A 93,027-nucleotide genomic window follows, 5' to 3' on the forward strand; every position below is an offset into this window, starting at 1 on the left:
CTGTCGAACGTGAAGAACAAGTTCAACACGGCGCTGAGCAACACGCACGACAGCTACAACGGCTACCTGTTCGGCGCAACGGTGCCGGTGGGCGCGGGCCTGATCCGCGCGTCGTACTCGGTGGTTCGCTACAACGAAGGCGCGGCCGGCATCACGGGCGAAGACCCGCGCGCGCAGAAGCTGGCCATCGGCTACGTGCACAACCTGTCCAAGCGCACGGCGCTGTACGCCACGGTGGCGCGCGTGAACAACCGCAACGACGCCAACTACACGGGCAGCCTGGTGTCGGCCAGCACCACGGGCTACGGCAGCGCGGGCGTCGGCTACACGGGCCTGCCGCGCTCGTCCACCGGCTACGACTTCGGCATTCGCCACGCGTTCTGACGCGGGGCTCGCACTGCGCGAGGGAAGAGGGCGCGCGCCCTTTTTCCTGCCCGCTCAGCCTGTTCATCCAGCACCGAGTTTTCAATGAACCGACTCAGACTCTTCGCCGGCGCTCTGGTGGCCGCCAGCCTCACGGGCTGCATCATGCTGCCCCCGCCGCCGCCCATGTTCCACCGCCCGCCGCCGGGCTTGCGGGGCGAGGGCGGCGCAGGCGCTCCGATGCCCTTCGGCGACGCGCGCCGGCCGCCTTCCGCACGCGAGCCTTCCGCACGCGACATGTGCGACGCGCGTTGCGCACCGGGCGAGCCCGACGCGCAGGCCGCACCGGGCGCGCGCTGATGGCCGCCGCGGGACAACTGCAGGCGGGCAACCTCGGCGCGATCATCGCGAGCGTGGTGCTTCTGGGCCTGGGCGGCGTGCTCTTCCTGATGGGCTCGCTGTTCGTCGCCAACGTCCGGCAGAGCGCGAAGGCGCGCGAACTCGCCGAGCAGGCCAGGAAGGACGCGCGGCAGCGCCAGGACGCCAGCCGCGTGCAGGACCTGCGCCCGCTGCTCGACGCCGCCTCGGGCGACACCGCAAGCCAGGGCATCCGCCTGGACATCCAGCTGCCGCCCGAAGCCGTGCCCGTGCTCGCGATCGAAGCCGAGCTGCGCGAACTGCTCGCCAAGGTCACGGCCTATGCGGCCAGCGTGATGCGCGCCGGTGCCACCTTGCAGGTGTCCGCGCATGCGCAAGGCGAGCAGGCGGTGATCCACTGGCGCGACCTCGATGCCGTCGATGCGCGGCCGCCGCTCGCACGCTTCTTCGACGGCTCGCATGCCGCCGCGGCGAGCGCTGCCGCGCGGGCCTGCGAACGCATCGCCAGCCACCACGGCGGGCGCATCTACTCGGCCCCCCACGCGGGCGGCGTGCTGGGGCTGACGCTGCGCCTGCCGTTGTTGCAGGCCTAGCGAAGCGCGGCTTCTTGCGGGCCTTGCCGGCCTTGACGGCCTTATCGGCCTTGACGGCCTTATCGGCCTTGACGGCCTTATCGGCCTTGTCGGCCGTGCTCCCCCGAACATGGACAAACGGTAATGAAGCGCCCGCGCTTTCTCTGGTTGAATCGCGGCTAGGATGGTCCCGGCGGCGCCGCGGGTGGATGGTGGGCCGGCCGACTCCATCGCCATGAGCACCAGAACGCAGTCATTTCCCGCTTCCCTTCTTCCTGTCCTTGCCCGCGCCCTTGCCCCGCACGAGGGGGCGGCCCTGAAGTGCTAGGCCCCACCGCCATGTGGCGCTGCCTCATCGTCGAGGACGACGCCGACAACGCGCGCTACATCGCCGACGGCTTCCGCTCGCTCGGCCATGTGGCGGTGATCAGCCGCGACGGCGCCGACGCGCTCGCGCGTGCCACGGGCGAGCCGTGGGACCTGGTCATCCTCGACCGCATGCTGCCCAACGACGTCGACGGCCTGTCGATCCTCTCGACCATGCGCGCGCTCGGCAAGAAGACGCCGGTGCTGGTGCTCAGCGCCCTGAGCGCGCTCGACGAGCGCGTGCGCGGCCTGAAGGCCGGCGGCGACGACTACCTGGCCAAGCCCTTCGCCTTTTCCGAGCTCGCGGCGCGCGCCGAGGCGCTGGTGCGCCGCTCGCGCACCGGGCCCGAGATCCGCATGCTGCAGCTGGCCGACCTCACGCTCGACCTGGCGCGCAGGCAGGTGGAGCGCGGCGGCCGGCCCATTGCGCTGCAGCCGCGCGAGTTCAGGCTGCTGGCCTATCTGATGATGCATCCGGGCCAGGTGGTCACGCGCACCATGCTGCTCGAAGCGGTGTGGGACTACCAGTTCGACCCGCAGACCAACGTGATCGACGTGCAGGTCAGCCGGCTGCGCGGCAAGCTCGACGCGGGCGGCGCGCCGACGCTGATCCACACGGTGCGCGGCGTGGGCTACACGCTGGCCGCGCCGCAATGATCAAGACGCTGCGCCAGCTGTGGCGCTCGGTCGGTTTCCGGCTGGCCTTCTACTACGGGCTGCTGGTGGCCATCACGATGCTCGCCGCGCTGGCCATCGTCTACATGCAGACGGTGGGCGTGCTGCAGCAGCGCATGGTGCGCCAGGTGGCCACCAGCATGCAGCAGCTCATGGTGCGCTACGACGCGCGCGGCGCCGGCGGCGTGGCCGGCGAGATCGCCAATGCGCTGTCGGACGGCCGCAACTCCGACAACGAGATCTACCTGCTGACCGACCGCGAGGGCCGCAAGCTCGCGGGCAACCTCGACCAGGTGCCCTCGGAAGCGCCCGACGCGGGCGACGGCGTGCACCGGCGCGTGGTGCGCGCGGGCCAGACCGTCATCGCCTACCTGGTGATGCGCACGCTGCCCGACGGCGGCCTGCTGGCGGTGGGGCATGACCTGCGCGACCAGGAGTCGATCGAATCGCTGGTGGCCAGCGCCAGCGCGGCGGCGGGCATCGTGGCGGTGCTGCTGCTGATCGGCGGCACCTTCGTCTTTCGCCAGGAGCTGGAGCGCAGCGTGGGCGCGGTGCGCCGCACGGCCGCGCGCATTGCGGCCGGCGAGCTGCAGGAGCGCGTGGCGCACTCCGGGCAGGAGGGGCAGGAGGACGAGTTCGCGCTGCTGGAGCACGACATCAACGCGATGCTCGACCGCATCCAGTCGCTGATGGACGGCGTGCGCCACGTGTCGAACACCATCGCGCACAACCTGCGCACGCCGCTCACGCGCGTGCTGGTGCGGCTGCGCGCGGTGGAAGGCGGGTTGGGTGTGGAGGCCCCCCAGCGCGAGGCCGTGGCCACGGCCATCCGCGAACTCGAAGAGCTCGCGGTGGTGTTCGAGAAGCTGCTGCAGATCGCCGAGGTCGAGGCCGGCGCGCGGCGCCAGCAGTTCGCGCCGGTGGCGCTGCACGTGATCGCCGACGACGTGGCGGAGCTGTACGAGGCGGTGGCCGAGATGCAGGGCATCGCGTTGCTGCGCGAGCCGGCCGACATGGCCGTGGCGCTGGGCGACCGCGACCTGCTCGCGGGTGCCGCGGCCAACCTGCTCGACAACGCGCTGAAGTACGCCGCGAACGGCCGCACGGGCGCCACGGTGCGCATCGGCACGCACACGGTGGACGGCCGCGCGCAGCTCTTCGTGCAGGACGACGGGCCGGGCATTCCGCCGTCGGAGTACGAACGCATCGGCGTGCGCTTCCACCGGCTGGATCGCAGCACGCCGGGCCACGGCCTGGGTCTGGCGAGCGTGCAGGCGGTGGTGGCGCTGCATGGCGGGCGGCTGCAGTTCGGCGACGCGAAGCCGGGCCTGCGCGCGTGCATCGACCTGCCGATGGCGCACGACTGAGCCGCGAACATTGCCGAACGGCAATGTTTTGTTCATACACACGAGGCCGCTGAATTCCTAGGATCGGTCGCGCACATCCCTGTGCCGATCAACGCAGTTCCAGGAGACATCAACGGTGAGAATCAAGAGTCAGAGAGACTTCTGCTCGGGCGTGCTTTTCAGCGCCTTCGGCGTGGCCTTCGCATGGGGCGCCACGACCTACAACGTGGGTTCCGGCGCCCGCATGGGCCCGGGCTACTTTCCCCTGATCGTGGGCATCCTCATTGCCCTCATGGGCGTGGCCATCACGCTCAAGGCGCTCAGCGTCGAGACGGAAGACGGCGAGCCCATCGGGCGCATCGCATGGAAGCCGCTGGCTTTCATCATCGGCGCGAACCTCATGTTCGGCGTGCTGCTCGGCGGCCTGCCGAGCATCGGCTTGCCGTCGATGGGGCTCATCGTCGCCATCTACGCGCTGACCTTCATCGCCAGCCTGGCGGGCGACAACTTCGGCTGGAAGGGCGTGACCCTGCTGGCCACCATCCTCGCGCTCGGCAGCTACCTGGCCTTCGTGGTCGCGCTGAAGCTGCAGTTCCAGGTGTGGCCGACCTTCATCGCAGGCTGATTCCCATAAGAACAAGACAAGACCAATGGACCTGATTACCAATCTCTCGATCGGCTTCGGCGTCGCCTTCACGGCGCAGAACCTCGTCTATGCCTTCGTGGGCTGTCTGCTGGGCACGCTGATCGGCGTGCTCCCGGGCATCGGCCCTGTCGCGACCATCGCGATGCTGCTGCCCGCCACCTATGCGCTGCCGCCTGTGTCGGCGCTGATCATGCTGGCCGGCATCTACTACGGCGCGCAGTACGGCGGCTCCACCACCGCGATTCTTGTGAACCTGCCCGGCGAGTCTTCGTCGGTGGTGACCGTGATCGACGGTTACCAGATGGCAAGAAAGGGGCGCGCCGGACCGGCGCTCGCCGCGGCGGGCCTGGGCTCGTTCTTCGCGGGCTGCGTGGGCACGCTGATCCTGGCGGCCTTCGCGCCGCCGCTGACCGAGCTGGCCTTCAAGTTCGGCCCCGCCGAATACTTCTCGCTGATGATCCTGGGCCTGATCGGCGCTGTGGTGCTGGCCTCGGGCTCGCTGCTCAAGGCCATCACGATGATCCTGTTCGGCCTGGCGCTGGGCCTGGTCGGTACCGACGTGAATTCGGGCGTGGCGCGCTACAGCTTCGACATTCCTGAACTCACCGACGGCATCGGCTTCATCGCCATCGCGATGGGCGTGTTCGGCTACGGCGAAATCATTGCCAACCTCGCGGTGCCCGAGCACGAGCGCGAAGTGTTCACCGCCAAGGTCAAGGGCCTGTGGCCCACCAAGCAGGACTTCAAGGACATGACGCCCGCGGTGCTGCGTGGCACGGCGCTGGGTTCGGCCCTGGGCATCCTGCCCGGCGGCGGCGCGCTGCTGTCGGCCTTCGCGGCCTACACCATCGAGAAGAAGATGAAGCTGAAGAAGGGCGAAGTGCCCTTCGGCAAGGGCAACATCCGCGGCGTGGCCGGGCCCGAGTCGGCCAACAACGCCGGCGCGCAGACCTCGTTCATTCCGCTGCTGACGCTGGGCATTCCGCCCAACGCCGTGATGGCGCTGATGGTGGGTGCCATGACCATCCACAACATCCAGCCCGGCCCGCAGGTGATGACCAGCAACCCGGAACTGTTCTGGGGCCTCATTGCCTCGATGTGGATCGGCAACCTGATGCTCATCGTGCTGAACCTGCCGATGATCGGCATCTGGATCAAGCTGCTGACCATTCCCTACAAGTGGCTCTTTCCGTCGATCGTGCTGTTCTGCGCGGTGGGCGTGTACTCGGAGAACAACAACACCTTCGACGTGTGGATGGTGGCCATCTTCGGCATCGTGGGCTATGCCTTCCTGAAGCTCAAGTGCGAGCCCGCGCCGCTGCTGCTGGGCTTCATCCTGGGGCCGATGATGGAAGAGAACCTGCGCCGCGCGCTGCTGCTGTCGCGTGGCGACTGGAGCGTGTTCGTCATGCGGCCGCTGTCGGCGGGCCTGCTGGCCGCCGCCGCGCTGCTGCTGATCGTGGTGCTGCTGCCCTCCGTGAAAGCCAAGCGGGAAGAGGCTTTCGTCGAGGAGTGACGCACCGGCGCAAGGCCCCGGGAAAGCGGCGCCACGGAACTCCGCGTCATACTCGCGGTCCCATGGTTCCGCCGCTTTTTCCCCGATGCCGAACGTGCGCCTTGCTGCTTCCCTGACATTTTTCCGTGCCCTTGCCGCCAGCGCGGCCCTTCTCTGCGCCGGTGCGCTGCATGCGCAGTCGCTGCCACCGGGCGTGCGCCTGGGCATGTCGGCCGAGCAGCTGCAGGCCGTGCTGCCCGCCGCCGAGCGCGTGCAGCGGCCGCAACGCCTGAGCGGCGGGCTGGTCGGCAACTGGCGCGCGGCGCCGGTCGAGATGGCCGGGCTGTTGTTCGAGCCGACCTTCTTCTTTGCCGCTTCCGAGTTGCGCCGCGTCGAGTATGTGGCGGCGGCGCAGGCCACGCCCGACAGCGGCGCCTCGGCCTTCACCGCCCTCGTGCAATGGGGCCGCGGCGTGTTCGGCGCCGAGCTCGCCTCGCGCGACCCGGGCACCGCCTACGCCGCATGGGTGAGCAACGACACCGACGTGTACGTGCAGCAGGTCAGCGACCCGCGCCGTGCCAGCGTGCGCCTGGTCTACAAGGCAAGGCAGCTGCGCGACGGCAGCGAGCTCTGACCTCTTTTCTTTTTTTTCTCTTTACCCGCTGCCGCGCTGCCCCAGCTTGCGCAGCGTGAGCGACAGCTCTTCCTCGTCCACCGGCTTCAGCAGGTGATGGTCGAAGCCGGCCCGCGCGATGCGGACCCGGTCGTCGGATTGGCCCCAGCCCGTGAGCGCGATCAGTCCCATGCCGTGGTGCTGCGGGTGCGCGCGAAGCCGGCGCGCCAGTTCGCAGCCGTCCATGCCCGGCATGCCGATGTCCAGGATGCCGAGCGTCGGCTCGAAGCCTTCGGCCATGCGCAGTGCTTCCGTGCCGCTGAAGGCCACGGCGGTCTGCGCGCCCAGCAGGCCCAGCAGGGCCGCGAGCGACTCCGCCGCGTCGCGGTTGTCGTCGACCACCAGGATGCGCTGCTGCGCGGCCACCGCCTCCAGGGAGGCACGGGCGTGCGTGCCGGCGCGCACGTCGTGGTCGAGCAGGGGCAGCGACACGGTGAACTCGCTGCCCTGGTTGGCACCCTCGCTCTTCGCGCTGACCGTGCCGCCGTGCAGCTCCACCAGGCTCTTCACCAGCGTGAGGCCGATGCCGAGGCCGCCCTGTGCGGCGCGCGCCGTGCCGCTGACCTGCACGAACATGTCGAAGATCGCGCCGAGCATGGCCGGCGGAATGCCCGCGCCGCTGTCCTTCACGCGCACCACGGCATGGCCGTGCGCGCCGCGCTCGACGAACACGTCGATGCGCCCGCCTTCGGGCGTGTACTTGGCGGCGTTGTTCAGCAGGTTGGAGAACACCTGCGTGAGCCGCACGCTGTCGCCTTCGACCGCGAGCGAGGCGTCGGGCATGTGCAGCGCGAGCGTGTGGCGGCCCGCGTCCATCAGCGGGCGGCTCAGCTCCACCGCGCCGCGGATCACCTGGTCGAGCGCGAGTTCGCCGAGCTGCAGTTCGATCTTGCCGCGCGTGATGCGCGAGACCTCCATCAGGTCGTTCACCAGGCGCACCATGTGCTCCACCTGGCGGCCCATGAGCTCGTAGTAGGGCAGCGCCGCCTCGGGCGCAAGGGTCTTGCGCTTGAGGATGGCCAGCGCGGTGCTCAGCGGCGCCAGCGGGTTGCGCAGCTCGTGCGCCAGCGTGGCGAGGAACTCGGTCTTGCGCTTGTCGGCTTCGCTCAGGTCCTCGAGGATCTTGCGCAGCTCGTACTGGCGTCGGCGCGCGCGCAACGCACTGCGCAGCGCGCTCACCAGCGAGGCCACGCGGATCGGGCGCTCCAGCACGGTGACGTTGGCCATGCCTTCCATGGCGGTGGTGATGGCGCGCGAGTCGGCGCCCTGCCGCGCGAGGATCAGCACCGGCAGGTCGGACCACGGCGGCTGGGTCGATACCGCGTCCGCGAGTTCGGCCGCGCCGGTGCCCGAGAGCATTTCCTCGGACACCAGCAGCGCGCCGGCGCCGCGCGGGATCTCGCGCAGCAACTCGTGCAGCGTGGTGCACACGTGCGCCTCGATGCCCGCGTGGGCCAGCACGGCGGTGGTCATCACCGCGTCCTTGGACGTGGCGGTGCGCAGCAGCACGCGCAACTGCGGATCGGCGGGCACCGGCACTGGCACCTCCGCGGGCATGGGCGCGGGCGCAGGCACCAGCGCCGGCGTGGTGGGGGCGGCCGTGGCAGCGATCGTCACGGTGGGACGGCCGCAACGCCGTCGACCGGCACGGGCACGCCGGTGAGGATGCCCCTGAATTGGCGCAGCGGCTCACCCACGTTCAGCCCGGCATGGTCCATCGAGAAGGCGCGGATCGAACGCTCGTGCACGCCGCCGCGCTTCTTGAGCACCGAGATGGCCTGGCGCACCTCGCCTTCGGACTCGAAGTAGCGCAGCAGCACGACCGCGTCGGCCAGGTAGCTGGCGTCGACCGGTGTCTGCATCTGCATGCCGATGAGCCCGTGCTGCGCGCCCACCAGGAGCGTGGCCACGCCGGACTGGCCGAGGTAGGTGAGCAGCTCGTGCAGCTGCACGATCAGGAAGCGCTCGTCGGGCATCGCGTTGAGGTAGCCGTTGAGACTGTCGATCACGATCACCGATGCCGAATGCTGCGTGACCGCCAGCCGTATCTCGTGCACCAGTTCGCCGGGCGACAGCTCGGCCGGGTCGACCTGCTTGATGCGGATCAGGCCCGACTCCAGGTACGGGTCGATCTTCATGCCCAGGCCGGTACAGCGCGTGCGCAGCGTGGTGATGCTCTCGTCGAAGATGAAGAGCGCCGCGGTCTCGCCGCGCTCGGCCGCGGCAATGGCGAACTGCACCGCCACCGACGACTTGCCCGTGCCCGGCGCGCCCACGAACAGCGTGCTCGTGCCTTTCTCGAGACCGCCGCCGAGCAGCGTGTCCAGCGGCGCGATGCCGCTGGGCAGCTTGGTCTGGGCGGTCTCGCGCACGTGTTCGGCGGCCACCAGCCGCGGAAAAACCTGCAGGCCGCCGCGGTGGATCTTGTAGTCGTGGTAGCCGCCGCGAAACGACTGCCCGCGGTACTTGACCACCAGCAGCCGGCGGCGTGCCGAGCCGTAGTCGGAGTTGGACTGCTCCAGCCGCAGCACCGCGTGCGCGATGCTCTGCACCTGCAGGTCGTGCTCGGTGGCGGTCATGTCGTCGAGCAGCAGCACGGTGCACTGGCGCCCCGCGAAGAACTGCTTCAGCGCCAGTATCTGCCGCCGGTAGCGCAGCGAGGTGCCCGAGAGCAGCCGCAGCTCCGACAGCGAATCGAACACGATGCGCGAGGGCTTGAGCGTTTCCACGTCGCTGAGGATGCGCAGCGTGGTCTCGCTGAGCTCCACCTCGGACGGATGAAACATCGTGTACTGCTCTTCAGGCTGCAGCGTGTCCTGCGTGGGGAGCATTTCTCGCATGTGGATGGCCGACAGGTCCCAGCCATGCGATGCGGCTACGCCGCGCAGTTCGGTCTCGGTTTCGGACAGCGTGACGTAGAGCACCGACTCACCCTGGCGCACGCCTTCCATCAGGAACTGCAGTGCGATGGTGGTCTTGCCCGCGCCGGGCGTGCCCTCCACCAGGTAGAGCCGGTTGGGCTCGAGGCCGCCTCCCATGACATCGTTCAGGCCTGGGACGCCGATGCTGAGAAGCCTGCGGGTGTTCGGCTCCATCGTGGTTCTCCATGAAACATACAGACACCCATTCCATCATGGAGCGCTCCAAAATGCATGCGCGCCCGGGCCAGCCGGGAAGCCAAACGCGTGTCGGCGGCCACGCCTTCGCACATCGCGAAATGCCGCGCACGCGCCATGGAATTTGTCCTGCACGCCGCGTCGGAACTGTCCGGCTGGCGCGCACCCGTCGGCGAGGAGACTCGCGTCTCCAAATTCCCGTTTCTACTTGCTCACCCTCTGCACCTTCCCAGGAGAAGACGATGCCCGACCACAGCGAGATCCGCATTCCGCAAGACGACGAACGGATCGACGTGACCGACCTCAAGGAGGTCGACTACTGGACCCAATGGTTCGGCGTGAGCGAAGAGCGCCTGCGCACCGCCGTGGCATCGGCCGGTACGGTGAGGGACGACCTGCGCGTCTACCTGGGCCTGCCCTGAACGGGCTTTCCGAACGCGTCGGCGTTCAGCCCGCGGCCAGCATGCCGCGCTCTTCGATGAACGCCACCACCTCGGCCACGCCGGTGAGGGTCTTGAGGTTGGTCATCACGTAGGGGCGCTGGCGGCGCATGCGCTGCGTGTCCTGCTCCATCACGTCGAGGTTCGCGCCCACGTAGGGCGCCAGGTCGGTCTTGTTGATCACGAAGAGGTCGCTCTTGGTGATGCCGGGGCCGCCCTTGCGCGGGATCTTCTCGCCGGCCGCCACGTCGATCACGTAGATCGTGAGGTCCGACAGCTCGGGGCTGAAGGTGGCCGCGAGGTTGTCGCCGCCCGACTCGACGAACACCACGTCGGCATCCGGAAAATCCTCCAGCATGCGATCGATGGCCTCGAGGTTGATCGACGCGTCTTCGCGGATGGCAGTGTGCGGGCAACCGCCCGTTTCCACGCCCATGATGCGTTCGGCCGGCAGCGCGCCGGCCACCGTCAGCAGGCGCTGGTCTTCCTTGGTGTAGATGTCGTTGGTGATGGCGATCAGGTCGTACTTGTCGCGCATCGCCTTGCAGAGCATCTCCAGCAGCGTGGTCTTGCCCGAACCCACCGGGCCGCCGATGCCCACGCGCAGCGGGGGCAGTCTCTTGGTGCGATGGGGGATGTGGTGCAGGGCGGAGGTCATGGTTCGGTTCCGGAAAAAAGTGCGTGTGTGTGTGTCGGTGCGCGCGGGCTACTCGGGGCAGGCCTCGTCGAATTCGCCGTCGAGGGTGCGGATGTGCAGCAGGTGTTCGACCCACCACGGCATCTCGAAGCCCAGCGAGATGGCGATGGCGCCGCCCGGGTCGTAGCCGGGCTGGGCCACCTCGACGAAGGAAGGCTTCAGCTGCGACCAGAGCGAGGCGGTGTCGAGCACCAGTCCGTCGGGGAGGATGCCGCCTTCGGCGATCACCTCGACCATGGGCGCGCCCGCAGCGTCGCGCAGCGCGGCGGCGTTGGCGAGCACCTTCTGCATCGCGCCGGTCTGCGCCGGCGTCGGTCCTTCGGCAGTCCCATGCACGCGCAGGTCGAACTCGCCGAACGGCGCGATCGCGATGCGGCCTTCCCATACCTTCGAGCGGCCTTCACCTTGCAGCGTGCCTGCGGGCGGCCATTCGACGGACTTGGGAAACATTGGCATCTGTGAGGACCTTGCGCGCGCGTGCGTGCTAGCTGCGGAAGAGGCGAGAGTATTGCGTTTCGTGCCGCGCCGAAAGCACGGCCAGCAGCGGGGCGAACGCCTGGCGCTCGTCGTCGGAAAGGGCCATGGCGCGGGTCACGGTGTCGGGGATCTCGCGGGCGAGCCGGCCCAGGATGCGCTGCCCCGCGCTCTGGCCCAGCGGCACCGCCTTGACGGCCGCGCCCACCATGTTCTCGGCCCAGCCGAAGGCAAACGCCAGGGCGCAGTCGTGCACCGGGGCGGTGGTGCGGCTCGCAGCGAAGGCGAAGGCCACGGGGTAGCTCGCGGGCAGGCCGGCGAGCACTGCGGCGGTGTCGGCGTGGTGCAGCTTGAGCCACTCGACGAAGGAGCGGCCCATCTGCTCGGTCTGCAGGAGGAACTCGGCCGACTCGCGCGTCACCATCACCCATTCGTTGAGTGCGTGGATGCGCGGCATGTCGTTCGTGCGCCAGGCCGAGACGGCCTGCGCGAAGAGCGCGAGATCGCCGCGCGCGAAGCTCAGGTGCAGTTGGTCGGACAGCCATTCGGCCGCGCGCGATTCGGAATCGATGCCGGCCCATTCGACCGCGGCCTCGACGCCCTCGGAATACGAGAAACCGCCGACGGGCAGCGCGGGAGACGCGAGCCAGATGAGTTGCAGGAGGCTTTGGCTCGCGTCAGGCATGTGCGCTTTCAACCTGTGGGGTCGCGATGGCGTGGCGGTGCTCGGGGCGCTTGCACAGAACACCGGGTGCTCGCGCGACGCGACCGGCCGAAGCGCCAGCGTTCATCTCAGTGGGAGTGCCCGTGGTGGCTGTGGTCATGGCCATGCGAATGGTCGTGGTCGTCCAGCAGCTCCGGTGCGAGCACGAGCGGCTTCGGGCCCTTGCCGCTTGTGTGCGAATGCCCATGGTCATGGCCGTGGCCGTGGCCGCCACCGTGCGCATGCTCGTGCGACCCATAGGCGCCGCCCTCGGGCTCGAACGCCTCCTCGACCGCCACGACGATCAGGTGCATCGATCGGAGCATGTCGGCCAGCACATGGTCGGGCTCGATCTTGAGGTGGTCGGGCTTGAGCTCGATCGGCACATGCCGGTTGCCCAGGTGATAGGCCGCGCGCGTCAGGTCGAAGGGCGTGCCGTGGGCCGTGCAGTGCGTGATGCGCAGCACGGGCTGCGGCGCCGCGATCACGCGCACCAGCGAGCCGTCTTCGGCCACGAGCACGTCGCCGCCGCGCACGGCCGTGCCGCGCGGAAGGAACACGCCGATCTGGCGGCCCTGGGAGTCGGTGGCGTCGAAGCGGCTCTTCTGGCGGATGTCCCAGTCGAGCTCGATGGTCGATGCCCTGCGGATCAGCACCGGAGCGAGCCCGGAGCCTTGAGGAAAAATCTTTGAAGCTGTTAGCACGTTCAATCCATCACAAACCAAAGAATGCCGAGTATGGAAGCAATCCCGGCTCAGCGTGTGCGGCTGGAGCCACGCGTGATCAGGCTCCATACGAAGTCGATGGCGTAGCCGAGGACGCTGCCGACCGACTCACCGAAGACCAGGCCTATCAGCCCGCAGGTCACCGCGCTGCACTGAACCACGTTCGTCCAGCCCAGGGTCTGCGGAATGCCCCACCGGTGGCCGCCCCACTGTATGAAGATGTTGATCAGAACGCCAAGGAATGCACCGAGCAGTGCGCCCAAGGCGCCTGTGACCACACGCCCTTTGACAAAATCCATTCTTCTTTTCCTCTTCGCTGCGACTCACATGACCACCGCGCTTCAAATCATCCAGATCGATGGCGAAGCGGGTGTCATCCTGCCAGATGAAGTGGTCGCCCGTTGGGGCTTGCAGGCGGGTGACGCTGTCTTGCTGACGCCCGCTGGTGACGGCGTCACGCTCGAATTCGTCGGCAAGGCGCTGAAAGTAGTCGAGGAGATCGTCAGAGAGATACCGCGTTAGAACAGGAAATACCGCTGCGCCATCGGCAGCAGCTTCGCCGGCTCGCAGGTCAGCAGGTGCCCGTCGGCGCGCACCGCATAGGTCTGCGCGTCGATCTCCATCTTCGGCGTGTAGCCGTTGTGGACCATGTGCTGCTTGCGCACGTTGCGGATGTTCTTCACCGCGCTGAGGTTCTTGCTCAGGCCGTAGCGTTCCTTGATGCCCGAGGCCAGGCCGGCCTGCGAGACGAAGGTCAGCGAGCTCCTGGCGAGCGAGCCGCCGTAGGCGCCGAACATCGGGCGGAAGTGCACGGGCTGCGGCGTGGGAATGGAGGCGCTCGGGTCGCCCATGGCGGCCATGGCGATGGTGCCGCCCTTCAGGATGGTGAAGGGCTTCACGCCGAAGAAGGCCGGCTTCCAGATCACGATGTCGGCCCACTTGCCGACCTCCAGCGAACCCACCTCGTGCGCGATGCCGTGCGCGATGGCCGGGTTGATCGTGTACTTGGCGACGAAGCGCCTGGCGCGGAAGTTGTCGTTGCGCTCGTTGTCCTCAGGCAGCTTGCCGCGCTGCAGCTTCATCTTGTGCGCGGTCTGCCAGGTGCGGATGATGACCTCGCCGACGCGGCCCATGGCCTGGCTGTCGGAGCTGAACATGCTGATGGCGCCCAGGTCGTGCAGCACGTCCTCGGCGGCAATGGTCTCCTTGCGGATGCGCGACTCGGCAAAGGCCAGGTCCTCGGCGATGCCGGCGTCCAGGTGGTGGCACACCATGAGCATGTCGACGTGCTCGTCGAGCGTGTTCACGGTGTAGGGCATGGTCGGGTTGGTCGACGACGGCAGGAAGTTGTCTTCGCCCACCACGCGCAGGATGTCGGGCGCATGGCCGCCGCCTGCGCCTTCGGTGTGGAAGGCGCAGATGGCGCGCCCGCCCACCGCCGCGATGGTGTTCTCGACAAAGCCCGATTCGTTCAGCGTGTCGCTGTGGATGGCCACCTGCGTGTCTGTGGCGTCGGCCACGTCCAGGCAGTTGCTGATGGCCGCGGGCGTGGTGCCCCAGTCTTCATGCAGCTTCAGGCCGATGACGCCGGCGTCGATCTGTTCGTGCAGCGCGTCCGGCAGGCTGGCGTTGCCCTTGCCCAGGAAGCCCAGGTTCATGGGGAACGCATCGGCGGCCTGCAGCATGCGCTCGATGTGCCACGGGCCCGGCGTGGCGGTGGTGGCGAAGGTGCCGGTGGCGGGGCCGGTGCCGCCGCCGAGCATGGTGGTGACGCCGGAAGACAGCGCCTCTTCGATCTGCTGCGGGCAGATGAAGTGGATGTGGCTGTCGATGCCGCCGGCGGTGACGATGTTGCCTTCGCAGCTGATGATCTCGGTGCCCGGGCCGATGACGATGTCCACGCCCGGCTGCACGTCGGGGTTGCCGGCCTTGCCGATGGCGGCGATGCGCCCGCCCTTCAGGCCGATGTCGGCCTTGACGATGCCCCAGTGGTCGAGGATGAGCGCGTTGGTCAGTACCGTATCGACGGCGCCACCGGCCGCAGGGCCGCTGCCTTTGCCGTCCCGGGTGCGCTGCGATTGCGCCATGCCGTCGCGGATGGTCTTGCCGCCGCCGAACTTCACCTCTTCGCCGTAGCCGCCGGCGCGCAGGGTGTAGTCGGCCTCGACCTCGATCAGCAGGTCGGTGTCCGCAAGGCGGACGCGGTCGCCCACGGTGGGGCCGAAGATTTCCGCGTAGGCGCGTCGCCCGATGGTGGCCATTTAGAGTTTTCCTTGAACCAGGCCGCGAAAGCCGTAGACGATGCGATCGCCCGAGAAATCGACCAGCTCGACCGTGCGTTGCTGGCCGGGCTCGAAGCGCACCGCGGCGCCCGAGGCGATGTTCAGCCGCATGCCGCGCGCGGCCTCGCGGTCGAAGCCGAGCGCGCCGTTGGTCTCGGCGAAGTGGTAGTGCGAGCCGACCTGGATCGGCCGGTCGGCGGTGTTCTGCACCACCAGCGTGAGGGTGCGGCGGCCGGGGTTGAGCGTGTGCTCGCCGTCGTCGGTGAAAAGTTCGCCGGGGACCATGGCAGCCGGCCTCAGATGGCTTGTGCCAGCAGCGTCGCGCCCAGGCCGACGACGGCGGCGCCGGCCACGCGCGGCAGCCAGGCGTTGGCACGGCGCAGCGACCAGCCCAGCGCGATGCCCGCCACGTGCAGCAGCACCGTCGCGCCGACCATGCCGGCCAGCGTGAGGGCCGCGCCGCCTTCGCTGGCGAGTTCGTAGCCGTGTGCCACGCCGTGGAACACCGCGAACACGCCGACCACCGCCGTGGCGACGACGGCCGGCAGGTGCACGCGCGTGACCACCAGCAGGCCCAGCACCAGCAGCGAGGCCGCGATCATCGGCTCGACCGCCGGCAGCTGCACGCCGGCCAGACCCATCAGCGCGCCCACCAGCAGCATGCCGGCGAAAGCCAGCGGCGCCCAGAGCAGGTCGGGCCAGGCGCGGCGCGCGGCCAGGGCGCTCCAGAGGCCGACCGCGACCATGGCGGCCAGGTGGTCGGCGCCGGTCAGCGGGTGCAGGAAGCCGGTGGTGAAGCCGTGGTGCATGCCGCCGTCGACGCCGGTGTGGGCGCTGGCTGCCAGCGGCAGCACGGCGGCGAGAAGGGCCAGGGTCTTGGCGACGGTGGGAACGGTCGGGTGGCGCATGGAAGGTCTTTCTTTTTCTGGCTGCGGTTCAGACGATGGGCTGGTGGACGGTCACGAGCTTGGTGCCGTCGGGGAAGGTGGCTTCGACCTGGATGTCCGGGATCATCTCGGCGATGCCCTCCATCACGTCGGCGCGGGTCAGCACGGCGCGCCCGTCGCTCATGAGCTCCGCGACGCTCTTGCCGTCGCGGGCGCCTTCCATCACGGCGGCGGAAATCAGCGCGATGGCTTCGGGGTAGTTGAGCTTGAGGCCGCGGGCCTTGCGGCGTTCGGCCAGCAGCGCCGCGGTGAAGATCAGCAGCTTGTCTTTTTCGCGCGGGGTCAGTTCCATGGGATCGGCATCGGGTGGCGGGAGGAGGCGGCCATTATGGGCAGGCTGGCTTCTTTGCAACAGTCGTGCCGTGTTCGCCAAAAGTCGTACGGATGGCACAAAAGTGCACTGAAACAGGGTCCGGCGCTCGTCCGCGCAGGCCCTGATGGAGCCCGAACCCGCGCCTGCCGCGCCAATACTCCGCACCGGTGTTCGAACACAGGGGAGGGGAAAAAATGCAGCCACAGGCAGGCGGAAAGATCGACTTCCACAGGTCAAGCAATTTCATGCGTTCCTGGTCGCCGCAGACCGGCGAAATCTGCAGGGAGGACGTCGCGCTGTCCACGAGCCGGGCGCCTCCGCCGGCGGTTGGCAAGCCCGTCGGTCACAGCGAGCGCAAATCGGTGGAGGTGCCCGCCAGGAAAAAGGCGAAGGAAGATCCGTACGTCAACGCGACGCTCGGGGCGATCAAGGTGGCAGAAGCGGTGTCCGGTGCTGCGGCCAGCCTGCAGCGCTGGCTCCAATCGCCTCCACCTCCGCGCTCACCAAAGGAGAAGTCGAAGCCCGTGCAAGCCGTGCCGCCGTTCGACATCCAGGACATTCCCGGGGCGATGCGCAAGATCGGCGCGCCGGTGGGCGCGGACCTGATGGACAAATGGTTTGCGGGGCAGTTGAACTACCCGCCCACGCCTGCCGACGAGCGCAATGGCATCAACCAGAACGGCGTGCCTTATCCGGCGGGCATGATCGATTCCACCTCGGTAAAAATTGATTGGGTGATGAAGTTTGCGAGGGCCAAAGCGGGACTGAACGATCTGATGTCCCGGCTCGCAACGCCAAGCGCACAAAGGGAGATCGCAAACGCGTTGCGCCCGTACCGGAACCGGCAGGACATCCGGCCTTGGCTTGAATGCCAGAGCGACATCGTTCGGTTTCACAAGGAGTTCCAGTTCCAGCAGGCGCCTGTCGATGGCACCCTGAGCCAGAAGCTGACGCAATTCATCACGCAGTCGCTTTTCAATGAAGGCGTTCCGGACGACCTGACGTGCGCCCTGGGCTCGTTCAATCTTTATGCGGCGGTCTCGCAGGCCTGGTTCGACCACAAGAACAAGTCGGCTGTCGTGACCCATGTTTCCGTGTACGTGAAGGACAACTTCACATTCACGGACGCCGCGGGCAACGCGTCGCAGTACCTCGGGCACTGGAGCCGCAGCCATGTCGCGATCGTTCCGGCTCACCAGGTCGCGGCGCTCTCCAACGTCGGGTGGCTCGACCACGCGGTGGTGCAGGGCAGTGTGTACGCCAAGGACGCCGTGCTGTATCCCGTCAAGAACACGGACTTCCGCGCTTGGCAACGCAAGCACAACCAAGGCGGCGATTTCATCATCTACACCGACCGGCTCACGATGAAACTGGACACGCCGATCAGGGTGGCCTTGTGATGTCCGACGTTCGCACCATGCTGCGCCAAGGTGCCCGCGTCTTGCGGTGGGCGCTTTGCCTCGCGGTCGTTGTCCTTGGCGTCAAGTATTGCTTCGAGGTGAAGGCCCGCGTTCGCGCCGACCACCATCCTGACGAGTGGTGGAGCGAGGTTTCGCCCGACCCGGGCGGGGCTTATACGGCCAGACTTGTCTTCACGAGCCGCACCACGATTCTGTTGCGGCTCTATCGCACGGGCGAGCCGACGCTGCTGGCGGAACGGTCGTACACGGAGGCCGGTGTTGCGCTTCGTTGGGCAGAGGACGGGTTGACCTACGACATCGCCGACGAATCGTTCCTGGGCGGCGGCATCCGGCTTCCCCCCACCCGGCTGGACAACCTGCTCGCCAAGCTGCCCTGAGCCTGCGTTCCCTGCGGCCGACGGATGGCACGAAAGCTGCACCGAAACGGTGTGAGCCCCACCGATACGCCGACCTCCCCAGACGACGCCCCCCAGCGCATCGTCAAGGTCCGGCGCGACTACAACAGCTGGGTTGCCAGCGAGACGCTGGAAGACTACGCGCTGCGCTACACCCCTCAGCGCTTTCGCAAGTGGTCCGAATGGCGGGTCGCCAACACGGCCTTCGGGGCGGCTTCATTCCTGATCCTGGAGGCGGTGGGCGCCACGCTGCTGGTGCAGTACGGCTTTGCCAACGCCTTCTGGGCGATCCTGGCGACCGGGCTGATCATCTTCCTGGCGGGCCTGCCGATCAGCGTGTACGCGGCGCGCTACGGCGTCGACATGGACCTGCTCACGCGCGGCGCCGGCTTCGGCTACATCGGCTCCACGCTCACCTCGCTGATCTACGCGAGCTTCACCTTCATCTTCTTCGCGCTCGAGGCGGCGGTGATGGCCTATGCGCTGGAGCTGGCGCTGGGCATTCCGCCGGTGTGGGGCTACCTGGTGTGCGCGCTCGTGGTGATCCCGCTGGTCACGCACGGGGTGTCGGCCATCAGCCGGCTGCAGCTGTGGACGCAGCCGCTGTGGCTGCTGATGCTGGTGGTGCCCTTCGGCTATGTGCTGGTGCGCGATCCTGGTGCGTTTACGGGCATCGTGCACTACAACGGTGTTCGCACCGGAACGCAAGGCTTCAATCTGCACCTGTTTGGCGCAGCCCTGACGGTCGGCATCGCGCTGATCACGCAGATGGGCGAGCAGGCCGACTACCTGCGCTTCATGCCCGCGCGCACGGCCGGCACGGCGCGCCGCTGGTGGGCCGGGGTGCTGGCCGGCGGGCCGGGCTGGGTGGTGCTGGGAGTTTGCAAGATGCTGGGCGGCGCGCTGCTGGCGTACTTGGCGCTCACGCACATGGTGCCGGCCGACCGCGCGGTCGACCCCAACCAGATGTACCTGGCGGCCTACGAGTACGTGTTTCCCAACTACGGCTGGGCGGTGGCGGCCACGGCGCTGTTCGTGGTGATCTCGCAGCTCAAGATCAACGTGACCAACGCCTACGCCGGCTCGCTGGCCTGGAGCAACTTCTTCTCGCGCGTGGCGCACAGCCACCCGGGGCGCGTGGTGTGGGTGGTGTTCAACGCGCTCATCGCCTTCATGCTGATGGAGATGAACGTGTTCGAGGCGCTGGGCGACGTGCTCGGGCTGTTCGCCAACATCGCCATCGCCTGGATGATGGCGGTGGTGGCCGACCTGGTCATCAACAAGCCGCTGGGGCTGTCGCCGCCGGGCATCGAGTTCAAGCGCGCGCACCTGTGGGACATCAACCCGGTGGGCGTGGGCGCGATGGCGCTGGCTTCGGTGCTGTCGATCACCGCGCACCTGGGTGTGTTCGGGCCGCTGGCTCAGGCGTTCTCCGCGCTCATTGCGCTCGGCACGGCGCTGGTGGCGTCGCCGCTGCTGGCCTGGGCCACGGGCGGCAAGTACTACCTGGCGCGCGGCTCCGACGAGGCGCACGGCGCGGTGGCCTTCGCGCCGGCCGAGGGCGGGCGCGCGGTGCGCTGGGCGCGGGTCGAAACCGGCAGCTACCAGCGGCTGAAGGTGCAGCACTGCGTGATCTGCGAGCGCGAGTACGAAGGGCCCGACATGGCGCATTGCCCGGCCTACCAGGGGGCGATCTGCTCGCTGTGCTGCACGCTCGACGCGCGCTGCGGCGACCTGTGCAAGCCGCACGCGAGCCTGTCGGCGCAATGGTCGGCCGTGCTGCGCTGGCTGCTGCCGCGCCGCAGCTGGCGCTACCTGGACACGGGGCTCGGGCACTTCCTGCTGCTGATGCTGGTCATCGTGCCGCTGCTGGCCGTGGTGTTCGGCGTGCTCTATCAGCAGGAGCTGCGGGCCTTCGGCGAAGGCGCGCTGGAGCTGGCCTCCGAGGCCGACGTGGCCGCGGCGCTGGCCGGCGTGCAGAAGCTGTCGCTGCGCTCGGGCTTCCTGAAGGCCTACATGGCGCTGCTGGTGATTGCGGGCATCGTCGCGTGGTGGCTGGTGCTGGCGCACCAGAGCCGCAAGGTGGCGCAGGAAGAGTCGAACCGCCAGACGCACCTGCTGGTGCGCGAGATCGAACTGCACCGCGAGACCGACCGCGCGCTGCAGGCCGCCAAGCAGAGCGCCGACGAGGCGCGCGAGATTGCCGAGCACGCCAAGCTCGCGGCGGAGCAGGCCAAGCAGGCCGCCGACCAGGCCAACCAGGCCAAGAGCCGCTACATCAGCGCCATCAGCCACGAACTGCGCACGCCGCTCAACAGCATCCTGGGCTATGCGCAGCTGATGGGCGAAGACCCGTCGGTGCCGCCGCACCGCCAGCAGGCGGTGGCCGTCATCAAGCGCGGCGGGGAGCATCTGCTGTCGCTCATCGAGGGCACGCTGGCCATCGCGCACATCGAGGCGGGCAAGCTCACGCTGCATGCGCAACCGATGCGCTTCGCCGACACGCTGCGCGAGCTGGCCGACATGTTCGAGCTGCAGGCGGCCGAGAAGGGCCTGCAGTTCCGCTTCGAGGCCGCGGGCGCGTTGCCCGAGGTGGTGCGCGCGGACGAGAAGCGGGTGCTGCAGATCCTCATCAACCTGCTGGGCAATGCGATCAAGTTCACGGCGGCGGGGCAAGTCACGCTGCGGCTGGCCTATGCGCGCGAGTTCGCTTCGGTGGAAATCGAGGACACCGGCCCCGGCATGCCGGCCAGCGAAATCGAGCGCATCTTCGAGCCGTTCGCGCGCGGCAATTCCGCCGGCGCGTCGGCGGCGCCCGGCGCGGGGCTCGGGCTGACCATCGCCAAGATGCTGACCGACCTGATGGGCGGCGAGATGAAGGTGAGCAGCACGCCGGGCGTGGGGTCGCTCTTCTGCGTGCGCCTGTTCCTGCCGCGCGTGCACGACGCCGTGCCGGGCGCGGCGCGGGCGGCGCCGGCGCCACGCGCGCGGCGCGGCTACGAAGGCCCGCGCCGCCGGCTGCTGGTGGTCGACAACGAAGAGGCCGACCGCGACCTGCTGGGCCATGTGCTGGCACCGCTGGGCTTCGAGCTGCGCAGCGCCGCCAGCGGGCACGACGCGCTGGACCTGATTGCCGCCGGCTACCGGCCCGACGCGATGTTCGTCGACCTCGCCATGCCGGGCATCGACGGCTGGGAAACCATTCGCCGCGCGCGCAAGCTGGGGCTGACCGGGGCTGCCGTGGCCATCGTTTCGGCCAACGCTTTCGACAAGGGGCTCGACAACGACGTGGGCATTGCGCCCGAAGACTTCTTCGTCAAGCCCGTGCGCCACTCCGAACTGCTCGACTGGCTCGAGCGCCGGCTCGGCCTGCAATGGACCGACACCGCCGCCAGGCCCGCGCCCGTTGCCGTTGCTCGCCCGCTGCAGGCCCCCTCGCTGGCGCGCCTGCGCGCGCTCGAAGAGGCGGTGGAGCTGGGCTACTTCCGCGGCATCATGAACCAGCTCGACGCCATCGATGCGGCGCAACCCGAATGCGCGACGTGGACCGACGCGCAGCGCGTGCTGGCGCGCCAGTTCCAGTTCGAAGCCATGAGCCGCGCGCTCGCCGACGCCGTGGAGAGCGCCGCATGACCCAGACGCCGATTCCCATCATGGAAACATCAGCGCTCGCCCGGACGCTGCGCGAGCAGCAGGGCGCGAACAGCGACCTCGTGCTGATCGTGGACGACGTGCCCGACAACCTCGCCGTGCTGCACGACGCGCTCGACGAGTCGGGCTACACCGTGCTCATTGCCACCAACGGCGAGCAGGCGCTGCAGCGCGCCGCGCAGGCCCGCCCCGACATCGTGCTGCTCGACGCGATGATGCCGGGCATCGACGGCTTCGAGGTGGCGCGCCGGCTCAAGGCCGATGCGGCCACGGCGCACATTCCCATCGTGTTCATGACGGGCCTGACCGAGACCGAGCACCTGGTGGCGGCGCTGGAGGCCGGCGGGGTCGACTACGTCACCAAGCCCATCAAGCCGAAGGAAGTGCTGGCGCGCATGAACGTGCACCTGCAGGGCGCGCGCCGCGCGCGGCAGGACGCGCGCCAGGCCGGCCAGGCGCGCAACGCGCTCGACGCCTTCGGCTACGCGAGCATCACGGTGCGGCTGCCCGAGGGCCGGCTCATCTGGCAGACGGCGCTTGCGCGCGACCTGCTGCAGCGCTACTGCGAGACCCGCGCGCCCGAGACGCCGCCGGCGGTGCTCGACTGGCTGCGCAGCCACACGCCCGATGCGCGGCAGCGCGGCATCGAACCGCCGCCGCTGTCGATCGTGCAGGGCGCCAGCAGCCTCACGCTGCGGCTGCACCAGCAGACCAGCAGCGACGACGACGGCGACGAGTGGATGATCATCATGCGGGAGGTGTCAGACACCGGCGTGATCGAGGCCATGAGCCTGAGCCTGAAGCTCACGGCGCGCGAGGCCGAGGTGCTGTACTGGGTGGTCAAGGGCAAGACCAACAAGGACATCGGCGAGATCCTGGGCAGCAGCCCGGCCACCGCCAAGAAGCACCTGGAGCGCGTGTACGTGAAGCTGGGCGTGGAAACGCGCACCGCCGCGGCTGGCGTGGCCATCAAGCGCATCCGCGAGTTGCAGCCGCAGTTCGAGATCTGAAGGCGGGGGCCACATCGGCACCGGCGGCCGGTACGGCGGCGTCACGTCATGGCGCCGACTTTCCGCGTCCCTAGAATGCTCCGCGGGCCCTGGGATGCGCGCGATGAAGAACAACAACCCCGAACGAACGATGACGACCCGGCCGCCACGCGCCGGCGGAATGCTTGCGGCTTCCCTGCTGTTCGCGACCTGGTGCGCGAGCCCGGGCGCGCACGCCGCCGGACATTTCGACGTGGACGACGCCGGCACGCTCGACCCGGGCCAGTGCCAGTACGAGACCTGGTGGGGCCGTACGGGGGTGGAGCCCGTCACGGGCTTTCACTTCGGGCCGGCCTGCCGCGTGGGCCCGGTCGAGCTGGGCCTGAATTTCGACCGCACCTCGGTGGCGGGTGTGCACTCGGTCACCGGCGGGCCGCAACTCAAGTGGAATTTCTACGGGCCGGCGGCCGATGCGCCGTTGAGCGCGGCCGTGTCGATGAGCGCGGTGTTCGACCTGAAACGCGGCGGCCGTGCCGGCGGGCAGTTCGTGGTGCCGCTCACCTGGCGGCCGCTCGAGAGCCTGCAGCTGCACGCCAACCTGGGCGCCGACTGGGCCAGCGGCACCGGCGCGCGCACCTCGCGCGCGGGCGCGGCGGCCGAGTGGGCGCTGAACGACACCGTCTCCTTCATCGCCGAGCGCAACCGCGCGTCGAACGTGTGGACCTCGCGCATCGGCGGGCGCTTCAGCCTCACGCCGCTCATCAGCGTGGACGTGAGCGCCTCGCGCACCGGGCCGCGGCATGTGCGCGGCTTCGTGATCGGGCTGAACCACGAGTTCACCTGGAAGTGAACCGCCGCGGCTATACCGGCTGTCCCGGCTGTCCCGGCTGTCAGCGCAGGTAGCGCTGGATCCGCTTCTCGTCCTCGGCCAGCTGCTGGCGCATGAGCGAGATGAAGTCCCGCGCGGTGGCCGACAGCGCCTTGCCCGCGGGCAGCGCCAGCAGGCAGGTGAAGTTCACGTCGACCGAGAACTTGCGCACCACCAGCCCGCGCTCGGCATAGTCGAGCGCGGTGATCGGGTTGACCAGGCCCACGCCCAGGCCGCGCAAGGCCATCTCGCACACGCTGGCCGCGTAGGGCGTCTGCACCAGCACGCGCAGCGCCACGCCGTACGGCGCCAGCGCGGCCTCTAGCCGCTGGTGCGTGCGGTCTTCGGGGTTGAACGAGAGGAAGGGCGCCTGCGCCAGTTGGTCGGGCTCGATGGTCTTGAAGCGCGCCAGCGCGTGGCCGGGCGGCATCACCACCACGCCGGGCAGGCGCGCGAAGGTCGAATGGTCGATGCCCTCGAGCGGGAGCTCGTCGGCCATCAGCCCGAAGTCGGAGATGCCCATGGCCACGCGGTCGCGCACGTCCTTCGAGCTCAGCACCTGCAGCGACACCTGCGGCCAGGGGCTCGCGCCGCGGTGCGCCTTCAGCCGTGCCAGCGCGCGCGGCATGAAGCTCAGGCCGTAGGCGGGGAAGCAGCTGATCTCGAGCTGGCTCACGCCGAAGTCGCGCAGGCTGCGCACGCGGTGCTCGATGGCGTCCATGCCGATGAACACGCGCTCCACCTCGATCCACAGCGCGCGCGCCTCGGGCGTGGGCACCAGCCGCCCGCCGGTGCGCTGGAACAGCAGCATGCCGGCTTGCGCCTCGAGCCGCTTGAGCGACTGGCTGATGGCGGGCTGCGTCACCTGCAGCAAGGCCGCGGCCTTGCGGGTGGAGCTGCCGCGCATCAGCGCCCGGAACGTTTCGATCTCTGCAAATCGCATCGATAAGTTTTGTTATCGGTTGAGTAACTTGGGCTGCGTAATTTTATTTCCGTTTGCATAAGATTTGGGCACCACTCTCAATGCATGACCCGTGACGACATCGCCCGTTCTGGACCTCAAGTTCGCCATGCCTTCCATGGACCGCCCTGCCCATCCCTCGGGAAATCCCTTGGGTGTGGTGCGCGACCGGACGCCCAAGCCCGCGCGCAACCCGCAGCTGCGCGGCCTGCAATGCCTGCGCTGCGATGCGCTCTACCCGGTCACGCTCACGCACGACGGCTGCCCGGCCTGCCGCCGCGCGGGCTTTCACGTGGCCTTGCGCGCCAGCTACCTGCCGGACAGCGCCGAGACCGTCCCGATGCCCTACGGCCCCGGTTTCACGCTCGGCGAAGGCGGCACGCCGCTGCACGACATGCCGGCGCTGGCCGGGCAGTTCGGCGTGGCGCGGCTGAGCATCAAGGACGAGTCGTGCAACCCCACCGGTTCGCACAAGGACCGCATGACCGCCGTGGGCGTGGCGCAGGCGCTCGACTTCGACGCCCACACGCTGGTTCTGGCCTCCTCGGGCAATGCGGCCGTGTCGGCCGCGCACTACGCCTGGGCCGCGGGCCTGGGCTGCGAGGTGGCCACCTATGAGGGCATGCCGGCCACCTACGCGCGGCAGCTCGACGCGCTGGGCGCGCGGCGCTACATGTTCGCCGACAACGCGGGCCGCTGGGCCTTCGTGCGCGAGCGCTCGCAGCATCCCGGCTACTTCGCGCTGACCAACTACCGCCTGCCGGCGCTGGGCAGCGCGCCGCTGGCGATCGAGGGCTACAAGCCGATTGCGCTGGAGTGCGTGACCGACGGCGGGGTGCCGGACCACATCGTGATCCCGACCGGCCGCGGCGACCTCGGCTGGGGCGTCTACGCGGGCTTTCGCGACCTGCTGGCCGCGGGGCGCATCGCGCGATTGCCGCGGCTGTGGCTGGTTGAGCCGTTCCCGCGGCTGTCGCGCGTGCTCGACGGCGGCGCCATCGACGCCAGCTACCCGGGCCACACCGCGCAGCTTTCCACGGCGGGCGCCACCGTCACCTACCTGCAGTGGCAGGCGGCCAGCGCCACGGGAGGCGGCGCGGTGGTGGTGAACGACGAGGAGGCCCGCGCGGCGCGGCGCCTGCTCACCGCGGCCGGCGTGAGCGCCGAGCTGTGCGCCGCCGGCGGCCTGGCGGCACTGCGGCAACTGCGCGCCAGCAACGCCGTGGCGCCCGATGCGCACGTGGTGCTGATGCTGACGGCCAACGCGTCGAGCGACCCGAGCTGGCCCGACCGCGCCGCCTGATCGCCGGCAGGCCGCAACAGGCTAGGCAGACTTACTTCGCGTCGCTGTACACCGTCGCGCGCGACACGCCCATGTGCGCCGCGGCAATCTCGGCGCCCCGGCGCACCTCCAGCAGGCCCGCCTTCTTCAGTTCCTGCACCAGCTGCTTGCGGTCGGCCGGCTTGAGCGAGCGCGAGGTGGTGGCGCGCGCGGCAGCGAACTCGTCGATGCGCGCGTGGATGCGGTCCGAATGCGCGCCGCCCGCCTCGAGGTGCTCATGCACTTCCTTGTCGTCGATGCGTGTGAACTGCGAGATCGCGCCCTGGAAGCTCTGGAACAGCGTGAGGTCGACGTTCAGGCACAGCGCGGCCACGTACTCGCCGCTGTCGTCCTTGATGCCGATCGACGTGCTCTTGACCTTGCGCCCGTCGGGAAAGGTGTTGGCGTAGTTCACGATCACCGCCGGAAATTCCGGGTCGCGGATGCGCGCCAGGCCCAGCTCGGTGACCGACTCGCCCACCTGTCGGCCGCTCAGGCTGTTCTCGATCGCGTAGATCGCGTTCTGCGGGTTGCTCAGGTCGTGCACCACCACTTCGCAGAAGGGCGCAAAGGTTTCGCCCAGGCCCTCGGCCACGTTGCCCAGCATCTCCAGGAGCTGCTTGTTCGACTTCTTCTTCATGGGCAGCAATGTATCCAGCTCTGGACGAAGAATCCAACATATACAAAAAATCCAATATTGGATGTATTATCCAAAATTTCCAACTTCGTCCAATTTGATCCAGGAGCCGCGAATGACCGTGAACGAACGCGCACGCTATGTCGATCCCCGCACCGGCAGGCACCATGAACTCTCCGAACGCCGCTGGCGCTCGGACGACGGCAACCCGATGATGGTCACGCCGCTGCCCGGCATCGGGCGCGCCGACATCGATTCGCGCACCCGCTCGCTGTGGCGCTACCGCGCGGCGCTGCCGGTGGCCATCGAGCAGCCCGCGAGCATGGGCGAAGGCTGCACGCCGCTGGTGCAGAAGCGCTGGGGTGACTTCGAGCCGCACTTCAAGCTCGAGTGGTTCAACCCGACCTGCAGCTTCAAGGACCGCGGCGCGGCGGTGATGATGTCGTTCCTGCGGCAGATCGGCGTCGACGCGGTGCTGGAAGACAGCTCGGGCAATGGCGGCGCGGCCATCGCAGCCGCTGGCGCGGCGGCCGGCGTGCGCGTGAAGGTGCTGGCGCCGAGCTACACGCCCGCGCCCAAGGTGGCGCAGATCAAGGCCTTCGGTGCCGAGGTGCAACTGGTGCCGGGGCCGCGCGAGGAGTCCGAGTACGAGGCGGTGCGGCAGTCGGAATCGATCTTCTACGCCAGCCACAACTGGCATCCGTTCTTTCTGCAGGGCACGAAGACGCTGGCGTACGAGCTGTGGGAAGACCTGGGTTTCGTGGCGCCCGACAACGTGGTGATTCCGACCGGCGCGGGCAGCAACGTGCTCGGCTGCTGGATCGGCTTCAAGGAGCTGCTGGCGGCGGGGCAGATCACCAGGCTCCCGCGCATCTTCGTGGCGCAGCCGCTGAACTGCTCGCCGATCGATGCGAGCTTCACGGCCGGCGCGGACACGCTGGTCGAGCGCGTCGTGCAGCCGACGATCGCCGAAGGCACGGCGATCAAGCGGCCGGTGCGGCTGATGGAAATCCTGCAGGCGCTGCGCGAGACGAACGGCCGCACCGTGGCGCTGACCGAGGCGCAGATCGCGGCCGCGGTGCGCCGGCTGGCGGCCAGCGGGCTCTACACGGAGCCGACCTCCGCGTCGGCCGCGGCGGCGATCGACGTGCTGGCGCAGCGCGGCGACATCAAGCCGGCCGAGACCACGGTGGCGGTGCTGACCGGCACCGGGTTGAAGTCGACGCAGTTCATGACGGAACTGTTCGGTGGCGACGCCGAAGCCTGAAGCCGCCTGAACTTCGTTACCTGGGCCGCGCTACCAGGGCCACGCGATGCGTGTGCCCGTTCCGGTCTCGGCCGCGCGCGCATGCAGCAGGCGCGCCACGGTCAGGTCCTGCAGGGCGAGGCCGGTCATGTCGAAGACCGTGATGTCGCTGGCGTCCCGCTCGAAGGTGGCCTTGCCGCTCAGCAGGTCGCCGAGCTCGACGCAGGCGGTGTCGGGCGCCCATTGCATCTCGCCGATCTGGCTGGCCTGCACGCGGTCGTCCACGACGAGGCGCGCGCGGGCCAGCAGGCCGTCGGGCAGTTCGCGCTTGCCCCGCGTGTCGGCGCCGACGCAGTTCAGGTGCGTGCCGGGCTGCACGGCGTCCAGGTCGAAGAGCGCGCCGCCGCCCGGCGTGGCGGTGATGACGATGTCGCTGCGGGCCACGGCCGCGTTGCGGTCGGTGGCCGGCGCGATGCTGCAGCGGGCGGCGAAGCGGGCTTCGAAGTCCGCCTGGCGCTGGCCGCTCGCGCTCACATAAAGAACCTCGTTCAGCGAGGGAATCAGCCGCAGCGCGAAGTCGAGCTGGATGCGCGCCTGCACGCCAGTGCCGAACAGGCACAGCCGCGCGCTGCCGGGCCGCGCCAGCTGTTGCAGGCCCAGCCCGCCCGCCGCGCCGGTGCGCACGGTGGTCACCGTGTTGCCGTCGATCACGCACAGCGGCCGGCCCGTGGAAGGGTCGATCAGCAGGATGGTGGCCTGGTGCGGCTCGCCGCCGCGCTGCCGGTTGGCCGGCCAGAAGCCGGCCGCCTTGAAGCCGAGCAGGCCCTGGGCCTGCACGTCGCCGGACTTGATGCCGAACACGCCGCCCGTGCGCAGCGGCTCGCGCACGACCGGGAAGACGCGGCCCTCGCGCTCGCTGTGCAGCACGAAGGCCTCGCGCACGGCCTGTTGCACGTCGCCGGGGGAGAGAAGGGCGTCGACCTGGTGCTTGTCGAGCAGCAGGAGCTGGGCGTGCGACGGCGCGGGAACGGGCTCGGTGGAAGGTGTCATCTGGAAATATTATCCAATTCCAGACGAAAAATCAAAAATAAGACGAATCCGAAGTTTTCAGCGGCCGGTGTGCACCTTGATCCGGATCGTCGACACGTCCCAGCCGCGGTTCTTGAGCCGGGTGACCAGCATCGGCGCCAGCTGTCGCAGCTTGGCGGCCGCGGCGCTGCCCTTGACCAGCAGGCACCAGACGTCGCCCTCGGCCGGGCCGGGCAGGATGGCCGCGCGCATGGCCGGTGGAATCAGGCCTTCCACGGCCTTGAGCCGCTCGGCGGTGTCCCGCGCCCGCGCCATCAGGCTGCCCAGGGCGGGCGCGCCCTGCGCCGCGTCGTGCAGTGAAATGGCGGGGGGAAGTCGGCGATACATGGGTAATCCAGGGGTTAGAAACAAGACAGCTAAAATGCCCGGTTTGCCGACGTTCGCGCCGGAAAAAAGGCCGCTTGCTTTAATGGGAAGCGCGCCCAACTGCTTTCACCATATCTTAGGGAATCCGGTCGAAGTGCCTGTCGTCTCAGGTGCCCGCCCATCTCCACCCATGGCAACCAACTTCCTGACCCAGATTTTCGGCAGTCGCAACGATCGGCTCCTCAAGCAGTATCGCAAGACGGTGGAACGCATCAATGCGCTCGAACCCGAGTTCGAGAAGCTCAGCGACGACGGGCTGCGTGCCAAGACGCAGGAGTTCAAGGACCGCATCGCCAAGGGCGAGGAACTGGACGCCCTGCTGCCGGAGGCCTTCGCCACGGTGCGCGAAGGCTCCAAGCGCGTCATGAAGATGCGCCACTTCGACGTCCAGCTGCTGGGCGGCATGGCGCTGCACAACGGCAAGATCTCCGAAATGCGCACCGGCGAAGGCAAGACGCTGACCGCCACGCTGCCGGTGTACCTGAACGCGCTGTCCGGCAAGGGCGTGCACGTGGTCACGGTGAACGACTACCTGGCCAACCGCGACGCGACCTGGATGGGCCGCCTGTACAACTTCCTGGGCCTGACGGTCGGCATCAACCTGCCGCAGATGCCGCGCGAGGAAAAGCAGCAGGCCTACGGCAGCGACATCACGTACGGCACGAACAACGAGTACGGCTTCGACTACCTGCGCGACAACATGGTCTACGAGCCGGGCGACCGGGTCCAGCGCGCGCTGAACTACGCGATCGTCGACGAGGTGGACTCGATCCTGATCGACGAAGCCCGCACCCCGCTGATCATCAGCGGCCAGGCCGAAGACCACACCGACCTCTACCTGGCCATCAACAAGGTGGTGCCGCTGCTGACCAAGCAGGAAGGCGAAGCCGACCCGCGCACCGGCGAAGGCGTCACGGTGCCCGGCGACTTCACGGTCGACGAGAAGACGCACCAGGTGTTCCTGACCGAAGACGGCCACGAGAACGCCGAGCGCATCCTGGGCGAGTTCAAGCTGCTGCCCGACGGCGCGTCGCTCTACGACCCGGCCAACATCACGCTGATGCACCACCTGAACGCGGCGCTGCGCGCCCGCCACCTGTACCACCGCGACCAGAGCTACGTGGTGCAGCAGGGCGAAGTGGTCATCGTCGACGAGTTCACCGGCCGCCTGATGACGGGCCGCCGCTGGAGCGACGGCCTGCACCAGGCCGTGGAAGCCAAGGAAGGCGTGGAGATCCAGGCCGAGAACCAGACGCTGGCCTCGATCACCTTCCAGAACTACTTCCGCCTGTACGGCAAGCTGGCCGGCATGACCGGCACGGCCGACACCGAAGCCTACGAGTTCCAGGAAATCTATGGTCTGGAGACCATGATCATTCCGCCGAACCGCATCAGCAAGCGCGACGACCAGCTCGACCGCGTCTACAAGACGACGCGCGAGAAGTACGAAGCGGCGATCCAGGACATTCGCGAGTGCTACGAGCGCGGCCAGCCGGTGCTGGTGGGCACCTCGTCCATCGAGAACTCCGAAATCATCGATGCGCTGCTCGAAAAGGCGGGGCTGCCGCACCAGGTGCTCAATGCCAAGCAGCACGCCCGCGAAGCCGACATCGTGGCGCAGGCCGGCCGCACGAAGATGATCACCATCGCGACCAACATGGCCGGCCGCGGTACCGACATCGTGCTGGGCGGCAACATCGAGAAGATGATCGAGGCGGTCGAGAACGACGAAGGCCGCGACGCGGCCGCCAAGGAAGCGGACATCGCGCACATCCGCGCCGAATGGACCAAGGACCACGAGTTCGTGAAGTCGCTGGGCGGCCTGCGCATCATCGCGACCGAGCGCCACGAATCGCGCCGCATCGACAACCAGCTGCGCGGGCGTTCGGGCCGCCAGGGCGACCCGGGCTCCTCGCGCTTCTACCTGAGCCTGGACGATCCGCTGATGCGCATCTTCGCGGGCGACCGCGTGAAGGCGATCATGGACCGCCTGAAGATGCCCGACGGCGAAGCCATCGAGGCCGGCATCGTCACGCGCAGCATCGAGAGCGCGCAGCGCAAGGTCGAGGCGCGCAACTTCGACATCCGCAAGCAGCTGCTCGAGTACGACGACGTGTCCAACGACCAGCGCAAGGTGATCTACCAGCAGCGCAACGACATCCTCGACGCGGGCGACCTCACGGCGCAGATCGCGGCGCTGCGCGAAGGCTGCTTCACCGACCTGGTGCGCCAGTACGTGCCCAGCGAGTCGGTCGAGGAGCAGTGGGACCTGGCCGGCCTGGAGAAGAGCCTGTCCAACGAATGGGGCATCGACATGCCCCTGCAGAAGGACGTGGAAGCCTCCGACGCCGTGGCCGACGAGGACATCGTCGAGAAGGTGCTCGCCAATGCGAACGAGAACTTCGACGCCAAGGTGGCGCTGATCGGCCAGGAGAACTTCACGCAGTTCGAGCGCATGGTGCTGCTGCAGAGCATCGACACCCACTGGCGCGAACACCTGGCCTCGCTCGACTACCTGCGCCAGGGCATCCACCTGCGCGGCTATGCGCAGAAGCAGCCCAAGCAGGAATACAAGCGCGAAGCCTTCGAGCTCTTCGGCCAGCTGCTCGACTCGGTCAAGAACGAAGTCACCCGCCAGCTGATGACGGTGCGCGTGCAGTCGGGCGAACAGCTCGAGGAAGCCGCCGAAGCGCTGGAAAGCCGCGGCGAGAACGTTGCCAACATCACCTACAGCGCGCCGACCGAGACCGGCGAGGTCGAGGTGCGCGTCGACGAGGAAAGCCAGCGCCGCGCGGCGTTCGCCGGTGCGGGCGCCATCAGCGCCGAGGCCGCGGCCTTCGGCCGTGTCGGGCGCAACGACCCGTGCCCCTGCGGCAGCGGCAAGAAGTTCAAGCAGTGCCACGGCAAGCTGAGCTGAGCAACGGACTCTCCCCCAGGCTTGTCCACTTCGTGTGACCTCCTTCCCCCTCGCCGGGGGCGATACCAGCGGCCCGGCAAAGCCGGTTGCGCGGTATTCCCGGCGAGGACCGTGGGGGTCCTTGGTACCGATGCAAAACTGATGCGCAAGAAGGAATAACTGCCATGCCCGTGAACCTGTCTGCCCCTGATCCCGCCGCCTTGTTCGCGGTGCCCGGCGTTCGCATCGGCGTGGCCGAAGCGGGCGTGCGCAAGGCCAACCGCAAGGACCTGACCGTCGTGCTGATCGACGAAGGCTCCGCGGTCGGCGGCGTGTTCACCCAGAACCGTTTCTGCGCCGCGCCGGTGCAGGTCTGCCGCGACCACCTGGCCTCGAACTTCGGCATTCGCGCGATGGTGATCAACACCGGCAACGCCAATGCCGGCACGGGCGAAGACGGCCTGATGCGCACGCGCGCCACCTGCATCGCGCTGGCACGCCACCTGGAGATCGCGCCCGAGCAGATCCTGCCGTTCTCCACCGGCGTGATCATGGAGCCGCTGCCCGTGGACCGCATCGAAGCGGGCCTGCCGGCCGCGCTGGCCGACGCCGGCGCCGACCACTGGGCGCGCGCGGCCGAAGGCATCATGACCACCGACACGATCCCCAAGGCGTTCAGCCAGCGGGTGCAGGTCGGCGGCGCCACGGTCACCGTCACCGGCATCAGCAAGGGCGCCGGCATGATCCGCCCGAACATGGCGACCATGCTGGGCTTCATGGCCACCGACGCGAAGATCGACGCCGCGCTGATCCAGCCGCTGGCCAAGCTGCTGGCCGATGCGTCGTTCAACCGCGTGACCATCGACGGCGACACCTCGACCAACGACTCGTTCGTGGTCATCGCCACGCAGAAGGCATCGCAAGCCACCATCACCTCGCTCGACTCGGCCGACGGCCAGGCGCTCGTGGCCGCCATGCAGAACGTGGCCCGCCAGCTGGCGCAGGCCATCGTGCGTGACGGCGAGGGCGCGACCAAGTTCATCACCGTGCAGGTCGACGGCGGCAAGGACGCTGCCGAATGCAAGCAGGTGGCCTATGCCGTGGCGCATTCGCCGCTGGTCAAGACGGCCTTCTACGCCAGCGACCCGAACCTGGGCCGCATCCTGGCGGCCGTGGGCTATGCGGGCATCGCCGACCTCGACCAGACCGGCATCGACCTGTTCCTGGACGACGTGCACGTGGCGGTCAAGGGCGGGCGCAACCCGTCGTACCGCGAGGAAGACGGCCAGCGCGTGATGAAGCAGAGCGAAATCACCGTGCGCATCGGCCTGGGCCGCGGCAACGCCAGCGAAACCGTGTGGACCTGCGACTTCAGCCACGACTACGTGACGATCAATGCCGATTACCGGTCATGAATGAGCAGTTCCAAAGGCTGATCGAGCGCGCCGAGCAGCTCATTTCCCGCATCGAATCGGTCCTTCCGCAGCCGCTGGCCGCGCCCGCCGACTGGAACGCCTCCATCGCCTGGCGCTACCGCCGCCGCAACTCGGGCCACGGCGTGCTCGAGCCGGTGAAGCATGTGGCCGCGATGTCGCTCGATTCGCTGAAGGAAATCGACGCTCAGAAGGAAAAGATCGCGCGCAACACGCAGCAGTTCGTCGAAGGCAAGCCCGCCAACAACGTGCTGCTGACGGGCGCACGCGGTACCGGCAAGTCGTCGCTCATTCGCGCCTGCCTGCAGACCTATGCGCCGCAGGGCCTGCGCCTGATCGAGGTGGACAAGGCCGAGCTGGTGGACCTGCCCGACATCGTCGAGGTGGTCTCGCAGCGGCCCGAGAAGTTCATCGTGTTCAGCGACGACCTGAGCTTCGACGAGGGCGAGCCGGGCTACAAGGCGCTGAAGTCGATCCTGGACGGATCGATTGCCGCGTCGACGCCCAACGTGCTGATCTACGCGACCAGCAACCGGCGCCACCTGCTGCCCGAGTACATGAAGGACAACCTCTCGTACACCCACACCGAGGACGGCGAAGTCCACCCCGGTGAAGTGATCGAGGAAAAGATCTCGCTGTCGGAGCGCTTCGGCCTCTGGGTGAGCTTCTACCCGTTCAGCCAGAACGAGTACCTGACGATCGTGGCCCAGTGGCTGTCGTCCTTCGGCGTGACACCGGCCGCCATCGAGGCCGCGCGGCCCGAGGCGCTGGTGTGGGCGCTGGAGCGCGGTTCGCGCAGCGGCCGCGTGGCCTACCAGTTCGCGCGCGACTACGCGGGACGGGACGCAGGGCGGGGTGCCGCGTGAGCGAGCCTCGCAAGCACACCGAGGTGGCGGTCGGCGTGTTGATCCGCCTGTCGGACGACGCGCTGCTGCTCTCGACCCGGCCCGAAGGCAAGGCCTATGCGGGCTTCTGGGAGTTTCCCGGCGGCAAGATCGAGGCGGGTGAAACGGTCGAGCAGGCGCTGCGGCGCGAGCTGCACGAAGAGCTCGGCATCACCATCGAGGGTGCGGAGGTCTGGAAGGTCACCGAGCACGACTACCCGCATGCGCTGGTGCGCCTGCACTGGTGCAAGGTGACGGCGTGGACCGGCGAGTTCGAGATGCGCGAAGGCCAGCAGATGGCCTGGCAGCAGTTGCCGCTGGACGTGACGCCGGTGTTGCCGGGCGCGTTCCCGGTGCTGCAGTGGCTGTGCGAAGAGCGCGGCCTGCCGTTCGAGGCGCCGCCGGTTGTCACGCCGGCCGCCTGATTGATGCATCCCAAGTACCGCCCGGACATCGATGGGCTGCGCGCGATCGCGGTGGCCTCCGTGCTGGTGTATCACGCCTTCCCCTCGGCGCTGATGGGCGGCTTCATCGGGGTCGACATCTTCTTCGTGATCTCGGGGTTCCTGATCACGACCATCATCCTGCAGAGCCTCGCGGCGGGCGACTTCACCTACCGCGACTTCTATGCACGGCGCATCCGGCGGATCTTCCCGGCGCTGACCGTGGTGCTGCTGGCGACGCTGCTCGCCGGCTGGTACCTGCTGCTGTCCGACGAGTTCGCCGAGCTCGGCAAGCAGACCGTGGGCGGCTCGGCGTTCGTCGCCAACCTGCTGTTCTGGAGCGAGTCGGGCTACTTCGACACGGCCGCCGAAACCAAGCCGCTGCTGCACCTTTGGTCGCTGGGCATCGAGGAGCAGTTCTACATCTTCTGGCCGCTGCTGCTGGGGCTCGCCTGGCGCAAGCGCTGGCCGATCGTGCGCGTGGTGCTGGCGGTGGCGGCGGTGTCTCTGGCGGTCAACGTGGCCACGGTGCACCCGCTGCCGGCCGCGTCGTTCTACTCGCCGGCTTCCCGTTTCTGGGAGCTGATGGTGGGCGGCATCCTGGCGTGCATGCGGTTGCGGCCGCCCACGCCCAACGTGTGGCGCAGCCATGTGCAGTCGGTGCTGGGCGTCGGGCTGATCGTGCTCGGGCTGGTAATGATCCGCAGCAACAAGGCGTTCCCGGGCTGGTGGGCGCTGCTGCCCACGCTGGGCGCGGTGAGCTGCATTGCCGCGGGGCCGAATGGCGTGCTGAACAAGTACCTGCTGTCGAACCGGGTGATGGTGTGGATCGGGCTCATCAGCTATCCGCTGTACCTGTGGCACTGGCCGCTGCTGGCGTTCGTGCGCATCGTGGAAGCCGACCCGCTGCACCCGTCGCCGGTCTACCGTGCGGGCGCGATGGTGGCGAGCGTGCTGCTCGCCTGGGCGACCTACCGCTTCGTCGAGCGTTACGCGCGCAACCGGCCCGGCCCGGGCACGCTCAAGGCACTGGCCGTGGGCATGGTGCTGCTGGCGGCGGCCGGCGTCGCGATCTTCCTCGGCGTGCCCCAGCCTCGCAACAACAATGCCCAACTGCAGATCGTGGCCAACGCCACGCTGGACGCCGGCTACTACGAGGGCTTCAAGCTCGACCAGATCGGCGAGCAGCTGATCTACAAGGTCGGCGGCGGGCCCAAGCGCGTGCTGTTCCTGGGCGACAGCCACGTGCAGCAGTACGCGCCGCGTGTGATGGAGCTGGCCCGCTCGCTGTCGATGCAGGACAAGTCGGCCTGGTTCGCGACCCAGGGCGCGTGCCCCGCGGTGCCGGGCGTCCATGCGGACAAGAACATCGGCTGCGCCGAGCGGCGTGACGCCATGCTGGCCTATGCGATGGGGCCCGAGATCGACTCGGTGGTGATCGGCGGTTGCTGGAACTGCTACTTCGTCGGGCACGGCGCGCTGGAGTACTACTTCCGCGATGCCGACAAGAAGGTCCATCCGTTCCAGAACGGCGACGGCATCGAGCGTTCGCTGGCCTCGCTGGAGTTCACGCTGCGCGAACTCGCACGGCACAAGAAGGTCTACCTGCTGCTCGACAACCCCGGCGGCGACAAGTTCTCGCCCAAGCGCCTGATCGAAGGCAGCCGCCTGACGCACATGGAAGCCATGACCTCGACGCCGACGACGCCGCTGCCGGCCGACCAGAAGCAGCTCAACGACCGGCTGCGCGCCATCGCCGAGGCGAGCGGGGCGGAGCCGATCGACGCGATGGCGGTGCTGTGCAAGAACGACCAGTGCCTGCTCACGCTGCCCGACGGCTCACCCGCCTACAAGGACGGCGACCATCTGCGTCCGCGCTACACCCGGGAAGAGGCGAGCTACTTCGACCGCACGGTGCGCACCGCGCCCGCCACGGCCGAGCCGCAGAAACCTTCGCGCTGAGCGCGCCGCGTGAACGATGCATCCCAAGTACCGCCCGGACATTGACGGCCTGCGCGCCATCGCGGTGGGCTCGGTGCTGGCGTACCACGCCTTTCCGAGCCTGTTGCCCGGCGGTTTCATCGGGGTCGACATCTTCTTCGTGATCTCGGGTTTCCTGATCACGACCATCCTTCTGCAGAGCCTCGCGGCCGGCGATTTCACTTACCGCGACTTCTATGCGCGGCGCATCCGGCGCATCTTTCCCGCGCTGGTGCTGGTGCTGCTCGCCACGCTGGCATTCGGCTGGTACGTGCTGCTGCCGGGCGAGTTCTCGCAGCTCGGCAAGCAGACCACGGGCGGTGCCGCGTTCTTCGCCAACCTGGTGTTCCTCGGCGAAGCGGGCTACTTCGACGCCACGGCCGAGACCAAGCCGCTGCTGCACCTGTGGTCGCTGGGGATCGAGGAGCAGTTCTACATCTTCTGGCCTTTGCTGCTGGGGCTCGCGTGGCGCAAGCGCTGGCCGATCCTGCGGCTGACGCTGGCGGTGGCCATCGTCTCTTTCCTGGTCAACGTGGTCACGGTGCAGCCGCACCGCGCGGCGGCGTTCTATTCGCCGCTGTCGCGCGCGTGGGAGCTGATGGCCGGCGGGTTGCTGGCGGCTATGCGCCTGCAGGCCGCGAACGCAACGGGCGCGGCGTCGGGCTCGACGGATCCGCGGCCCTGGACGAAGCATGTGCAGTCCATCGTCGGCGTGGGCCTGATCGTGCTGGGCCTGTTCATGACGCGCAGCACCAAGGCCTTTCCGGGCTGGTGGGCGCTGCTGCCGGTGCTGGGCGCGGTGAGCTGCATTGCCGCGGGGCCGAACGGCGTGCTGAACAAGTACCTGCTGTCGAACCGGGCGATGGTGTGGATCGGCCTCATCAGCTACCCGCTGTACCTGTGGCACTGGCCGCTGCTTTCGTATGCGCGCATCGTCGCGGGCGGGGAGCCTTCGCTGCAGGTGCGCATCGCGATGGTGGTGGCGGCGATCGTGCTGGCGTGGGCCACGTACCGTTTCCTGGAGCGCTTCGTGAAGCTGCATCTGTCGCAGGGCATGCTGCGCGGGCTGGCGGCCAGCGGCGCTGCGCTGGCGCTGGCTGGCGTGGTGGTGTTCCTGGGCACGCCGCTGCCGCGCAACGACAGCCAGGCCTTGCAGGCCGTGGCAGATGCCACGCGCGAGGACAACTACTACGACGGCTTCGAAGAAGCCGCGCTGGGCGACCAGTTCGTCTACCGCGCGGGCAACGGCAAGCACAACGTGCTGTTGATCGGCGACAGCCACGTCGAGCAGTACGCGCCGCGCGCGCTCGAGCTGCAGCGCACGCAGCCCGGCAAGGCGCGCACCGTGTACTTCGCGACCAAGGGCTCCTGCCCGCCGGTGCCGGGCCTGTTCAGCGGCGCCGACACGTCGTGCGACGAGCGGCGCGCAGCGGTGCTCGACCTGGCGCTCAAGCCGGAAGTCGATTCGGTGGTGATCGGGGCCTGCTGGAGTTGCTACTTCACCGGCGCCGGGCCCACGGTGAACTACTTCGTCGACGAGAAGAAGGCCGTGCACCCGTTCCTCAAGGGCGACGGCATCGACCTGTCGCTGCAGTCGCTGGGCGAGGTGCTGAAGCGGCTGTCGGCGCACAAGAAGGTCTACCTGGTGCTGGGCAACCCGGTCGGCATGGACTTCGATCCGCTCAAGCAGATCCAGGGCAGCCGCCTTGGCGGCATGACCGCCGAGAGCGGGCAGCTCAAGGCCCCGATGCCGGAAGACCAGGCGCAGTTCAACGCGAGGTTGAAGGCCGTGGCCGAGGCCAACGGGGCGCAGGTGATCGCGCCTTTCGCCAGCTTGTGCGCGAACGGCCAGTGCCTGCGCAGCATGCCGGACGACGGTTCGCCGGCGTACAAGGACATCGGTCACCTCCGGCCGCGCTATGCGCGCAGCTTCGCGACCTACATGGATCCGGCACTGCTGGACGAGGACGCGGGCGGCAAGTAGCCTGCGTGGCGCGGCCGTGGGCCGCTCGATCGACTATTGAATCTTGGGATCGCCGAACGGCTCGTCGTCGGGCGGAGCCTCGGCCGGCATGCGGAATTCTTCGCTCGCCCAGGCCCCCAGGTCGATGCCCTTGCAGCGCGCGCTGCAGAACGGCCGGTAGGCATTGCTAGGTGCGTAGATGCTGTCGCCGCCGCACGAGGGGCAGCGAACGATCCGCTCGCCCTTGTCGTTCACCGCGGTCATGCGCAGAGGGTCAGCTCGAAGGGCGCGTCGTCCGAGCTTTGGTGCAGGCGGTCGTCCTTGTCGTGGCGCATGAGGCGCACGGACACCATGAGACGGTTGCCGCTGATTTCAGGAATCAACCCCAGCTTGGGATCGATGCGCAGGCGCAGCAGCTGGAAGCTGCGGCCCTGCGGCAGGTTCTGCTGGAACTGGCCGTGGGTGGCGATGACCTTGTAGGGCACGTCGGTGTCGCGCAGCAGCTTGAGCAGCAGGTAGATCGACGAGGCCAGCGGGGAGAGGGTGTTCGACCAGCGCTCCAAGTCCGCGCGGCGGTTGGGTGCGGGGCGGTGCTGCCAGGCGTAGTAGGCAGGCAGATCGAACTCGCAGGTGCCGCCCGGAATGCCGGCGCGGCTGCGGATGCTCATGAGCCACTCGTTCTCCGTCAACGCCTGGCCGGCCTTGCCCGCCACGCCGTTGAGCGTGGTGAAGTTGCGTTCGAGCTGGCCGACGACCTGGTCGAGCACGGCCTCGGCGATCGCCGGATTGCCGCGGTAGCTGTTGAAGACGTTCTTGTGCTTGTCGAGGTCGCGCAGTACGTCGGCCTTCAGGTCGGCGCGCGCGGCGACGTCCATGATCTCGAAGATCGTGATCAGGGCGTAGTGATGGGACAGCGGCGATTCGGAGGGCACCAGCTCGCCGAGGCGGCGAAACAGGTGCTCCAGCCGCAGGTACGTGCGGATGCGCTCGTTGAAGGGGTACTCGTAGAGGATCACGCGTATCGGTTTTTCACGTCAGGTTCGAGCTTGTTGCGCTCATTGCGATTTGGCAGCCGGGGCGGGCAGCACCTGGCGTACAGCCTCCAGCATACGCTGACCGAAAAGAATGTAACCCCGGGTCGAGACGTGGGTCTCGTTCGCGGGGAAAAGATCCATCATCTTGAAGCGATTCTGCTCGGCAAGTTCGAACAGGTCCGGCCCGACATTCTGCGGGTTGAACACGGCCCTGAACGCGTCGGCATGGTTTTGTTGCAAATACACCGTGCTCTTGTTGGGCACGACCATCCACACGACCTTGTAGGGCGCGGCGGTGGTCTCGAAGCTCTTCATGAAGCGCGCCGACTCGGGCGACAGCGCATCGTTGACGCGGTCTTCGGCCGTCACCAGCAGCTTGTTGCAGGCGTGGTGGCTGAACTGCTTGCAGCCGTCGGGCACCACGCGCGAGTCGATCAGCGGACCCCAGCGCTCGGGCGTGTTGGTCCAATTGTCGGAGCGCAGGATGGCCTTGGTGTTGTGGTACGTGAACCAGCCGCTGAGCAACTGGGCATCCCAGTTGAGCTGGAAGCCGGGCGCGGGCCTGGCCGGGTTCTCGAAGGGCGGCGGCGTCGGCTTGAAGGCGTGCTTCATGGTCTTGCAGCCCTCGGACTTCTTCATACGGTCCTCGAGCAGGCGCTCGATGCTCTCGACGATGACGACCTTGCCCTTGAAGCCGGACTTCTGGAGCCAGCCCGGGAAGTCCTCGCACAGCGCGCCGTTGAGGTTGTCCCAATGGGTGGTCGTCACCTTGTAGCCGGCGCCCACGAGCGACGCCTGCCAGGCGTAGCGCACGGAGAAGCTGTCGCCGATGACCAGGACGTCGGATTCGTTGATCGGCCAGGTCTTGACGTCGGCGTCGGGGATGGGCGGCGGCGGCGTGTGCCAGCCGAACTCGCGCTCCGAGATGCGGCCGATGCGCGTCAGGTCGCCGTAGGGAATGGGCGTGAAGAGGCTGACCAGCAGGAGTGCGCAGCACACCAGGTAGCCCGCGGCGAAGATGCGAAGCCAGGTCTTGGCCGATTTTGTGTCGTCCATGTCAGAACTGGAAATAGAGGAACGGGCTGTAGCTGCCGAACTTCGACACGCACAGGCCAAAAAGATAGATGCAGCCCAGGCCCGTGACCACGGTCGCCAGGCGCTGCAGGCGCGGCCGTCCGGCCAGGCCCGCCACGCTCGGGATCCAGCGGTCGAGCGTGATGGTGGGCGGCAATGCCAGGCAGATCAGCAGGCCGACGAAGAGGGTCTGGAAGAACTCGGGCTTGCGGAACGGCACGCGGAACTCGCTGAAGGCCGACACGGGCGCGCCGTGCAGGCCCAGCATGCCCTTGTAGATCTCGATGGCCGCCGTCAAGCTGTCGGCGCGGAACACGACCCAGGCGATCATCACGCACAGGAAGGTGATGAACCAGCCGATCACGCGGCCGTACCAGGTGGTCTTGGTGTTGCCGCGGCGCACCTTGGCGTTCCAGAAGTGGTTGACCATCAGGTAGGCGCCGTGCAGCGCGCCCCAGATCACGAAGGTCCAGGCGGCGCCGTGCCACAGGCCGCCCAGCAGCATGGTCAGGAACAGGTTGATGTAGCGGCGTGCCGGGCCCTTGCGGTTGCCGCCCAGCGGCACATAGAGGTAGTCGCGCAGGAAGGTCGACAGCGAGATGTGCCAGCGCCGCCAGAACTCGATCATGTTGGTCGATTTGTAGGGCGAGCGGAAGTTCAGCGGCAGCTGCACGCCCAGCACCAGCGACAGACCCACCGCCATGTCGGAGTAGCCCGAGAAGTCGAAGTAGATCTGCAGCGTATAGGCCAGCACGCCGAACCACGCCGTGTACAGCGAGGGCATCACGCCTTCGTGCACGCCCTTGAACATCATGTCCGCGTACTGGCCCAGCGGGTCGGCGATCAGCATCTTCTTGCCCAGGCCGAAGACGAAGATGCCCAGCCCGAGCGCCACATTGTTGGCGTTGATCCTGTAGGTGGCCGGGTTGTTGAACTGCGGCATCATCTGCGCGTGATGCAGCACCGGACCCGCGATCAGGTGCGGGAAGTAGGTCACGAACAGTGCGTAGTGGATGAAGCTGCGCTCGTGCACCTTGCCCTGCCAGCAGTCGACCAGGAAGGCGATCTGCGTGAAGGTGTAGAACGAAATGCCGATCGGCAGCACGATGTGCACCAGGTCGATCTGCGAGAAGCCCGCGGCGGCCAGGCCGGCGTCGATGTTCTCCAGGAAGAAGTTGGCGTACTTGAAGACGGCCAGCACCCCGAGGTTGAGCACCAGCGCGATGATCAGCAGGGCCTTGCGGTGCTTGTCGTCGCGGCCGGGCGAGGGCGTGAGCCGCAGGCCGAACCAGTAGTTGACGCAGATCGACCCCAGCAGCAGGGGAAGCGCCTTGACGCTCCACCAGCCGTAGAAGAAGAGCGAGGCCAGGGCCAGGAAACCCGCCGCCGATCGGGGACTGCGCGCACCGATCAGGAAGAAACCGATCAGGACCAGCGGGAAGAAAACGAAGATGAAGGGATACGAATTGAAAAGCATCGTGAGGGGCGCTGAGGCGTGCGCCGTTTGACGTGATCGTCGTGTAGCCGTCGCGGCGTCAACCCCAAATTATCGCGTGCCGGCCCGAACCCACTGTTCCCAGAGACCCCACACCTGCGAACCGAGTTCCGCCAGGCTCAGGGTCTCGTTGTAAATCACTGCGTCAGCGGCCGCCCGGCGCGCCTTGCGCGGGGCCTGCTGGGCGATCACCGCCTTGACGGCGTCGGGGGCCCAGCCCGAGCGCGCGATCACGCGTTGCAGCTGGGTTTCTTCGGTTGCGTCGACCACCAGCACCCGGTCGACGATGGCGCGCCAGCGGCCGGATTCGAGCAGCAGGGGCACGTCGAACACGACGATCGCGTCTTCACCGGCCGCCACGGCCTGGCGCTGTGTTTCGGTGCCGATCAGGGGGTGGAGGATGGATTCGAGGCGCAGCTTGGCGCCGGCATCCGCGAAGACGATCTGGCGCATGGCGGCCCGGTCCAGCCCGCCGTCGGGGCCGATGACGCCGGGGCCGAAGGCGCTTTCGAGCGCTGGCATCGCGATGCCGCCGGGCAGGGCGATGGCGCGGGCGATGGCGTCGGTGTCCACAAGGACCGCGCCCTGCTGTACGAGCAGTCCGGCGACAGTGCTCTTGCCGCTGCCGATACCGCCCGTCAGGCCGATGCGCCGCACCATGCCTGTGTCAGTGGATCAGTGCGCCCAGGGGGAAGGCGAACGGAATCCACTGCTTCACGACTTCAGGGCCTGCAACGAGGCAGATGAGGCCCGCTCCGGCCAGGAAGGGGCCGAAGGCGATGGGAATGTCCTTGTGCGCCAGCTTGCCGGCCACGCGCAGCGTGATGCCGATCACCGCGCCCACCAGCGAAGACACGAGGATGATCGCGATGAGGTAGTCCGCGCCGAGCCATGCGCCCAGCGCGGCGAGCAGTTTGAAGTCTCCATAGCCCATGCCTTCCTTGCCCGTGACCAGGCGAAAGGCATGGTACACAAACCAGAGGCTCAGGTAGCCGAACACCGCGCCCCAGAGGGCCGAACTCAGCGGCACGCCGGTCCAGCCCATGGCCGCACCGATCAGCCCGAGCCAGAGCAGCGGGTAGTTGAGCGAGTCCGGCAGGAACTGGGTGTCGAAATCGATCAGGAACTGGCAGACCAGCAAGGCACCGAAGGCCGCCCAGAGCGCGCCCGACGGCGTGATACCGAAGCGCCACGCGCACAGCGCGAAGAGGCCGGCCGTGACCAGCTCGACCAGCGGATAGCGCGGGCTGATGAAGGTCTTGCACGACGCGCAGCGCCCGCGCAGCGCGGCATAGCTCAGCACGGGGATGTTCTCGTACCAGCGGATCTTGTGGCCGCAGGCGCCGCAGCGCGAGGCGGGGCGGGTCAGGTCGAAGGGAGGCTGCGCCTCGATGACCTCGGCCGCCTTGTCCGCCGCGGCGTCCAGCCCCGCGGGCGAAGCGACCTTCGGGCCGAAGGCCAGCGACCACAGCGAGGGCGCGTCCTTCGACGACATGAGATTGGCGACCGCATCGGCGAGCCAGTCGCGGTACATCATCACCGGCGTGCGGTAGATGACGACGTTGAGGAAGCTGCCGATCAATAGCCCCAGCACACCGGCGAACGCGGTGTCGAACTCCCTCGAAACGAGCATCAGACGACCTGGCCGAGCTTGAAGATGGGCAGGTACATCGACACCACGATGCCGCCGATGATGGTGCCCAGGAACACGATGATGATGGGTTCCATCAGGCTGGACAGGCCGGCGACCATGTCGTCCACTTCGGATTCGTAGAAGTCGGCTGCCTTGCCGAGCATGTGGTCGATCGAGCCGGATTCTTCGCCGATGGCGGTCATCTGGATGACCATGGAGGGGAAGAGGTTCACGTTGGTCATGGCAGACGTGAGGCTGGTGCCGGTGGAGACCTCTTGCTGGATCTTTGCGGTGGCGTCGCCGTAGACGGTGTTACCCGAAGCGCCTCCCACTGAGTCGAGCGCTTCGACCAGCGGGACGCCGGCGGCGAACATCGTAGCGAGCGTGCGGGTCCAGCGAGCGATACAGGATTTCTCGATCAGCGTGCCGAAGATCGGAATTCGCAGCAAGACGCGATCCATAACTTTTTGGAAGCGTTCATTACGTTTCCAGGCTTGCAATAGAAAATAAATCCCCCCGCCAATACCGCCGAAGATCAACCACCAGTAGGAGACGAAAAATTCGCTCACGGCCATCACAAACAGCGTCGGCGCGGGCAAGTCGGCTCCGAACGACGTAAATACCTGTTTGAACGCCGGAATCACGAAGATCATGATGATGGCCACGACCACGAACGCCACGACGACCACTGAAGTGGGGTACATGAGCGCCGACTTGATCTTCGACTTGATCGCCTCGGTTTTTTCCATGTACGTGGCCAGTCGGTCCAGCAGGTCTTCCAGGATACCGGCCGCTTCGCCTGCCTCCACCAGGTTGCAGTAGAGGTTGTCGAAGTACTTCGGGAACTTGCGGAATGCGGCCGATAGCGAGGTGCCGGTTTCCACGTCCGTACGGATATCGTTGAGCAGCTTTGCCACGCTTGCGTTCGCGTTGCCGCGGCCGACGATGTCGAAGGACTGCATCAACGGGACACCAGCCTTCATCATCGTCGCCAACTGGCGCGTGAAGATTGCGATGTCCTTGGGTTTGATCGCCTTGCCCGAGCGCATGCGGCGCTTCTTGATCTTCGAGGCAAGCACGCCTTGGCGGCGCAGCGCGGCCTGCACCTGGTTTTCTCCGGCGGCCCGAAGTTCGCCGCGTACCAGTTTGCCGTTACGGTCCTTGCCTTCCCACTCGAAGACAAATTCCTTGTGGGTGGGCTGTGAGCGGGTGGATGCCACGGTTGCCATTCGATCTCCGGTTTCTCGGTGTGTGCGGTATAAGTTGGTGCAGGCCACCACTTCTTCGAGCGAAGTGAGGCCTTGCATGACCTTGCGCAAGCCAGATTGCCGCAACGAGCGCACGCCTTCGGCTTCCGACTGCTGGGCGATGTCGAGTGCGCTGCCATCGCGCAAGATGATTTCCTGGATGGCCTCGGTGATCGGCATCACTTGGTAGATGCCCACGCGGCCCTTGTAGCCACCGTTGCAGGCTGAGCAACCGACCGGACGATAGGGCTTCCAGCTTCCGTCCAGGGCATCTTCCTGGAAGCCTGCCTCCAGCAGCGTTTCTCGCGGAACGTCGGCGGGCGCCTTGCATGCGGGGCACAGCCGCCTTGCAAGCCGCTGCGCAGTGATCAAGATGACGCTCGATGCGATGTTGAACGGTGCGATGCCCATATTGCGCATTCGCGTCAGCGTGGTCGGTGCGTCGTTGGTGTGCAGCGTGGAAAGTACCAAGTGGCCGGTCTGTGCGGCCTTGATCGAGATGTCGGCGGTTTCCAGGTCGCGGATTTCGCCGACCATGATGATGTCGGGATCCTGCCGCAGGAAGGCACGCAGCGCGGCCGCGAAGGTCAGCCCTGCTTTTTCATTGACGTTGACCTGGTTGACGCCGGGCAGGTTGATTTCGGACGGGTCTTCCGCCGTCGCAATGTTCACGCCGGGCTGATTCAGCAAGTTCAGGCAGGTGTAGAGCGACACCGTCTTGCCCGAACCCGTCGGGCCGGTCACCAGCACCATGCCGTAGGGGCGGCCAATTGCGTGGAGGAGGCGTTCCTTTTCGTCGGCGTCGTAACCCAGCGCATCGATGCCCAGGCGGGCGCTGCTCGGGTCAAGAATCCGGATGACGATCTTCTCGCCGAACAGCGTGGGCAGGGTGCTTACGCGGAAGTCGATGACGCGGTCAGGCCCGATCTTGAGCTTCATGCGGCCGTCTTGCGGCACGCGTTTTTCCGAGATGTCGAGCCGCGAGATGACCTTGATGCGCGAGGCCAGCTTGTCCTTGATGACGGTGGGCGGGCTGGCGATCTCGCGCAGTTCGCCGTCGATCCGGAAGCGCACGCGGTACTGGTGCTCGTAGGGCTCGAAGTGGATGTCCGAGGCTCGCATGCTGATCGCGTCGAGCAGCATCTTGTGCAGGAAGCGGACAACCGGTGCGTCTTCTACTTCTGCGACCGCTTGGTCGTTGGCTTCGCTTGATGTTTCAGCGGAAGCCTCGTCGAACTCGAACTCGCTACCAACGATGCTGTTGATGGTCTCGGCCGCGCTCGCAGCGGTGGCCTCGACCATGCGCGACAGCTTGTCGTATTCGGCGATGACCCAGTCGACACCCATCTGAGAGGCGAACTTGATCTTCTCCGCCGCCTGCTGATCCGAAGGATCGGCCGTCGCAACGATGAGACGGTTGTTGCGCTTGCTGAGCACCACGATGCGGTACGCGTGGCACAGCTTGGGGTCGAGCAGGTCCTTGGGCAGGCGCTGCGGATCGATGGCGTCGAGGTCGAGCAGCGGTGCGCCGAAGGCTGTCGACAGCGTGTGCGCCAGATCGGCTGCCGACACGGCACCGGAGCCTGTCAACTCCGCGATGAAGCTGGTGCGGCCGCTCAGTGACTTTTGATAGATGTCCTCCGCGGATTTGGCGGGAAGCTTGCCGGCTGAGACGAGGGCACGCGCAAGCCCTGGGAGTGCGATTTGCGAGTTTTCTTTGACGGGAAGTTCGGCAGCGGCCATTCAGCAAATGCAAAAGATGTGAAAAAGTGCTTCACGATCATCGCTGAACAGGCCTGTGCTGTAAATCGCCACACAGCAACAGGCACGGCCATTTATTTATGCCAGCCAAAGGCTGGTCGGGGTGAGAGGATTCGAACCTCCGGCCTCTACGTCCCGAACGTAGCGCTCTACCAGGCTAAGCTACACCCCGATGGTTGCAAGAAAAAAGTAATCGTTCCTAGATGCCAACTCAATGAGGTGTTCAGGCACGTCGCTCAAGCAACTGAGCCGCCAATTGTAGCAAACCTGAAGCGTGCAAATTGGACGGGAAGCCTTTTAATGCGTGAATCGCGCGTTCTGCTTCGGCGGCTGCGGCTGCGCGTGAAGCGTCGAGGGCGCCGGTTTCGCGCACGATCTCGACGATCTTGCCCAGTTGGGCAGTGTCTCCGGCCTCGATGGCCGCGCGCACCAGTTCGCTCTGGGCAGAGGTGCCGCGCTGCATTGCAAAGATGAGCGGCAGCGTGGTCTTGCCTTCGCGCAGGTCGTCACCGACGTTTTTTCCGGTTTCCTGTGCATCGCCTGCGTAGTCGAGAACGTCGTCGATCACCTGGAAGGCGGTGCCAAGCGCTTGCCCATAGGTGGCGCATGCTTCCTCGACTTCAGGTGTGGCGCCGGCAAGAACGGCGGCGAGCCGGGTGCTGGCTTCGAAGAGCTTGGCGGTCTTCGAGCGGATCACTCGCAGGTAGGCCGCTTCGTCCAGTGATGCGTCGTGCATGTTCATCAGCTGCAGCACCTCGCCTTCGGCGATCACATTGGTCGCCTCGGCCAGGATCTGCATCACGCGCATGTTGTTTGCGTCCAACATCATCTGGAACGCGCGTGAATAGAGGAAGTCGCCGACCAGCACGCTGGCCGGGTTGCCGAACGACTCATTGGCGGTGGCGCGCCCGCGCCGCAGGGTCGATTCGTCGACCACGTCGTCGTGCAGCAGGGTCGCTGTATGGATGAACTCCACGACGGCTGCGAGATTGAAGCGCTGTTCGCCGGTGTAACCAAGCGCCCCCGACATCAGCAGCAGCAGTGCGGGCCGCAGGCGCTTTCCGCCCGCGGAGATGATGTATTTGGAAACCTGGCTGACCAGCGGCACGCCTGTATCGAGGCGGCGGGCAATCACACGGTCGACTTCGACCATGTCGCCAGCAATCAGGTCCAGCACTGTGGCGGTGGGGGAGGTGTCGGCGGCGGGAACTGGCAAGGCGTGGGCGCAGAGCGCTGCTGGAAGGGGGGGGCGACCCAAGTAAAAAGAGGGCCGGAAGCCTCAAATTATAGGGAGCCATCGCCTTGCGCCGGTTACGCACCGGGCTTGGGCTGGCTCGCGACCACAAACCGCGCTATAATCTTGGGCTCTGCGGAATTCGCTGCGGAGACTCAATTTCTAAGAGGTTTACATGTACGCGGTCATAAAAACCGGCGGCAAGCAGTATCGCGTTGCTTCCGGCGAAAAAATTAAAGTAGAACAGATTGCTGCGGACGTAGGCCAGGAAATCGTGATCGACCAGGTTCTGGCTGTCGGAAACGGCGCTGAAATCAAGGTTGGCACGCCCCTGGTGTCCGGCGCAACGGTGACAGTCACGGTACTGTCGCACGGCAAGCACGACAAGGTCGGCATCTTCAAGATGCGCCGTCGCAAGCACTATCAGAAACGTCAAGGCCATCGCCAGCAGTTCACCGAACTGCAAATTGGCGCGATCGCCGGCTAAGGAGCACATTCCATGGCACAGAAAAAAGGCGGCGGCTCAACGCGAAACGGGCGCGATTCCAAGCCCAAGATGCTCGGCGTGAAGGCGTTCGGCGGCGAACTGATCAGCGCAGGCTCGATCATCGTGCGCCAGCGCGGCACCCAGTTCCACCCCGGCGTGAACGTCGGCGTGGGCAAGGACCACACGCTGTTTGCCCTGGTCGACGGCCACGTGTCGTTCGGTCACAAGGGTGCTCTGAACAAGCACACGGTCAACGTGACCCCCGCGGCGTAAGCCTCGCAGTCACTTCGATCACCCGAGGCCCCGCATTGCCGGGGCTTCTTCATTTGTAAACTGGACATCCCATGAAGTTCGTCGACGAAGCCTTCATCGACATCGCCGCGGGCGATGGCGGCAACGGCTGCGTGTCGTTCCGTCATGAGAAGTACAAGGAATTCGGCGGCCCCAACGGCGGCGACGGCGGCCGCGGCGGCCACGTCTTCGCGGTGGCCGATTCCAACCTCAACACGCTGGTCGACTTCCGCTACTCGCGCCGCCACGAGGCCAAGCGCGGCGAGCACGGCATGGGCTCCGACATGTTCGGCGCCGCGGGCGATGACATCACCCTGAAGATGCCGGTCGGCACGATCATCTCCGACGCCGAAACGGGCGAGGTGCTGTTCGAGCTGCTCAACGAGGGCGAGGTCATCACCATCGCCAAGGGCGGCGACGGCGGCTTCGGCAACATGCGCTTCAAGAGCGCCATCAACCGCGCGCCGCGTCAGAAGACGCCCGGCTGGCCTGGTGAGAAGCGCAGCGTCAAGCTCGAGCTGAAGGTGCTGGCCGACGTGGGCCTGCTCGGCATGCCCAATGCGGGCAAGTCGACGCTGATCAGCGCCATCTCCAATGCCCGTCCGCGCATCGCGGACTACCCCTTCACCACGCTGCACCCGAACCTCGGTGTGGTGCGCGTCGGTCCGGAGCAGAGCTTCGTGGTGGCCGATCTCCCTGGTCTCATCGAAGGTGCCGCCGAAGGCGCCGGCCTGGGCCATCTTTTCCTGCGCCACCTGCAGCGCACGCGTTTGCTGCTGCACGTCATCGACATGGCGCCGTTCGACGACGCCGTCGACCCGGTCGCGCAGGCCAAGGCCATCGTCGGCGAGCTCAAGAAGTACGACGCTGCGCTCTATGAAAAGCCGCGTTGGCTCGTGCTCAACAAGCTGGACATGGTGCCGGCCGAAGAGCGCCCGGCGCGTGTCAAGGACGTCGTGAAGCGCCTTCGCTTCAAGGGCCCGGTGTTCGAGATCTCGGCGCTCACGCGCGAAGGCTGCGAGCACCTGGTGCAGGCCGTCTACCAGCAGGTCAAGGCGCAGCAGGTGGCCGAGCAGGAGCCGGTCGTCGTCGATCCGCGTTTCGTGCCGCTGCCACCCGAGGGCACCTGAGCGGCACCGCAGCACCGCCTCGCGGTGCTGCCCAAAGACAGACAGACAACACAGCAGCATTCAAGACCGCACCGCCCCAAATGACCTCGAACTCCGGATCCACTGCCTTGCGGGATGCCCGCCGAATCGTCGTCAAGGTGGGCTCCAGCCTCGTGACCAACGAGGGGCGCGGTCTTGATGAAGCGGCTATCGGCGAGTGGTGCCGGCAGCTCGCGGCACTGGTGCGCGATGGGCGCGAGGTCGTCATGGTGTCTAGCGGCGCGATCGCCGAAGGCATGAAGCGCCTCGGCTGGCGCACCCGCCCGCATGAAATCAACGAGCTGCAGGCGGCCGCGGCCGTGGGCCAGATGGGCCTGGCCCAGATGTACGAAACCAAGCTGCGCGAGAACGAGATCGGCAGCGCCCAGGTGCTGTTGACGCACGCCGACCTGGCCGACCGCGAGCGCTACCTCAACGCACGCTCCACGCTCGTCACCTTGCTCAAGCTGGGCGTGGTGCCCGTCATCAACGAGAACGACACCGTCGTCAACGACGAGATCAAGTTCGGCGACAACGACACGCTCGGCGCGCTCGTCGCCAACCTGGTCGAGGCCGACGCGCTGGTCATCCTGACGGACCAGAAGGGCCTGTACACCGCAGATCCGCGCAAGGACCCCGACGCCAAGTTCGTCCACGAAGCCGCTGCCGGCGACCCGGCGCTCGAGGCGATGGCGGGCGGTGCCGGTTCGAGCATCGGCCGCGGCGGCATGATCACCAAGATCCTCGCGGCCAAGCGCGCCGCCGGGTCGGGCGCTTCCACCGTCATCGCGTGGGGCCGCGAGCCCGAGGCGCTGTTGCGCCTGACGCGCGGCGAGTCGATCGGCACCCTGCTGGTGGCGCAGACCGCCAAGCACCAGGCCCGCAAGCGCTGGATGGCCGATCACCTGCAGCTGCGCGGCGCCGTGGTCGTCGACGCAGGCGCGGCCGCCAAGGTGCGCGCCGAAGGCAAGAGCCTGCTGCCGATCGGCATGACCAGCGTCTCGGGCGAGTTCTCGCGCGGGGACGTCATTGCCGTGCGCGACGACAGCGGTGTCGAACTGGCGCGCGGTCTTGCCAACTACTCGAGCGTGGAAGCACGGCTTCTGTGCCGCAAGCCGTCGACCGAGTTCGAACGGCTGCTGGGCTACGTGGCGGAGCCTGAAATGGTCCACCGCGACAACATGGTGTTGATGCCGGGCTGAAAACAAAAAACGGGGCGCAAGGCCCCGTTTGTTGTTTGTCTCTCCGTGCAGGCTTACTGCACTTCCCGCACCGGGTTTCGCAGGTTCTGCACCATCGCTCCCACCGAGTCGCGCGGCGCGTTGCCGCGGCACAGGGCCTGTGTCGACAGGGCTCGTGTGTAGCTGGAGTTCATGTCGTTCAAGCGCTTCCACTCCGGCTTCGGCGTGTCCTGCCAGGTGCCGTTGTTGTAGCGGGCGTAGCTCTTCATTTCCGCGGTCGAGCAGCGCACGCCCTCGTAGAAGGCGTTCACTGCGCCGCCGCTCTTGTTGTGCGCGACCACCACGTAGCGAACGATGCCGTCGCCGGTGATGGCGATCGTCTGCGGGTCGACCCCGAAGCGCAGGCTCATGTACGGCGGCATCTCGATCGGTAGCAGCCGGCTTTCGCTGAAGGTCGGCGGCGCTGGCGTGGCAGTCTCTTCCCACTCCCTGTCCGTCTCGTAGCGCTTCGGTGGAGGTGGCATGCCTGCCTGCGCCCAGTCGGGGTTCTCCGTGTCGTGCGGACCCGATGCGCATCCCGCGATGATGCCGAAGCAGGCGAGGAGGAGGGCGCGTTCAGCGTGGCGTCGGAAGGAAGGGCGCTTTGTTGTGGGGAAGAGGAGGTTCATCGCTCGCGGAAGGAATGTCGGGATGCGGATCGAAACTGCCGCCGGGCGGCAGGTCCAATCCGGGAGGCGCTCCGGCGTCCAGCGAATGGCGCTCGAACTCTCGAGCACGCACGTTGCTGCGCAGGAAGCGGTTGCGGAAATCCTGCCGTGGCAGGTAGCGAGCAAGCTCGGTCAGCGCCATCTCGTAGACGCCGCGCTTGAACTCGACGACCACGTCGAGCGGCACCCAGTAGTCGTGCCAGCGCCAAGCGTCGAACTCCGGATGGTCGGTGGCACGCAGGTTGAGATCCCAGTCGTGGCCGACGAGTTGCAGCAAATACCAGATTTGTTTCTGGCCCTTGTAGTGGCCCCGTGCGTCACGGCGGATGAACCGATCCGGCACCTCGTAGCGCAACCAGTCGCGGGTACGGGCCACGATGCGCACATGCTCCGGATGGAGCCCCACTTCCTCGTGCAGTTCCCGAAACATGGCTTGCTCGGGACTCTCGCCGCGATCTATGCCGCCTTGCGGGAACTGCCAGGAATGTGTGCGTATGCGCTTGCCCCAGAAAACCTGGTTTCTCTGGTTGAGCAGGATGATGCCGACGTTGGGCCTGAAGCCGTCCCGGTCGAGCATAATCAAACCCCAATTTTTGAACTGAGTCGATTATGCATGCCGGGGTGCCCCCGGCAAGCTGCCGATGCCAGGCTCTCAGGGTCTCTCCGGGGGAGCAGTCCCCCACTTCCGAACCTCGAATCCAGCCAATCCATCACCACGATCCCGATGAAAGCTTCCCGATTTTTTGTCTCCACCCTCAAGGAAGCGCCGGCTGACGCAGAGGTCGCGAGCCACCGGCTCATGACGCGTGCCGGCATGATCAAGAAGCTCGGCACGGGCATCTACACCTACATGCCCATGGGCCTGCGCGTGATCCGCAAGGTCGAGGCGATCGTGCGCGAGGAAATGAACCGTGCCGGTGCCGTCGAGATGACGATGCCCGTGGTGCAGCCCGCCGAGTTCTGGCAGGAGACCGGCCGTTTCGAGAAGATGGGCCCCGAGTTGCTGCGCATCAAGGACCGCCACGACCGCGACTTCGTGATCCAGCCGACCAGCGAAGAGGTGGTGACCGACATCGCGCGCCAGGAGATCCGCAGCTACAAGCAGCTGCCGAAGAACTTCTACCAGATCCAGACCAAGTTCCGTGACGAGCGCCGTCCGCGCTTCGGCCTGATGCGCGGGCGCGAATTCATCATGAAGGACGCCTACAGCTTCGACCGCGACCTCGACGCCGCCAAGGCCAGCTACCAGGTCATGGCACAGGCCTACCGCAACATCTTCGACCGCTTCGGCCTGCGCTACCGCGCCGTCGCGGCCGACAGCGGCGCCATCGGCGGCGACCTGAGCGAAGAGTTCCAGGTGATCGCCGCCACGGGCGAGGACGCCATCGTCTACTGCCCCGACAGCAATTACGCGGCCAACATGGAAAAGGCCGAGGCGCTCGCTCCGGCCGGCTCGCGTCCCGCCGCCGCCAACGCGCTCGAGAAGACGCCCACCCCGGGCAAGAGCACTTGCGAAGACGTGGCCGTGCTGCTCGGCGTGCCGTTGTCGACCACGGTGAAGTCGCTCGTGCTGGCCACCGAGATCGTCGACGCCGCCGGCAACGCCAAGGGCTCGCAGGTCTGGCTGCTGCTGCTGCGCGGCGACCATGACATGAACGAGATCAAGGTCGGCAAGCTGCCCGGCCTCGACAAGGGCTTCCGCTTCGCGACCCTGGCCGAGATCGACGAGCACTTCGGCTGCAAGCCGGGCTACCTGGGCCCGCTCAACCTCAAGAAGCCCGTGAAGATGGTGGCCGACCGCGAGGTGGCGGTCATGGCCGACTGGATCACCGGCGCCAACGAGGCCGACTTCCACATGACCGGCGTCAACTGGGGCCGCGACCTGCCCGAGCCCGCAATCGTGGCCGACCTGCGCAACGTGGTGGCGGGCGACGCCTCGCCCGACGGCAAGGGCGTGCTGGCCATCGAGCGCGGCATCGAGGTGGGCCACGTGTTCGTGCTGGGCACCAAGTACAGCAAGGACATGAATGCCACCTACCTCGACGAAGGCGGCAAGCCGCAGTTCCTCGAGATGGGTTGCTACGGCATCGGCATCACGCGCCTGCCCGCCGCCGCCATCGAACAGAACCACGACGAGCGCGGCATCATCTGGCCCGACGCGATCGCGCCCTTCACCGTGGTGGTCTGCCCGATCGGCATGGACCGCAGCGCCGAGGTCAAGACCGCCGCCGAGGCGCTCTACGAAGAGCTGCTCGCCAAGGGCGTCGACGTGCTGCTCGACGACCGCGGCGAACGCCCCGGCGCGATGTTCGCCGACTGGGAACTGATCGGTGTGCCGCACCGCGTGGTCATCTCCGACCGCGGCCTGAAGGAAGGCCAACTGGAATACCAGGGCCGCCGCGACACCGCTGCCACCAAGGTGCCTGCGGCCGGCATCGCCGAATTCATCGCTGGCAAGCTCGGAAAATGAGCCTGGAGGGCGGCCTCTCGCGACGCCAGTGCCTGGGCGCCGCCGTGACGGCCGCCGGTGCCCTGGCCGGCCTGTCGCTGCCGCGAACCGCTCTGGCCGGTGCACAGATCGAGGAGCCGCTGATCGACTCGGTGCGCACCGCGCTGAGCTCGGCCATCCACAACAAGGCGCCGCCGGTGCCGCAGTTCGCGAACACCGACGCCCGGCTGGCCTACCTGCGCTGGCTCGGCGAGATGAGCGAGCGCCTCAAGAAGAAGGTGGCCGACGCGCCGTCTCGCATCGAGTTCCTGCAGACCGCCTGGTACGAAGCCAAGCGCTCGGGGCTCGAGGTGAGCCTGGTGCTGGGGCTGGTGCAGGTCGAGAGCAACTTCCGCAAGTTCGCGGTGTCCAGTGCCGGCGCGCGCGGCTACATGCAGGTCATGCCGTTCTGGACGCGTGTGATCGGCGACAGCGACTCGGCCAAGCTCTTCCACATGCAGACCAACCTGCGCTTCGGTTGCGTCATCCTGCGCCACTACCTCGACCGCGAGAACGGCGACCTGTACATGACGCTGGGCCGCTACAACGGCAGCCGCGGCAAGTCGCCGTACCCCAACGCCGTGTTCGCCAACCAGCGGCTCTGGGCCTTCAGCGACAAGGAACGCGAGCGGGACAACAAGGATCGCGCCGCCGCGGGCTGAACCGCGGTCGAGTCCCGTCAGCCGGCCGGCGCCTTCGCGGTGCCCGAGCCCTTCGTGACCATCACCTGGTCGATGCGGTAGCTGTCCACGTCCATCACCTCGAAGGTGTAGCCGCCCCAGGTCACGTTGTCGGTGCGCTTGGGCACGCGGCGCAGCATCACCATCAGGAAGCCGGCGAGCGTTTCGTACTCTTCGGGGTGCGGCAGCTCGTCGATGTGCAGCGCGCGCTGCACGTCCTGGATGGGCGTCACGCCGTCGATGAGCCATGAGTTCTCGTCGCGCTGCACGATCTGCTCTTCGTCGGGCATCGACACCAGGTCGCCCATCACCGTACTCATCACGTCGTTGAGCGTGATCACGCCCACCACCAGGCTGTACTCGTTGACGATGATCGCGAAGTCTTCATGCGCCTGCTGGAACTGCTCGAGCACTTCGGTGAGCGACAGGCGGTCTGGGATCACCAGCGCCTTGTGCAGCGGCAGGCCCTGGTCGAAGGCCAGCGGCTGGCCGCTGAGCACGCGCTGGAACATGTCCTTGGCGTCCACGTAGCCCAGCACGTGGTCGATGTCGCCGTCGCACACCGGGTAGGCCGAGAAGGGCTCGGCCACGATGCGCGCGCGCAGCACGGTCTCGGGGTCGTCATGCAGGAACCAGGCGATGCTGTCGCGCGCGGTCATCACGCTGCTCACCAGGCGCGTCTCCAGCTCGAACACGTTGGCGATCACCTGCTGCTCGCGCACCGCGAGCACGCCGGCGCGCGCGCCGGCTTCGGTCATGGCGAGGATGTCGGCCGAGGTGATCTTGTCGTCGCGCGCCATCGGCATGCCCAGCACCTTGAACAGCAGGTCGGTGCAGCGCGTGAAGAACCACACGAGCGGCTTGAAGGTGGTGATGAGCAGCTGCATCGGCCCGACCATGCGAACCGCCAGCTGTTCGGGGTTGCTCATGCCCAGGCGCTTGGGGAACAGGTCGGCGAACACCAGGAACACCGCGATGACGATCACGAACGAGCACAGGAAGGCCACGCTGGCCGAGGCCTCCACGCTCAGCCAGCGCTCGAAGAAGCCTGCGAAGTAAGGGCTCAGCGAACCCTCGCCGACCACGCCGCCGAGGATGGCCACCGCGTTCAGGCCGATCTGCACCACGGTGAAGTAGTGGCCGGGCTGCTCCTGCACACGCAGCACCTTCTCCGCGCGCGGGTCGCCCTCGTCGGCCATCTGGCGCAAACGCAGGCGGCGCGAGGCGGCCAGGGTGATTTCGGCAAGGGAGAAGAACGCGCTCAACGCGATCAGCAAGACGATGATGAGCAGGCTTTGGGTCAGGGTCATGGTGGCACTGTGAAGAGCGCCATGGTGCCATGACTCGGCCCGCTGGAAACGCTCAGACGCCGCCGTGCGGGTGGGTCGGGTCGACCCAGAGTACCGATTCGGGCTTTTCCACAGGCTCGATGTCGAGGTTCACGGCCACTGCCTCGCCGTCGCTGCGGCACAGCACGCATTCGAGCGGCTCGGTCGCGCTGGCGTTGATTTCCTGGTGCGGCACATAGGGCGGCACGTAGATGAAGTCGCCCGGTCCGGCCTCGGCCGTGAACTCGAGCTTCTCGCCCCAGCGCATGCGGGCCCGTCCGCGCACTACGTAGATCACCGATTCGAGCGGGCCGTGGTGATGGGCGCCGGTCTTGGCGTCCGCGTGGATGGTGACGGTACCGGCCCACAGCTTCTGCGCACCGACGCGCGCGAAGTTGATGGCGGCCGCCCGGTTCATGCCGGGCGTCTGCGCGGTGTTGACGTCGAGCTGGTTGGCGCCGACCACGCGCACGCCGTCGTGCTTCCACGCCGGGGCGGCCTCATGGTCATCGTCATGCGGGTGGCCGTGATCGTGGCTCATGGCGTGCGCCGTGAAATCAGGCGATCAGGCCGGGCTGCCGTTCACCACTTGCTGCAGCTCGCCGGATTCGTACATCTCCATCATGATGTCCGAGCCGCCGATGAACTCGCCCTTCACGTAGAGCTGCGGAATGGTGGGCCAGTTGCTGTATTCCTTGATGCCCTGGCGAATGCCGTCGTCTTCGAGCACGTTGACGGTCTTGAGCGCCTTGGTGTCGACACCGACCGCCTTCAGGATCTGGATCGCGCGGCCCGAGAAGCCGCACATCGGGAAACTGGCGTTGCCCTTCATGAAGAGCACGAGTTCGTTGGTTTTGACGAGATCGTCGATGCGTTGTTGAGCGTCGGACATGGGGACTCCTGAAAAGTGGGCTGAGGGGATTATTTCACTGCGCGCCAGATTCCGCCGGAGCAGCGCGGGATGCCGGCGAGGTCGTCGCGGCTTTGCACCTCGGCAAAACCACGATCGGCGAGCAGTTGGCGCACGGCGGCGGCCTGGTCGTGGCCGTGTTCGAGCAGCAGCCAGCCGCCCGCTGCGAGGTGCGCGGGGGCGTGGCGCACGATCTGGCGGATGTCGTCGAGGCCGTCGGCGCCCGCGACCAGCGCGGAAACGGGTTCATGGCGCAGGGCGGGCAGGTGCGGATCGCCGGCGGCGATGTACGGCGGGTTGCTGGCGATGACCATGTAGCCGCTGGCGGCGCCGTCGAGCCAGTTCGCCTGGGCGAAGCGCACCGGCAGGCCCAGGCGCCGGGCGTTGGCTTCGGCCACCGCAAGCGCGTCGGCGCTGGCATCGACCGCATCGACCTGCGCGTCGAGCCGGGCGTTCTGCAGCGCCAGTGCGATGGCGCCGCTGCCGGTGCCGAGGTCGAGCACGCGCGGGGCGGGCTGGCCTTCGAGGCACAGCAGCGCCCATTCGACCAGCGTCTCGGTGTCCGGGCGGGGCACCAGCACGCGGGCATCGACATGCAGGTCGAGGCCGTGGAATTCCTTCTCGCCCAGCAGGTAGGCCACCGGCTCGCCCGCCAGACGGCGCGACAGCTGCGCGGCCAGCGCGGACCAGGCCGCCTCGGGCATGGCGTCGGTGTCGTGCGCCAGCAGCCACGCCCGGTCGTGCGGGGCCCGGCCCAGCGCGTGCAGCAGCAGCAACTGCGCGTCGAGCCGGTCCGCGCCCAGCGCAACGGCCGCGGCCAGCGCCTGCGCCACGGTCGACGGCAACGGGTTCCCGGTGTCCATCACGCCGGCAGGCTCGACTCGAGCTCGGCCAGTTGCTCGGCCTCGCGCGCGGCGCGCAGTGCTTCGAGCACGTCGCCCATGTCGCCCTCCATGATGGCGAGCAGCTTGTAGAGCGTGAGGTTGATGCGGTGGTCCGTGAGCCGGCCCTGCGGGAAGTTGTACGTGCGGATGCGGTCGGAGCGGTCGCCGCTGCCGATCAGCCCCTTGCGCATGGCGGCGTCCTTGGCGGCGCGCTCGCTGCGCTCCTTCTCCTGGATGCGCGCCGACAGCACCTGCAGCGCCTTGGCCTTGTTGCGGTGCTGGCTGCGGTCGTCCTGGCATTCGGCCACGATGCCGGTCGGAATATGCGTGATGCGCACGGCCGAGTCGGTCTTGTTGATGTGCTGCCCGCCGGCGCCGCTCGCGCGGTAGGTGTCGATGCGCAGGTCGGCGGGGTTGATCTGCACCGCCACGGTTTCATCGGGCTCGGCCAGCACGGCGACCGTGCAGGCGCTGGTGTGGATGCGGCCTTGTGTCTCGGTGGCCGGCACGCGCTGCACGCGGTGGCCGCCCGACTCGAAGCGCAGGTGGCCGAACACGTCGTCGCCCGAGATGCGCACCACCACTTCCTTGTAGCCGCCGAGCTCGCTCTCGCTCTCGCTCACCACCTCGCAGCGCCAGCCGGCGCGCTCGCAGTAGCGCGTGTACATGCGCAGCAGGTCGCCCGCGAACAGGGCCGATTCGTCGCCGCCCGTGCCCGCGCGGATTTCGAGGAACGCGTTGCGCGCGTCGTCCGGGTCCTTGGGCAGCAGCAGGCGCTGCAGCTCTTCCTCGAGCTGGACCAGCTCGGCCTCGGCGCCGTCGATTTCTTCCTTCGCCATCTCGGCCATGTCGGGGTCGTCGAGCATTTCCCGGGCGCCGGCGATGTCGGATTCACGCTGCTTGAAACGTTCGTAGCGGCCCGCGATCTGCGTGATTTCGGCGTGCTCGCGCGAGATGGTGCGGTACTGCGCCATGTCGCTCATGATGTCTTCGCGCGAGAGCAGGAAGTCGAGTTCGCCCAGGCGCTGGGCATAGCGTTCGAGTTGGTGGCGCAGGAAGGATTTCACGGCTGAAAAGGACTCGGGAAAGCTCGAAAAAATGAGGAATGCCGCCGTGCGGCCGCAGGGCGCATGAAGAAGCCGCGGCCGCGAAGGGCCCGGCGCCGACCAGCGTCGCTAACGCTCTTTGCGCAGGAACAGGCGCGAGATGGTCTGCGCCGTCTGTTCGCGCGAGGCGGCGTCGCCCGCGTGCAGCTCGGCCATGGCGCCGTGCATCATCTTCTGCGTGAGCCCGCGCGACATGGCCTCGAGCACGGCCTCGACCGGTTCGCCCTTGGCCAACAGCTTGCGGGCGCGCGTCATCTCGGCGGCGCGCCATTCGTCGGCCTGCGCGTTGAGTTGCTGGATCAGCGGCACGGTGCCGCGCTGGCCCAGCCAGTGCATGAAGCTCTGCACGCCGGCGTCGATGATCACTTCGGCCTGCGCCACGGCGGCCTGGCGGTTGGCCTGGCCCTGTTGCACGACCTGTGCGAGGTCGTCCACGGTGTAGAGGTAGATGTCCTCGAGCGCCTTCACTTCGGGCTCGATGTCGCGCGGCACGGCCAGGTCGACCATGAACATCGGGCGGTGCTTGCGTGCCTTGAGCGCGCGCTCCACAGCGCCCAGGCCGATGATCGGCAGCGTGCTGGCGGTGCAGCTCACGATGATGTCGAATTCGGCCAGCCGCGAGGGCAGGTCGGCCAGCCGCATGGCCTCGCCGCCGAAGCGCGAGGCCAGCTTTTCGCCGCGTTCGAGCGTGCGGTTGGCAATGGCGATCGACTTGGGTTCCTTGGCCGCGAAGTGCGTGGCCGCGAGGTCGATCATTTCGCCCGCGCCGACGAACAGCACGCGCGTGCTGCGCAGGTCTTCGAACAGCTGGCCGGCCAGGCGCACGGCGGCGGCGGCCATGCTGATGGAGTGCGCGCCGATCTCGGTGGCGGTGCGCACTTCCTTGGCGACGGCGAACGAACGCTGGAACAACTGGTTCAGCGTGCTGCCGAGCGCGCCGGCGGTTTCGGCCGCGCGCACGGCGTCTTTCATCTGGCCGAGGATCTGTGCTTCACCGAGCACCATCGAGTCGAGCCCGCTGGCCACGCGGAAGGCGTGGCGCGCGGCCTCGTCGTTGTGCAGGGTGTAGGCATGCGAGCGCAGCAGGGCCGGGGCCACGCCGCCGCTTTGCGCCAGCCAGCCGAAGGTGTGGTCGAGCGCGATGTGCTCGGAGGCGCAATAGATCTCCGTGCGGTTGCAGGTGGAGATGATCGCGGCCTCGACCTGGGGGTGGTGGCCGGGGGCAAAGGAACTGCGCAGGCTCTGCAGCGTCGGGGCGATCTGGTCGAGCGCGAACGCGAAACGACCGCGCAGATCGAGCGGCGCGGTCGTGTGGTTCAAGCCAAGAGCCCAGACAGACATGCGCGTGATTATAAAATCAGCAGCCGCACCAGGCTTGCGCGGGGACAAATGGCTTTCCCTATGACAGCCATACCCCTTGCCGCATGGCCTCGCGCCTGCGGCCCCCCTCCCGATACACCCCGATGGACCTGCTGGCCCTCCTGAATCACCTGCTTAATTTTGTGGCGCCCGCGGCCTTCCTGGCGCTGGTGCTGGCCTTTGCCGGGCGCTTCCTGGGCGGCCGGCGCGCCGGCGTGCCGGGCTGGTGGGTGCAGTGCGCGTTCACCTTCCTGGCAGGCGTCGCCGTGCTGTTGACCGGCCTCGTGGTGTCCGGGCGCGACGGGCTGATGACGACCTATGCCGCGCTGGTGGTGGTCTGCGGCGTCGTCCAGTGGCTGGCGATGCGCGGCTGGCGTCGCTGAAAGCCAGGCGAGCCAGGCGAGCCGGGCCGGCCGGTCAGTCCAGCCGCCGCATCATGAAAACCGAATCGCCGGGGTAGGTGGCCAGCCGCGCCAGTTGCCCGGGGCCGGCGGGCTGTGTCGCCGCATAGCCCTGGCGCTCCCAGAACCCCACCGACGATTGCACCGACACCAGCGTCGAATGCCGCCAGCCGGCCTGTGCCGCGTGCGCCCAGGCATGGCGCACCAGCCGCGGCCCCAGGCCCAGCCCCGAGGCGTCCGGGTGCACGGCCAGGTCGTGCAGGTAGAGCGCATCGGCGGCGGCTGCCACCTCGAACTCCCCGTGCAAGGGCGTGAGCTTGCCCATGACCGACGGATACCCCGCCAGGTAGGCCCGCACGTGTCCCATGTGCTCCGCGACCCAGCCCGTGTGCGGCGCGGCCGCAAGCCGCCGCGCGATCAGCTCGCCGCTCTCCACGAACCCCGCGCCGTAGCAGGCGAGCTGGACCGCGAGCACGGCGTCGAGGTCGTCCGCGCGCATGGCGCGCACGAGGAGGGCGGCCGATGCGTCCATCAGGCCAGCAGCAGCTTGTCGTCGTCCAGCTTCTCGCCGCGCGTCTGCTCGAACATGCGCAGCAGGTCGGGCACGTCCAGCCCCGCGCGCTGCGGCCCGGCCACGTCGAGGATCACCTGGCCCTCGTGCAGCATCACCGTGCGCGAGCCGTAGTCCAGCGCCTGGCGCATGCTGTGCGTCACCATCATCGCGGTGAGCTGGCCGGCCTCGACGATCTTGGCCGTGAGTTCCAGCACGAAGGCCGCGGTCTTGGGGTCGAGCGCGGCGGTGTGCTCGTCCAGCAGCAGGATGCGCGAGGGCTTGAGCGACGCCATCAGCAGGCTCACCGCCTGCCGCTGGCCGCCCGACAGCAGCCCGATGCGGTCGGCCAGCCGGTTCTCCAGCCCCAGCTTCAGGATCGACAGCTTCTCGCGGAACAGTTCGCGCAGCTTGCGGTTCAGCGCAAAGCCGAAGGCCCGGCGCTCGCCGCGCTTCCAGGCCAGCGCCATGTTCTCCTCGATGGTCAGCGCCTCGCAGGTGCCGGCCATCGGGTCCTGGAACACGCGGGCCACCATGCCCGAGCGCTGCCAGGCGTTCATGCGCGTCACGTCCTTGCCATCGATCTCGATGCGGCCCTTGTCGACGATCAGGTCGCCGCTCACCGCATTGAGAAAGGTCGACTTGCCCGCGCCGTTCGAGCCGATCACGGTGACGAACTGTCCGGTGGGAATCTCCAGGCCGAGCCCGCGCAGCACGCGGTTCTCGATCGGGGTGCCCGGGTTGAAGGTCATCTCGAGTTGTTGGGCGCGCAGCATCAGTTCTTCCCCTTGAAAAGCGCGCGCAGCTTGCGCTTGTACGCGGGCACCAGCAGCGCGAAGGCCACCAGCACGGCGGTCACCAGGTTCAGGTCTTGCGCCTGCAGGCCCATGAAGTCGGTGTTCAGCGCCAGCGCGATGAAGAAGCGGTACAGCAGCGCACCCAGCACGCAGGCCAGCGTGGTGATGACCATGCTGCGCGCGGGCAGCAGGGTCTCGCCGATGATCACCGCGGCCAGGCCGATCACGATGGTGCCCACGCCCATCGAGATGTCGGCCGTGCCCTGGCTCTGCGCGAACAGCGCGCCGGCCAGCGCCACCAGCGCGTTCGACAGCGCCAGCCCCGCCATGGTGTGGAAGTCGGTCGAGATGCCCTGGGCCCGCGCCATGCGCGCGTTGCCGCCGGTGGCGCGCATCGCCAGGCCGGCTTCCGAGGCGAAGAACATGTCGACCACGATCTTGGCCGCGATCACGATCAGCAGCAGCAACAGCGGCTTGGCCCACTGCTCCGGCATGCCGCCGAAGTCGATCATGCTGAACACGGTGGGTTCGGTGATGAGCGCCACGTTGGGCTTGCCCATCACGCGCAGGTTGATGGAGTACAGCGCGATCATCACCAGGATGCTGGCAAGCAGCTGCATGATCTTCAGCTTGACGTTGAGCCAGGCCGTGATCAAGCCCGCCGCAGCGCCGGCCACGCAGGCCACCGCGGTGGCGGCCACCGGGTTCCAGCCGAAGACGATCAGCGTCGCGGCCACGGCGGCGCCGAGCGGAAAGCTGCCGTCCACCGTGAGGTCGGGAAAGTTGATGATGCGAAACGACATGAAGACGCCCAGCGCGACCAGTCCGAATATCAGACCGATCTCGATGGCGCCCAGCGATGCAATGAGGGACATGTGGGGGCTTCCGGCAGGCAGCGAGACAGGAACAGGCGCGCGCCCCGGCCGCTGAGGGCGGGGCGCGGGCCCGTCGGAGGGCTTACTTGGTGCTCACGACCTTCGCGGTCTTCAGCAGCTCGTCGGACAGGGTCACGCCCTGTGCCTTGGCCGCGCCGGGGTTCACCACCAGCTCGAAGTTGGTGCTGGTCTGCGAGGCGATGGTGCCGGGCTTCTCGCCCTTCAGGATGCGCACCACGATCTTGCCGGTCTGGCGGCCGATGTCGCTGTAGTTCAGGCCCAGCGCCGCCACGGCGCCGCGCTCCACGGTGGCCGTGTCGGCCGCCACCACCGGCAGCTTGGCCTGCTGCGCCACCTTCACGATGCCTTCGAAGGCCGAGACCACGTTGTTGTCGGTGGGCGTGTAGATCACGTCGGCCTTGCCGACCAGGCTCTGCGCGGCGGTCGGCACGTCCACCGTGCGGGCGGCGGCGGCCTCGACCACGGTCATGCCGGCATCGGCGGCGGCCTTCTTCAGCGCGGCGACGATGGCCACCGAGTTGGCTTCGCCGGGGCTGTAGATCACGCCCACGCGCTTGGCGGCGGGCACCACCTGCTTGATGAGGGCAATGTGCTTTTCCAGCGGCGACAGGTCGGACACGCCCGTCACGTTGGTGCCCGTGGCGTCCCAGTTCTTCACCAGCTTGGCGGCCACCGGGTCGGTGATGGCCGAGTACACGACCGGAATGGTCTTGGTCGAGGCGACCACGGCCTGTGCCGACGGCGTGGCGATGGCCACGATCACGTCGGGCGCATCGCCCACGTACTTGCGGGCGATCTGGGCGGCGGTGCCCACGTTGCCCTGCGCGCTCTGGTAGCTGAACTTGAGGTTCTTGCCTTCTTCGTAGCCGGCGGCCTTCAGCTCGGCCTTCACGCCGTCGCGCACCGCGTCCAGCGCCGGATGCTCGACGATGGCCGTCACGGCCACCGACTTGGTGTCGGCCGCGAACGACGGGGCGGCGGCCAGCATGCCGAGGGCCAGGGCCACTGCGCTGAAGGGGGTGCGAAGCAAAGCGTTTTTCACGAGAAAGAGTCTCCGGGTGGGGATGGAATGCGTCTGAAACCGCCGGCGCGGGCCGGTGGCGGGGGATTCAGCGGCCTCGGATCGCGGCATGCGTTTCCGGGGGCGCTTCGGAGTCTAGATCGTACTTTGCACAATTAAGGTGCATGACAGGCCGGGACTTACCCCGCTTTGCGCCATAAAATTGCATGAATTTGGTGCATGAGGAGAGTAAATTGCATGACGTCGCACTGGATCGGATCGACCGGAAGATTCTCGAGCACCTGCAGGTGAACGGCCGCGCGTCCAACCTGGAGCTGGCAGAGGTGGCCAACCTTTCGCCCGCGCAGTGCCTGCGGCGGCACCGGCGGCTGGAAGAACTGGGCCTGATCCACGGCTACGCGGCGCGGCTGAACGCGCGCCGCATCGGGCTGGGCGTGATCGCCTTCATCCACGTGACCATGGCGCGCGGCCATGTCGACGAGCTGCCCAAGTTCCAGGACCTGATCGCCGACATGAAGCAGATCCTGGAGTGCTATTCGGTGACCGGCGACTTCGACTACGTGCTCAAGGTGGTCGCGCAGGACCTGGAGGCGCTTTCGCAGTTCCTCATGCACACGCTGATGCACATGCCCGGTGTGTCGGCGGTGCGCTCGAGCGTGTGCCTCAATGAGGTCAAGTTCACCACGGCTCTGCCATTGGAATGAGCGCTGGAGCGAGCGCTGCCGGAGAGCGCGCGTTCCGCCAGCCTCAGGTCTGCACGCCGGGAATGGGCGAGGCGGGCGACGAAGGCACGCTGGGCGTTGCCAGCGGCTCCGGCGTGGCGGTGGCCGCCATGACCATCGTCGGCACCGCCAGTGGCAGCGAGGCTTTCTTCAGCTCGTCGAGGATCACGAACAGCAGGTCGCTGCGCACGCCGCCCGCCAGCCGGGGGCTCGGCACGTAGGCAATGGCCTGGAAGATCAGCAGCCCGTTTTCGATGCCTTCGAGCGTGAGCGACGGCGCCGGTGTTTCCAGCACGCCCTCGTGCGCCTTGCAGGCGGCCAGGATCAGGTCGCGCACGCGCAGCGCGTCGGTGGTCAGCGGCATCGGCAGGCGGATCAGCACGCGTCCCTCGGCATTGGCCAGCGTCATGTTGCGCACGGTCTTGGTGATGAACTCCGAGTTCGGCACGATCAGCGTGGAGCGGTCGCCCAGCTGGATCTCGGTGGCGCGCACGTTGATGCGCCGCACGTCGCCCTCGGCCGTGCCCAGCACCACCCAGTCGCCCACCTTCACCGGCTGCTCCGCCAGCAGGATGAGCCCCGAGATGAAGTTCTGCACGATCGCCTGCAGGCCGAAACCGATGCCCACCGACAGCGCACTGGCCACCCACGCGATGCGCTCGATGCCGATGCCCAGCGCCGACAGCGTGAACGCGATCACCAGGATGCCGCCCACGTAGCCCAGCAGCGTGGTGATCGAGCTCTGCATGCCCGGCTCGAACTGCGTGTTCGGCAGGTAGCTGCGCGTGAGCCAGCGCTTGAACACCCGCAGCACGATGAAGCCCACCACCGCCACCGTGAGCGCGCTCAGGATCGCGCCCGGCACCAGCTGGAACTCGCCCACCTTCACGCCCGTGCCGAGCTTGCCGCTGCGCTGGAACACCTCGCCCGGCGTGGTGCCCAGCGGCGCGGCGAGCGCGATCAGCATGTAGACGAACAGCGCCACGCGGCTGATGCCCGACAGCACCGTGGCCGCCTGGTCCAGCGTCTGCGGCGCGAGGCCGAAGCTCTTCTGCAGCTTCTGGCCGAAGGTGCTGCGCGACGCCACGATGGCCATGAACACGTCGTCGGCGAACTTGAACAGCACGTAGAAGGCCGCGGCCACGATGCCGCTCCAGGTCAGCTGCGACGCCAGGAAGCTGCCCAGCGCCACGTAGCCCAGCGCCACCAGCACCCAGATGGCGATCATCAGCATGCCGATCAGCGCCACCAGCAGGCCGACCCACATCGGCCGCTCGGGCAGGCCGGCCTCGGGCGCGTCGGCGCGCAGCGCCTTGAGCCGGTAGATCACCGTGCCCACCAGGGCCGTGAGCACCAGCGCCGTCAGCACGTGCGTGGCCACCACGGCCGCGAAGCTGGCGTCGATCAGCGCGTTGATCTCGGCCGGCGTCCAGGCCAGCGCCGCCACCAGCGCCACCAGCCAGGGGAGCACGGCGAGCTTGCTGGCCGTGGCGTCGGGAATCGGCGGCAGCCGCCACGAGGGGCGGCCGGTGGCCAGCAGCGCGCGGCCCAGGCCGATCACGAAGGCCATGAAGGTCAGCGCCTGCGCCGCCGATTGCAGCGCCTTGCGCGCCTGCGAGTCCCAGGTGGCGTAGTTCTTGAGCACTTCCACGAAGCCGTGCGCGGCCACCGCCACCAGCAGCACGTGCGCCGCGACGATGGCGATCACCAGCAGTGAGCGGCGCAGCCGGCCGGCCGGCAGCATGCGCGTGGCGAGCCGCGTCAGGGCGTGCTCGGCGGCCCACACGCCCAGGAAGGCCAGCAGCAGCGCGCCGATCAGCGCGGCGATCACCGGCGTGCGCGACGTGCTCGCCAGGGCCTGATCGAGGCCGTCGCCCAGCGCCGTGCCCATGGCCTGCAGCCGGTCCAGGTCGTCGGGCCAGGCCTCCTGCAGGTCGTTCCAGAAGGTGTCGGAGAGCGGCGAGGCCGCGCGCTCGGTCAGCTGGGCCTCGAACAGCGCGCGCCGCTGCGTGACCAGGTCGGCGCCGCGCTGGCGCACGTCGATGGACAGCAGCTTCGCCAGCCGGATGTCGGCGTCGAGCGCGTTGCGCTCCTTGGTGAGCCGCGCGCGCTGGCGCGTGATGTCGGGGTCTTCGGTGCTGCCGGCGGCGGGCGGGTTGCCGAGTTCGCCCAGGCGCGCGTTGAGGTCGGCGAGGTCGCCGGTGCGCGCGGCGACGAACTTGTCGGCCTGCGCGCCGATGTCGTTGATCTGCGCGAGCTGCTTGCGCGGGTCTTCGTCGGGGCTGTCGCCCTTGCCGTCCTTGCCTGAATCGGCCGTGAGCTTGTTGAACTGCGTGCGCAGCTCGGCCACGGTGGGCGCGGGGACGGCGGCCGCCGCCGCTGCGGCCGCAGCCGCGCTGTTGTTCGGGTTGCCGGAGCCGGCGTTCATGCTGGCATCGGGCTGTGCGAGCGCGCCGCCGCACATCGACAGGGCCAGCAGGATGGCGAGGCCGCAGCCCGCCAGGCGAGAGGTCCAATTCATGGCCGCATCATAGAAGCGGCCATGAGGTAAGCGCCTGTAAGAAACGTGCGCCTCAGCCGGCCGGGCTGAACAGGTCGACCCGGTCGGTGATGATGCCGTCGGTGCCCAGTTCGATCAGGCGCTGCGCGGCCCACTCGTCGTTCACCGTGTAGCTCAGCGCGCGCATGCCGGCCTCGTGCACCTGCGCCACCACCGCGGCGTCCCACAGGGCGTGGTTGCAGACGATGGCCACGCAGCCGAGTTGCTTCGCGGTGCCGAGCCAGCCGTCCCACAGCCTGTCGAGCAGCAGCCCGCGCGGCAGTTCGGGTTGCGCGGCCTGCGCGCCCTTGAGCGAGTCGACCTGGAACGACGTGAGCAGCGGCGGCACGGCCGCGCCTTGCCACAGGCGCGCGGCGTCGCGCGCCACCACTTCGCCGGTCTCGCGCTCGGCGCCCGGCGTGGGCTTGATCTCGATGTTCAGCAGGTAGCCGTTCGCCAGGCAGTAACGCGCCAGGTTCTCCAGCGTGGGCAGCGGCTCGCCCGCGTAGGCGCGCGAATGCCAGCCGCCCGCGTCGAGCTGCGCCAGCGCGCTCCAGGGCTGCGCGCCGCCGGTGCCATGGCCGCTGGTGGTGCGCTCGAGCGTGGCGTCGTGCATCAGGAAGGTCACGCCGTCGGCGCTGAGCTTGGCGTCGCACTCGAACATGCGGTAGCCGTGCGCGGCGCCGAGCCGGAACGCGGCCAGCGTGTTCTCGGGCGCCAGCTTGCCGGCACCGCGGTGCGCGACCCAGCGCGGGTAGGGCCAGGGTGTCGGCGCGGCCATCGGTCAGTCGGCGCGCTTGCCGGAGCCGGCGTCGAACCAGTGCAGCTTGTCTTCGCGCGCGGCGATCTTCACCGTGTCGCCGGCCATCGGCGGATGGTCGCCTTCGTCGGTGCGCATGATGATCTGCTCGTCGCCGATGCGCCCGTACACCAGGCGCTCGGCGCCCAGCAGTTCGACCTGCTCGACCTGCACCGTCCAGCCGCTTTCGTCGAGCTTCATGTGCTCGGGGCGGATGCCCAGGATCTGGCCCGGGCGCACGCCCGGCGCGTGCTTGAGCAGGTTCATCGGCGGCGAGCCGATGAAGCTGGCCACGAAGGTGGTGGCGGGGCGGTTGTAGACCTCTTCGGGCGTGGCGAACTGGTCCATCACGCCGCCGTTCATCACGATGATGCGCTGCGCCAGCGTCATGGCTTCGACCTGGTCGTGCGTGACGAACAGCGAGGTGATGCCCAGCTCGCGGTGCAGCTTCTGGATTTCGAGGCGGGTCTGCGCGCGCAGCTTGGCGTCCAGGTTCGACAGCGGTTCGTCGAACAGGAACACCTGCGGCTGGCGCACGATGGCGCGGCCCATGGCCACGCGCTGGCGCTGGCCGCCGGAGAGTTCGCGCGGCTTGCGCTCCAGCAGGTGGCCGAGCTCGAGGATCTTGGCGGCCTTGTCGACGCGCACCTTGATCTCGTCGACCGGCACCTTGGCGATCTTCAGGCCGTAGGCCATGTTCGCGAACACGCTCATGTGCGGGTACAGCGCGTAGTTCTGGAACACCATGGCGATGTCGCGCTCGGAAGGTTCGAGCTGGTTCACCACCTTGTTGCCGATGGCGATCTCGCCGGCCGAGACTTCCTCGAGGCCGGCCACCATGCGCAGCAGCGTGGACTTGCCGCAGCCCGAGGGGCCCACGATCACGATGAATTCATGGTCGGCGATCTCGGCGCTCACGCCGTGGATGACCTGGTTGGCTTTCGGCCCGTGGCCGTAGCGCTTGATGACGTTGCGTAGAGAGAGAGCAGCCATTTTTCGTTCAGCGTTTTATTTGTCGGTATCGACCAGGCCCTTGACGAACCACTTCTGCATCAGCACCACCACGATGCCCGGCGGCAGCATGGCCAGGACGGCGGTGGCCATCACCACGTTCCAGTCCACCGGCGACTCGCCGTTGCCGGTCATGGCCTTGATGCCCACCACGATCGGGTACATGTTCTCGCTGGTCGCGGCGATCAGCGGCCAGAGGTACTGGTTCCAGCCGTAGATGAACTGGATCACGAACAGCGCCGCGATGCTGGTCTTCGACAGCGGCAGCAGGATGTCCTTGAAGAAGCGCATGGCGCCCGCGCCGTCGACGCGCGCGGCTTCCACCAGCTCGTCGGGCACCGTCAGGAAGAACTGGCGGAACAGGAAGGTGGCCGTGGCCGAGGCGATCAGCGGCACCGAGAGCCCGGCGAAGGTGTTGATCATGCCGAGGCTGGCCACCACCTGGTAGGTCGGGCCGATGCGCACTTCGACCGGCAGCATCAGCGTGATGAAGATCAGCCAGAAGCACAGGCTGCGCAGCGGGAAGCGGAAGTACACCACCGCGAACGCCGACAGCAGCGAGATGCTGATCTTGCCGAAGGTGATGATGAAGGTGATGACAGAGCTCACCCAGATCATGCGTGCCACCGACACGTTGGTGCTGGTGCGCCCGCCGCCGGTGAGCGCCGCCTTGTAGGTTTCCCAGAAGTGGCCGCCGGGCAGGATCGGCATCGGCGCCTGCATGATTTCCTGCGGCGTGTGCGTGGAGGCCACGAAGGCCAGGTAGATCGGGAACACCACCAGGATCACGCCGAAGATCATGATGGCGTGCGCGAGGATGCCCAGGGAGGCGCGGCGCTCAACCATGGCGGGCCTCCGTCGTCGAGAGATTGAATTGCATGGGGGAGGTGAAGGAGGTCATCAGTACTGGACCTTCTTTTCGACGTAGCGGAACTGCAGCACCGTGAGGCAGATGACGATGGCCATCAGCACCACCGACTGCGCGGCGGCGCCGCCGAAGTCCATGCCGCGGAAGCCGTCGAAGTACACGCGGTAGACCAGCGTGGCGGTCTCCTTGCCGGGGCCGCCTTGCGTGGTGGCGTCGATGATCGCGAAGGTGTCGAAGAAGGCGTACACCATGTTGATCACCAGCAGGAAGAAGGTGGTGGGCGTGAGCAGCGGGAACTGGATGGTCCAGAAGCGCCGCATCGGGCGCGCGCCGTCGATGGCGGCCGCCTCGATCAGCGACTTCGGGATCGACTGCAGGCCCGCGAGGAAGAACAGGAAGTTGTACGAAATCTGCTTCCACACCGCCGCCATCACGACCAGCGCCATGGCGTCGTTGCCGTTGAGCAGGTGGTTCCAGCTGATGCCCATCTTCTTGAGCCAATAGGCCACGATGCCGATGGACGACGAGAACATGAACGACCACAGCAGGCCGGTGACCACCGGCGCCACGGCGTACGGCAGGATCAGCACGCTGCGGTAGAAGCGCGAGCCGCGCACCACGCGGTCGGCGAAGACGGCCAGCAGCAGCGCGATGCTCAGGCCCAGCACCGTGACCAGCGCCGAGAAGACCAGCGTGGTCTGGAACGAGGCCATGTAGGTGCTGTCGTTCCACAGCGCCACGAAGTTGTCGAGGCCGACCCAGGTGATCGAATTACCGAACGCATCCTGCTGCTGCAGCGATTGCACCAGCGCCTGGCCGGCGGGCCAGAAGAAGAAGACGCCGACGATGATCAGCTGCGGGGCGAGCAAAGCCCAGGGCAGCCAGCTCGAACGAAAAAGGACGCGTTTTTCCATGAGGGAGCGTTCAGGTCACAGACACACTAATAAGCAAACAGCCAGCACTGCACGGAGGCAGGCTGGCTTGCGGGGGTAAAACGAACCGAAACGAACATTCGTTCGCGCCGGTCGGCCGGGTGCAGAGCTTACTTGTTTGCGGCCTGGAATTTCACCAAAAGTTCGTTTCCGCGCTTCACGGCGCTGTCCAACGCTTCTTTCGGGGTCTTCTTGCCGGTCCAGATCAGCTCGGTTTCCTCGTCTTCGATGGCGCGGATCTGGGGCAGGTTGCCCAGGCGCACGCCGCGCGACTTGTCCGTGGTCTTCTTGATCATCTGGTTCACGGCAACGTCCGTGCCCGGGTTTTCCTTGTAGAAACCGGTCTTCTCGGTCAGCTCATAGGAAGCCATGGTGATCGGCAGGTAGCCGGTGCGCATGTGGCTGTCGGACTGGACCTTGGGGCTCGACAGGAACGTGAAGAACGCGGCCACGCCCTTGTAGTTGGCGGCCGGCTTGCCCGACATCACCCACAGGCTGGCGCCGCCCACGATGGTGTTCTGCGGTGTGCCCGCCACGTCCGGGTAGTACGGCAGGGCCGACTCGGCGAACTTGAACTTGGCGTCGCGCTTCACGCTGGCGTAGCTGCCCGACGAGCCGATGAACATCGCGCATTCACCCGAGGTGAACGACGTGATCGGCTTGCTGGCGCGGCCCTTGTAGACGAACAGGCCCTGCTTGGACATGTTCGACAGGTTCTCGAAGTGGCGAACGTGCAACGGCGAGTTGAATTCCAGGCGGGCGTCGAGGCCGCCGAAACCGTTGTTCTTGGTCGCGTACGAGGTGTTGTGCCATGCCGAGAAGCTCTCGAGCTGGGCCCAGCTCATCCACGAGGTGGTGAAGGGGCACTGGTTGCCGCTGGCCTTGAGCTTGGCGGCGGCCGAGACGACTTCAGGCCAGGTGGCGGGCGCCTTTTCGGGGTCCAGGCCGGCGGTCTTGAAGGCGTCCTTGTTGTAATAGAACACCGTCGTGGAGCTGTTGAACGGGAACGACAGCATCTGGCCGTTGGGGGCCGTGTAGTAGCCGGCCACGGCGGGAATGTAGGCCTTGGGGTCGAACTTCTGGCCGCCTTCCTTCATGACGTCGGCCACGGGCTTGATGGCGCCCTTGGAGTACATCATGGTGGCGGTGCCCACTTCGAAGACCTGCAGGATGTCCGGCGCGTTGCCCGAGCGGTAGGCGGCGATGCCGGCAGCCATGGACTGGTCGTATTCACCCTTGTAGGTGGGCACGATCTTGTAGTCCTTCTGGCTTTCGTTGAATTGCTTGGCCAGGTCGTTGACCCAGTCGTTCAGGGCGCCGTCCATCGAATGCCACCACTGGATTTCCGTCTGGGCCTGGGCGATAACTGGCATCGCCAGCGTGGTGGCCAAAGCCGAAGCGATGGCAAGCGTCTTGAAGCGCATGAAGACTCCTGAAGGGGAATTTGAAAAGCCGCGATGTTAGGTTACATGTGTGAATGTTTCGCGGCGGATGTTGTCGCATGAAGCAGAAATAGCTCAAACCCGGGGAAACCCTTTTGACTGTCCGCGCTCATGTCTGGTGCATCCGCTTGCTGCGCTGCACCATGCTAGCCTCCGGGAATGAGCAAAACCTCTCTCGACAAAAGCAAGATCAAGTTCCTTCTTCTTGAAGGCGTTCATCCTTCGGCCATCGAGGTGATCCGCGGAGCTGGCTACAGTCAGATCGAGACCCTGCCGAAGGCCCTGCAGGGCGAAGAGCTCAAGGCCAAGCTGGCCGACGTGCACTTCCTGGGCATCCGGTCGCAAAGCCAGCTCACCGCCGACGTGCTGTCGGCCGCGCCCAAGCTGGTGGCGGTGGGGTGCTTCTGCATCGGCACCAACCAGGTCGACCTGAATGCGGCCCGCGAACGCGGCGTGGCGGTGTTCAACGCACCCTATTCGAATACGCGCTCGGTGGCCGAACTGGTGCTGGCCGAGGCCATCCTGCTGCTGCGCGGCATTCCCGAGAAGAACGCGCTGGCGCACCGCGGCGGCTGGCTCAAGTCGGCCGTCAACTCGCACGAAATCCGCGGAAAAACGCTGGGCATCGTCGGTTATGGCTCCATCGGCACGCAACTGTCGGTATTGGCAGAGGCGCTGGGTATGCACGTGGCCTTCTACGACGTGGTCAGCAAGCTGCCGCTGGGCAATGCCCGCCAGGTGCCCAAGCTGCACGACCTGCTGGCGCAGAGCGACATCGTCACCCTGCATGTGCCCGAGCTGCCCTCCACCAAATGGATGATCGGCGAGGCCGAGATCGCCGCCATGAAGCCGGGCGGCATCCTGATCAACGCCGCGCGCGGCACGGTGGTCGAGATCGAGGCGCTGGCCAACGCGATCAAGGCCAAGAAGCTCTGGGGCGCCGCCATCGACGTGTTCCCGGTCGAGCCGGGCAGCAACAAGGACGAGTTCGTGTCCGCGCTGCGTGGCCTGGACAACGTGATCCTGACGCCGCACATCGGCGGCTCGACCATGGAGGCGCAGGCCAACATCGGCGGCGAAGTGGCCGAGAAGCTGGTCAAGTACAGCGACAACGGCACGTCGATCTCGTCGGTCAATTTCCCGGAAGTGGCGCTGCCCGCCCACCCGGGCAAGCACCGGCTGCTGCACATCCACAAGAACGTGCCGGGCGTGCTGTCCGAGATCAACAAGATCTTCTCGGACAACAACATCAACATCGCCTCGCAGTTCCTGCAGACCAACGAGAAGGTCGGCTACGTGGTGATGGACATCGACGCCGCCTCGTCCGACCTCGCGCTCGAGAAGCTGGCCCAGGTGCCGGGCACCATCCGCAGCCGGGTGCTGTTCTAGGCCTTCGCGGGGACCCCGGGGCACGTCCCCGGGCGCTGTCCTAAAATCTCCGGCCCGGCTGAATGGGCACGCAGTGCCTGGCCGTGGCGCCACCCCGATGAATGCTCCGACCGCGTTGAACACGCTGTTGTCACAGGCCGCAGAGCCTGTGCGACTGCGCGAGATCCCGTACAACTACACCAGCTTCTCCGACCGAGAAATCGTGATTCGCCTGCTCGGCGAGCGCGGCTGGGAACTGCTGCAGACCCTGCGCGCCGAGCGCCGCACCGGCCGGTCGGCGCGCATGCTCTACGAGGTGCTGGGCGACATCTGGGTGGTCCAGCGCAACCCGTACCTGGTCGACGACCTGCTGGACAACCCGCGCCGCCGAGGCCAGCTGGTCGATGCCTTGAAGCACCGCCTGAGCGAGGTGCAGAAGCGCCGCACCCCCGACAGCGATGCCTCGCGCGACCAGCTCGTGGGCGAGCTCACCGCGCTGGTGGGCGAGGCGGTGGCCGCCTTCGACACCACCTTCCGCGAAGTCGCCTCCCTGCGCCGCAAGGCCACGCGGGTGCTGCGCCGCCTCACGGCCAAGGACAACATCAAGTTCGACGGCCTGTCGCGCGTGTCGCACGTGACCGACGCCACCGACTGGCGCGTGGAATACCCGTTCGTGGTGCTGTGCCCCGACACCGAGGCCGAGATGGCGCTGCTGGTGAAGGGCTGCATCGAGCTCGGCCTGACCATCATTCCGCGCGGGGGCGGCACCGGCTACACCGGCGGCGCCATTCCGCTGACCTGGAAGAGCGTGGTCATCAACACCGAGAAGCTCGAGGCGATGACCGAGGTCGAGCACATGCCGCTGCCCGGCCTGGCCGACCCCGTGCCCACCATCTGGACCGAGGCCGGCGTGGTCACGCAGCGCGTGGCCGACGCGGCCGAGCGCGCGGGCTTCGTGTTCGCGGTCGACCCGACCTCGGCCGAAGCTTCGTGCGTGGGCGGCAACGTGGCCATGAACGCGGGCGGCAAGAAGGCCGTGCTGTGGGGCACGGCGCTGGACAACCTCGCTTCGTGGCGCATGGTGACGCCGCAGGCCGAATGGCTCGAGGTCACGCGCATCGGCCACAACCTCGGCAAGATCCACGACGCCGAAAGCGCCCTGTTCGAGCTGCAGTACTACGCCGCCGACGGCAAGACCAAGCTGCGCACCGAGCGCCTCGACATTCCCGGGCGCACCTTCCGCAAGGAAGGCCTCGGCAAGGACGTGACCGACAAGTTCCTCTCGGGGCTGCCGGGCATCCAGAAGGAGGGCTGCGACGGCCTCATCACCAGCTGCCGCTGGGTGGTGCACAAGATGCCTGCCCACACGCGCACCGTGTGCCTGGAGTTCTTCGGCAACGCCAAGGACGCGGTGCCCAGCATCGTCGAGATCAAGGACTTCATGTTCGCCGAGCAGAAGCGCTCGGGCGTGCTGCTGGCCGGCCTGGAACACCTGGACGACCGCTACCTGAAGGCGGTGGGCTACGCCACCAAGTCGAAGAAGCACGGCGGCCTGCCGAAGATGGTGCTGTTCGGCGACATCGCCGGCGACGACGCCGACGACGTGGCGCGCATCACCTCCGAAGTGGTGCGCATCGCCAACTCGCGCAGCGGCGAAGGCTTCATTGCCATCAGCCCCGAGGCGCGCAAGAAGTTCTGGCTCGACCGCAAGCGCACGGCCGCCATCAGCAAGCACACCAACGCCTTCAAGATCAATGAAGACGTGGTGATCCCGCTGCCGCGCATGGCCGAGTACAGCGACGGCATCGAGCGCATCAACATCGAGTTGTCGCTGCAGAACAAGCTCGCGCTGACCGACGAGCTCGAGGCCTTCCTCACGCGCGGCAACCTGCCGCTGGGCAAGACCGACGACGCGCACGAGATTCCCGCGGCCGAGCTGCTCGAAGACCGCGTGGCGCAAGCCGTGACGCTGGTGCAGGAGGTGCGCGCGCTGTGGGCCGGCTGGCTGCAGAACGTGGATGCGCAGTTCGCCCAGCTGCAGGACCACTCGCTGCGCGCGAGCTGGAAGACCCAGCTGCGCCAGCCGCTGCAGGAAATCTTCGCGGGCGCCGAGTTCGCGCCGATCCTGGCCGAATGCACGGCCGTCCACAAGCGCGTGCTCAAGGGCCGCGTGTGGGTCGCGCTGCACATGCACGCGGGCGACGGCAATGTGCACACCAACATCCCCGTGAACAGCGACAACTACGACATGCTGCAGACCGCGCATGCCGCGGTGGTGCGCATCATGGCGCTGGCGCGCAGCCTGGACGGCGTGATCTCCGGCGAGCACGGCATCGGCATCACCAAGCTCGAGTTCCTGAGCGACGAAGAGCTGCGTCCGTTCACCGAATACAAGGCCCGGGTCGACCCCGAAGGCCGCTTCAACAAGGGCAAGCTGCTGCGCGCCCCGGCCGGCCAGGCCCAGACGCTGCACGCCGACCTGACCAACGCCTACACGCCGAGCTTCGGCCTGATGGGCCACGAGTCGCTGATCATGCAGCAGAGCGACATCGGCGCCATTGCCGACAGCGTGAAGGACTGCCTGCGCTGCGGCAAGTGCAAGCCGGTGTGCGCCACGCACGTGCCGCGCGCCAACCTGCTGTACAGCCCGCGCAACAAGATCCTCGCGACCTCGCTGCTGGTGGAGGCTTTCCTCTACGAAGAGCAGACGCGCCGCGGCATCAGCATCAAGCACTGGGAAGAGTTCGAGGACGTGGCCGACCACTGCACCGTGTGCCACAAGTGCCTCACGCCGTGCCCGGTGAAGATCGACTTCGGCGACGTGTCGATGAACATGCGCAACCTGCTGCGCAAGATGGGCCAGAAGAGCTTCCGCCCCGGCAACGCCGCCGCGATGTTCTTCCTGAACGCGACCAACCCGCAGACCATCAAGGCGGTGCGCGCGGGCATGGTGGGCGTGGGCTTCAAGGCGCAGCGCCTGGCCAACGACCTGCTGCGCGGCCTTGCGAAGAAGCAGACCGCCGCGCCCCCGGCCACGCTGGGCCCGGCGCCCATCAAGGAGCAGGTGGTCCACTTCATCAACAAGAAGATGCCGGGCAACCTGCCCAAGCAGACGGCGCGCGCGCTGCTCGACATCGAGGATGCCGACTACGTGCCGATCATCCGCAACCCGAAGGCGACCACCTCCGAGACCGAGGCGGTCTTCTACTTCCCCGGATGCGGCTCCGAGCGCCTGTTCTCGCAGGTGGGGCTCGCCACGCAAGCCATGCTGTGGCATGCGGGCGTGCAGACGGTGCTGCCGCCGGGTTACCTGTGCTGCGGCTATCCGCAGCGCGGCAGCGGCCAGTTCGACAAGGCCGAGAAGATGATCACGGACAACCGCGTGCTCTTCCACCGCGTGGCCAACACGCTGAACTACCTCGACATCAAGACGGTGGTGGTGAGCTGCGGCACCTGCTACGACCAGCTGCAGGGTTACCAGTTCGACAAGATCTTCCCGGGCTGCCGGATCATCGACATCCACGAGTACCTGCTCGAAAAGGGCATCACCCTGGCCGGTGCCGGCGGTGGCGGCTACCTGTACCACGACCCCTGCCATTCGCCGATGAAGCAGCAGGACCCGATGAAGACGGTGAAGGCGCTGGTCGGCGACAACGTGCTCAAGAACGACCGCTGCTGCGGCGAGTCGGGCACGCTGGGCGTGTCGCGGCCCGACATCTCCACGCAGATCCGCTTCCGCAAGGAAGAGGAACTGAAGAAGGGCGAGGCCGCGCTGCGCGATGCGGGCAAGGTCGGCGCGAACGACAACGTGAAGATCCTCACCAGCTGCCCGAGCTGCCTGCAAGGCCTCTCGCGCTACGGCAACGACCTGAACAACGGGCTGCTCGAAGCCGACTACATCGTGGTCGAGATGGCCAACAAGATCCTCGGCGCCGACTGGATGCCGGCCTACGTGGCCGCCGCCAACCAGGGCGGGATCGAGCGGGTGCTGGTGTGACGAAGGCACCCGGCTGCGTGCTGTGCGAGGGCCCGGGCGGGCGCCTCGTGTTCGAAGGCGCGAAGCTGCGCGTCATCCATGCGGAGGAGGCCGGTTTTCCGGGCTTCTATCGCGTGGTGTGGCGCGAGCATGCGGCCGAATTTTCCGACCTCGATGCCGCCGACCGCGTGCTCTGCATGGACGCCGTGGCGGTGGTCGAGCAATGCTTGCGCGAGCACCTTGCGCCGGCCAAGATCAATCTCGCCGCGCTCGGCAACATGGTGGCGCACCTGCACTGGCACGTGATCGCGCGCTTTGCCGGCGACAGCCACTTTCCGGGCTCGGTGTGGGCGGTGGCGCAGCGCGAGCGCAATGCGTCGCAAGAGGCGGACATCGCCGCGCGGCTGCCCGCGGCCGAGGCTGCGATGATCGAACGATTGGGCAACAGGAGCTTCTGATGGCAGGTTTGAAACCGGGCGCACCGACGCCGCAATCGATCACCGTGCACGGCCAGTCGCGCGTGCTCGAGGTGGGTTTTTCCGACGGCGCGACCTTCCGCATTCCCTTCGAGCTGATGCGCATCTGTTCGCCGTCGGCCGAGGTGCAGGGCCATGGCCCGGGCCAGGAAATCCTGCAGACAGGCAAGCGCGACGTCGAGCTGGTCGACCTCGAGGCGGTGGGCAACTACGCCGTGCAGCCGACCTTCAGCGACGGGCACAACACGGGCATCTACTCGTGGGACCTGCTCTACGAACTGGGTGCGAAGCAGGCCGAACTGTGGGCCACCTACGAGCAGCGGCTGGCCGCGGCCGGCGTCGATCGCGATGCGCCGATGATCGACAAGAGCGGCCACGCCTGCGGCAGCCACTGAGGTTCTCGAAATCGCCCGAATCTCCGGGCGCTGCTATTGAAAACATAGCCCTACGCCCAGGAAGGGCGGGACGAAAAAAGCAACAAATGCCCGCCGTGCGCGCGGGGTCGTCGGCTTGATGTGAAGGCTTCCGGCCTAACATCGGTCGCATGAGTACCACACACTTCGGCTTCGAAACAGTCGACGAAAGCGAGAAGGCCCGCCGCGTTCGCGGTGTCTTCGATTCGGTCGCATCGCGCTACGACGTCATGAACGACCTGATGTCGGCCGGCCTGCACCGCGCCTGGAAGGCGTACACCGTGATGGTCGCGAACGTGGGCGAAGGCTCGCGCGTTCTCGACATCGCGGGCGGCACCGGCGACCTCGCGCTGGCGTTCGCGAAGAAGGTCGGCGCCACCGGCCAGGTGGTGCACACCGACATCAACGAAGCCATGCTGCGCACCGGGCGCGATCGCCTGCTCGACGCCGGCGTGGTGCTGCCCACCACGGTCTGCGACGCCGAGAAGCTGCCCTTCGCCGACAACCACTTCGACGTGGTCACGGTGGCCTTCGGCCTGCGCAACATGACGCACAAGGACGCCGCGCTCAAGGAAATGAACCGCGTGATCAAGCCGGGCGGCAAGCTGCTCGTGCTCGAGTTCTCGAAGGTCGCCAAGCCGCTCGCCAAGGCCTACGACTGGTACTCCTTCAACGTGCTGCCGCGCCTGGGCAAGCTCGTGGCCGGCGACGACGCGAGCTATCGCTACCTGGCCGAATCGATCCGGATGCACCCCTCGCAAGAGGAACTCAAGACCCTCATGAAAGAGGGCGGTTTCGGACATGTGGACTATCACAACATGACGGGGGGCATTGCAGCCCTGCATGTTGGAATCAAATGTTGATGACGCGAATCTTTCGCTCGAGAGGAGACGACATGAAGAGTTTGGGTACTTTGTTTTTGGCGGCTGCGTTGGTGCTGGGCAGTGTCCAGGCCGAGGCAGCGCGCATGGGTGGCGGCAAGTCCTTCGGGCGCCAGTCGTCCAACGTGACGCAACGCCAATCGACGCCGCCTGCTGCGCCCGCGCAGCAGAACGCGACCAACGCCGCTGCGAAGCCCGCAACGCCCGCACCCGCGGTCGCTGCACCGAAGCGTCCTTGGGGCGCGATGCTCGGCGGCCTGGCCGCCGGCCTGGGCCTCGCATGGCTGGCGCACTCGCTCGGCCTCGGCGCCGGGTTCGGCAACATCCTGCTGATCGGCCTGCTGGTGCTGGCTGGCGTGGTGGTGTGGCGCATGATCAAGGCGCGCTCGCAGCCCGCCGGCAACCGCCAGGGCGGCTTCGCCTTCCAGGGCGCAGGTGCCAGCCCGAGCAACGCCGCCGCGCCGGCGCAGTACAGCCCGGCCAACGTGGGCAACGATGCATCGGCCCGTCCGTGGGAGCGCAACAACGCGGCCTTCGACGCCACGCCTTCGAACGATGCGCCGCACGGCAGCAGCCTCTCGGCAGCGGGTGCCGCGGCCGGTGGCAGCATGATCGGCTCGGCACTCGGCGGCTCGCAGTCCTGGGGCATCCCCGCGGGCTTCGATGTCGACGGCTTCCTCGGTGCCGCCAAGCGCAACTTCGTGACGCTGCAGGACGCATGGGATCGCGCCGACGTGTCGATGCTGCGTTCGATGATGACCGACAGCATGGTCGAAGAGATCCGCACGCAACTGGCCGACCGCGCCGGCCACACGGGCGGCGCATCGAACAAGACCGAAGTCGTGATGCTCGACGCCAAGCTGCTGGGCATCGAAGAACTGCCTGACGCCTACATGGCCAGCGTGGAGTTCTCCGGCATGATCCGCGAAGACGCCTCGGCGGGCCCGGGTCCGTTCCGCGAAGTGTGGAACATGACCAAGCCGACCAACGGCAACGGCGGCTGGCTGGTGGCAGGCGTGCAGGCACTGCAGTAAAAAGCTGAAACGCGGCCCTCACGGGGCCGCGGCACAGACGGGATAATGGGGACATGGCCACACCATCGTCCCCATTTTCTTTTCTCGGCGACCTTTTCAACCGCATCGGCGAGCGCCTGCAGCCGCCGGACTGGGCGGTCCACGAGATCCAGCACCGCGCGGTGCTGTTCCTGAACCATGTGCTGCAGCAGGAGCCCGAGGCCCAGCAGCGCCTGCTGCGCCAGCAGGGGCGGGTGGTGCGCTTCCAGTGGCGCTTCGTGACGATGGAGCTGGTGGCCACGCCCGCCGGCCTGCTCGACCTGGCACCCGCCGGCGCGGTGCCCGAACTCACGCTCACCGTCACCGAAGACTCCCCCTTCGACATTGCCCGTGCCACGCTGCGCGGCGACAAGCCCTCCGTGCAGATCATCGGTGACGTGCAGCTGGCCGCCGAGGTCAACTGGCTGGTCGACCACGTGCGCTGGGACATCGAGGACGACCTCGCTCGCGTGATTGGCGACGTGCCCGCGCACACGCTGGGCAATGCCGTGCGCCGCGTGGCGGGCGCGCTGCGCCAGTTCGTCGGCGACCGCACGGCCAAGTTCGGCGGCTCGGCGGCCGACGCGGCGGGCAAGGTCGAATGAGGCGCTTCTATCGCGGCCTGTTCATCGTCTGGGTTGCGCTGCGCTACGGTCTCGACGAGCTCGTGCTCACGAGCTTCCAGAAACCCTGGCTTCGCGTGGTGGCGCGCATCGTGTCCATCGGGCGCAATCTCGACGCGCCGCGCGGACAGCGGCTGCGCGAGGCGCTCGAGCGGCTCGGTCCCATCTTCGTGAAGTTCGGCCAGGTGCTGTCGACCCGGCGCGACCTGCTGCCGCCCGACATCGCCGACGAGCTGGCCTTTCTGCAGGACCGCGTGCCGCCGTTCCCCTCGTCGGTGGCCATTGCCACCATCGAGCGCGCGTTCCGCCGCCCGGTGAGCGACGTGTTCATCCAGTTCGACGAGACACCCATCGCCAGCGCGTCGATCGCGCAGGTGCACTTCGCGACCATCCGCACCAACCAGGGCGACGTGCGCGAGGTGGCCGTGAAGGTGCTGCGCCCCAACATGCGCGGCGTGATCGAGAAAGACCTGGCGCTCATGGCCATGATGGCCGGCTGGGTCGAAGGGCTCTCGGCCGACGGCAAGCGCCTGAAGCCGCGCGAGGTGGTCGGCGAGTTCGACAAGTACCTGCACGACGAGCTCGACCTGGTGCGCGAGGCCGCCAACGCGGCCCAGCTGCGCCGCAACATGGCCGAACTCGACCTGGTGCTGATTCCCGAGATGTTCTGGGACTTCTGCCATCCCGAGGTCATGGTGATGGAGCGCATGAAGGGCGTGCCCATTGCGCAGATGGACCGCCTGCGCGCGGCCGGCGTCGACATTCCCAAGCTGGCGCGCGACGGCGTCACGATCTTCTTCACGCAGGTGTTCCGCGACGGCTTCTTCCACGCCGACATGCACCCCGGCAACATCCAGGTGAGCCTGGAGCCCGAGACCTTCGGGCGCTACATCTCGCTGGACTTCGGGATCATCGGCACGCTGACCGAGTCGGACAAGGAATACCTCGCGCAGAACTTCGTGGCCTTCTTCCGGCGCGACTACAAGCGCGTGGCCGAGCTGCACCTCGAAAGCGGCTGGGTGCCGGTGGGCACGCGCATCGACGAGCTCGAGGCGGCGATCCGCACCGTGTGCGAGCCGTACTTCGACCGGCCGCTGAAGGAGCTTTCGCTGGGCATGGTGCTGATGCGCCTGTTCCAGACCTCGCGCCGCTTCCAGGTCGAGATCCAGCCGCAGCTGGTACTGCTGCAGAAGACGCTGCTCAACATCGAGGGGCTGGGCCGCAACATCGACCCCGATCTCGACCTCTGGGCCACGGCCAAGCCGTTCCTCGAAAAGTGGATGGTCGACCAGATCGGCCCGAAGAAGCTGCTGCAGCAGCTCAAGGCCGAGGCGCCGCGGTACGCCAAATTGCTTCCTCAATTCCCGCGGCTGCTGCACGATTTCCTGGAGAATCGCCCCGCCGACAACCGGCGCGAACTGCTCGAGCTGCTGGCCGAACAGAAGCGCACCAACCGGTTGCTGCAGGCCATCGTCTACGGTGGCATAGGTTTTGTATTGGGGTTGCTCGCCATGCAATTGCTGGTGCGCGTGCGTATTTTCTAGAGGAGTTCCCGTCGTGCTGCTGACGCTGGTCATCGTCTATCTGCTGGTCACCATCGCCATCGGCCTGTATGCCGCCAAGCGGGTGAAGAACACCACCGACTTCGCCATTGCCGGGCGGCACCTGCCGCTCTTCATGATCGTCACGACGACCTTCGCGACCTGGTTCGGCTCCGAAACGGTGCTCGGTATTCCGGCGAAGTTCATCGAGGGCGGCCTGAACGGCGTGGTCGAGGACCCGTTCGGCGCGGGCACCTGCCTGATCCTGGTGGGCCTGTTCTTCGCGGGCAAGCTCTACCGCATGACGCTGCTGACCATCAGCGACTACTACCGCGAGCGCTACGGCCGCACCGTCGAGGTGGCCTGTTCGCTGATCATCATGCTGAGCTACCTGGGCTGGGTGTCGGCGCAGGTCACGGCGCTGGGGCTGGTGTTCAACCTGCTGTCGGCCGGCGCCATCAGCATCCCGGTGGGCATGGTGATCGGGGTGATCTCGATCCTGGCGTACACGCTGTTCGGCGGCATGTGGTCGGTGGCCGTCACCGACTTCATGCAGATGATCATCCTGGTGACCGGCCTGGCCGTGATCGCGATGTTCGCGGGCGACATGGCCGGCGGCGCCGACAAGGTGGTGGCCTTTGCCGTCAGCAAGGACCTCTTCAAGTTCTGGCCCGAGCCCAACTGGCATGACATGGTGTTCTTCTTCGCGGCCGCCATCACGATGATGCTGGGCTCCATTCCCCAGCAGGACGTGTTCCAGCGCGTGATGTCGGCCAACAGCGTCAAGGCGGCGCAGCGCGGCCCCGTCATCGGCGGCGTGGCGTACATCCTGTTCGCCTTCGTGCCGATGTTCCTGGTGGCCAGCGCGCTGCTGATCATGCCGGAGCAGACCGCGACGCTGCTCAAGGAAGATCCGCAGAAGGTGCTGCCCACCCTGGTGCTCGAGAAGATGCCGTTCGTGATGCAGGTGCTGTTCTTCGGTGCGCTGCTCTCGGCCATCAAGTCGACCGCGTCGGCCACCTTGCTGGCGCCCAGCGTCACCTTCACCGAGAACATCTGGCGCCAGTTCCGCCCGGCCGGCACCGACCGCCAGAACCTCATGACGATGCGCATCACGGTGCTGCTGTTCAGCGCGGCCGTGCTGGCCTACGCCATCCGCATGCAGGGCACGCCGATCTACGAGCTGGTCTCGGGCGCCTACCAGGTGCCGCTGGTCGGTGCCTTCGTTCCGCTGGTGTGCGGCCTTTACTGGCGCCGCGCCACCACGCAGGGGGCGATTGCCTCGATCGTGCTGGGCATCGGCGTGTGGCTGCTGTTCCTGTGGATGCCCTGGGGCAGCGCATTCCCGGCCCAGCTGGCCGGCGTGCTGTGCGCTTTCGTGGGGATGGGGGTCGGTTCGCTGCTGCCGCAATGGTTGGCGAACACTCACACGCCGCATCGCCCGCTGGCCACGGAACCCGCCTGAAGGAGCGCCCCGGCGCCAGGGCTGGAGGGCCTTGGGCGGGGGCGGCCCTATAATCGAGGGCTTTGCGAGCGGCAGCTGCGCCGCTTTTTTTAACCCATTCCCATGCCCATTTACGCCTACAAGTGCAGTGCCTGCGGCTTTGCCAAAGACGCTTTGCAGAAGATGTCCGACGCGCCACTCACGGTGTGTCCGAACTGCGGCGCGAGTGCGTTCGAAAAGCAGGTCACGGCCGCCGGCTTCCAGCTCAAGGGCTCGGGCTGGTATGTGACCGATTTCCGCGACGGCGGCGGCAAGAAGACCGAGCCGGCGACGGCGCCCGCGTCGAGCGACACAGCCAAGTCCGGTGATTCGTCTTCCGGCACCACCGCCCCCGCGCCGAGTCCGGCACCCGCAGCGGCGCCCGCACCCGCTGCCCCGGCTCCCGCGCCGGCTCCTGCCGCCAAGAGCGGCGACTGATCCACACATACCGACCGCCATGCTCGCCCTGCGCAAATGGTTGTTCTCCGGCTTGCTGGTGATCGTTCCGCTGTTCATCACCCTCGCGGTGCTGAAGTGGATCATCGACACGCTGGACCAGACGCTCTGGGTGCTGCCCGGCGCGTGGCAGCGCTGGCTCTACGACAACAACGTGCGCGGCCTCGGCGTGCTGCTCACGCTGGCGATCTTGCTGGTGGTGGGCGCCATTGCCAGCAACTTCGTGGGCAAGCGCCTGCTGGGCTGGGGCGACGCCGTGGTGCGCCGCATTCCGGTGGTGCGCTCGATCTATTCGAGCGTCAAGCAGGTGTCGGACACGCTGTTCTCCGAGAACGGCAATGCCTTCCGTACGGCGGTGCTGGTGGAGTGGCCGCGTGAAGGGGTCTGGACCATCGCCTTCGTCACCGGCACGCCCGGCGCCGACGTGGTCGAGCACCTGGGCGGCGGCGACTACCTCGGTGTCTACGTGCCGACCACGCCCAACCCGACGGGCGGCTACTTCGTGATGCTCAAGCGCAGCGACTGCATCGAACTGAAGATGAGCGTGGACGAAGCGCTCAAGTACATCGTCTCGATGGGGGTGGTCGTTCCAGGCGGCCCCTCCACGGTGGCGGTGAAGTCTTCCAACTCATAAAAACGAACGCGCCCACAAGGCGCCGGAATGGATTCCTATGGCCATGCGTACTCACTATTGCGGTCTCGTGACCGAAGCCCTGCTGGGCCAAACCGTCACCCTGTGCGGCTGGGTCAACCGTCGCCGCGACCACGGCGGCGTGATCTTCGTCGACGTGCGTGACCGCGAAGGCTACGTGCAGGTGGTGTGCGACCCCGATCGCGCGTCGACCTTCGCCGTGGCCGAGAACCTGCGCAACGAGTTCTGCGTGCAGATCACCGGCCTGGTGCGCTCGCGCCCCGAAGGCACGACCAACGACCAGCTCAAGAGCGGCAAGATCGAAGTGCTGTGCCACGAGCTGAAGGTGCTGAACCCCTCGGTCACGCCCCCGTTCCTGCTGGACGACGACAACCTGTCGGAAACCACCCGCCTCACGCACCGCGTGCTCGACCTGCGCCGCCCGGCCATGCAGCGCAACATGATGCTGCGCTACAAGGTGACGATGGAAACGCGCAAGTTCCTCGACGCCAACGGCTTCATCGACATCGAGACTCCGATGCTCGGCAAGTCCACGCCCGAAGGCGCGCGCGACTACCTGGTGCCCAGCCGCGTGCATGACGGCAGCTTCTTCGCGCTGCCGCAGTCGCCCCAGCTGTTCAAGCAGCTGCTGATGGTGGCCGGTTACGACCGCTACTACCAGATCGTGAAGTGCTTCCGCGACGAAGACCTGCGCGCCGACCGCCAGCCCGAATTCACGCAGATCGACATCGAGACCTCCTTCCTGTCGGAAGAAGAGATCCGCGAGATGTTCGAAGGCATGGTGCGCACCATGTTCCGCAACGCCGCGGGCATCGACCTGCCGGTGTTCCCGACCATGACGTACGGCGACGCGATGTTCAAGTACGGCTCGGACAAGCCCGACCTGCGCGTGAAGCTCGAACTCACCGAACTCACCGAACTCATGAAGCGCGTGGAATTCAAGGTGTTCTCCAACGCCGCCACCATGACCGGCGGCCGCGTGGTCGCGCTGCGCGTTCCCGGCGGCGGTGCCGAAGGCGGCATGTCGCGCGGTGAAATCGACGCCTACCAGGAATTCGTCAAGATCTACGGCGCCAAGGGCCTGGCCTACATCAAGGTCAACGACGCTGCCGCGGGCCGCGAAGGTCTGCAAAGCCCGATCGTGAAGAACCTGGACGACAACACGCTGGCCGAGATCATCGCCCGCACGGGTGCGCGCAACGGCGACATCGTGTTCTTCGGCGCCGACAAGGAAAAGGTCGTCAACGACGCCATCGGCGCGCTGCGCGTGAAGATCGGCCACAGCGCCTTCGGCAAGAAGACCGGCCTGTTCGACGACCGCTGGGCACCGCTGTGGGTGGTGGACTTCCCGATGTTCGAGTTCGACGAGGAAGGCCAGCGCTGGAGCGCCGTGCACCACCCGTTCACCGCACCCAAGGACGGCCATGAAGACCTGATGGACACCGCGCCCGAGAAGTGCATCGCCAAGGCCTACGACATGGTGCTCAACGGCATCGAGATGGGCGGCGGTTCGGTGCGTATCCACCGCGAGGAAGTGCAGAGCAAGGTGTTCCGCGCGCTGAAGATCAGCGCCGAGGACGCGCAGCTGAAGTTCGGCTTCCTGCTGGACGCGCTGCAGTACGGCGCGCCGCCGCACGGCGGCATCGCCATCGGCCTGGACCGCCTGGTCATGCTCATGACCGGCGCCGAGTCGATCCGCGACGTGATCGCCTTCCCCAAGACCCAGCGCGCGCAGGACCTGCTGACGCAGGCGCCGAGCCCGGTCGACGAGAAGCAGCTGCGCGAACTGCACATCAAGCTGCGCAACACGCCCCAGGCGGTCTGACGCCGCCATGACGACCGGCCCCCGACCCTGGAAGATCCCGGAGTCGGTGCTGGTCGTGATCCACACGCCGGCGCTCGATGTGCTGCTGATCCGGCGTGCGGATGCCGAGACCGATTTCTGGCAATCGGTCACCGGCAGCAAGGACGCCGCCGACGAGCCGCTGGCGCTCACTGCGGCGCGCGAAGTGGCCGAGGAAACCGGCATTCGCTGCGGCGAGGGCGCCGCGCTGGCCCCGCAGCTGGTCGACTGGCAGTTGCGCAACGTCTACGAGATCTATCCGCGCTGGCGCGCCCGCTACGCGCCCGGCGTAACCCACAACACCGAGCACCTGTTCGGCCTGTGCGTGCCCGAGCGCCTGACGCCGGTGCTCGAACCGCGCGAGCACACCGACTGGCGCTGGCTGCCGTACCACGCGGCGGCGGACGCCTGTTTTTCCCCATCGAACGCCGAAGCCATTCTGTTGCTGCCAGAATTTGTGCGATGAACCAGCCGGCATCCGCAGCAGCAGCGCAGAACCTCCGCGTCGCCACCTACAACATCCACAAGGGTGTGCAAGGCATCGGCCCCGCGCGCAGGCTCGAGATCCACAACCTCGGCCACGCCATCGAGCAGCTCGACGCGGACATCGTCTGCCTGCAGGAGGTGCGCAAGATGAACCGTCAGGCCGCGGCGCGCTTCGCCCGCTGGCCCGAGCTGCCGCAGGCCGACTTTCTCGCGCCCGAGGGCTACACCGCCGTCTACGAGACCAATGCCGTCACGCGCCACGGCGAGCACGGTAATGCCTTGCTCACGCGCTGGCCGGTGGTGCGCACCAGCCACCAGGACATTTCCGACCACCGCTTCGAGCAGCGCGGGTTGCTGCACGTGGTGATCGACGTCGACGGCCAGCCGGTGCACGCCATCGTGGTGCACCTGGGGCTCATCAAGGGCAGCCGCGTGCGGCAGATCGCGCGCCTGCGCGAGTTCATCGAGCGCGAAGTGCCGCCCGAGGAGGCCGTGGTGGTGGCGGGCGACTTCAACGACTGGGGCGCGCGCATGCGCTACGCCATGAACGCCATGGGGCTGCGCGACACCAGCGACCTGCGCGGTGCGCGCACGCTTACCTACCCGTCGCGCCTGCCAGTGGCGCAACTCGACTTCATCTACGGACGCAAGCTGCAGCCGCAGGCGTGCGCGGTGCCGCGCGGTCCCATCTGGACCCGCATGTCCGACCATCTGCCGCTGGTCGCCGATTTCTCGCTACTCAATTGATAGCAATACTCCAAGAAGGGGCGGGCGCTGCAGGCCCGAATGCCCTGGAGTCATTCACTGGTACGATCCCCGCCATGCTGAGGAAAACCGACGTCGACCCGCGCCCCGATCGAAACGACGATGACGAGGGCACGCCCGTCTCCGTGAAGATCCGTGAGCGCATTGCCGCAGCGCGCAAGCGCTTCAATGCCAACGACAACATTGCCGAGTTCATCGAGCCCGGCGAGCTGGAGGCGCTGCTCGACGAAGTCGAGGTCAAGATGAAGGGCGTGCTCGAAAGCCTGGTCATCGACGTCGAGAACGACCACAACACCGACAACACCGCGCGCCGCGTCGCCAAGATGTACGTGAACGAGGTGTTCCGTGGTCGCTATGTGGCACCGCCCTCGCTCACCGAATTCCCGAACGCCGAACACCTGAACGAGCTGATGATCGTCGGCCCGATCACCGTGCGCAGCGCCTGTTCGCACCACTTCTGCCCGATCATCGGCAAGCTCTGGATCGGCGTGATGCCCAACGAGCACACCAACGTGATCGGCCTGTCGAAGTACGCGCGCCTGGCCGAATGGGTCATGGGCCGTCCGCAGATCCAGGAAGAAGCGGTGGTGCAGCTGGCCGACCTGATCCAGGAAAAGACGCAGCCCGACGGCCTCGCGCTGGTCATGGAAGCCGAGCATTTCTGCATGGCCTGGCGCGGCGTGAAGGAAATGGACAGCAAGATGATCAATTCCGTGATGCGCGGCGTGTTCCTCAAGGACCCCAGCCTGCGCCGCGAATTCCTTTCTCTTCTTCCCCGAAAGAGCTGAGCCATGCTGGTCCGACTTCTCTACGCCAGCCGCGCCGTCGACACCAGCCCGCAGGCCATCGAGTCGATCCTTGCGCAATCGCGCTCGCACAACACCACGTGCGGCATCACCGGCATCCTTTGCTACGGTGCCGGCACCTTCCTGCAGGCCATCGAGGGCGGTCGCATGGCGATCAGCGAGCTCTACGGCCACATCCAGCGCGACGCGCGCCACAAGGACGTGGTGCTGCTGCACTACGAAGAAATCTCCGAGCGCCGTTTCGGCGGCTGGACCATGGGGCAGGTCAACCTGTCGAAGCTCAACGCCTCGACGCTGCTGAAGTACTCCGAAAAGCCCGAGCTCAACCCGTACGCGGTGTCGGGCAAGGTCTCGCTGGCGCTGCTGGAAGAACTGATGGCCACTGCCGCCATCGTCGGCCGCCACTGAACCCGGGGTGCCGCTCTCCGCATTCGCGCTGATCCTGCTGGCCGGGGTCATTCATGCCGCCTGGAACATCGCCGCCAAGAAGGCGAACGGCGACGTGCGCTTCAGCTTCCAGACCAGCGTGTTCAACATGCTCATCTGGGCGCCCGTGGGCATCACGCTGGGCTGGAACGTGGTGCCGGGCTGGGGCGTCACCGAGTGGAGCTTCGTCGTGCTCAGCGGCGTGCTGCACATCTTCTATTTCATCGTGCTGCTGCGGGGCTACCGCAAGTCGGACCTCACGGTGGTCTATCCGCTTGCGCGCGGCTCGGGCCCGCTGCTGTCGTCGCTGGTGGCGGTGCTCTTTCTCGGCGAGAAGATCAGCCTTGTCGGCGTGGCGGGCATCGTGGGCGTGGTGGGCGGTGTGTTCCTCGTCGCCGGCGGACCGAAGCTCTGGCGCAAGGCGCACGACCCGGCGCAGAGCGAGCGCGTGCACAAGGGCATTCGCTACGGCGTGCTGACCGGCGGCTTCATCGCGGCGTACACGGTGGCCGACAGCTACGCGGTCAAGTTCCTCATGATGTCGCCGATCCTGCTCGACTACTTCGGCAACCTGGTGCGCATGGTGATCCTGGTGCCCGTCGCGCTGAAAGACCGCGCGACCACGGCGCGCATGTGGCGCGCGCAATGGAAGTACGCGCTGCTCGTGGCGGCGGTGAGTCCGGTGTCCTATGTGCTGGTGCTCTATGCGGTTCAGCAGGCGCCCATCTCGCACGTGGCGCCGGCGCGCGAGGTGTCGATGCTGTTCGCAGCGCTGATCGGCGGCCACCTGCTGCGCGAGGGCGACCGGCTGCTGCGCGTGCTGGGCGCATTGTTCATCGCCGCGGGCGTGGTGGCGCTGGCGCTGGGCTGAGGCCGTGGTGCTGTTCGGCTGCGACTTCTCGAGCGCGCCGACGCGGCGCAAGCCCATCGTTGTTGCAGTCGGCGAGGTGGTCGGCACCGACCGCGTGGTGCTGGCCGGCTTGCAGCGCTTTGCCACGCTCGATGCATGGGGCGACTGGTTGTGCGCCACGCCGGCCTGGGTGGGCGGCTTCGACTTTCCGTTCAGCTTGCCGCGAGAACTGGTCGAGCACCTGCGCTGGCCGATTGAGTGGGCGTCGCTGATGGCGCACTACGCAGGCCTGAGCCGCGCCGAGATCCGCGACACGTTTGCCGCCTTCTGTGCGGCCCGGCCCGTCGGCGGCAAGTTTGCGCACCGCGCGACCGATGGGCCCGCGGGCTCGAGCCCGTCGATGAAGTGGGTCAATCCGCCGGTGGCCTACATGCTCCACGCGGGCGTGCCGCGCCTGCTGGCGGCCGGCGCGCGCATTCCCGGCTTGCACGAACGTACGCATGACGGGCGCGTGGCGCTGGAGGCCTATCCGGGCTTGCTGGCGCGCGAGCTCATTGGTCGCCGCAGCTACAAGAGCGACGACTTGGCGAAGCAGACGCCCGAGCGGCTGGCGGCGCGCGCCGATCTGCTGCACGCGCTCGAGGCCGGCACCAGCCGGCTGGGCCTGGCATTGGGCGTCGCCGCTGCGCAACGCGCCGAACTGCTCGCCGACGCGCGGGGCGACGACATCGACGCCGTGCTGTGCCTGCTCCAAGCCGCGTGGGGTCTGCATCGCGCGGCCAGCTCCGGGCCTGGCTACGGCTTGCCGACGGTAGTCGACCCGCTTGAAGGATGGATCGTCACGGCTTGAGCCTTGTTGTCCTACAGCGCTTCGGGCTTCCGGCGGCGTTCGTCCCCACTGGGTGGCGCATAGATTGAAATCAGTGGGCCATTTCGGTTCCACGCATTTCACCTACTCAAGAAGGAAAGCGTCATGAACAAGGACCAAGTGGCAGGCCGAGTCGAGGAAGCCAAGGGCAAGCTGAAGGAAACCGCCGGCAAGGTGGTCGGCAACGAGAAACTTCAGGGCGAGGGCCTGGCAGATCAGGCCGCCGGCAAGGTGCAGAAGACCTACGGCGACGTGAAGGAAAAGGCCAAGGACGCCATCAAGGACGGCGCCGACAAGCTGTGACCGGACATGGGGCTGCATTCACCCGCAAACGGGTGTGTGCAGCCCTTTTCGTTTTTCGGCGAACGAACGATGTGATCGACAGGAGGTTTCCATGAACAAACAAGACCAGGACACCCGCAACCCGTCCTCGGCCATGCCGCACTCGCGTGCATGGCTCGCCGTGCTGGTAGCAGGCGCCGCGCTCACGCTGGCCGCCTGCGACAAGTCGGACAACCGCAGCGCTGGCGAGAAGCTCGACAGCGCGGTCGCCAAGACCGAGCAGGCCGCCGAGACCGCCGCGGCCAAGACCGGTGAAGCGGTGAAGGAGGCCAAGGCCAAAGTAGAGGCGTCCGGTACCACGGCCGAGATGAAGGAAGGCATGGCACACGCCAAGGAGGCGGCCAAGAATGCCGGCGCCGCGGTCAGCGCGACGGTGGACGACGCGGCCATCACTGCTTCGGTGTCGGCGGGGCTGGCGAAAGACCCGGACCTCAGCGCGATCAAGATCAATGTCGATACGAAGGGCGGCGCAGTGAGCCTGAAGGGCCCGGCGCCCACAGTCGCCGCGAAGGCGCGCGCCGAGGAGATTGCCAAGGGCGTGCAAGGCGTGACGTCGGTGGACAATCAACTGGAAGTGAAGAGTTGATCTACGTCAGCGCATGCTGGATGCAGAGCCCGGGATGCCCGGGCTTTTTGTTGCCTGCTTAAAAAATTTGTCGTTCGTTGACCGAAGTGTCGAAAACTGTGCATAATCGAGGGCTCGGCTGACAGCGCATCGCAAGATGTTGCGGCGATCAGGCTCTTCGGGGCGGGCTCTTAGGAGTTGATTGTGTGGGTTGAGAAAAAGGTCTTCGAAAGTTGACGTTGTTTGAAAAAACAGTGCATAATCGAAGGCTCCGCTGAAAAGACTTCAGCAAAACGCGATGAGAGTTGCGGATTGCGGAAAGAAAAGAAAGCGAAAAAAGTTTGACGGTACTTAAAAAATCGTGATAGACTACAAG

The 93,027-nt window shown here is 67.2% G+C and carries 92 protein-coding genes, 1 tRNA gene and 1 pseudogene; 51 read left to right on the top strand and 43 right to left on the bottom strand.

Going from position 1 to position 93,027, the window contains the following annotated elements; genetic code table 11:
- The 8 genes from BM013_RS36610 to BM013_RS36645 all read left to right on the top strand — a co-directional run.
- Positions 1-384, top strand: a 384-nt coding sequence (locus BM013_RS36610; RefSeq protein WP_143098457.1) for a porin, incomplete at its 5' end; no start/stop codon positions are given.
- Between the two features lie 84 nt (positions 385-468).
- Positions 469-723: a hypothetical protein gene (locus tag BM013_RS36615; protein WP_143098458.1), complete on the top strand. Its 255-nt coding sequence runs from the start codon at positions 469-471 to the stop codon at positions 721-723.
- Positions 723-1,334, top strand: coding sequence for a sensor histidine kinase (locus BM013_RS36620; RefSeq protein WP_177225668.1), 612 nt, complete (start codon positions 723-725; stop codon positions 1,332-1,334). The genes BM013_RS36615 and BM013_RS36620 overlap by 1 nt, the downstream gene beginning before the upstream one ends.
- A gap of 318 nt (positions 1,335-1,652) precedes the next feature.
- Positions 1,653-2,336: a response regulator transcription factor gene (locus BM013_RS36625; RefSeq protein ID WP_093134749.1), complete on the top strand. Its 684-nt coding sequence runs from the start codon at positions 1,653-1,655 to the stop codon at positions 2,334-2,336.
- The gene (locus tag BM013_RS36630) at positions 2,333-3,721 is read left to right on the top strand and encodes a sensor histidine kinase (protein ID WP_093134752.1); all 1,389 of its coding nucleotides are present in this window, start codon (positions 2,333-2,335) and stop codon (positions 3,719-3,721) included. Before BM013_RS36625 ends, BM013_RS36630 begins: the two co-directional genes overlap by 4 nt.
- Before the next feature lie 115 nt (positions 3,722-3,836).
- Positions 3,837-4,325 carry a tripartite tricarboxylate transporter TctB family protein gene (locus BM013_RS36635; RefSeq protein ID WP_093134754.1) on the top strand — a complete coding sequence of 163 codons (489 nt, stop codon included), beginning with the start codon at positions 3,837-3,839 and terminating at the stop codon, positions 4,323-4,325.
- A gap of 25 nt (positions 4,326-4,350) precedes the next feature.
- Positions 4,351-5,862 (top strand): tripartite tricarboxylate transporter permease, encoded by a 1,512-nt coding sequence (locus BM013_RS36640; protein WP_093134757.1) that lies wholly within the window; start codon positions 4,351-4,353, stop codon positions 5,860-5,862.
- Positions 5,863-5,947: 85 nt separating this feature from the next.
- Positions 5,948-6,475 (top strand): hypothetical protein, encoded by a 528-nt coding sequence (locus BM013_RS36645; RefSeq protein WP_093134760.1) that lies wholly within the window; start codon positions 5,948-5,950, stop codon positions 6,473-6,475.
- 21 nt (positions 6,476-6,496) lie between these two features.
- Here the strand turns inward: BM013_RS36645 and BM013_RS36650 are convergent, their stop codons facing one another.
- Together BM013_RS36650 and BM013_RS36655 are read right to left on the bottom strand one after the other, a co-directional pair.
- Positions 6,497-8,131, bottom strand: a complete 1,635-nt coding sequence (locus BM013_RS36650) for a hybrid sensor histidine kinase/response regulator (protein WP_256221856.1) — start codon at positions 8,129-8,131, stop codon at positions 6,497-6,499.
- Positions 8,128-9,609, bottom strand: a complete 1,482-nt coding sequence (locus BM013_RS36655) for an ATPase domain-containing protein (RefSeq protein WP_093134763.1) — start codon at positions 9,607-9,609, stop codon at positions 8,128-8,130. The genes BM013_RS36650 and BM013_RS36655 overlap by 4 nt, the downstream gene beginning before the upstream one ends.
- A 263-nt stretch (positions 9,610-9,872) precedes the next feature.
- Here BM013_RS36655 and BM013_RS36660 point away from each other — a divergent pair, with 263 nt between their 5' ends.
- The gene (locus BM013_RS36660) at positions 9,873-10,052 is read left to right on the top strand and encodes a DUF3606 domain-containing protein (RefSeq protein ID WP_093134766.1); all 180 of its coding nucleotides are present in this window, start codon (positions 9,873-9,875) and stop codon (positions 10,050-10,052) included.
- A gap of 25 nt (positions 10,053-10,077) precedes the next feature.
- On the opposite strand, the gene ureG is transcribed toward BM013_RS36660, so the two are convergent.
- The 5 genes from ureG to BM013_RS36685 all read right to left on the bottom strand — a co-directional run bounded on the left by ureG (position 10,078) and on the right by BM013_RS36685 (position 12,968).
- Complete coding sequence (ureG, locus tag BM013_RS36665) at positions 10,078-10,728, bottom strand: urease accessory protein UreG (protein ID WP_093134768.1); 651 nt, start codon at positions 10,726-10,728, stop codon at positions 10,078-10,080.
- A gap of 48 nt (positions 10,729-10,776) precedes the next feature.
- Positions 10,777-11,223, bottom strand: coding sequence for a hypothetical protein (locus BM013_RS36670; protein ID WP_143098459.1), 447 nt, complete (start codon positions 11,221-11,223; stop codon positions 10,777-10,779).
- Positions 11,224-11,251: 28 nt separating this feature from the next.
- Complete coding sequence (locus tag BM013_RS36675; RefSeq protein WP_093134773.1) at positions 11,252-11,926, bottom strand: urease accessory protein UreF; 675 nt, start codon at positions 11,924-11,926, stop codon at positions 11,252-11,254.
- A gap of 107 nt (positions 11,927-12,033) precedes the next feature.
- Entirely contained in the window at positions 12,034-12,648 is a 615-nt protein-coding gene (gene ureE, locus BM013_RS36680) for an urease accessory protein UreE (RefSeq protein ID WP_093134776.1), read from the bottom strand.
- Positions 12,649-12,698: 50 nt separating this feature from the next.
- Positions 12,699-12,968 carry a hypothetical protein gene (locus BM013_RS36685; RefSeq protein ID WP_093134779.1) on the bottom strand — a complete coding sequence of 90 codons (270 nt, stop codon included), beginning with the start codon at positions 12,966-12,968 and terminating at the stop codon, positions 12,699-12,701.
- Between the two features lie 28 nt (positions 12,969-12,996).
- Here BM013_RS36685 and BM013_RS36690 point away from each other — a divergent pair, with 28 nt between their 5' ends.
- Positions 12,997-13,191 (top strand): AbrB/MazE/SpoVT family DNA-binding domain-containing protein, encoded by a 195-nt coding sequence (locus BM013_RS36690; protein WP_093134781.1) that lies wholly within the window; start codon positions 12,997-12,999, stop codon positions 13,189-13,191.
- Here the strand turns inward: BM013_RS36690 and ureC are convergent.
- From ureC to BM013_RS36710, 4 genes are read right to left on the bottom strand one after another with little or no spacing between them, the layout of a single operon-like run.
- Positions 13,188-14,930, bottom strand: coding sequence for an urease subunit alpha (ureC, locus tag BM013_RS36695; RefSeq protein ID WP_093134783.1), 1,743 nt, complete (start codon positions 14,928-14,930; stop codon positions 13,188-13,190). The genes BM013_RS36690 and ureC overlap by 4 nt on opposite strands.
- Complete coding sequence (locus tag BM013_RS36700; protein WP_093134785.1) at positions 14,931-15,236, bottom strand: urease subunit beta; 306 nt, start codon at positions 15,234-15,236, stop codon at positions 14,931-14,933.
- An 11-nt stretch (positions 15,237-15,247) separates the two neighbouring features.
- Entirely contained in the window at positions 15,248-15,859 is a 612-nt protein-coding gene (locus tag BM013_RS36705; protein WP_093134788.1) for a HupE/UreJ family protein, read from the bottom strand.
- Positions 15,860-15,887: 28 nt separating this feature from the next.
- Positions 15,888-16,190, bottom strand: a complete 303-nt coding sequence (locus BM013_RS36710; RefSeq protein ID WP_093134790.1) for an urease subunit gamma — start codon at positions 16,188-16,190, stop codon at positions 15,888-15,890.
- Positions 16,191-16,405: 215 nt separating this feature from the next.
- Here BM013_RS36710 and BM013_RS36715 point away from each other — a divergent pair, with 215 nt between their 5' ends.
- From BM013_RS36715 to BM013_RS36735, 5 genes are all read left to right on the top strand, one after another.
- Positions 16,406-17,611 carry a DUF6402 family protein gene (locus tag BM013_RS36715; RefSeq protein ID WP_143098460.1) on the top strand — a complete coding sequence of 402 codons (1,206 nt, stop codon included), beginning with the start codon at positions 16,406-16,408 and terminating at the stop codon, positions 17,609-17,611.
- The gene (locus BM013_RS36720; protein WP_093134794.1) at positions 17,611-18,009 is read left to right on the top strand and encodes a hypothetical protein; all 399 of its coding nucleotides are present in this window, start codon (positions 17,611-17,613) and stop codon (positions 18,007-18,009) included. The genes BM013_RS36715 and BM013_RS36720 overlap by 1 nt, the downstream gene beginning before the upstream one ends.
- Before the next feature lie 24 nt (positions 18,010-18,033).
- Positions 18,034-21,660, top strand: coding sequence for a hybrid sensor histidine kinase/response regulator (locus tag BM013_RS36725; protein ID WP_371281672.1), 3,627 nt, complete (start codon positions 18,034-18,036; stop codon positions 21,658-21,660).
- Positions 21,657-22,688, top strand: coding sequence for a response regulator transcription factor (locus BM013_RS36730; RefSeq protein ID WP_371270876.1), 1,032 nt, complete (start codon positions 21,657-21,659; stop codon positions 22,686-22,688). Before BM013_RS36725 ends, BM013_RS36730 begins: the two co-directional genes overlap by 4 nt.
- A 160-nt stretch (positions 22,689-22,848) precedes the next feature.
- On the top strand, positions 22,849-23,517 hold the full coding sequence (locus tag BM013_RS36735; RefSeq protein ID WP_256221857.1) for a hypothetical protein: 669 nt from the start codon (positions 22,849-22,851) through the stop codon (positions 23,515-23,517).
- A 40-nt stretch (positions 23,518-23,557) separates the two neighbouring features.
- Here BM013_RS36735 and BM013_RS36740 read toward each other — a convergent pair whose 3' ends face one another.
- Complete coding sequence (locus BM013_RS36740; protein ID WP_093134797.1) at positions 23,558-24,478, bottom strand: LysR substrate-binding domain-containing protein; 921 nt, start codon at positions 24,476-24,478, stop codon at positions 23,558-23,560.
- 136 nt (positions 24,479-24,614) lie between these two features.
- Between BM013_RS36740 and BM013_RS36745 the strand changes: the two genes are divergently transcribed.
- Positions 24,615-25,799 (top strand): threonine synthase, encoded by a 1,185-nt coding sequence (locus BM013_RS36745; protein WP_371281675.1) that lies wholly within the window; start codon positions 24,615-24,617, stop codon positions 25,797-25,799.
- A gap of 31 nt (positions 25,800-25,830) precedes the next feature.
- Here BM013_RS36745 and BM013_RS36750 read toward each other — a convergent pair whose 3' ends face one another.
- Complete coding sequence (locus tag BM013_RS36750; RefSeq protein WP_093134960.1) at positions 25,831-26,457, bottom strand: helix-turn-helix transcriptional regulator; 627 nt, start codon at positions 26,455-26,457, stop codon at positions 25,831-25,833.
- 112 nt (positions 26,458-26,569) lie between these two features.
- Between BM013_RS36750 and BM013_RS36755 the strand changes: the two genes are divergently transcribed.
- Positions 26,570-27,721: a threonine synthase gene (locus BM013_RS36755; protein ID WP_093134798.1), complete on the top strand. Its 1,152-nt coding sequence runs from the start codon at positions 26,570-26,572 to the stop codon at positions 27,719-27,721.
- A 30-nt stretch (positions 27,722-27,751) separates the two neighbouring features.
- Here the strand turns inward: BM013_RS36755 and BM013_RS36760 are convergent, their stop codons facing one another.
- Positions 27,752-28,750, bottom strand: a complete 999-nt coding sequence (locus tag BM013_RS36760) for an ornithine cyclodeaminase family protein (RefSeq protein WP_093134801.1) — start codon at positions 28,748-28,750, stop codon at positions 27,752-27,754.
- Positions 28,751-28,807: 57 nt separating this feature from the next.
- Entirely contained in the window at positions 28,808-29,116 is a 309-nt protein-coding gene (locus BM013_RS36765; protein ID WP_093134803.1) for a hypothetical protein, read from the bottom strand.
- A gap of 169 nt (positions 29,117-29,285) precedes the next feature.
- On the opposite strand from BM013_RS36765, the gene secA reads away from it, so the two are divergent.
- From secA to BM013_RS36795, 6 genes are all read left to right on the top strand, one after another.
- A complete protein-coding gene (gene secA / locus BM013_RS36770) occupies positions 29,286-32,072 on the top strand; it encodes a preprotein translocase subunit SecA (protein WP_093134806.1) in 2,787 nt (928 codons plus the stop codon).
- A 164-nt stretch (positions 32,073-32,236) separates the two neighbouring features.
- On the top strand, positions 32,237-33,466 hold the full coding sequence (argJ, locus tag BM013_RS36775; protein WP_093134809.1) for a bifunctional glutamate N-acetyltransferase/amino-acid acetyltransferase ArgJ: 1,230 nt from the start codon (positions 32,237-32,239) through the stop codon (positions 33,464-33,466).
- Positions 33,463-34,350, top strand: coding sequence for an ATP-binding protein (locus BM013_RS36780; RefSeq protein WP_093134811.1), 888 nt, complete (start codon positions 33,463-33,465; stop codon positions 34,348-34,350). The genes argJ and BM013_RS36780 overlap by 4 nt, the downstream gene beginning before the upstream one ends.
- Positions 34,347-34,793, top strand: coding sequence for an NUDIX domain-containing protein (locus BM013_RS36785; RefSeq protein ID WP_093134814.1), 447 nt, complete (start codon positions 34,347-34,349; stop codon positions 34,791-34,793). Before BM013_RS36780 ends, BM013_RS36785 begins: the two co-directional genes overlap by 4 nt.
- A gap of 3 nt (positions 34,794-34,796) precedes the next feature.
- A complete protein-coding gene (locus BM013_RS36790) occupies positions 34,797-36,773 on the top strand; it encodes an acyltransferase family protein (RefSeq protein ID WP_093134962.1) in 1,977 nt (658 codons plus the stop codon).
- Between the two features lie 16 nt (positions 36,774-36,789).
- On the top strand, positions 36,790-38,775 hold the full coding sequence (locus BM013_RS36795; RefSeq protein ID WP_093134817.1) for an acyltransferase family protein: 1,986 nt from the start codon (positions 36,790-36,792) through the stop codon (positions 38,773-38,775).
- Positions 38,776-38,808: 33 nt separating this feature from the next.
- Here BM013_RS36795 and BM013_RS36800 read toward each other — a convergent pair whose 3' ends face one another.
- The 10 genes and pseudogenes from BM013_RS36800 to BM013_RS36845 all read right to left on the bottom strand — a co-directional run bounded on the left by BM013_RS36800 (position 38,809) and on the right by BM013_RS36845 (position 48,214).
- A complete protein-coding gene (locus tag BM013_RS36800; protein WP_093134821.1) occupies positions 38,809-39,018 on the bottom strand; it encodes a DNA gyrase inhibitor YacG in 210 nt (69 codons plus the stop codon).
- Positions 39,015-39,770, bottom strand: a complete 756-nt coding sequence (gene zapD, locus BM013_RS36805) for a cell division protein ZapD (RefSeq protein ID WP_093134824.1) — start codon at positions 39,768-39,770, stop codon at positions 39,015-39,017. Before zapD ends, BM013_RS36800 begins: the two co-directional genes overlap by 4 nt.
- Before the next feature lie 39 nt (positions 39,771-39,809).
- Entirely contained in the window at positions 39,810-40,844 is a 1,035-nt protein-coding gene (locus BM013_RS36810; RefSeq protein WP_093134827.1) for a hypothetical protein, read from the bottom strand.
- Between the two features lies 1 nt (position 40,845).
- A complete protein-coding gene (locus tag BM013_RS36815; protein WP_093134830.1) occupies positions 40,846-42,339 on the bottom strand; it encodes an MBOAT family O-acyltransferase in 1,494 nt (497 codons plus the stop codon).
- A 69-nt stretch (positions 42,340-42,408) separates the two neighbouring features.
- Complete coding sequence (coaE, locus tag BM013_RS36820; protein WP_177225669.1) at positions 42,409-43,017, bottom strand: dephospho-CoA kinase; 609 nt, start codon at positions 43,015-43,017, stop codon at positions 42,409-42,411.
- 7 nt (positions 43,018-43,024) lie between these two features.
- A complete protein-coding gene (locus BM013_RS36825) occupies positions 43,025-43,990 on the bottom strand; it encodes a prepilin peptidase (protein ID WP_093134832.1) in 966 nt (321 codons plus the stop codon).
- A complete protein-coding gene (locus BM013_RS36830; RefSeq protein WP_093134967.1) occupies positions 43,990-45,219 on the bottom strand; it encodes a type II secretion system F family protein in 1,230 nt (409 codons plus the stop codon). Before BM013_RS36830 ends, BM013_RS36825 begins: the two co-directional genes overlap by 1 nt.
- A 33-nt stretch (positions 45,220-45,252) precedes the next feature.
- Positions 45,253-46,980: pseudogene (gene pilB, locus BM013_RS36835) on the bottom strand (type IV-A pilus assembly ATPase PilB); the annotation flags it as partial.
- Between the two features lie 113 nt (positions 46,981-47,093).
- A tRNA-Pro gene (locus BM013_RS36840) sits at positions 47,094-47,170 on the bottom strand.
- Between the two features lie 51 nt (positions 47,171-47,221).
- Positions 47,222-48,214 (bottom strand): polyprenyl synthetase family protein, encoded by a 993-nt coding sequence (locus BM013_RS36845; protein WP_093134835.1) that lies wholly within the window; start codon positions 48,212-48,214, stop codon positions 47,222-47,224.
- 193 nt (positions 48,215-48,407) lie between these two features.
- On the opposite strand from BM013_RS36845, the gene rplU reads away from it, so the two are divergent.
- The 4 genes from rplU to proB all read left to right on the top strand — a co-directional run bounded on the left by rplU (position 48,408) and on the right by proB (position 51,360).
- Complete coding sequence (rplU, locus tag BM013_RS36850) at positions 48,408-48,719, top strand: 50S ribosomal protein L21 (RefSeq protein ID WP_042578903.1); 312 nt, start codon at positions 48,408-48,410, stop codon at positions 48,717-48,719.
- Positions 48,720-48,731: 12 nt separating this feature from the next.
- Complete coding sequence (gene rpmA, locus BM013_RS36855) at positions 48,732-48,992, top strand: 50S ribosomal protein L27 (RefSeq protein ID WP_007833244.1); 261 nt, start codon at positions 48,732-48,734, stop codon at positions 48,990-48,992.
- Positions 48,993-49,063: 71 nt separating this feature from the next.
- On the top strand, positions 49,064-50,140 hold the full coding sequence (gene cgtA, locus BM013_RS36860; protein ID WP_093134838.1) for an Obg family GTPase CgtA: 1,077 nt from the start codon (positions 49,064-49,066) through the stop codon (positions 50,138-50,140).
- An 80-nt stretch (positions 50,141-50,220) separates the two neighbouring features.
- Positions 50,221-51,360 (top strand): glutamate 5-kinase, encoded by a 1,140-nt coding sequence (gene proB, locus BM013_RS36865; protein ID WP_093134840.1) that lies wholly within the window; start codon positions 50,221-50,223, stop codon positions 51,358-51,360.
- A gap of 53 nt (positions 51,361-51,413) precedes the next feature.
- On the opposite strand, the gene BM013_RS36870 is transcribed toward proB, so the two are convergent.
- Positions 51,414-51,863 carry a CNP1-like family protein gene (locus tag BM013_RS36870; RefSeq protein ID WP_256221858.1) on the bottom strand — a complete coding sequence of 150 codons (450 nt, stop codon included), beginning with the start codon at positions 51,861-51,863 and terminating at the stop codon, positions 51,414-51,416.
- A 91-nt stretch (positions 51,864-51,954) separates the two neighbouring features.
- Positions 51,955-52,623 (bottom strand): RNA pyrophosphohydrolase, encoded by a 669-nt coding sequence (locus BM013_RS36875; RefSeq protein ID WP_093134845.1) that lies wholly within the window; start codon positions 52,621-52,623, stop codon positions 51,955-51,957.
- Positions 52,624-52,770: 147 nt separating this feature from the next.
- Between BM013_RS36875 and BM013_RS36880 the strand changes: the two genes are divergently transcribed.
- Both BM013_RS36880 and BM013_RS36885 read left to right on the top strand, forming a co-directional pair.
- Positions 52,771-54,516 carry a proline--tRNA ligase gene (locus BM013_RS36880; protein ID WP_093134847.1) on the top strand — a complete coding sequence of 582 codons (1,746 nt, stop codon included), beginning with the start codon at positions 52,771-52,773 and terminating at the stop codon, positions 54,514-54,516.
- Complete coding sequence (locus BM013_RS36885) at positions 54,513-55,196, top strand: lytic transglycosylase domain-containing protein (RefSeq protein WP_093134850.1); 684 nt, start codon at positions 54,513-54,515, stop codon at positions 55,194-55,196. Before BM013_RS36880 ends, BM013_RS36885 begins: the two co-directional genes overlap by 4 nt.
- Positions 55,197-55,213: 17 nt before the next feature.
- On the opposite strand, the gene BM013_RS36890 is transcribed toward BM013_RS36885, so the two are convergent.
- The 6 genes from BM013_RS36890 to hemA all read right to left on the bottom strand — a co-directional run bounded on the left by BM013_RS36890 (position 55,214) and on the right by hemA (position 60,783).
- Positions 55,214-56,524, bottom strand: coding sequence for a polyamine export protein PaeA (locus BM013_RS36890; protein ID WP_093134852.1), 1,311 nt, complete (start codon positions 56,522-56,524; stop codon positions 55,214-55,216).
- 52 nt (positions 56,525-56,576) lie between these two features.
- Complete coding sequence (locus BM013_RS36895) at positions 56,577-57,083, bottom strand: cupin domain-containing protein (protein ID WP_093134855.1); 507 nt, start codon at positions 57,081-57,083, stop codon at positions 56,577-56,579.
- A 24-nt stretch (positions 57,084-57,107) separates the two neighbouring features.
- On the bottom strand, positions 57,108-57,434 hold the full coding sequence (gene grxD / locus BM013_RS36900) for a Grx4 family monothiol glutaredoxin (RefSeq protein ID WP_093134857.1): 327 nt from the start codon (positions 57,432-57,434) through the stop codon (positions 57,108-57,110).
- Positions 57,435-57,463: 29 nt separating this feature from the next.
- Entirely contained in the window at positions 57,464-58,315 is an 852-nt protein-coding gene (gene prmC, locus BM013_RS36905; protein ID WP_093134860.1) for a peptide chain release factor N(5)-glutamine methyltransferase, read from the bottom strand.
- Complete coding sequence (prfA, locus tag BM013_RS36910) at positions 58,315-59,403, bottom strand: peptide chain release factor 1 (RefSeq protein ID WP_093134862.1); 1,089 nt, start codon at positions 59,401-59,403, stop codon at positions 58,315-58,317. The genes prmC and prfA overlap by 1 nt, the downstream gene beginning before the upstream one ends.
- Before the next feature lie 108 nt (positions 59,404-59,511).
- Positions 59,512-60,783 (bottom strand): glutamyl-tRNA reductase, encoded by a 1,272-nt coding sequence (hemA, locus tag BM013_RS36915; RefSeq protein WP_093134865.1) that lies wholly within the window; start codon positions 60,781-60,783, stop codon positions 59,512-59,514.
- Positions 60,784-60,905: 122 nt separating this feature from the next.
- On the opposite strand from hemA, the gene BM013_RS36920 reads away from it, so the two are divergent.
- The gene (locus BM013_RS36920) at positions 60,906-61,184 is read left to right on the top strand and encodes a hypothetical protein (RefSeq protein ID WP_093134867.1); all 279 of its coding nucleotides are present in this window, start codon (positions 60,906-60,908) and stop codon (positions 61,182-61,184) included.
- Positions 61,185-61,218: 34 nt separating this feature from the next.
- On the opposite strand, the gene BM013_RS36925 is transcribed toward BM013_RS36920, so the two are convergent.
- From BM013_RS36925 to BM013_RS36940, 4 genes are all read right to left on the bottom strand, one after another.
- A complete protein-coding gene (locus BM013_RS36925) occupies positions 61,219-61,734 on the bottom strand; it encodes a GNAT family N-acetyltransferase (RefSeq protein WP_093134869.1) in 516 nt (171 codons plus the stop codon).
- Positions 61,734-62,528, bottom strand: coding sequence for an ABC transporter ATP-binding protein (locus BM013_RS36930; protein WP_093134871.1), 795 nt, complete (start codon positions 62,526-62,528; stop codon positions 61,734-61,736). Before BM013_RS36930 ends, BM013_RS36925 begins: the two co-directional genes overlap by 1 nt.
- A complete protein-coding gene (locus BM013_RS36935) occupies positions 62,528-63,424 on the bottom strand; it encodes an ABC transporter permease (protein ID WP_093134873.1) in 897 nt (298 codons plus the stop codon). Before BM013_RS36935 ends, BM013_RS36930 begins: the two co-directional genes overlap by 1 nt.
- A gap of 82 nt (positions 63,425-63,506) precedes the next feature.
- Positions 63,507-64,433, bottom strand: a complete 927-nt coding sequence (locus BM013_RS36940) for an ABC transporter substrate-binding protein (protein WP_093134970.1) — start codon at positions 64,431-64,433, stop codon at positions 63,507-63,509.
- A gap of 266 nt (positions 64,434-64,699) precedes the next feature.
- Here BM013_RS36940 and BM013_RS36945 point away from each other — a divergent pair, with 266 nt between their 5' ends.
- Positions 64,700-65,170 carry an Lrp/AsnC family transcriptional regulator gene (locus tag BM013_RS36945; RefSeq protein WP_177206627.1) on the top strand — a complete coding sequence of 157 codons (471 nt, stop codon included), beginning with the start codon at positions 64,700-64,702 and terminating at the stop codon, positions 65,168-65,170.
- 43 nt (positions 65,171-65,213) lie between these two features.
- On the opposite strand, the gene BM013_RS36950 is transcribed toward BM013_RS36945, so the two are convergent.
- From BM013_RS36950 to ugpB, 6 genes are all read right to left on the bottom strand, one after another.
- Positions 65,214-67,709, bottom strand: coding sequence for a DUF3772 domain-containing protein (locus BM013_RS36950; protein ID WP_093134877.1), 2,496 nt, complete (start codon positions 67,707-67,709; stop codon positions 65,214-65,216).
- Positions 67,710-67,761: 52 nt separating this feature from the next.
- Entirely contained in the window at positions 67,762-68,508 is a 747-nt protein-coding gene (gene ugpQ, locus BM013_RS36955; protein WP_093134880.1) for a glycerophosphodiester phosphodiesterase, read from the bottom strand.
- A gap of 3 nt (positions 68,509-68,511) precedes the next feature.
- Positions 68,512-69,519, bottom strand: coding sequence for a sn-glycerol-3-phosphate ABC transporter ATP-binding protein UgpC (gene ugpC / locus BM013_RS36960; RefSeq protein WP_093134883.1), 1,008 nt, complete (start codon positions 69,517-69,519; stop codon positions 68,512-68,514).
- Positions 69,520-69,534: 15 nt separating this feature from the next.
- Positions 69,535-70,383 (bottom strand): sn-glycerol-3-phosphate ABC transporter permease UgpE, encoded by an 849-nt coding sequence (gene ugpE, locus BM013_RS36965; RefSeq protein ID WP_093134885.1) that lies wholly within the window; start codon positions 70,381-70,383, stop codon positions 69,535-69,537.
- Between the two features lie 54 nt (positions 70,384-70,437).
- Positions 70,438-71,319 carry a sn-glycerol-3-phosphate ABC transporter permease UgpA gene (ugpA, locus tag BM013_RS36970; protein WP_093134888.1) on the bottom strand — a complete coding sequence of 294 codons (882 nt, stop codon included), beginning with the start codon at positions 71,317-71,319 and terminating at the stop codon, positions 70,438-70,440.
- Between the two features lie 128 nt (positions 71,320-71,447).
- The gene (gene ugpB / locus BM013_RS36975) at positions 71,448-72,761 is read right to left on the bottom strand and encodes a sn-glycerol-3-phosphate ABC transporter substrate-binding protein UgpB (RefSeq protein ID WP_093134890.1); all 1,314 of its coding nucleotides are present in this window, start codon (positions 72,759-72,761) and stop codon (positions 71,448-71,450) included.
- 177 nt (positions 72,762-72,938) lie between these two features.
- Between ugpB and serA the strand changes: the two genes are divergently transcribed.
- The 20 genes from serA (at position 72,939) to BM013_RS37075 (ending at position 92,672) form a co-directional block, all read left to right on the top strand.
- On the top strand, positions 72,939-74,168 hold the full coding sequence (gene serA, locus BM013_RS36980; RefSeq protein ID WP_093134893.1) for a phosphoglycerate dehydrogenase: 1,230 nt from the start codon (positions 72,939-72,941) through the stop codon (positions 74,166-74,168).
- Positions 74,169-74,265: 97 nt separating this feature from the next.
- Positions 74,266-78,144, top strand: coding sequence for a DUF3683 domain-containing protein (locus BM013_RS36985; protein ID WP_093134895.1), 3,879 nt, complete (start codon positions 74,266-74,268; stop codon positions 78,142-78,144).
- Positions 78,141-78,581 (top strand): HIT family protein, encoded by a 441-nt coding sequence (locus BM013_RS36990; RefSeq protein WP_093134898.1) that lies wholly within the window; start codon positions 78,141-78,143, stop codon positions 78,579-78,581. The genes BM013_RS36985 and BM013_RS36990 overlap by 4 nt, the downstream gene beginning before the upstream one ends.
- Positions 78,581-78,994, top strand: a complete 414-nt coding sequence (locus BM013_RS36995) for a gamma-butyrobetaine hydroxylase family protein (protein ID WP_093134900.1) — start codon at positions 78,581-78,583, stop codon at positions 78,992-78,994. The genes BM013_RS36990 and BM013_RS36995 overlap by 1 nt, the downstream gene beginning before the upstream one ends.
- 149 nt (positions 78,995-79,143) lie before the next feature.
- On the top strand, positions 79,144-79,875 hold the full coding sequence (gene ubiE / locus BM013_RS37000; RefSeq protein ID WP_093134903.1) for a bifunctional demethylmenaquinone methyltransferase/2-methoxy-6-polyprenyl-1,4-benzoquinol methylase UbiE: 732 nt from the start codon (positions 79,144-79,146) through the stop codon (positions 79,873-79,875).
- 32 nt (positions 79,876-79,907) lie between these two features.
- Entirely contained in the window at positions 79,908-80,927 is a 1,020-nt protein-coding gene (locus tag BM013_RS37005; RefSeq protein ID WP_093134906.1) for a Tim44 domain-containing protein, read from the top strand.
- Between the two features lie 53 nt (positions 80,928-80,980).
- Positions 80,981-81,550, top strand: coding sequence for a ubiquinone biosynthesis accessory factor UbiJ (locus tag BM013_RS37010; RefSeq protein WP_093134908.1), 570 nt, complete (start codon positions 80,981-80,983; stop codon positions 81,548-81,550).
- On the top strand, positions 81,547-83,112 hold the full coding sequence (gene ubiB / locus BM013_RS37015; protein ID WP_093134911.1) for a ubiquinone biosynthesis regulatory protein kinase UbiB: 1,566 nt from the start codon (positions 81,547-81,549) through the stop codon (positions 83,110-83,112). The genes BM013_RS37010 and ubiB overlap by 4 nt, the downstream gene beginning before the upstream one ends.
- A 13-nt stretch (positions 83,113-83,125) precedes the next feature.
- Positions 83,126-84,574, top strand: coding sequence for a high affinity choline transporter 1 (locus BM013_RS37020; RefSeq protein WP_093134913.1), 1,449 nt, complete (start codon positions 83,126-83,128; stop codon positions 84,572-84,574).
- A gap of 102 nt (positions 84,575-84,676) precedes the next feature.
- Complete coding sequence (locus BM013_RS37025; protein ID WP_093134916.1) at positions 84,677-85,030, top strand: FmdB family zinc ribbon protein; 354 nt, start codon at positions 84,677-84,679, stop codon at positions 85,028-85,030.
- 19 nt (positions 85,031-85,049) lie between these two features.
- A complete protein-coding gene (locus tag BM013_RS37030) occupies positions 85,050-85,682 on the top strand; it encodes a DUF502 domain-containing protein (RefSeq protein ID WP_093134918.1) in 633 nt (210 codons plus the stop codon).
- A gap of 37 nt (positions 85,683-85,719) precedes the next feature.
- Positions 85,720-87,525, top strand: a complete 1,806-nt coding sequence (aspS, locus tag BM013_RS37035) for an aspartate--tRNA ligase (RefSeq protein WP_093134921.1) — start codon at positions 85,720-85,722, stop codon at positions 87,523-87,525.
- A 7-nt stretch (positions 87,526-87,532) separates the two neighbouring features.
- Positions 87,533-88,009 (top strand): dihydroneopterin triphosphate diphosphatase, encoded by a 477-nt coding sequence (gene nudB / locus BM013_RS37040; protein ID WP_093134924.1) that lies wholly within the window; start codon positions 87,533-87,535, stop codon positions 88,007-88,009.
- Complete coding sequence (locus BM013_RS37045; protein ID WP_093134926.1) at positions 88,006-88,776, top strand: endonuclease/exonuclease/phosphatase family protein; 771 nt, start codon at positions 88,006-88,008, stop codon at positions 88,774-88,776. Before nudB ends, BM013_RS37045 begins: the two co-directional genes overlap by 4 nt.
- 74 nt (positions 88,777-88,850) lie before the next feature.
- Positions 88,851-89,582 carry a GTP cyclohydrolase I gene (gene folE / locus BM013_RS37050; protein WP_093134929.1) on the top strand — a complete coding sequence of 244 codons (732 nt, stop codon included), beginning with the start codon at positions 88,851-88,853 and terminating at the stop codon, positions 89,580-89,582.
- Positions 89,583-89,585: 3 nt separating this feature from the next.
- The gene (locus BM013_RS37055) at positions 89,586-90,008 is read left to right on the top strand and encodes a BLUF domain-containing protein (protein WP_093134931.1); all 423 of its coding nucleotides are present in this window, start codon (positions 89,586-89,588) and stop codon (positions 90,006-90,008) included.
- 7 nt (positions 90,009-90,015) lie between these two features.
- The gene (locus tag BM013_RS37060; protein WP_093134934.1) at positions 90,016-90,897 is read left to right on the top strand and encodes a DMT family transporter; all 882 of its coding nucleotides are present in this window, start codon (positions 90,016-90,018) and stop codon (positions 90,895-90,897) included.
- 4 nt (positions 90,898-90,901) lie between these two features.
- Positions 90,902-91,726 (top strand): DUF429 domain-containing protein, encoded by an 825-nt coding sequence (locus tag BM013_RS37065; RefSeq protein WP_093134936.1) that lies wholly within the window; start codon positions 90,902-90,904, stop codon positions 91,724-91,726.
- 123 nt (positions 91,727-91,849) lie between these two features.
- Positions 91,850-92,047 carry a CsbD family protein gene (locus tag BM013_RS37070; protein WP_093134939.1) on the top strand — a complete coding sequence of 66 codons (198 nt, stop codon included), beginning with the start codon at positions 91,850-91,852 and terminating at the stop codon, positions 92,045-92,047.
- Between the two features lie 91 nt (positions 92,048-92,138).
- A complete protein-coding gene (locus BM013_RS37075) occupies positions 92,139-92,672 on the top strand; it encodes a BON domain-containing protein (protein ID WP_093134941.1) in 534 nt (177 codons plus the stop codon).
- Positions 92,673-93,027 lie beyond the last annotated feature (355 nt).

Origin of the sequence: Variovorax sp. OK605 (assembly GCF_900115445.1) — a bacterium.
Lineage (GTDB): Bacteria > Pseudomonadota > Gammaproteobacteria > Burkholderiales > Burkholderiaceae_C > Variovorax.

What these genes read in the sequence shown, in the direction of transcription:
- BM013_RS36615 (WP_143098458.1), top strand. Translation starts at nt 469, where the DNA reads ATGAACCGACTCAGACTCTTCGCCGGCGCTCTGGTGGCCGCCAGCCTC.
- BM013_RS36620 (WP_177225668.1), top strand. Translation starts at nt 723, where the DNA reads ATGGCCGCCGCGGGACAACTGCAGGCGGGCAACCTCGGCGCGATCATC.
- BM013_RS36625 (WP_093134749.1), top strand. Translation starts at nt 1,653, where the DNA reads ATGTGGCGCTGCCTCATCGTCGAGGACGACGCCGACAACGCGCGCTAC.
- BM013_RS36630 (WP_093134752.1), top strand. Translation starts at nt 2,333, where the DNA reads ATGATCAAGACGCTGCGCCAGCTGTGGCGCTCGGTCGGTTTCCGGCTG.
- BM013_RS36640 (WP_093134757.1), top strand. Translation starts at nt 4,351, where the DNA reads ATGGACCTGATTACCAATCTCTCGATCGGCTTCGGCGTCGCCTTCACG.
- BM013_RS36645 (WP_093134760.1), top strand. Translation starts at nt 5,948, where the DNA reads ATGCCGAACGTGCGCCTTGCTGCTTCCCTGACATTTTTCCGTGCCCTT.
- BM013_RS36655 (WP_093134763.1), bottom strand. Translation starts at nt 9,609, where the DNA reads ATGGAGCCGAACACCCGCAGGCTTCTCAGCATCGGCGTCCCAGGCCTG.
- BM013_RS36660 (WP_093134766.1), top strand. Translation starts at nt 9,873, where the DNA reads ATGCCCGACCACAGCGAGATCCGCATTCCGCAAGACGACGAACGGATC.
- ureG (WP_093134768.1), bottom strand. Translation starts at nt 10,728, where the DNA reads ATGACCTCCGCCCTGCACCACATCCCCCATCGCACCAAGAGACTGCCC.
- BM013_RS36670 (WP_143098459.1), bottom strand. Translation starts at nt 11,223, where the DNA reads ATGCCAATGTTTCCCAAGTCCGTCGAATGGCCGCCCGCAGGCACGCTG.
- BM013_RS36675 (WP_093134773.1), bottom strand. Translation starts at nt 11,926, where the DNA reads ATGCCTGACGCGAGCCAAAGCCTCCTGCAACTCATCTGGCTCGCGTCT.
- BM013_RS36685 (WP_093134779.1), bottom strand. Translation starts at nt 12,968, where the DNA reads ATGGATTTTGTCAAAGGGCGTGTGGTCACAGGCGCCTTGGGCGCACTG.
- BM013_RS36690 (WP_093134781.1), top strand. Translation starts at nt 12,997, where the DNA reads ATGACCACCGCGCTTCAAATCATCCAGATCGATGGCGAAGCGGGTGTC.
- ureC (WP_093134783.1), bottom strand. Translation starts at nt 14,930, where the DNA reads ATGGCCACCATCGGGCGACGCGCCTACGCGGAAATCTTCGGCCCCACC.
- BM013_RS36700 (WP_093134785.1), bottom strand. Translation starts at nt 15,236, where the DNA reads ATGGTCCCCGGCGAACTTTTCACCGACGACGGCGAGCACACGCTCAAC.
- BM013_RS36705 (WP_093134788.1), bottom strand. Translation starts at nt 15,859, where the DNA reads ATGCGCCACCCGACCGTTCCCACCGTCGCCAAGACCCTGGCCCTTCTC.
- BM013_RS36710 (WP_093134790.1), bottom strand. Translation starts at nt 16,190, where the DNA reads ATGGAACTGACCCCGCGCGAAAAAGACAAGCTGCTGATCTTCACCGCG.
- BM013_RS36715 (WP_143098460.1), top strand. Translation starts at nt 16,406, where the DNA reads ATGCAGCCACAGGCAGGCGGAAAGATCGACTTCCACAGGTCAAGCAAT.
- BM013_RS36720 (WP_093134794.1), top strand. Translation starts at nt 17,611, where the DNA reads ATGTCCGACGTTCGCACCATGCTGCGCCAAGGTGCCCGCGTCTTGCGG.
- BM013_RS36725 (WP_371281672.1), top strand. Translation starts at nt 18,034, where the DNA reads ATGGCACGAAAGCTGCACCGAAACGGTGTGAGCCCCACCGATACGCCG.
- BM013_RS36730 (WP_371270876.1), top strand. Translation starts at nt 21,657, where the DNA reads ATGACCCAGACGCCGATTCCCATCATGGAAACATCAGCGCTCGCCCGG.
- BM013_RS36735 (WP_256221857.1), top strand. Translation starts at nt 22,849, where the DNA reads ATGCTTGCGGCTTCCCTGCTGTTCGCGACCTGGTGCGCGAGCCCGGGC.
- BM013_RS36740 (WP_093134797.1), bottom strand. Translation starts at nt 24,478, where the DNA reads ATGCGATTTGCAGAGATCGAAACGTTCCGGGCGCTGATGCGCGGCAGC.
- BM013_RS36745 (WP_371281675.1), top strand. Translation starts at nt 24,615, where the DNA reads ATGGACCGCCCTGCCCATCCCTCGGGAAATCCCTTGGGTGTGGTGCGC.
- BM013_RS36750 (WP_093134960.1), bottom strand. Translation starts at nt 26,457, where the DNA reads ATGAAGAAGAAGTCGAACAAGCAGCTCCTGGAGATGCTGGGCAACGTG.
- BM013_RS36755 (WP_093134798.1), top strand. Translation starts at nt 26,570, where the DNA reads ATGACCGTGAACGAACGCGCACGCTATGTCGATCCCCGCACCGGCAGG.
- BM013_RS36760 (WP_093134801.1), bottom strand. Translation starts at nt 28,750, where the DNA reads ATGACACCTTCCACCGAGCCCGTTCCCGCGCCGTCGCACGCCCAGCTC.
- BM013_RS36765 (WP_093134803.1), bottom strand. Translation starts at nt 29,116, where the DNA reads ATGTATCGCCGACTTCCCCCCGCCATTTCACTGCACGACGCGGCGCAG.
- secA (WP_093134806.1), top strand. Translation starts at nt 29,286, where the DNA reads ATGGCAACCAACTTCCTGACCCAGATTTTCGGCAGTCGCAACGATCGG.
- argJ (WP_093134809.1), top strand. Translation starts at nt 32,237, where the DNA reads ATGCCCGTGAACCTGTCTGCCCCTGATCCCGCCGCCTTGTTCGCGGTG.
- BM013_RS36780 (WP_093134811.1), top strand. Translation starts at nt 33,463, where the DNA reads ATGAATGAGCAGTTCCAAAGGCTGATCGAGCGCGCCGAGCAGCTCATT.
- BM013_RS36790 (WP_093134962.1), top strand. Translation starts at nt 34,797, where the DNA reads ATGCATCCCAAGTACCGCCCGGACATCGATGGGCTGCGCGCGATCGCG.
- BM013_RS36795 (WP_093134817.1), top strand. Translation starts at nt 36,790, where the DNA reads ATGCATCCCAAGTACCGCCCGGACATTGACGGCCTGCGCGCCATCGCG.
- BM013_RS36800 (WP_093134821.1), bottom strand. Translation starts at nt 39,018, where the DNA reads ATGACCGCGGTGAACGACAAGGGCGAGCGGATCGTTCGCTGCCCCTCG.
- BM013_RS36810 (WP_093134827.1), bottom strand. Translation starts at nt 40,844, where the DNA reads ATGGACGACACAAAATCGGCCAAGACCTGGCTTCGCATCTTCGCCGCG.
- BM013_RS36815 (WP_093134830.1), bottom strand. Translation starts at nt 42,339, where the DNA reads ATGCTTTTCAATTCGTATCCCTTCATCTTCGTTTTCTTCCCGCTGGTC.
- coaE (WP_177225669.1), bottom strand. Translation starts at nt 43,017, where the DNA reads ATGGTGCGGCGCATCGGCCTGACGGGCGGTATCGGCAGCGGCAAGAGC.
- BM013_RS36825 (WP_093134832.1), bottom strand. Translation starts at nt 43,990, where the DNA reads ATGCTCGTTTCGAGGGAGTTCGACACCGCGTTCGCCGGTGTGCTGGGG.
- BM013_RS36830 (WP_093134967.1), bottom strand. Translation starts at nt 45,219, where the DNA reads ATGGCAACCGTGGCATCCACCCGCTCACAGCCCACCCACAAGGAATTT.
- rplU (WP_042578903.1), top strand. Translation starts at nt 48,408, where the DNA reads ATGTACGCGGTCATAAAAACCGGCGGCAAGCAGTATCGCGTTGCTTCC.
- rpmA (WP_007833244.1), top strand. Translation starts at nt 48,732, where the DNA reads ATGGCACAGAAAAAAGGCGGCGGCTCAACGCGAAACGGGCGCGATTCC.
- cgtA (WP_093134838.1), top strand. Translation starts at nt 49,064, where the DNA reads ATGAAGTTCGTCGACGAAGCCTTCATCGACATCGCCGCGGGCGATGGC.
- proB (WP_093134840.1), top strand. Translation starts at nt 50,221, where the DNA reads ATGACCTCGAACTCCGGATCCACTGCCTTGCGGGATGCCCGCCGAATC.
- BM013_RS36870 (WP_256221858.1), bottom strand. Translation starts at nt 51,863, where the DNA reads ATGCCACCTCCACCGAAGCGCTACGAGACGGACAGGGAGTGGGAAGAG.
- BM013_RS36875 (WP_093134845.1), bottom strand. Translation starts at nt 52,623, where the DNA reads ATGCTCGACCGGGACGGCTTCAGGCCCAACGTCGGCATCATCCTGCTC.
- BM013_RS36880 (WP_093134847.1), top strand. Translation starts at nt 52,771, where the DNA reads ATGAAAGCTTCCCGATTTTTTGTCTCCACCCTCAAGGAAGCGCCGGCT.
- BM013_RS36885 (WP_093134850.1), top strand. Translation starts at nt 54,513, where the DNA reads ATGAGCCTGGAGGGCGGCCTCTCGCGACGCCAGTGCCTGGGCGCCGCC.
- BM013_RS36890 (WP_093134852.1), bottom strand. Translation starts at nt 56,524, where the DNA reads ATGACCCTGACCCAAAGCCTGCTCATCATCGTCTTGCTGATCGCGTTG.
- BM013_RS36895 (WP_093134855.1), bottom strand. Translation starts at nt 57,083, where the DNA reads ATGAGCCACGATCACGGCCACCCGCATGACGATGACCATGAGGCCGCC.
- grxD (WP_093134857.1), bottom strand. Translation starts at nt 57,434, where the DNA reads ATGTCCGACGCTCAACAACGCATCGACGATCTCGTCAAAACCAACGAA.
- prmC (WP_093134860.1), bottom strand. Translation starts at nt 58,315, where the DNA reads ATGGACACCGGGAACCCGTTGCCGTCGACCGTGGCGCAGGCGCTGGCC.
- hemA (WP_093134865.1), bottom strand. Translation starts at nt 60,783, where the DNA reads ATGTCTGTCTGGGCTCTTGGCTTGAACCACACGACCGCGCCGCTCGAT.
- BM013_RS36920 (WP_093134867.1), top strand. Translation starts at nt 60,906, where the DNA reads ATGGACCTGCTGGCCCTCCTGAATCACCTGCTTAATTTTGTGGCGCCC.
- BM013_RS36925 (WP_093134869.1), bottom strand. Translation starts at nt 61,734, where the DNA reads ATGGACGCATCGGCCGCCCTCCTCGTGCGCGCCATGCGCGCGGACGAC.
- BM013_RS36930 (WP_093134871.1), bottom strand. Translation starts at nt 62,528, where the DNA reads ATGCTGCGCGCCCAACAACTCGAGATGACCTTCAACCCGGGCACCCCG.
- BM013_RS36935 (WP_093134873.1), bottom strand. Translation starts at nt 63,424, where the DNA reads ATGTCCCTCATTGCATCGCTGGGCGCCATCGAGATCGGTCTGATATTC.
- BM013_RS36940 (WP_093134970.1), bottom strand. Translation starts at nt 64,433, where the DNA reads ATGCTGGCCGCCGCCCCGTCGTTCGCGGCCGACACCAAGTCGGTGGCC.
- BM013_RS36950 (WP_093134877.1), bottom strand. Translation starts at nt 67,709, where the DNA reads ATGAATTGGACCTCTCGCCTGGCGGGCTGCGGCCTCGCCATCCTGCTG.
- ugpQ (WP_093134880.1), bottom strand. Translation starts at nt 68,508, where the DNA reads ATGGCCGCGCCGACACCCTGGCCCTACCCGCGCTGGGTCGCGCACCGC.
- ugpC (WP_093134883.1), bottom strand. Translation starts at nt 69,519, where the DNA reads ATGGCTGCTCTCTCTCTACGCAACGTCATCAAGCGCTACGGCCACGGG.
- ugpE (WP_093134885.1), bottom strand. Translation starts at nt 70,383, where the DNA reads ATGGTTGAGCGCCGCGCCTCCCTGGGCATCCTCGCGCACGCCATCATG.
- ugpA (WP_093134888.1), bottom strand. Translation starts at nt 71,319, where the DNA reads ATGGAAAAACGCGTCCTTTTTCGTTCGAGCTGGCTGCCCTGGGCTTTG.
- ugpB (WP_093134890.1), bottom strand. Translation starts at nt 72,761, where the DNA reads ATGCGCTTCAAGACGCTTGCCATCGCTTCGGCTTTGGCCACCACGCTG.
- serA (WP_093134893.1), top strand. Translation starts at nt 72,939, where the DNA reads ATGAGCAAAACCTCTCTCGACAAAAGCAAGATCAAGTTCCTTCTTCTT.
- BM013_RS36985 (WP_093134895.1), top strand. Translation starts at nt 74,266, where the DNA reads ATGAATGCTCCGACCGCGTTGAACACGCTGTTGTCACAGGCCGCAGAG.
- BM013_RS36995 (WP_093134900.1), top strand. Translation starts at nt 78,581, where the DNA reads ATGGCAGGTTTGAAACCGGGCGCACCGACGCCGCAATCGATCACCGTG.
- ubiE (WP_093134903.1), top strand. Translation starts at nt 79,144, where the DNA reads ATGAGTACCACACACTTCGGCTTCGAAACAGTCGACGAAAGCGAGAAG.
- BM013_RS37005 (WP_093134906.1), top strand. Translation starts at nt 79,908, where the DNA reads ATGAAGAGTTTGGGTACTTTGTTTTTGGCGGCTGCGTTGGTGCTGGGC.
- BM013_RS37010 (WP_093134908.1), top strand. Translation starts at nt 80,981, where the DNA reads ATGGCCACACCATCGTCCCCATTTTCTTTTCTCGGCGACCTTTTCAAC.
- ubiB (WP_093134911.1), top strand. Translation starts at nt 81,547, where the DNA reads ATGAGGCGCTTCTATCGCGGCCTGTTCATCGTCTGGGTTGCGCTGCGC.
- BM013_RS37025 (WP_093134916.1), top strand. Translation starts at nt 84,677, where the DNA reads ATGCCCATTTACGCCTACAAGTGCAGTGCCTGCGGCTTTGCCAAAGAC.
- BM013_RS37030 (WP_093134918.1), top strand. Translation starts at nt 85,050, where the DNA reads ATGCTCGCCCTGCGCAAATGGTTGTTCTCCGGCTTGCTGGTGATCGTT.
- aspS (WP_093134921.1), top strand. Translation starts at nt 85,720, where the DNA reads ATGGCCATGCGTACTCACTATTGCGGTCTCGTGACCGAAGCCCTGCTG.
- nudB (WP_093134924.1), top strand. Translation starts at nt 87,533, where the DNA reads ATGACGACCGGCCCCCGACCCTGGAAGATCCCGGAGTCGGTGCTGGTC.
- BM013_RS37045 (WP_093134926.1), top strand. Translation starts at nt 88,006, where the DNA reads ATGAACCAGCCGGCATCCGCAGCAGCAGCGCAGAACCTCCGCGTCGCC.
- folE (WP_093134929.1), top strand. Translation starts at nt 88,851, where the DNA reads ATGCTGAGGAAAACCGACGTCGACCCGCGCCCCGATCGAAACGACGAT.
- BM013_RS37055 (WP_093134931.1), top strand. Translation starts at nt 89,586, where the DNA reads ATGCTGGTCCGACTTCTCTACGCCAGCCGCGCCGTCGACACCAGCCCG.
- BM013_RS37070 (WP_093134939.1), top strand. Translation starts at nt 91,850, where the DNA reads ATGAACAAGGACCAAGTGGCAGGCCGAGTCGAGGAAGCCAAGGGCAAG.
- BM013_RS37075 (WP_093134941.1), top strand. Translation starts at nt 92,139, where the DNA reads ATGAACAAACAAGACCAGGACACCCGCAACCCGTCCTCGGCCATGCCG.